This window comes from Tsuneonella amylolytica (genome assembly GCF_003626915.1).
GTDB classification, from domain to species: Bacteria; Pseudomonadota; Alphaproteobacteria; order Sphingomonadales; family Sphingomonadaceae; genus Tsuneonella; species Tsuneonella amylolytica.
In genome coordinates, this window is sequence record NZ_CP032570.1 from 505,340 (window position 1) to 613,156 (window position 107,817).

126 protein-coding genes, 1 tRNA gene and 1 pseudogene (2 of these 128 only partly in view) are annotated in these 107,817 nt (G+C 66.3%); 63 read left to right on the forward strand and 65 right to left on the reverse strand.

The features are described from left to right. The 3 genes in view from D4766_RS02505 to D4766_RS02515 are tightly spaced (at most 40 nt apart) and all read left to right on the forward strand, a layout consistent with a single transcriptional unit that may run on beyond the window. On the forward strand, positions 1–595 hold the 3' end of the coding sequence (locus D4766_RS02505) for a carboxylesterase/lipase family protein (RefSeq protein WP_199798097.1). The gene continues 1,064 nt to the left of window position 1, outside the view; the window shows 595 of its 1,659 coding nt (coding positions 1,065–1,659); the start codon falls outside the window, past its left edge; the stop codon is at positions 593–595. Then, positions 592–2,163, forward strand: a complete 1,572-nt coding sequence (locus D4766_RS02510) for an AMP-binding protein (RefSeq protein ID WP_120718011.1) — start codon at positions 592–594, stop codon at positions 2,161–2,163. The genes D4766_RS02505 and D4766_RS02510 overlap by 4 nt, the downstream gene beginning before the upstream one ends. A gap of 40 nt (positions 2,164–2,203) precedes the next feature. Next, positions 2,204–3,163: an extracellular catalytic domain type 1 short-chain-length polyhydroxyalkanoate depolymerase gene (locus tag D4766_RS02515; protein ID WP_199798098.1), complete on the forward strand. Its 960-nt coding sequence runs from the start codon at positions 2,204–2,206 to the stop codon at positions 3,161–3,163. A 96-nt stretch (positions 3,164–3,259) separates the two neighbouring features. Here the strand turns inward: D4766_RS02515 and D4766_RS02520 are convergent, their stop codons facing one another. The 7 genes from D4766_RS02520 to D4766_RS02545 all read right to left on the reverse strand — a co-directional run bounded on the left by D4766_RS02520 (position 3,260) and on the right by D4766_RS02545 (position 10,616). Beyond that, on the reverse strand, positions 3,260–4,051 hold the full coding sequence (locus tag D4766_RS02520) for an SDR family NAD(P)-dependent oxidoreductase (RefSeq protein WP_120716028.1): 792 nt from the start codon (positions 4,049–4,051) through the stop codon (positions 3,260–3,262). Further along, a complete protein-coding gene (locus D4766_RS02525; RefSeq protein ID WP_120716029.1) occupies positions 4,048–5,235 on the reverse strand; it encodes a zinc-dependent alcohol dehydrogenase in 1,188 nt (395 codons plus the stop codon). Before D4766_RS02525 ends, D4766_RS02520 begins: the two co-directional genes overlap by 4 nt. Further along, positions 5,232–5,891 carry an SRPBCC family protein gene (locus D4766_RS02530; RefSeq protein ID WP_120716030.1) on the reverse strand — a complete coding sequence of 220 codons (660 nt, stop codon included), beginning with the start codon at positions 5,889–5,891 and terminating at the stop codon, positions 5,232–5,234. The genes D4766_RS02525 and D4766_RS02530 overlap by 4 nt, the downstream gene beginning before the upstream one ends. A 112-nt stretch (positions 5,892–6,003) precedes the next feature. Then, positions 6,004–6,174, reverse strand: a complete 171-nt coding sequence (locus D4766_RS13690) for a hypothetical protein (RefSeq protein ID WP_162935631.1) — start codon at positions 6,172–6,174, stop codon at positions 6,004–6,006. 226 nt (positions 6,175–6,400) lie between these two features. After that, positions 6,401–7,963, reverse strand: coding sequence for a DHA2 family efflux MFS transporter permease subunit (locus D4766_RS02535; protein ID WP_120716031.1), 1,563 nt, complete (start codon positions 7,961–7,963; stop codon positions 6,401–6,403). After that, positions 7,963–9,129: an HlyD family secretion protein gene (locus D4766_RS02540; protein WP_120716032.1), complete on the reverse strand. Its 1,167-nt coding sequence runs from the start codon at positions 9,127–9,129 to the stop codon at positions 7,963–7,965. Before D4766_RS02540 ends, D4766_RS02535 begins: the two co-directional genes overlap by 1 nt. Further along, a complete protein-coding gene (locus D4766_RS02545) occupies positions 9,126–10,616 on the reverse strand; it encodes an efflux transporter outer membrane subunit (protein ID WP_120716033.1) in 1,491 nt (496 codons plus the stop codon). The genes D4766_RS02540 and D4766_RS02545 overlap by 4 nt, the downstream gene beginning before the upstream one ends. Between D4766_RS02545 and D4766_RS02550 the strand changes: the two genes are divergently transcribed. Continuing rightward, a complete protein-coding gene (locus D4766_RS02550) occupies positions 10,615–11,313 on the forward strand; it encodes a TetR/AcrR family transcriptional regulator (RefSeq protein WP_162935632.1) in 699 nt (232 codons plus the stop codon). The two genes, D4766_RS02545 and D4766_RS02550, sit on opposite strands and share 2 nt — an antisense overlap. 68 nt (positions 11,314–11,381) lie before the next feature. Here D4766_RS02550 and D4766_RS02555 read toward each other — a convergent pair. Beyond that, positions 11,382–11,472 (reverse strand) — tRNA-Ser (locus tag D4766_RS02555). 82 nt (positions 11,473–11,554) lie between these two features. Here D4766_RS02555 and D4766_RS02560 point away from each other — a divergent pair. Further along, entirely contained in the window at positions 11,555–12,004 is a 450-nt protein-coding gene (locus tag D4766_RS02560; protein WP_407701500.1) for a metallopeptidase family protein, read from the forward strand. 38 nt (positions 12,005–12,042) lie between these two features. Further along, positions 12,043–12,999 carry a peptidylprolyl isomerase gene (locus D4766_RS02565; RefSeq protein ID WP_120718012.1) on the forward strand — a complete coding sequence of 319 codons (957 nt, stop codon included), beginning with the start codon at positions 12,043–12,045 and terminating at the stop codon, positions 12,997–12,999. On the opposite strand, the gene D4766_RS02570 is transcribed toward D4766_RS02565, so the two are convergent. From D4766_RS02570 to D4766_RS02585, 4 genes are read right to left on the reverse strand one after another with little or no spacing between them, the layout of a single operon-like run. Further along, the gene (locus D4766_RS02570; RefSeq protein WP_120716036.1) at positions 12,996–13,448 is read right to left on the reverse strand and encodes a tRNA (cytidine(34)-2'-O)-methyltransferase; all 453 of its coding nucleotides are present in this window, start codon (positions 13,446–13,448) and stop codon (positions 12,996–12,998) included. The genes D4766_RS02565 and D4766_RS02570 overlap by 4 nt on opposite strands. Positions 13,449–13,456: 8 nt before the next feature. Beyond that, positions 13,457–13,816, reverse strand: a complete 360-nt coding sequence (locus D4766_RS02575) for a VOC family protein (protein WP_120716037.1) — start codon at positions 13,814–13,816, stop codon at positions 13,457–13,459. Between the two features lie 7 nt (positions 13,817–13,823). Beyond that, the gene (locus D4766_RS02580) at positions 13,824–15,914 is read right to left on the reverse strand and encodes a RelA/SpoT family protein (RefSeq protein WP_120716038.1); all 2,091 of its coding nucleotides are present in this window, start codon (positions 15,912–15,914) and stop codon (positions 13,824–13,826) included. A gap of 59 nt (positions 15,915–15,973) precedes the next feature. Further along, positions 15,974–17,872: a M1 family metallopeptidase gene (locus D4766_RS02585; RefSeq protein WP_120716039.1), complete on the reverse strand. Its 1,899-nt coding sequence runs from the start codon at positions 17,870–17,872 to the stop codon at positions 15,974–15,976. 150 nt (positions 17,873–18,022) lie between these two features. On the opposite strand from D4766_RS02585, the gene D4766_RS02590 reads away from it, so the two are divergent. Then, positions 18,023–18,880, forward strand: coding sequence for a glycoside hydrolase family 16 protein (locus D4766_RS02590; protein ID WP_234024865.1), 858 nt, complete (start codon positions 18,023–18,025; stop codon positions 18,878–18,880). A gap of 1 nt (position 18,881) precedes the next feature. On the opposite strand, the gene hemF is transcribed toward D4766_RS02590, so the two are convergent. Then, complete coding sequence (gene hemF, locus D4766_RS02595) at positions 18,882–19,751, reverse strand: oxygen-dependent coproporphyrinogen oxidase (RefSeq protein ID WP_120716041.1); 870 nt, start codon at positions 19,749–19,751, stop codon at positions 18,882–18,884. A gap of 46 nt (positions 19,752–19,797) precedes the next feature. Here hemF and pdeM point away from each other — a divergent pair, with 46 nt between their 5' ends. From pdeM to D4766_RS02610, 3 genes are all read left to right on the forward strand, one after another. Next, positions 19,798–20,505 (forward strand): ligase-associated DNA damage response endonuclease PdeM, encoded by a 708-nt coding sequence (gene pdeM, locus D4766_RS02600; RefSeq protein WP_120716042.1) that lies wholly within the window; start codon positions 19,798–19,800, stop codon positions 20,503–20,505. A gap of 139 nt (positions 20,506–20,644) precedes the next feature. After that, entirely contained in the window at positions 20,645–21,124 is a 480-nt protein-coding gene (gene infC, locus D4766_RS02605; RefSeq protein ID WP_120716043.1) for a translation initiation factor IF-3, read from the forward strand. A 57-nt stretch (positions 21,125–21,181) separates the two neighbouring features. Further along, positions 21,182–21,808 (forward strand): hypothetical protein, encoded by a 627-nt coding sequence (locus D4766_RS02610; protein WP_120716044.1) that lies wholly within the window; start codon positions 21,182–21,184, stop codon positions 21,806–21,808. Positions 21,809–21,818: 10 nt separating this feature from the next. Here D4766_RS02610 and D4766_RS02615 read toward each other — a convergent pair whose 3' ends face one another. After that, positions 21,819–22,463, reverse strand: a complete 645-nt coding sequence (locus D4766_RS02615) for a hypothetical protein (RefSeq protein ID WP_120716045.1) — start codon at positions 22,461–22,463, stop codon at positions 21,819–21,821. A 103-nt stretch (positions 22,464–22,566) separates the two neighbouring features. Between D4766_RS02615 and D4766_RS02620 the strand changes: the two genes are divergently transcribed. Next, positions 22,567–23,985 carry an SLC13 family permease gene (locus D4766_RS02620; protein ID WP_120716046.1) on the forward strand — a complete coding sequence of 473 codons (1,419 nt, stop codon included), beginning with the start codon at positions 22,567–22,569 and terminating at the stop codon, positions 23,983–23,985. 139 nt (positions 23,986–24,124) lie between these two features. Next, the gene (locus tag D4766_RS02625) at positions 24,125–25,423 is read left to right on the forward strand and encodes a cystathionine gamma-synthase family protein (RefSeq protein WP_120716047.1); all 1,299 of its coding nucleotides are present in this window, start codon (positions 24,125–24,127) and stop codon (positions 25,421–25,423) included. Positions 25,424–25,462: 39 nt separating this feature from the next. Here D4766_RS02625 and gmk read toward each other — a convergent pair whose 3' ends face one another. From gmk to D4766_RS02640, 3 genes are read right to left on the reverse strand one after another with little or no spacing between them, the layout of a single operon-like run. Next, a complete protein-coding gene (gene gmk, locus D4766_RS02630) occupies positions 25,463–26,107 on the reverse strand; it encodes a guanylate kinase (protein WP_120716048.1) in 645 nt (214 codons plus the stop codon). 49 nt (positions 26,108–26,156) lie between these two features. Further along, complete coding sequence (locus D4766_RS02635) at positions 26,157–26,588, reverse strand: hypothetical protein (protein ID WP_234024866.1); 432 nt, start codon at positions 26,586–26,588, stop codon at positions 26,157–26,159. Positions 26,589–26,631: 43 nt separating this feature from the next. Then, positions 26,632–27,138 (reverse strand): SspB family protein, encoded by a 507-nt coding sequence (locus D4766_RS02640; RefSeq protein ID WP_120716049.1) that lies wholly within the window; start codon positions 27,136–27,138, stop codon positions 26,632–26,634. Positions 27,139–27,251: 113 nt separating this feature from the next. On the opposite strand from D4766_RS02640, the gene hisB reads away from it, so the two are divergent. The 15 genes from hisB (at position 27,252) to pal (ending at position 36,665) form a co-directional block, all read left to right on the forward strand. Beyond that, complete coding sequence (gene hisB, locus D4766_RS02645) at positions 27,252–27,845, forward strand: imidazoleglycerol-phosphate dehydratase HisB (protein ID WP_120716050.1); 594 nt, start codon at positions 27,252–27,254, stop codon at positions 27,843–27,845. 3 nt (positions 27,846–27,848) lie between these two features. Further along, a complete protein-coding gene (gene hisH / locus D4766_RS02650; protein WP_120716051.1) occupies positions 27,849–28,478 on the forward strand; it encodes an imidazole glycerol phosphate synthase subunit HisH in 630 nt (209 codons plus the stop codon). Between the two features lie 60 nt (positions 28,479–28,538). Further along, positions 28,539–29,309 carry an SDR family oxidoreductase gene (locus D4766_RS02655; protein ID WP_120716052.1) on the forward strand — a complete coding sequence of 257 codons (771 nt, stop codon included), beginning with the start codon at positions 28,539–28,541 and terminating at the stop codon, positions 29,307–29,309. A gap of 45 nt (positions 29,310–29,354) precedes the next feature. Further along, a complete protein-coding gene (hisA, locus tag D4766_RS02660; protein ID WP_120716053.1) occupies positions 29,355–30,080 on the forward strand; it encodes a 1-(5-phosphoribosyl)-5-[(5-phosphoribosylamino)methylideneamino]imidazole-4-carboxamide isomerase in 726 nt (241 codons plus the stop codon). Beyond that, positions 30,077–30,319, forward strand: a complete 243-nt coding sequence (locus tag D4766_RS02665) for a hypothetical protein (protein ID WP_120716054.1) — start codon at positions 30,077–30,079, stop codon at positions 30,317–30,319. The genes hisA and D4766_RS02665 overlap by 4 nt, the downstream gene beginning before the upstream one ends. Then, a complete protein-coding gene (gene hisF, locus D4766_RS02670; RefSeq protein ID WP_120716055.1) occupies positions 30,316–31,077 on the forward strand; it encodes an imidazole glycerol phosphate synthase subunit HisF in 762 nt (253 codons plus the stop codon). Before D4766_RS02665 ends, hisF begins: the two co-directional genes overlap by 4 nt. Before the next feature lie 105 nt (positions 31,078–31,182). After that, the gene (locus D4766_RS02675; RefSeq protein WP_120716056.1) at positions 31,183–31,338 is read left to right on the forward strand and encodes a PEP-CTERM sorting domain-containing protein; all 156 of its coding nucleotides are present in this window, start codon (positions 31,183–31,185) and stop codon (positions 31,336–31,338) included. A 41-nt stretch (positions 31,339–31,379) separates the two neighbouring features. After that, positions 31,380–31,712: a phosphoribosyl-ATP diphosphatase gene (locus D4766_RS02680; RefSeq protein ID WP_120716057.1), complete on the forward strand. Its 333-nt coding sequence runs from the start codon at positions 31,380–31,382 to the stop codon at positions 31,710–31,712. After that, positions 31,712–32,086 (forward strand): histidine triad nucleotide-binding protein, encoded by a 375-nt coding sequence (locus D4766_RS02685; RefSeq protein WP_120716058.1) that lies wholly within the window; start codon positions 31,712–31,714, stop codon positions 32,084–32,086. The genes D4766_RS02680 and D4766_RS02685 overlap by 1 nt, the downstream gene beginning before the upstream one ends. 64 nt (positions 32,087–32,150) lie before the next feature. Then, positions 32,151–32,618 (forward strand): YbgC/FadM family acyl-CoA thioesterase, encoded by a 468-nt coding sequence (locus D4766_RS02690; RefSeq protein ID WP_120716059.1) that lies wholly within the window; start codon positions 32,151–32,153, stop codon positions 32,616–32,618. Further along, positions 32,615–33,322, forward strand: a complete 708-nt coding sequence (tolQ, locus tag D4766_RS02695; protein ID WP_120716060.1) for a protein TolQ — start codon at positions 32,615–32,617, stop codon at positions 33,320–33,322. Before D4766_RS02690 ends, tolQ begins: the two co-directional genes overlap by 4 nt. After that, positions 33,322–33,795 carry an ExbD/TolR family protein gene (locus D4766_RS02700; protein WP_120716061.1) on the forward strand — a complete coding sequence of 158 codons (474 nt, stop codon included), beginning with the start codon at positions 33,322–33,324 and terminating at the stop codon, positions 33,793–33,795. Before tolQ ends, D4766_RS02700 begins: the two co-directional genes overlap by 1 nt. Before the next feature lie 11 nt (positions 33,796–33,806). After that, the gene (tolA, locus tag D4766_RS02705) at positions 33,807–34,715 is read left to right on the forward strand and encodes a cell envelope integrity protein TolA (protein ID WP_120716062.1); all 909 of its coding nucleotides are present in this window, start codon (positions 33,807–33,809) and stop codon (positions 34,713–34,715) included. Next, the gene (gene tolB / locus D4766_RS02710) at positions 34,712–36,085 is read left to right on the forward strand and encodes a Tol-Pal system beta propeller repeat protein TolB (RefSeq protein ID WP_120716063.1); all 1,374 of its coding nucleotides are present in this window, start codon (positions 34,712–34,714) and stop codon (positions 36,083–36,085) included. Before tolA ends, tolB begins: the two co-directional genes overlap by 4 nt. A gap of 64 nt (positions 36,086–36,149) precedes the next feature. Continuing rightward, entirely contained in the window at positions 36,150–36,665 is a 516-nt protein-coding gene (gene pal / locus D4766_RS02715; RefSeq protein ID WP_120716064.1) for a peptidoglycan-associated lipoprotein Pal, read from the forward strand. On the opposite strand, the gene D4766_RS02720 is transcribed toward pal, so the two are convergent. Then, a complete protein-coding gene (locus tag D4766_RS02720) occupies positions 36,658–36,843 on the reverse strand; it encodes a hypothetical protein (protein WP_162935633.1) in 186 nt (61 codons plus the stop codon). The genes pal and D4766_RS02720 overlap by 8 nt on opposite strands. A 104-nt stretch (positions 36,844–36,947) precedes the next feature. On the opposite strand from D4766_RS02720, the gene D4766_RS02725 reads away from it, so the two are divergent. Beyond that, entirely contained in the window at positions 36,948–37,481 is a 534-nt protein-coding gene (locus D4766_RS02725) for a J domain-containing protein (RefSeq protein ID WP_120716066.1), read from the forward strand. A gap of 112 nt (positions 37,482–37,593) precedes the next feature. After that, positions 37,594–39,753: a prolyl oligopeptidase family serine peptidase gene (locus tag D4766_RS02730; protein ID WP_234024867.1), complete on the forward strand. Its 2,160-nt coding sequence runs from the start codon at positions 37,594–37,596 to the stop codon at positions 39,751–39,753. Between the two features lie 110 nt (positions 39,754–39,863). Here the strand turns inward: D4766_RS02730 and D4766_RS02735 are convergent, their stop codons facing one another. Further along, complete coding sequence (locus D4766_RS02735; RefSeq protein ID WP_120716067.1) at positions 39,864–40,313, reverse strand: GNAT family N-acetyltransferase; 450 nt, start codon at positions 40,311–40,313, stop codon at positions 39,864–39,866. 243 nt (positions 40,314–40,556) lie between these two features. Here D4766_RS02735 and D4766_RS02740 point away from each other — a divergent pair, with 243 nt between their 5' ends. From D4766_RS02740 to D4766_RS02750, 3 genes are all read left to right on the forward strand, one after another. Then, on the forward strand, positions 40,557–40,955 hold the full coding sequence (locus tag D4766_RS02740; protein WP_325049104.1) for a PF20097 family protein: 399 nt from the start codon (positions 40,557–40,559) through the stop codon (positions 40,953–40,955). 130 nt (positions 40,956–41,085) lie between these two features. Further along, the gene (locus D4766_RS02745) at positions 41,086–41,949 is read left to right on the forward strand and encodes a hypothetical protein (RefSeq protein ID WP_162935634.1); all 864 of its coding nucleotides are present in this window, start codon (positions 41,086–41,088) and stop codon (positions 41,947–41,949) included. A 173-nt stretch (positions 41,950–42,122) separates the two neighbouring features. Beyond that, on the forward strand, positions 42,123–42,533 hold the full coding sequence (locus D4766_RS02750) for a hypothetical protein (RefSeq protein WP_162935635.1): 411 nt from the start codon (positions 42,123–42,125) through the stop codon (positions 42,531–42,533). A 59-nt stretch (positions 42,534–42,592) separates the two neighbouring features. Here the strand turns inward: D4766_RS02750 and D4766_RS02755 are convergent, their stop codons facing one another. The 3 genes from D4766_RS02755 to D4766_RS02765 form a co-directional block, all read right to left on the reverse strand. Beyond that, positions 42,593–43,387, reverse strand: coding sequence for an SDR family oxidoreductase (locus D4766_RS02755; RefSeq protein ID WP_120716071.1), 795 nt, complete (start codon positions 43,385–43,387; stop codon positions 42,593–42,595). Between the two features lie 96 nt (positions 43,388–43,483). Beyond that, entirely contained in the window at positions 43,484–44,623 is a 1,140-nt protein-coding gene (locus D4766_RS02760; RefSeq protein ID WP_120716072.1) for an acyl-CoA dehydrogenase family protein, read from the reverse strand. A gap of 3 nt (positions 44,624–44,626) precedes the next feature. After that, positions 44,627–45,805 carry an acyl-CoA dehydrogenase family protein gene (locus D4766_RS02765; RefSeq protein ID WP_120716073.1) on the reverse strand — a complete coding sequence of 393 codons (1,179 nt, stop codon included), beginning with the start codon at positions 45,803–45,805 and terminating at the stop codon, positions 44,627–44,629. Positions 45,806–45,978: 173 nt separating this feature from the next. On the opposite strand from D4766_RS02765, the gene D4766_RS02770 reads away from it, so the two are divergent. The 5 genes from D4766_RS02770 (at position 45,979) to D4766_RS02790 (ending at position 51,917) form a co-directional block, all read left to right on the forward strand. After that, complete coding sequence (locus D4766_RS02770; RefSeq protein ID WP_120716074.1) at positions 45,979–46,833, forward strand: SDR family NAD(P)-dependent oxidoreductase; 855 nt, start codon at positions 45,979–45,981, stop codon at positions 46,831–46,833. Further along, the gene (locus D4766_RS02775; RefSeq protein WP_120716075.1) at positions 46,833–48,293 is read left to right on the forward strand and encodes an MFS transporter; all 1,461 of its coding nucleotides are present in this window, start codon (positions 46,833–46,835) and stop codon (positions 48,291–48,293) included. The genes D4766_RS02770 and D4766_RS02775 overlap by 1 nt, the downstream gene beginning before the upstream one ends. A gap of 88 nt (positions 48,294–48,381) precedes the next feature. After that, positions 48,382–49,680 (forward strand): acyl-CoA dehydrogenase family protein, encoded by a 1,299-nt coding sequence (locus tag D4766_RS02780; protein WP_120716076.1) that lies wholly within the window; start codon positions 48,382–48,384, stop codon positions 49,678–49,680. 60 nt (positions 49,681–49,740) lie between these two features. Beyond that, on the forward strand, positions 49,741–50,829 hold the full coding sequence (locus tag D4766_RS02785; RefSeq protein WP_120716077.1) for a Zn-dependent alcohol dehydrogenase: 1,089 nt from the start codon (positions 49,741–49,743) through the stop codon (positions 50,827–50,829). Further along, complete coding sequence (locus D4766_RS02790) at positions 50,826–51,917, forward strand: phosphotransferase family protein (protein ID WP_120716078.1); 1,092 nt, start codon at positions 50,826–50,828, stop codon at positions 51,915–51,917. Before D4766_RS02785 ends, D4766_RS02790 begins: the two co-directional genes overlap by 4 nt. A 4-nt stretch (positions 51,918–51,921) precedes the next feature. Here D4766_RS02790 and D4766_RS02795 read toward each other — a convergent pair whose 3' ends face one another. Next, positions 51,922–54,249 (reverse strand): S8 family peptidase, encoded by a 2,328-nt coding sequence (locus tag D4766_RS02795; RefSeq protein ID WP_120716079.1) that lies wholly within the window; start codon positions 54,247–54,249, stop codon positions 51,922–51,924. Positions 54,250–54,464: 215 nt separating this feature from the next. Between D4766_RS02795 and dapD the strand changes: the two genes are divergently transcribed. From dapD to D4766_RS02810, 3 genes are read left to right on the forward strand one after another with little or no spacing between them, the layout of a single operon-like run. Continuing rightward, positions 54,465–55,304 (forward strand): 2,3,4,5-tetrahydropyridine-2,6-dicarboxylate N-succinyltransferase, encoded by an 840-nt coding sequence (gene dapD / locus D4766_RS02800; protein WP_120716080.1) that lies wholly within the window; start codon positions 54,465–54,467, stop codon positions 55,302–55,304. Between the two features lie 55 nt (positions 55,305–55,359). After that, complete coding sequence (locus D4766_RS02805) at positions 55,360–55,734, forward strand: hypothetical protein (RefSeq protein WP_120716081.1); 375 nt, start codon at positions 55,360–55,362, stop codon at positions 55,732–55,734. A 53-nt stretch (positions 55,735–55,787) separates the two neighbouring features. Beyond that, the gene (locus D4766_RS02810) at positions 55,788–55,979 is read left to right on the forward strand and encodes a DUF3008 family protein (RefSeq protein ID WP_120716082.1); all 192 of its coding nucleotides are present in this window, start codon (positions 55,788–55,790) and stop codon (positions 55,977–55,979) included. Here D4766_RS02810 and D4766_RS13695 read toward each other — a convergent pair. Then, entirely contained in the window at positions 55,976–56,125 is a 150-nt protein-coding gene (locus D4766_RS13695; RefSeq protein ID WP_162935636.1) for a hypothetical protein, read from the reverse strand. The genes D4766_RS02810 and D4766_RS13695 overlap by 4 nt on opposite strands. Positions 56,126–56,202: 77 nt before the next feature. Here D4766_RS13695 and D4766_RS02815 point away from each other — a divergent pair, with 77 nt between their 5' ends. Genes D4766_RS02815 through D4766_RS02825 form a run of 3 tightly spaced genes read left to right on the forward strand, consistent with a single transcriptional unit; the run spans position 56,203 to position 57,457 of the window. Continuing rightward, a complete protein-coding gene (locus D4766_RS02815; protein WP_120718015.1) occupies positions 56,203–56,538 on the forward strand; it encodes a DUF3140 domain-containing protein in 336 nt (111 codons plus the stop codon). Next, complete coding sequence (locus D4766_RS02820) at positions 56,535–56,951, forward strand: DUF1810 domain-containing protein (protein ID WP_120716083.1); 417 nt, start codon at positions 56,535–56,537, stop codon at positions 56,949–56,951. Before D4766_RS02815 ends, D4766_RS02820 begins: the two co-directional genes overlap by 4 nt. Beyond that, positions 56,948–57,457, forward strand: coding sequence for a potassium channel family protein (locus D4766_RS02825; protein WP_120716084.1), 510 nt, complete (start codon positions 56,948–56,950; stop codon positions 57,455–57,457). Before D4766_RS02820 ends, D4766_RS02825 begins: the two co-directional genes overlap by 4 nt. Here D4766_RS02825 and D4766_RS02830 read toward each other — a convergent pair. Then, positions 57,454–58,710, reverse strand: coding sequence for a dipeptidase (locus D4766_RS02830; RefSeq protein ID WP_120716085.1), 1,257 nt, complete (start codon positions 58,708–58,710; stop codon positions 57,454–57,456). The two genes, D4766_RS02825 and D4766_RS02830, sit on opposite strands and share 4 nt — an antisense overlap. 123 nt (positions 58,711–58,833) lie before the next feature. Between D4766_RS02830 and D4766_RS02835 the strand changes: the two genes are divergently transcribed. From D4766_RS02835 to D4766_RS14170, 3 genes and pseudogenes are all read left to right on the forward strand, one after another. Next, positions 58,834–59,124 (forward strand): DUF427 domain-containing protein, encoded by a 291-nt coding sequence (locus D4766_RS02835; protein WP_120716086.1) that lies wholly within the window; start codon positions 58,834–58,836, stop codon positions 59,122–59,124. Positions 59,125–59,183: 59 nt separating this feature from the next. Beyond that, entirely contained in the window at positions 59,184–59,639 is a 456-nt protein-coding gene (locus D4766_RS02840) for a pyridoxamine 5'-phosphate oxidase family protein (RefSeq protein ID WP_325049105.1), read from the forward strand. Positions 59,640–59,665: 26 nt separating this feature from the next. Beyond that, positions 59,666–59,962 (forward strand): annotated as a pseudogene (locus D4766_RS14170) (DoxX-related protein); the annotation flags it as partial. Between the two features lie 111 nt (positions 59,963–60,073). Here D4766_RS14170 and D4766_RS02850 read toward each other — a convergent pair. Beyond that, positions 60,074–60,325 carry an SWIB/MDM2 domain-containing protein gene (locus D4766_RS02850; protein WP_120716088.1) on the reverse strand — a complete coding sequence of 84 codons (252 nt, stop codon included), beginning with the start codon at positions 60,323–60,325 and terminating at the stop codon, positions 60,074–60,076. Positions 60,326–60,662: 337 nt separating this feature from the next. Between D4766_RS02850 and D4766_RS02855 the strand changes: the two genes are divergently transcribed. Further along, positions 60,663–62,111, forward strand: a complete 1,449-nt coding sequence (locus tag D4766_RS02855; protein WP_120716089.1) for a S41 family peptidase — start codon at positions 60,663–60,665, stop codon at positions 62,109–62,111. Positions 62,112–62,114: 3 nt separating this feature from the next. Here D4766_RS02855 and D4766_RS02860 read toward each other — a convergent pair whose 3' ends face one another. Beyond that, complete coding sequence (locus D4766_RS02860; RefSeq protein ID WP_120716090.1) at positions 62,115–62,717, reverse strand: TetR/AcrR family transcriptional regulator; 603 nt, start codon at positions 62,715–62,717, stop codon at positions 62,115–62,117. 113 nt (positions 62,718–62,830) lie between these two features. On the opposite strand from D4766_RS02860, the gene D4766_RS02865 reads away from it, so the two are divergent. Further along, positions 62,831–63,739 carry a metal-dependent hydrolase gene (locus D4766_RS02865; RefSeq protein WP_120716091.1) on the forward strand — a complete coding sequence of 303 codons (909 nt, stop codon included), beginning with the start codon at positions 62,831–62,833 and terminating at the stop codon, positions 63,737–63,739. 61 nt (positions 63,740–63,800) lie between these two features. On the opposite strand, the gene D4766_RS02870 is transcribed toward D4766_RS02865, so the two are convergent. The 3 genes from D4766_RS02870 to rplU all read right to left on the reverse strand — a co-directional run bounded on the left by D4766_RS02870 (position 63,801) and on the right by rplU (position 65,306). After that, positions 63,801–64,328: a GNAT family N-acetyltransferase gene (locus D4766_RS02870; protein WP_120716092.1), complete on the reverse strand. Its 528-nt coding sequence runs from the start codon at positions 64,326–64,328 to the stop codon at positions 63,801–63,803. Between the two features lie 167 nt (positions 64,329–64,495). Beyond that, a complete protein-coding gene (gene rpmA, locus D4766_RS02875) occupies positions 64,496–64,765 on the reverse strand; it encodes a 50S ribosomal protein L27 (RefSeq protein ID WP_120716093.1) in 270 nt (89 codons plus the stop codon). Positions 64,766–64,781: 16 nt separating this feature from the next. Next, on the reverse strand, positions 64,782–65,306 hold the full coding sequence (gene rplU, locus D4766_RS02880; protein ID WP_120718017.1) for a 50S ribosomal protein L21: 525 nt from the start codon (positions 65,304–65,306) through the stop codon (positions 64,782–64,784). Positions 65,307–65,494: 188 nt separating this feature from the next. Here rplU and D4766_RS02885 point away from each other — a divergent pair, with 188 nt between their 5' ends. Continuing rightward, complete coding sequence (locus D4766_RS02885; RefSeq protein WP_234024868.1) at positions 65,495–66,010, forward strand: hypothetical protein; 516 nt, start codon at positions 65,495–65,497, stop codon at positions 66,008–66,010. On the opposite strand, the gene D4766_RS02890 is transcribed toward D4766_RS02885, so the two are convergent. The 16 genes from D4766_RS02890 to coxB all read right to left on the reverse strand — a co-directional run bounded on the left by D4766_RS02890 (position 66,007) and on the right by coxB (position 78,911). Then, on the reverse strand, positions 66,007–66,450 hold the full coding sequence (locus D4766_RS02890) for a molybdenum cofactor biosynthesis protein MoaE (protein ID WP_120716095.1): 444 nt from the start codon (positions 66,448–66,450) through the stop codon (positions 66,007–66,009). The genes D4766_RS02885 and D4766_RS02890 overlap by 4 nt on opposite strands. A 4-nt stretch (positions 66,451–66,454) precedes the next feature. Next, the gene (locus tag D4766_RS02895) at positions 66,455–66,697 is read right to left on the reverse strand and encodes a MoaD/ThiS family protein (protein ID WP_120716096.1); all 243 of its coding nucleotides are present in this window, start codon (positions 66,695–66,697) and stop codon (positions 66,455–66,457) included. 4 nt (positions 66,698–66,701) lie between these two features. After that, positions 66,702–67,688, reverse strand: coding sequence for a GTP 3',8-cyclase MoaA (gene moaA / locus D4766_RS02900; protein ID WP_120716097.1), 987 nt, complete (start codon positions 67,686–67,688; stop codon positions 66,702–66,704). 3 nt (positions 67,689–67,691) lie between these two features. Beyond that, positions 67,692–68,021, reverse strand: coding sequence for a Rossmann fold domain-containing protein (locus D4766_RS02905; RefSeq protein WP_120716098.1), 330 nt, complete (start codon positions 68,019–68,021; stop codon positions 67,692–67,694). Continuing rightward, positions 68,021–68,392: a dihydroneopterin aldolase gene (locus D4766_RS02910; protein WP_120716099.1), complete on the reverse strand. Its 372-nt coding sequence runs from the start codon at positions 68,390–68,392 to the stop codon at positions 68,021–68,023. The genes D4766_RS02905 and D4766_RS02910 overlap by 1 nt, the downstream gene beginning before the upstream one ends. A gap of 11 nt (positions 68,393–68,403) precedes the next feature. Beyond that, the gene (locus D4766_RS02915; protein WP_120716100.1) at positions 68,404–69,294 is read right to left on the reverse strand and encodes a class I SAM-dependent methyltransferase; all 891 of its coding nucleotides are present in this window, start codon (positions 69,292–69,294) and stop codon (positions 68,404–68,406) included. Beyond that, on the reverse strand, positions 69,294–70,691 hold the full coding sequence (thrC, locus tag D4766_RS02920; protein ID WP_120716101.1) for a threonine synthase: 1,398 nt from the start codon (positions 70,689–70,691) through the stop codon (positions 69,294–69,296). The genes D4766_RS02915 and thrC overlap by 1 nt, the downstream gene beginning before the upstream one ends. Before the next feature lie 48 nt (positions 70,692–70,739). Further along, positions 70,740–71,330, reverse strand: a complete 591-nt coding sequence (locus D4766_RS02925) for an SURF1 family protein (RefSeq protein WP_120716102.1) — start codon at positions 71,328–71,330, stop codon at positions 70,740–70,742. 76 nt (positions 71,331–71,406) lie between these two features. After that, entirely contained in the window at positions 71,407–72,228 is an 822-nt protein-coding gene (locus D4766_RS02930; protein ID WP_120716103.1) for a cytochrome c oxidase subunit 3, read from the reverse strand. A gap of 87 nt (positions 72,229–72,315) precedes the next feature. Further along, positions 72,316–72,888: a cytochrome c oxidase assembly protein gene (locus tag D4766_RS02935; protein ID WP_120716104.1), complete on the reverse strand. Its 573-nt coding sequence runs from the start codon at positions 72,886–72,888 to the stop codon at positions 72,316–72,318. After that, the gene (locus D4766_RS13700; RefSeq protein ID WP_162935592.1) at positions 72,885–73,031 is read right to left on the reverse strand and encodes a cytochrome c oxidase system small membrane protein; all 147 of its coding nucleotides are present in this window, start codon (positions 73,029–73,031) and stop codon (positions 72,885–72,887) included. The genes D4766_RS02935 and D4766_RS13700 overlap by 4 nt, the downstream gene beginning before the upstream one ends. Next, positions 73,028–73,945 carry a heme o synthase gene (locus D4766_RS02940; protein WP_120716105.1) on the reverse strand — a complete coding sequence of 306 codons (918 nt, stop codon included), beginning with the start codon at positions 73,943–73,945 and terminating at the stop codon, positions 73,028–73,030. Before D4766_RS02940 ends, D4766_RS13700 begins: the two co-directional genes overlap by 4 nt. A 363-nt stretch (positions 73,946–74,308) precedes the next feature. Continuing rightward, the gene (locus tag D4766_RS13705; RefSeq protein ID WP_162935637.1) at positions 74,309–74,869 is read right to left on the reverse strand and encodes a hypothetical protein; all 561 of its coding nucleotides are present in this window, start codon (positions 74,867–74,869) and stop codon (positions 74,309–74,311) included. Between the two features lie 116 nt (positions 74,870–74,985). Beyond that, positions 74,986–75,957, reverse strand: coding sequence for an alpha/beta fold hydrolase (locus D4766_RS02950; protein ID WP_162935638.1), 972 nt, complete (start codon positions 75,955–75,957; stop codon positions 74,986–74,988). Positions 75,958–76,027: 70 nt separating this feature from the next. Next, positions 76,028–77,746, reverse strand: a complete 1,719-nt coding sequence (gene ctaD / locus D4766_RS02955) for a cytochrome c oxidase subunit I (RefSeq protein WP_120716107.1) — start codon at positions 77,744–77,746, stop codon at positions 76,028–76,030. 31 nt (positions 77,747–77,777) lie between these two features. Continuing rightward, a complete protein-coding gene (gene coxB, locus D4766_RS02960; RefSeq protein WP_234024869.1) occupies positions 77,778–78,911 on the reverse strand; it encodes a cytochrome c oxidase subunit II in 1,134 nt (377 codons plus the stop codon). 185 nt (positions 78,912–79,096) lie between these two features. Between coxB and pyrE the strand changes: the two genes are divergently transcribed. Genes pyrE through ruvX form a run of 7 tightly spaced genes read left to right on the forward strand, consistent with a single transcriptional unit; the run spans position 79,097 to position 84,503 of the window. Then, positions 79,097–79,675, forward strand: coding sequence for an orotate phosphoribosyltransferase (gene pyrE, locus D4766_RS02965; protein WP_120716108.1), 579 nt, complete (start codon positions 79,097–79,099; stop codon positions 79,673–79,675). A 1-nt stretch (position 79,676) separates the two neighbouring features. Continuing rightward, complete coding sequence (locus tag D4766_RS02970) at positions 79,677–80,405, forward strand: pyridoxine 5'-phosphate synthase (RefSeq protein WP_194955782.1); 729 nt, start codon at positions 79,677–79,679, stop codon at positions 80,403–80,405. Between the two features lie 10 nt (positions 80,406–80,415). Then, positions 80,416–80,817, forward strand: coding sequence for a holo-ACP synthase (gene acpS, locus D4766_RS02975; RefSeq protein WP_120716110.1), 402 nt, complete (start codon positions 80,416–80,418; stop codon positions 80,815–80,817). Then, entirely contained in the window at positions 80,814–81,686 is an 873-nt protein-coding gene (gene lepB, locus D4766_RS02980; protein ID WP_120716111.1) for a signal peptidase I, read from the forward strand. Before acpS ends, lepB begins: the two co-directional genes overlap by 4 nt. Next, positions 81,683–82,807 (forward strand): AI-2E family transporter, encoded by a 1,125-nt coding sequence (locus tag D4766_RS02985; RefSeq protein WP_120716112.1) that lies wholly within the window; start codon positions 81,683–81,685, stop codon positions 82,805–82,807. The genes lepB and D4766_RS02985 overlap by 4 nt, the downstream gene beginning before the upstream one ends. Further along, the gene (locus tag D4766_RS02990) at positions 82,807–84,033 is read left to right on the forward strand and encodes a DUF3089 domain-containing protein (RefSeq protein ID WP_120716113.1); all 1,227 of its coding nucleotides are present in this window, start codon (positions 82,807–82,809) and stop codon (positions 84,031–84,033) included. The genes D4766_RS02985 and D4766_RS02990 overlap by 1 nt, the downstream gene beginning before the upstream one ends. After that, entirely contained in the window at positions 84,015–84,503 is a 489-nt protein-coding gene (gene ruvX, locus D4766_RS02995; protein WP_120716114.1) for a Holliday junction resolvase RuvX, read from the forward strand. Before D4766_RS02990 ends, ruvX begins: the two co-directional genes overlap by 19 nt. An 8-nt stretch (positions 84,504–84,511) precedes the next feature. Here ruvX and ribB read toward each other — a convergent pair whose 3' ends face one another. The 15 genes from ribB to D4766_RS03060 form a co-directional block, all read right to left on the reverse strand. Further along, a complete protein-coding gene (gene ribB / locus D4766_RS03000; RefSeq protein ID WP_120716115.1) occupies positions 84,512–85,798 on the reverse strand; it encodes a 3,4-dihydroxy-2-butanone-4-phosphate synthase in 1,287 nt (428 codons plus the stop codon). A gap of 83 nt (positions 85,799–85,881) precedes the next feature. Next, positions 85,882–86,580, reverse strand: a complete 699-nt coding sequence (locus D4766_RS03005) for an NAD(P)H-binding protein (protein ID WP_120716116.1) — start codon at positions 86,578–86,580, stop codon at positions 85,882–85,884. Further along, positions 86,573–87,733 (reverse strand): deoxyguanosinetriphosphate triphosphohydrolase, encoded by a 1,161-nt coding sequence (locus D4766_RS03010; protein WP_120716117.1) that lies wholly within the window; start codon positions 87,731–87,733, stop codon positions 86,573–86,575. The genes D4766_RS03005 and D4766_RS03010 overlap by 8 nt, the downstream gene beginning before the upstream one ends. Positions 87,734–87,886: 153 nt before the next feature. Then, the gene (locus D4766_RS03015; RefSeq protein ID WP_234024870.1) at positions 87,887–89,014 is read right to left on the reverse strand and encodes a S8 family serine peptidase; all 1,128 of its coding nucleotides are present in this window, start codon (positions 89,012–89,014) and stop codon (positions 87,887–87,889) included. Positions 89,015–89,117: 103 nt separating this feature from the next. After that, the gene (locus tag D4766_RS03020) at positions 89,118–89,825 is read right to left on the reverse strand and encodes an aspartate/glutamate racemase family protein (RefSeq protein ID WP_120716118.1); all 708 of its coding nucleotides are present in this window, start codon (positions 89,823–89,825) and stop codon (positions 89,118–89,120) included. A gap of 45 nt (positions 89,826–89,870) precedes the next feature. Continuing rightward, positions 89,871–90,854 (reverse strand): alpha/beta fold hydrolase, encoded by a 984-nt coding sequence (locus tag D4766_RS03025; RefSeq protein WP_234024871.1) that lies wholly within the window; start codon positions 90,852–90,854, stop codon positions 89,871–89,873. Beyond that, on the reverse strand, positions 90,851–91,852 hold the full coding sequence (locus D4766_RS13975) for an SO2930 family diheme c-type cytochrome (RefSeq protein ID WP_234024872.1): 1,002 nt from the start codon (positions 91,850–91,852) through the stop codon (positions 90,851–90,853). Before D4766_RS13975 ends, D4766_RS03025 begins: the two co-directional genes overlap by 4 nt. Further along, the gene (locus D4766_RS03030; protein WP_120716120.1) at positions 91,849–93,063 is read right to left on the reverse strand and encodes a parallel beta-helix domain-containing protein; all 1,215 of its coding nucleotides are present in this window, start codon (positions 93,061–93,063) and stop codon (positions 91,849–91,851) included. Before D4766_RS03030 ends, D4766_RS13975 begins: the two co-directional genes overlap by 4 nt. Before the next feature lie 74 nt (positions 93,064–93,137). Then, entirely contained in the window at positions 93,138–93,458 is a 321-nt protein-coding gene (locus tag D4766_RS03035; protein WP_120716121.1) for a hypothetical protein, read from the reverse strand. Continuing rightward, positions 93,458–95,017 carry an NAD(P)(+) transhydrogenase (Re/Si-specific) subunit beta gene (locus tag D4766_RS03040; RefSeq protein ID WP_120716122.1) on the reverse strand — a complete coding sequence of 520 codons (1,560 nt, stop codon included), beginning with the start codon at positions 95,015–95,017 and terminating at the stop codon, positions 93,458–93,460. Before D4766_RS03040 ends, D4766_RS03035 begins: the two co-directional genes overlap by 1 nt. Continuing rightward, entirely contained in the window at positions 95,014–95,328 is a 315-nt protein-coding gene (locus tag D4766_RS03045) for an NAD(P) transhydrogenase subunit alpha part 2 (RefSeq protein ID WP_120716123.1), read from the reverse strand. The genes D4766_RS03040 and D4766_RS03045 overlap by 4 nt, the downstream gene beginning before the upstream one ends. Positions 95,329–95,436: 108 nt before the next feature. Further along, on the reverse strand, positions 95,437–95,970 hold the full coding sequence (locus D4766_RS03050) for a fasciclin domain-containing protein (protein WP_234024921.1): 534 nt from the start codon (positions 95,968–95,970) through the stop codon (positions 95,437–95,439). 120 nt (positions 95,971–96,090) lie between these two features. Then, positions 96,091–96,252 (reverse strand): hypothetical protein, encoded by a 162-nt coding sequence (locus tag D4766_RS13710; RefSeq protein ID WP_162935639.1) that lies wholly within the window; start codon positions 96,250–96,252, stop codon positions 96,091–96,093. Beyond that, positions 96,249–97,370 (reverse strand): NAD(P) transhydrogenase subunit alpha, encoded by a 1,122-nt coding sequence (locus D4766_RS03055; RefSeq protein WP_194955783.1) that lies wholly within the window; start codon positions 97,368–97,370, stop codon positions 96,249–96,251. Before D4766_RS03055 ends, D4766_RS13710 begins: the two co-directional genes overlap by 4 nt. 11 nt (positions 97,371–97,381) lie before the next feature. After that, on the reverse strand, positions 97,382–97,507 hold the full coding sequence (locus tag D4766_RS03060; RefSeq protein WP_120716125.1) for an aa3-type cytochrome c oxidase subunit IV: 126 nt from the start codon (positions 97,505–97,507) through the stop codon (positions 97,382–97,384). A gap of 160 nt (positions 97,508–97,667) precedes the next feature. Between D4766_RS03060 and D4766_RS03065 the strand changes: the two genes are divergently transcribed. Continuing rightward, complete coding sequence (locus D4766_RS03065) at positions 97,668–99,086, forward strand: sigma-54-dependent transcriptional regulator (protein WP_120716126.1); 1,419 nt, start codon at positions 97,668–97,670, stop codon at positions 99,084–99,086. A 398-nt stretch (positions 99,087–99,484) separates the two neighbouring features. On the opposite strand, the gene D4766_RS03070 is transcribed toward D4766_RS03065, so the two are convergent. Continuing rightward, on the reverse strand, positions 99,485–99,955 hold the full coding sequence (locus D4766_RS03070; RefSeq protein ID WP_162935640.1) for a hypothetical protein: 471 nt from the start codon (positions 99,953–99,955) through the stop codon (positions 99,485–99,487). A gap of 167 nt (positions 99,956–100,122) precedes the next feature. Here D4766_RS03070 and D4766_RS03075 point away from each other — a divergent pair, with 167 nt between their 5' ends. After that, positions 100,123–100,632 (forward strand): hemerythrin domain-containing protein, encoded by a 510-nt coding sequence (locus D4766_RS03075; protein WP_120716128.1) that lies wholly within the window; start codon positions 100,123–100,125, stop codon positions 100,630–100,632. A gap of 19 nt (positions 100,633–100,651) precedes the next feature. On the opposite strand, the gene folP is transcribed toward D4766_RS03075, so the two are convergent. The 3 genes from folP to rnhB all read right to left on the reverse strand — a co-directional run bounded on the left by folP (position 100,652) and on the right by rnhB (position 103,711). Then, positions 100,652–101,764, reverse strand: coding sequence for a dihydropteroate synthase (gene folP / locus D4766_RS03080; RefSeq protein WP_120716129.1), 1,113 nt, complete (start codon positions 101,762–101,764; stop codon positions 100,652–100,654). Continuing rightward, entirely contained in the window at positions 101,761–102,900 is a 1,140-nt protein-coding gene (locus D4766_RS03085; RefSeq protein WP_120716130.1) for a site-specific DNA-methyltransferase, read from the reverse strand. Before D4766_RS03085 ends, folP begins: the two co-directional genes overlap by 4 nt. 187 nt (positions 102,901–103,087) lie before the next feature. Next, positions 103,088–103,711 (reverse strand): ribonuclease HII, encoded by a 624-nt coding sequence (rnhB, locus tag D4766_RS03090; protein ID WP_120716131.1) that lies wholly within the window; start codon positions 103,709–103,711, stop codon positions 103,088–103,090. Between rnhB and D4766_RS03095 the strand changes: the two genes are divergently transcribed. The 5 genes in view from D4766_RS03095 to D4766_RS03115 are tightly spaced (at most 43 nt apart) and all read left to right on the forward strand, a layout consistent with a single transcriptional unit that may run on beyond the window. After that, entirely contained in the window at positions 103,710–104,906 is a 1,197-nt protein-coding gene (locus D4766_RS03095) for a PQQ-dependent sugar dehydrogenase (RefSeq protein WP_120716132.1), read from the forward strand. The two genes, rnhB and D4766_RS03095, sit on opposite strands and share 2 nt — an antisense overlap. A 43-nt stretch (positions 104,907–104,949) precedes the next feature. Further along, positions 104,950–105,477, forward strand: coding sequence for a GNAT family N-acetyltransferase (locus D4766_RS03100; protein WP_120716133.1), 528 nt, complete (start codon positions 104,950–104,952; stop codon positions 105,475–105,477). A gap of 24 nt (positions 105,478–105,501) precedes the next feature. Beyond that, positions 105,502–106,041: a DUF1285 domain-containing protein gene (locus tag D4766_RS03105; protein WP_120716134.1), complete on the forward strand. Its 540-nt coding sequence runs from the start codon at positions 105,502–105,504 to the stop codon at positions 106,039–106,041. Next, on the forward strand, positions 106,038–106,640 hold the full coding sequence (locus D4766_RS03110) for a CoA pyrophosphatase (protein ID WP_120716135.1): 603 nt from the start codon (positions 106,038–106,040) through the stop codon (positions 106,638–106,640). The genes D4766_RS03105 and D4766_RS03110 overlap by 4 nt, the downstream gene beginning before the upstream one ends. Continuing rightward, positions 106,630–107,817: the 5' portion of a CCA tRNA nucleotidyltransferase gene (locus D4766_RS03115; protein WP_194955784.1), read on the forward strand. 6 nt of this gene lie beyond the right edge of the window; 1,188 of the gene's 1,194 nt are visible here — the first part of the coding sequence; its start codon is at positions 106,630–106,632; its stop codon lies off the right edge, out of view. The genes D4766_RS03110 and D4766_RS03115 overlap by 11 nt, the downstream gene beginning before the upstream one ends.

Genomic DNA, 107,817 nt, shown 5'->3' on the forward strand with positions numbered 1-107,817 from the left:
CGACTACGAGGCTGCCATTCGCAAGTCGTACGGCAAGGATGCGGACCGTTTCCTGCGCGCCTATCCGTCGACCGATGTCGAGGAGAGCATGTTGCTGGCGGTGCGCGACGCACTCTACGGCTGGACTTCCCAGAGGATGGCAGCCGCGCAGGCCCGCGCAGGGGCGGCATCGTACCTCTATCTGTTCGATCATGGCTACCCGGCGGCCGACGAGGCGGGCCTCCACGCCTTCCACGCATCGGAACTGCCCTACATGTTCGGCACGATGCGCCAAACCGCACCGGCATGGCCGACGATCCCCGATACCGCCTCAGAACGTGCGTTGTCCGATGCGATGATGGACTATTGGACCAGCTTCGCACGCACCGGGCACCCCGTGGCAGCGGGCCAGCCGAATTGGCCGGTCTTCGGTGCCGGGCTGCGTTACATGCACTTCGCCGAAAGCCCGATCGTCGCGGCCGACCCCCTGGGCGACAGTTACGCCTTGTACGAGGAAACCGTCTGCCGCCGCCGCGCCGATGGCACGGTGTCGTGGAACTGGAACGTCGGCGTCGCGGCCCCGCCCGCGAGCCCTGAAACGGACCTGTGCCGATGACGCCCGGCAGCCTGCAGCCCTATGCGCTGACGGTCGACAAGTTTCTCGACCATGCGGGCAAATGGCATCCGAATGCCGAAATCGTCACCGCGGGCGAAGACGGGCGTTCGACCCGCGCGACCTATGCCGAAGTGCTCGATGCCGCACGGCGCATTTCGGGACGGTTGGCGGACTTGGGTGTCGCCGAAGGCGATACGGTGGCGACGCTCGCCTGGAATAGCCGCGCGCACGTGGAGCTGTGGTACGCGGTCATGGGCATGGGCGCGGTCTGCCATACGCTCAATCCGCGACTGGCCGCCGAAAGTTCGGCGGAAATGGCCCGTCAGTCCGGCGCACGAATTCTCGTGGCCAGCGCCGATCTCGGCCCTCTGGCGCAGGAGATCGCCGACCACGCAGCAGGGATCGAGACGGTATTCGTGATCGATGGGTCGCACGCCGCCCTGCCCCAATTCGCTGGCCGTTCGGGGGCGTCGCCGGCCTGGGGCCAGTTCGACGAGAACACCCCGTGTGGCCTGTGTTTCACTTCAGGCACTACCGGTGATCCGAAGGGCGTCACCTACACCCACCGCGGCAACTACTTGCATACGCTGCGGCTGCTTCAGGCCGATGTCGCTGCGATCTGTTCGAGCGACGCGGTGCTCGTCGCAGTGCCGATGTTCCATGCCAATGCGTGGGGCCTGCCGTTCGCGGTGCCGGCGGTCGGCGGAAAGCTCGTCTTGCCCGGCCGCCATCTCGACGGCGAGAGCCTGGCCCGCCTGATCGTCGAGGAGGACGTGACCATTGCCGTCGGCGTGCCGACCGTCTGGATGGCATTGATGGATCATCTCGATGCAGCGGGGCTTGAAGTGCAGACCTTGCGCCGCATCATGGTCGGCGGCGCGCCGATGCCGCAGGCGCTGATGGAGCGTATCGAAGCCCGCGGCATCGAGGTTCAGACCACCTGGGGCATGACCGAGCTGTCGCCGCTCGGCACCGCGACACCGCCCGGCCTGTCCGGCCGCGACCCGTCGACTGCGGGTAGGCCCGCGTTCGGCGTCGACCTGCGCGTTACCGATGCGGATGGCAACGCGCTGAAGTCGCAACGCGGTGAGGAAGGTCACTTGTGGGTGAAGGGCCCCGCCGTCGTCGATCGCTATTTCGGCCATGCGAACCCGGCCACCCGCGAGGGCTGGTTCGCTACCGGTGATCTCGCGGTCGTCGACGAGGACGGCTACCTCACGATCACCGGCCGGTCGAAGGATCTGATCAAATCGGGCGGAGAGTGGATCAACCCTGCCCAGATCGAAGCTGCGGTCGGCGCGCATCCCGATGTCGCGATGGCCGCGGTTATTGGGCGCGAGGACGCCAAGTGGGGCGAGCGGCCGATCCTCATCGTCGAACTCGTGGATGGGGCCCAACCGTCCGACGCCGACCTGCTACGCCCGGTGCGGGAGACGTGCGCCGGTTGGTGGGTGCCCGACGCGGTCATCCGGTTGCCGGCAATCCCCCTCGCGGCGACCGGGAAGATCGACAAACGCCTGCTGCGGCAGGAATTCGGGCGCGCGCCGGCAGAGGTCGCCGAAACGTAATCGGTCTGCGACGACGGCACGCATGAAGGGAGAGAGGGCCATGAAGCCTAGGATAAGGACAGTTCTCGGATCGCTTACCGCGGCGGCGCTCGCATCTGCCCCGATGCCGGCCACCGCTGCAGGGACATTGACCCAGGTGACCGGTTTCGGTTCGAACCCCGGCAACGTACTGATGTACGAATACGTGCCAGCCAACCTTACCGCCGGTCGTCCGCTCGTGGTGCTGATCCACGGTTGCTCCCAGTCGACAGCCGACATGGACGCGGAAACCGGCTGGACGAAGTGGGCCGATCAGATGGGTTTCGCGCTGCTATTCCCGCAGCAGCAGTCGGCCAACAACAGCAGCAAGTGCTGGAACTTCTTCGTCAAGAGCGACTACCAGCGTGGCGGAGGCGAGCCGCTTTCGATCAAGCAGGGTATCGACTGGGCCATTGCCCACCACGCATCGGACACCCGCCGCGTTTTCGTGACCGGACTGAGTTCCGGTGCCGCGATGACGAACGTGATGCTGGCCGTCTATCCCGAAGTCTTCGCCGCCGGAGCGCCGGTGGCCGGCGTACCGTTCAAATGCGCGACGACCGTCGGTTCGTCGCTCATGTGCAACGCGGGTACCGTCGGCAAGACGCCGGCTCAATGGGGCGATCTCGTTCGCGGTGCGACGACATGGCGCGGGCCATGGCCGCGGGTATCGATCTGGCATGGCACGAACGATCTCACCGTGAACGTTGCGAACCTCGCCGAAACGATGGAGCAGTGGACCAACGTTCACGGGACGGATCAGACCGCCGACACCAGCGACACGGTCTCCGGCTACCCGCACAAGGTCTATCGTAATGGAGCGGGCGCCGCCGTCGTGGAAACATTCTCGATCACTGGGATGGGGCATGGACAACCGGTGGATCCGGGTACCGGCACGACCCAGTGCGGCAGCGCGACCGGTTACAACCTCGATGCGGGAATTTGTGCCTCGTACAACATCGCGCGATGGTTTGGCCTCTAACAGCAGCGGGTTGAAAGGTCCCAACTCCGGAGACCGATAAAACGTCCGGTCCCCTCAAAGCCCTCATCAATCCCTGTCAAACGTCGACGCGATGCATCATTCGTCGTGCGGCTTTGCCATCTTGCGATGCATCTGGGCCAGCACCGTATCGGGAATGATCCCCGCGAATGCGTCCTGGATCTTGTTCATGAGGCCGCTCACCGTGTGCGCTTCGCCGTCGATCAGAGCATCGTAGCCGTCCTTCGCCACTTTGGCGGGATCAGCCTTGCTGTCGCTTTCGCCGGCGTCGGTATTTTCCATGTCCGCGCGGTCGAAGAACTCGGTGTCGGTCACGCCCGGCATCAGGCAGGTGACGACGACGTCGGTGTCCTTCAACTCGTTGCGCAAGCCGAAACAGAAGTAGTCTACGTAGCTCTTCGTGCTGTTGTAGACGAGCTGGAACGACCCCGGGATGTGGCCCGCGATCGAGCCGGTCACCAGGATCCGCCCTGCATTGCGCGCGCGCATGCGCTGGCCAATCTGGTGGATCAGCCACGTCGTCCCGGTGACATTGGTATGGATCACATGGGCGATGTCCTTCCACTCCTGGTCGAGAAACGCATCGCCGAGCCCGTGGCCTGCGTTGGCGAGCAGCGCGTCGACCGCGCGATCGCCGATCGCGCCCATCAGGGTCTTAAGCCCCTCGGGCGTCGCAAGGTCGGCCTGTACCGTCTCGACCGAAGCCGCGCCGGCGGACTTCGCCGCGGCTTCGCCTTCGCTCAGATCGCGATCGGCCACCAGCAGCAGATCGCAGCCATCCTTCGCAGCCAGTCGGGCGAGCTCGAGCCCGATCCCGCTGGATGCGCCGGTCACCACTACGAACCCGCTCAGCTTGTCGACCTTGCTCATGCCGCCTTCTCCATCCCGGGCTTCAGGACGACCTTGGTCCAAGTGTCCTGTTCCTCCTTGAAGTTCTTGTAACCGGTCGGCGCCTCTTCGAGCGGCAGGCGATGGCTGATCAGGAACGTTGTATCGAGCGTGCCGTCCTCGATCTTGGCCAGCAGGTCCTTGGTGTACTTTTGGACGTGAGTCTGACCGCCGCGGATCTGGAGGCCCTTCTCCATCATCGCGCCCAGCGGCCACTTGTCGACCATTCCGCCATATACGCCGGGGATGGATACCTTGCCGCCGAACCGCACCGCCAGGATCGCCTGCTTCAGCGCGCTCGCCCGGTCGGCACCGATGCCCACCTTCTGCTTCACCACGTCGATCATGTTATCGACCGCGAAGCCATGCGATTCCATGCCCACCGCGTCGATCACCGCGTCGACGCCGATCCCGCCGGACATTTCCATCAGCGCCTCGCGCACATCGCTTTCGCGGAAGTTGATGATTTCCGCGCCCAGTTTCCGGGCGAGTTCGAGACGGTGCGGATAGTGATCGATCGCGATGACCTTGGCCGCACCCATCACGATCGCGGATTGGATCGCGAACAGGCCGACCGGGCCGCAGCCCCATACCGCAACCGTATCGTCCGGCTGGATGTCGGCGTTCTCCGCCCCCATCCAGCCGGTAGGCAGGATGTCCGACAGGAACAGGACCTTGTCGTCGTCGAGATGGTCGGGAACGACGATCGGTCCCACGTCGGAAAACGGCACGCGGACGTATTCCGCCTGACCGCCGGAATATCCGCCGGTGAGATGCGAATATCCGAAAAGCCCGCTCATCGGCTGGCCGTAGAGCGTCGCCGACATGTCCTGCTTTTCGACGGGGTTCGAGTTGTCGCAGGCCGAGTACTGCTGGCTCTTGCAGTGGAAGCAGCCGCCGCACGCGATCGTGAACGGCACTACCACGCGCTGGCCCTTCTCGAGCGTCGAGTCCTTGCCGGTCTCCACGACCTCGCCCATGAACTCGTGGCCGAGTACGTCGCCGGGTTTCACGCCGGGGATAACGCCGTCGTAGAGATGGAGATCGGAACCGCAGATCGCCGTGCTGGTGATCTTGATGATCGCGTCGCGCGGATTGATGATCTCGGGATCGTCGACAGTGTCGACCCGCACATCCTTGGTCCCATGCCAGGTCAGGGCTTTCATGCTGCATTCTCCTGCTTGGCGGCGCGGGTCTGGTCGGGGGTGCGGGCGGAAGTGGCGATCTCGCCCGCTTCCATCAGCATCTTGAAGCGCTTGAGGTCGTGGCGCGCCTGGATTTCCGGTTCGCGCAGGAACATCTTCGCGATCGCCCGGCCCAGTTCGCCCGCGGGCGGCTTGTAGGCGACGATCAGTCCGACACGCGTACCGCGCTCGCCCGGGGCATCTTTGAAAGTGACGCGACCTTCGGTATCGATGTCCGACCCCTCGACCGATCGCCACGCGATCAATTCGCCGTCCTTCTCGCTCACGACTTCGGTCTTAACCGCTACCGTGCGGCCGGCTGGGGCCTTGATATGCCATGTCGCCGTGCCCGCCTTCGCGTCGTCGACCTCGATCTTTTCGAGGTTCTCCATGAAGGCGGGGAGGTTCTCGAAATCGCGCCAGAAAGCGAACAGTTCGGTACGCGGCTTGCGAATGGTGACAGTCCGGCCGACGACGTCGTAGTCCCCGAAGCGGCCGCGGCGGGCGGCAAAGCCGGGCGCATCATCGGACGCTCTGCCCTTGCGCGTCTTTGCCGACAGGACGGACCCGAGAGCCAAGCCTCCGAGTGCCAGTCCCACAGCAACTGCTGCGCCGCCTGTGCTTTTCGTTCGGTCCATCTTGTCGTCCTTTTTCTGCAGACTGACTGCCTGCGTTCTCGACTCTGTTCGGTCTGGATGGGCGCGTGAAGACATGCGCGAAACCATCCGGATTAGCATGATGCTCGAACTGTCAGACCGGGGTGTCCCCGCGATCCGGATACTGCTCGGGATTGACGGAGCTCTGGTTCTTCACCGCCTGCCGGTTTTCCTTCTGCAGCGCGGGATCCCTCGTAACCTTCCCCCCGGCGGCGTCCCTCTTTTTGGGTCCACCTTCTCCAACGGTCTTGTCGGTGTCACTCACGCTTCGATCCTTTCATTTCAGGATGCCGACTGCGAAGTAAGCCGTCGCCGACCCTTACATTCAGAAGGATTGCGCGGACCGATCGTTCCATCGGGCAACCTTGATCAACCCACGTCCGGGCGTTTCCACGCCGCAAGCTGAATTCAGAAACGCTCGGGGTCGGACCAGCGGCTGCCTGATCCGGGATCAGAGCCAGCCGCTTCGGGCTTCGCTCTCGGAACGAAGTCTAGTGGGCAGCACTCGTATCCACGTTTGTCGGGGGTTTGGGCGCAAGCCACACGGTGGCGGCGGCAATCACAAATGCGACCGCGATGATCTGGAACACATGTTCGGTCGCCAGCATGGTTGCCTGTGCCTCCACCTGCCGCCCGAATGCCGCCACCGCAGCCGAATGATCGAGCCCACCACGCTCCATCGTCGCGATCGTGCTCGCCGCGTCGTTTGCGGCGCCCGCCAGTGCGGTCTGGTCGCTGCGGCCGAGGTCGCCCCACACCGTGGTGTAGATCGACGTACCCATCGCCGCTGCCAGCGAGCGGGCGAAGCTCAGGATGCCGGCGGCAGACGCGGTTTCCCGCGGCTCCACCGCGCCCAGGCTGATGACGGTGATGGGCACGAAGAACGCTGTCATGCCGACACCCTGCAACAGCTGAGGCAGCATGATGACGAAGAACGTCGAATCCGTCGTCCAGAAGGATCGCAGCACGCTCATCGTGGCAAGCCAGCTCAGTCCGAGGAACACGAGCAGGCGCGGATCGAACTTCTTCATCAAACGCGGGATCAATGGTGCCGTCATCACCGCAAACAGGCCGTTGACCCCGGTCGCGATGCCGGCCTGTGTGGCGGTGTATCCCATCCATTGCTGCAGCCACTGGGGGGTGATGACGACGGTGGCGAAGAAACTGCCGAAGCCGAGCGCCATCGTCACCACGCTGGCGGCAAAACCGCGATGGCGGAATACCGAGATGTCCACGATCGGGTTGCGGTCGGTCAATTCCCAAATGAGAAACGCGGCGAAACCCACGATCGCGACCACCGCGCAGGCGACGATCAACGGAGACCCGAACCAGTCCGATTCCGCGCCTTTGTCGAGCATGAACTGAAGCGCGCCCACCCATACGACCAGCAGCGCCAGGCCCATCTTATCGATCGTGACCTTATCCTCCTTGCCGGTATCGTGCCCCCGCAGGAGAGTGACGACGCCAAAGAAACACAGCGCCACGACCGGGATGTTGATGAAGAAGATCCACCGCCAGGTCGTGTGATCGCTGATCCAGCCACCCAAGATCGGGCCGACGATCGGTGCCACGACGGTCGTCATTGCCCAGAGCGCCATGGCCGCCGGGCGCTGCTTCGGCGGGAAGATCGTCAGCAACATCGTCTGGGTAAGCGGCATGAGCGGGCCGCCGGCAAAGCCCTGCCCCAGCCGGAACAGCACCAGCAGCCCGAGGTTCGGGGCGAGCCCGCACAAAGTCGAGAAGACGCCGAACCCCAGCAAGGACGACAGGAAAACGCGCAGGGCGCCGAACCGCTTGACCAGAAATCCCGTCAGCGGGACGCAGATCGCTTCGGCGACCGAATAGCTGGTGACGACCCACGTACCCTGGCTGGCCGAAACGCCGATACCGCCGGCGATGTGCGGGATCGATACGTTGGCCACCGTCGTGTCGAGCACGACAATGAAGTTCGCGAGCGCGAGCGTGAGGCCCGCCAGGATAAGTCGCGACCCGGTAAGCGGGGCGCTGCCGGAATGCGGACCGATGTCGGGTGTCGCTCCGGCGCGGGGTGCCATCAGTCGCCGCCCGCGACGTCGATTTCGGCGTCCATCGACAAGCCGACGCGAAGGGGGTGAGCGGCGAGTTCCTTCGGGTCGAGCGCGATCCGAACCGGCAACCGCTGTACCACCTTGATCCAGTTGCCCGACGCGTTCTGAGCGGGAATCGGTGCGAAGGCGGCGCCGGTGCCCCCGGCAAACCCGATGACGCGACCGTGGAAGACGACGTCTCCGCCATAGAAGCTGGACGTCAACGTCGCGGCCTGGCCGACCCTGACCTTGCCGAGCTGGTTCTCCTTGAAGTTCGCGTCGACATAAAGCTGGCCGACTGGAACCACGGTCATCACCGGTGCTCCGCGCTGCACCATCTGTCCGACCTGGGCCGACAACTGTGCGACAACTCCGTCGACCGGTGCGCGCACGACCGTCCGTTCCAGGTCGATGCGCGCAGCCTCCAGCGCCGCGGCGGCCTGCTGCACTGCTGGCGCGCTGTCGACCGAACTGCCGGTGATCGGCGCAAGGGTTGCGGCCCGATTGGCGATCGCGGCCTGGCGCTGGCGCTCCTGCTGCGCGACCGACGCGGAAACCTGCTCGACCCGAGCCCGTGCGGTCTGCACGGCAGCGGCTGCCGCCGTCACCTCGTCGGCGGACACCGCGCCGGTCCCCTGCAATGCGCGGCGCCGATCGTAGTCGACTTGCGCCTTCGCTAGTTCGCTGCGCGCCGCGGAAAGCTGCGCGCGGGCCTCAGTCACCATGGCACCCTGGGCGGCCGCCTGCTGCCACTGCGCCCGGCCCTGGGCCTGCACCGCGTCGTAGCCCCGGCGCGCCGCCAGCAAGTCGGCACGGGCCCGGTCGAACGCGATACGCTGGTCGGTATCGTCGATGCGCAGCAGAACCTGCCCCTTCTTGACCGTCTGGGTTTCAACGACCGGAACGGCGACGATCTGGCCCGCTACGAGCGGGGTGACCATCGCGTTTTGACCCTGCACGTAGGCGTTGTCGGTCGAGACCGTACGGGTCCCGATCACGAGTTCGTATGCAAGCCATATGGCCCCGAGCACCACTACGACCACCGCCAGCTTAATGAACAGGCCGCGCCGTTTCGAGGTGGGAACGACAGGCTCCTGACCGTCGGCGGGCGTATCGTTCGGTTCGGCCAAGGGGGATGCGGACGTTTCTGTCATGGGCGTTTACCCCGGGGTACGGGCGCGTCCCCCCGGGCATCGGCATAACCGCCGCCCAGCGCGCGCACGAGTTGGATGTCTGTCAGCAGAAGGCGCGACCGCGTTTGGAGCGCGGTCCTCTGCGCATCGATCATCGCGGTCTGGGCCGACAGGACGTCGAGATACGTCGTCAGACCTCCGCGATAGCGAATATCGGCGAGGCGATAGGCATCGGCAGCCGCACTCGCGGCCCGCTCCGCTTCCCGCGTCTGTTCGTCCACGCTCGACCGGCTGGCGAGCGCATCGGCCACTTCCTTGAGAGCCTCGACCACGGTCGCGTCGTACTGCGCGACCAGTTCGTCGTATCGGCCCCCGGTCTGTTCGAGATTGCCGCGCAGCGCGCCGCCGTCGAAGATCGGCAGGCTGATCGCTCCGGTCGTTTGCCCGAAGTCGCTTCCGCGATCGAAGAGGTTGGCGATCCCGAGCGACATGAACCCCAGCAGCCCGCGCAGGCTGATGTCGGGCATGAACGCGGCCCGCGCTTCGTCGATCCGGCTGCCTTGCGCCTCGACCCGCAACCGCGCCGCCACGATATCCGCCCGGCGGCCGGCTAGCGCGATCCCGGCGTCTGCGGGAAGCGGTATGCGCGCGAACGGACCGACAGCTTTCGGCCGCTCGATGGCGAGGCCGCGGTCAGGTCCCGCGCCCAACAAGGCCGCCAGGACGTTGCGCTGGAGCGCGATGCGCTCCTCGTTCGCCTCGAGCGCCGCAGCCGCGCCTGCGGCGGCGGCTTCCGCCTGCCGCTGTGGGAGTTGGCTGTCGAGACCGCCAGCATACCGCTTGGCATAGAGCGCGGCGCTCGCCTCTCGTACCTCGACCGCTTGGACCAGGAAGTCATCTTCGAGATACAGGACGCCCAGCGTGGCATAGGTTTCCACGACATTGCTTTGCAGGGCGAGCGCCGCCTGCCGCGCATCGACTTGTGCGGCCAGCGCGTCGGATGTCGCCGCAGCCAGCGCCGCGCGGTTGCGACCCCACAGATCGAGGTCGAAGTCACCGTTGAGGGCGAGGCTGCCATAGCTTTTCCAGCCCTTCGGTACGAACTGTGCCGGGATGCCGTTGTTGTAGCTCTGCTTCTTCAAACCGCCTTCGCCGGCGAGGCCGAATTGCGGCGATCCGGCGGCGCCCGCCCGGCGCACCAAGCCCTCTGCCGTGCGCACACGGGCGGCGGCCTCGGCGACGGTCGGCGAGTTGGCCACGGCCTCGTCCACCAGGGCATTCAACTGGGCGTCGCCGTATCGCTGCCACCAGCGATCGTGCGGCCAAGCGTCGGCGATCGGTCCAATGGAAAGGGACTTCCGGCTCTCGAGTTGTGCGGGCGTGCTCAGGACAGGGCGTTCACCCCCGTCCGGAGCCGCACACCCGGAAAGCACGACCGCCAGCGCCAGCGAAGCGAAACGGGTTCGCCTCCACTCCGACAGTCTCGTCCGCGAGATGAAGTTCGTCATGTCCACCCTGACCCGCCGCTCGGTGACAACGGTTCCGAATCGCAATTGGTCAACGGGCGTTGAATTAGTCGCGCGTTTGCGGAAGTCAACGCTCGTTGATATACGTTCGCGCATGACACCACCGAAACGATCGGCCGACGACACCCGGGACCGGATCCTGGCCGCCACCCGCCAACTCTTCGCCAGCAAGGGTTTCGACCGGACCACGATCCGCGCGATTGCGGCCGAGGCCGGATGCGACCCGGCGCTGGTCATTCGCTATTTCGGGTCGAAGCGCGATCTGTTCACTGCCGCGGTCCAATCCCCGCTGGAAACGTTTCCCGATGCCCATTCGGGCGAACGAGCCGACCTCGTCTCGGTTGCCGAAGCGCTTCTCGAAAACTGGCACACGGACCGCACGTTCTTCGGCCTGCTTCGCGCCGCCGCTTCCGATGACAGGGCTGCCGACCTGATGAGGCAGTTTTTCGAGAACAAGGTTCGCCCGCATCAGTCGCGGGTAACCGGGCTGCCGCCCGATCAAGCGGCGCTGTTCGGGTCGATGCTGGTCGGCATCGCTTTCGCCCGCGAGGTCACCAAAATACCACCGATCGCCAACATGACCTCAGGCGAATTGGCCGGGATGCTCGGCGATGTCATGGCGTCGTGCCAGGTCACGCGGACAACCGGGAATGCTCGGTCCGCCGATGTCAGATCATAGATGCGACGTCGGTTGACCTCATAGCCACCAATGACGCCGAGATCCTACATTTCGCTTGTTTCGAAGGCTGGCGGAGCGGGAGGGATTCGAACCCTCGATACGCTTGTGACGTATACTCACTTTCCAGGCGAGCGCCTTCGACCACTCGGCCACCGCTCCGCTTGAGCCTGATCGGATCGCGGGAAACACGAGCCGTGAATCAGGCGATCCTTTAAATCGCACTGGAAGCGCGCCCCTAGCCATGTGCTGGCGGGCTGACAAGCGCGGGCGGCGCGCCCATATCGCAGCGATGATGCGAAAGTTCGGCACCCCGCCCTCCCCAGCAGAGTTCGAGGCCATCGCCCGCGCCGCGCTGGCCCGCTTGCCGGCAGAGTTCGCCGCACACACCGGCGAGGTGGTGATGAGCGTCGAGGATTTTGCCGACGCGGAAACGCTCGCCGCGATGGGGATCGAGGACCCCTTCCAGCTGACCGGCCTGTTCGAAGGCATCGGCATGACCGAACAGTCGATCGAGATGTCGGGCCAGATGCCGAACCGGGTGCGCCTGTTCCGCCAGCCGATCCTCGACGAATGGATCGCCGACGGGCACGACCTCGAACACCTGATCGCGAACGTCGTGATCCACGAGATCGGCCATCACTTCGGGCTGAGCGACGACGACATGCATGCGCTGGAGGATCAGGCGGACTAGTCTTGTGTTCGTACGCATTCATGGCACAACCCATGCTCATGAAAGCGACCTTGATCCTTGCCGCCGCGCTGCTTGCCGCCCCCGCCCTCGCCCAACAGGCGGAGGCGCCCGCCGCGCCCTCCCCCGGCGAGATCGTCTCCGCAGCACCGCTGAGCGAATGGATGGCCATCGCGCCCGAGGACCTGCTGGTGATGGATCTCGCGCCGGATGCGCGCGGCAAGGCGCGCCGTGTCGTCATCCAGCTCATGCCGCCGCCGTTCAGCCAGCCGTGGGTCGCGAACATCCGTACGCTGGCGAAGGCGCAATGGTGGGACGGCCTCGCGATCGTGCGGAGCCAAGACAACTACGTCGTCCAGTGGGGCGACCCCGACGGGGAAGACGCGGCCAAGGCAAAAGCGCTGCCGAAGGGGATGCAGCCGACTTCGGAAAGCGACTATGTGGCTCCTTGGGCGGTCGCCGCGCTAGCCCCGCCCCCGGCGGGAGTGACCTTCGATGCCCGCGCCCTGCCGGACCCCTTCGCTCGACAGGCCGGTGTTCACAAGGGTTGGGCCATCGCGGACAACGCCCTCGAGGCATGGCCCGTCCACTGCTACGGAAGCGTCGGCGTGGGCCGCGGAATGTCACCGGACGCTGGCACCGGCGCGGAGCTTTATAGCGTAATCGGCCATGCGCCGCGGCATCTCGATCGCAACATCGCGGTGGTCGGACGGGTGATAGAGGGGATCGAGCATCTCTCCACCCTGCCGCGTGGCACGGGGCCGCTGGGCTTCTACGAAACGCCCGAGGAGCGCACCGGCATCGCCGCGATCCGGCTCGGCAGCGATGTGGAAGGCTTGCCCGCTTACCAGTACCTCTCGACCGAGAGCGACACTTTCGCCCGCTACGCCGAGGCGCGCGCCAATCGGCGCGATCCGTTCTTCATCGTGCTCGCGGGCGGAGCGGACGTGTGCAACATCCCGGTACCCATGCGGCAGGTACCGGCGAGCGAAGGCTAACCCGGCAGCCCTCCCGTCTGCCGAAGCGCTTCGCCCATCACCAACGCAACCGACGAGGCGAGGTTCATCGAGCGGACCTCGGGGCTCATCGGAATGCGCAGCCGTTCGTTGCTGGCATCGAAGACGTGCGGCGGCACGCCCGCGCTTTCCTTCCCGAACAGCAACACGTCGCTCGGCGCGAACGCGAAATCGTAGGGTGATTGCTCGGCTTTGGTGGTGAACAGCACCAGCCGCGCCGCGCCGATCGTTTCGCGAAAGGCGGCAAAGCCCGCGTGCCGCACGATTTCGACGTGATCAATGTAATCCATCGCGGTGCGCCGCACGCGCCGGTCGTCCCATGCAAAGCCCATCGGTTCGATGAGATCGACCGCGACGCCCAGACACGCGCCAAGCCGCAGCACCGCGCCGACATTCCCGGCGATCTCGGGTTCGAACAGCGCGACGCGCATGGCGGCGGTTAGAGCTTCTGCATCAGTTCGATGCGGTTGCCGAACGGGTCGTGCACGTCGCCGCGCTCGTAGCCATCGAGCGGCGTGCCTTCGGCAAAGATCACACCCGCGTCGGTCAATCGTGCGCGGAGCCCGGCAAGGTCGGCGACGAGCAGCGCCGGGTGCTCCTTCTTCGCGGGGCGGAAGGGGTCTTCGACACCAAGGTGGAGATGCACCCCGCCCGCCTCGAACCAGCAGCCCCCGCGCTTGACGAGACCGGCCGGCTTCGGCGTTTCGGCAAAGCCCAGGACGTCGCGATAGAAGCCCCGCGCCGCGTCCTCCCCGCCCCGCGGCATCGCCAGTTGCACATGGTCGAGCCCGACGATCATCGGGTAATCACAGCCGCTCGGCCTGCGCGACGGAATCGTTGGCCCTCAGCGCGCTGATGATGCGGGTGAGGTGCGCGAGGTCCTGCACCTCCAGTTCCACATCGTAAGTCGAGAATGGCGGGTCGCGCTGGCTTTGCGCCAGGGCGACGACGTTGGAATGGTTCTGGTTGAAGATCGCCGCCATCTCCGCAAGCGTGCCGGGCCGGTCGTAGAGGATGACCCTGATCCGCCCGATCGCGCCGTGGCTGCCCTTGCCCCAGTTGAGGTCGATCCAGTCGCTGTCGATCCCGCTGGCGAGTTCGAGGCAGTCGATCGCGTGCACCTCCACCGGCTGGCCTTCGCGGCGCAGGCCGACGATGCGGTCGCCCGGCACCGGCCGGCAGCATTCGGCCAGGCGGAATCCGACGCCGGGGGTCAGCCCGCGGATCGAGATCGCCTTTTCCTGCTTGGCCCACTGCCCGTCTTCCTCGAGCCCCGCGGTGCTGCCGGGAACCAGTGCTTCCATCACCCGGTGGTCGCTCAGCTTGTTGGCGCCGACGAGGAACATCAGCTCGTCCTCGTCCTCCAGGTCGAGCCGCTTGACCGCCTCGCGCACGGCCTTCTTGCCGATCTTGGCGGGCACGCGGCCGGCAATCTCGTCGAACAGCTTGGCGCCGAGGGCGGCGACCTCCTCGCGCTCCTTGAGGCGGACCGAGCGGCGGATCGAGGCCCGCGCCTTGCCGGTGGCGACGAAGCCCAGCCAGCTCATCTGCGGCTCGGCGGTCTTGGCCTTGATGATCTCCACCACGTCGCCGTTGTTGAGTACCGTGCGCAGCGGCATATGCCGCCCGTTGATCTTCGCGCCCACGGTCTGCGCGCCGAGTTCGCTGTGCACGGCGAAGGCGAAGTCGACCGGCGTCGCGCCCTTGGGCAGCTGGAACAGTGCGCCCTTGGGGGTGAAGGCGAAGATGCGGTCCTGGTAGACCGCCATCCGCGTATGCTCGAGCAGCTCCTCGGCGTCGTGGCTGGCGTCGACGATCTCGATGAGGTCGCGCAGCCAGCCGACCTGCCCGTCGGGGCGCTCGTCTTGCTTGTAGGCCCAGTGCGCGGCGAGGCCGAACTCGTTGGTCCGGTGCATCTCCTTGGTGCGGATCTGCACCTCCACCCGCATGGCGTTCTCGTAGACGAGACTGGTGTGCAGGCTGCGGTAGCCGTTCGATTTCGGCGTAGAGATGTAATCCTTGAAGCGGCCCGGGATGAATTGCCACGTGGTGTGCAGCACGCCCATCGCGGCGTAGCAATCCGCCTCGCTTTCGGCGATGACGCGGAAGGCCATGATGTCGGTGACCTGTTCGAAGCTGACGTGGCGTTCGGCCATCTTGCGCCAGATCGAATACGGGTGCTTTTCGCGGCCCGAAACCTCGACCTTGAGGCCGTTCTCCGCCAGCGCCTGCTTGATCGCCAGCGCGATCGCGTCGACCTGCCCGCCGTCCTGCGCCCTGATCTGCGCGAGCCGGCCGGTGATGGTGGCGTAGGCTTCGGGCTCGATCTGTTCGAACGCGAGCATCTGCATCTCGCGCATGTATTCGTACATCCCCACCCGTTCCGCGAGGGGGGCATAGATGTCCATCGTCTCGCGGCTGATGCGCTGCCGTTTTTCCGGCGACTTGATGTAGTGCAACGTGCGCATGTTGTGCAGCCGGTCGCCCAGCTTCACCAGCAACACGCGGATGTCCTCGCTCATCGCGAGCAGGAACTTGCGCAGGTTCTCCGCCGCCCGCTCGTTCTCGGGCATTGCCTCGATCTTGCTGAGCTTGGTCACCCCGTCGACCAGCCGCGCGACATCGCCGCCGAACAGTTCCTCGACCTCGTCGATCGTCGCCAGCGTGTCTTCCACCGTGTCGTGGAGCAGCGCGGTGATGATCGTTTCGAGATCGAGCTTGAGGTCGGTCATCAGCCCCGCGACTTCGACCGGGTGGCTGAAATAGGGGTCGCCGCTGGCCCGCTTCTGCGTGCCGTGTTTCTGCACGGTGTAAACGTAGGCGCGGTTGAGCAGCGCCTCGTCGGCGTCCGGATCGTACTCCTTGACCCGTTCGACCAGTTCGTACTGCCTCAGCATCGCGGATCTAGATGGGGTCAACCGCTACGGCGCTGCAAGCGAAAACGCGGACGACCGCCTCAGCCCTTGGCGTTCACGATGCGATCGACCGCGCCGCGGGTCACCGCGTGATACCCCGGCCGGGTCGTGGCATAGATCCGCCTTGCTTGCGCACGGCCCCACTCGCCCTCGCTCCACATAGCCTGGAACAGCGGCCGCACGAACTTGGCCCGGCCCACCCGGGCAAGGAACGCCTCGGCCTGCGGCAACGCCGGCTCGTAGCGATTGGCAAGCGCGAGTTCGAGCCAGAGGAACACGATCTCGTTGTTCTGCGAACCCGACAATCCGAGCGCGCGGTCGAGGGTAGCCAACTGGGCGTTCGTGCGCTGCTTGGGAATGTTGTCGAGGAATCGCATCCGCTCGGCACTCGTCCAATCGGAATAGCGTGCGGGGATCGTGCCGGTCCGCTCATAGGCTTCGACTGCGGCATCGACCTCGGCGAAGGCGGCGGGATCGGGCCGCGCCACGTTGGCGGGCAGCCCCGGTTCGAAGATCCATTCGCGCAAGGCGAGCCGGTCCGCTTCCGCCTGAGATGCGACCAGGTTGCGCATCATGTCGTCGTAGAACATCTGACTCGTCGCCGGCTGGAACGCATGATTGTCGAACCACTGGCGTAGCCACGCGTCGAACCTCTCGCGTCCGACGATACTCTCGACCGTGCGTAGGAAGAAGTGACCCTTGTCGTAGGTGATCGCGCTGCCGATCTCCTCTCCCGAGGTCTTGTGGTGGAGCGCAGTGCCGGGTGCATCGGCGCCGACTTCGGCGAGCGTTTCCTCGATACCGGCAAAGGCGAGTGCCGCTTCCTGCTCGGCGCGTTTCTTGCCGTAGACCTGCTCGGTAATGCGGTTCTCGAAGTACGACGTGACGCCTTCGTTGAGCCAGCTGTCCGCCCACACCGCGTTGGTCACGAGGTTTCCGGACCAACTGTGCGCGAGTTCGTGCGCAACGAGTCCGTTGTTCGACCGGTCGCCGGCGATGAATGTCGGCGTGAGGAACGTCATCACCGGGTTTTCCATCCCGCCGTAGGGAAAAGACGGCGGCAGGACGATCATGTCGTACCGGCCCCAGCGATAGGGGCCGTAGAGCCCTTCGGCCGCCGTCACGAGGCTTTCGGTGTCGCCCACCTCCGCGGCTGCACGCGCTAGCGTGACGGGTTCGGCCCAGACGCCCGTACGCGGGCCGACCGACTGGAAGTCGATGTCGCCTGCAGCGATCGCGATGAGGTACGGCGGAACCGGCTTGTCCATCGCAAATCGGAATGCGCGACGACCGTTGCCTATGTCTTCGGGTTCGCCTTGCCGAACGCCGCTCATGATCACATCGAGCGGTTCCGGCGCGGTGATCCGAGCAGTCCAGGTCTGGCGGATACCGGGACTATCCTGCGTGGGAATCCAGGTGCGGTTGAGGATTGCCTGGCCCTGGCTGAACAGGAATGGATGTTGCTTGCCTGCAGTCTGTTCGGGGCTCAGCCACTGCAACGCCTCGGCCCCCGGCGCGGCCGAATACTGGATCCGGATCTTACGATTGATCGGGCCGGGCCCCATCTCGATCGTCAGCGGCGCACCCTTGTCCTCGACCGAGGTCCCTACCGTATAGGGCAGGTCTCTGCCTGCCATATCGGTGATCCGGGTGATCACGAGACCCCGATCGTCGAGCACCAGCGTCTGCGCATCGGGTGCTGCCAATACGTCGAGCGTCGCGGTGCCGCCCACGGCCTTTGCCGCGAAGTCGAGCGCGAGATCCAGATCGACGTGGGTTACCCGTGCCACTTGCGGCCGGGCAAAAGTCGCATCGTCGACCGCGTCGGCAGTGGTCAGCACGGGGGCGACCATAGCGGTCGTCGCGGGGCTTTCGCGGTTCATCGTGGTGCAGGCGGTGGCGGCGAGGAGGAGGGCGAGCGAACTCAACGGACGATACATGCGAATTCCCGGTTTGATGCGACGAAGGGCCAACGTGCGAGTTGCCCGGCGGCTCCCGAGGTGGCGCATCCGGCCCTTGGCAGCAACCCCGCAAGCCGATATGAGAACGTTATCAGAAGCGTCGGCATGGCGTGGTGGGAGGGAATTTCGATGAAGATGAAGCTCAGCGTCGCATTCGCGGCAATCGCGCTTGCCGGGTGCACGACAATCGGTCCGGATCGCCCGGCCACGCAGCCGGACGCGGGCCGCGCCCTCCTGTTCTCCGACGAATTCGACGGCACCGCGCTCGACCGCGCGAAATGGACCCCTATCGGGGCAGATTTCTGGGTCAACGACGAACAGCAGGCCTACCTCGACCGCCCCGATGTGATCGAGGTCCGGGACGGCAAGCTCGTGTTGACCCCGCGCTTCGCACCGGGGCTCGACACCAACGCGAAGCGCAAGGCCGATTTCATCGCCGGACGGATCGTGACCCAAGGCAAGTTCGAGTTCACTTACGGCAAGGCCGAGGCGCGCATCCGGATGCCCGACGCCGTCGGGGTCTGGCCGGCGTTCTGGCTGCTCGGCGGTGGCCAGTGGCCGAACACCGGCGAAATCGACATCATGGAATATATCGGCGACAAGTCGTGGACCGGCACCGCGATGCATGGTCCCGGCTATTCGGGCGAGACACCGTTCGTCGACCGGTTCTACTTTCCCGAAGGCGAAGACGTGACCGGCTGGCACACCTACGCAGCCGACTGGACGCCGGACCATGTCGAGTTCTCGATCGACGGCCGCCCGACCTACAGGGTGACGCGCGCGATGGTCGAACACTACGGCAAGTGGGTCTACGACACGCCCGAGCACATCATCCTGAACTTCGCGATGGGCGGTGCCTATCCGGGCAAGGTCAACGGCATCACGCAGCCGTACTACGGCATTCCGCAATCCACCGTCGACCGGGTGAAGCGCGGCGAACTGGCGATGGAGGTCGACTGGGTCCGGGTCTGGGGACCGCAGCGCTAGGTCAGCTCCACACCGCCCGCGGCGGCAGGCTCATCAGGATGGCGTCGATGTTGCCGCCGGTCTTGAGCCCGAACAGGGTGCCGCGGTCGTAGACCAGATTGAACTCGGCATACCGGCCGCGCCATTCGAGTTGCCGGCGTTCTTCCTCGGGCGTGAATTCGGACCGCATCCTGCGCCGCACGAGCCGGGGATAGACGTCGAGGAATGCGCGGCCGACATCCTGCGTGAAGGCGAAGTTGCGCTCGAACGCCGCGTCGCCGCCGTCGTCTCCGGTGCATTCCAGGTGATCGTAGAAGATGCCGCCCACTCCGCGTGCCACGCCCCGGTGCGGGATGAAGAAGTATTCCTCCGCCCATTTCGAAAACCGGTCGTAATAGGTCGGGTTGTGGCCGGCGCAGGCAGCGCGGAAGGCGGCGTGGAAGTCGGCCGTATCCTCGTCGTAGGGCAGCGGCGGGTTGAGATCCGCCCCGCCCCCGAACCACGCCTTGCCGGTGACGAGGAACCGCGTATTCATGTGCACCGCAGGCACATGCGGGTTGGCCATATGCGCCACGAGGCTGATGCCCGTTGCGGTAAAGCCGGGATTGTCGTCGTCGGCGCCGTTGATCGTGCTCGCGAAGCCGGGGGCAAAGTTCCCGTGGACGGTCGACACGTTCACGCCGACTTTCTCGAACACCTTGCCCTTCATGACACCGCGCACGCCGCCGCCGGGCTCTTCGTTCCCCTCTTCCTCGCGGCTCCACGGGGTATATTCGAAGGCTGCGTCCGATCCTGCCTCTCGCTCGATCGCCTCGAACTCGGCGCAGATCTGGTCGCGCAAGGTCTCGAACCAATCCTTCGCGCGGGCGGTATAAGGGGTCCAGTCGGTCATGCACGCCCCCTTGCCAAGCGGAATCCGGTGCTGCAATAGCGGGCCCATGGTTCCCCTTTCGTTCGCTGGCGAGGAATTCGCGATCACGCAGGGCCGCGCGCTGTACTGGCCGCGCGAACAGGCGTTGCTGGTGGCCGACCTGCACCTCGAAAAGGCGAGCTTCTTCGCCCGCCACGGCCAGTTGCTGCCGCCCTACGACAGCCGTGAGACGCTGGAACGGCTGGCCCTCGCCATCCGCGAGACCGGCGCGCGCCGCGTCTACACGCTCGGCGACAACTTCCACGATTCGCACGGGAGCGAGCGGCTGGAGCCGCACGCGGCCGGGATGCTGGCAGCGCTGACCCGCGCGACCGACTGGGTATGGATCACCGGCAACCACGATGTCGGCAAGGACGGCCACGCAATGGAGGCCAAGGTCGGCGGCACTCTGGCCGAGGAACTGCATATAGCCGGCCTCGTCCTCCGCCACCGCGCCACTCCGGGCGAGAAGCGTCCCGAACTATCGGGCCACTACCACCCCCGCCTCCACGTAACCGTCCGCGCCCGCAAGATACGCCGGCCCTGCGCGGTGATCAGCCGCGACGGCGACGGGTCGGGCCGGATGATCCTGCCTGCCTACGGCGCGCTCACCGGCGGAATGGATGCGGCGGACCCGGCGATCCTGAAGGCCCTGCAGCCGGCCCGCGCGATCGACGCGGTCGTCCCCGCCGGTGGCAAGCTTGCCACATTTCCCCTGTGGCGTGCAGCCGCCTGAGCGACGCCCCTTTCGCGCGGCCGCATTTCTCCCTAAGTAGCGCGGCACAAGAAACGGCAATTCAGGAGACTGCCCCATAGCCCGTCCCCCCCGGCGCTCGTTACAGCCGCCCGTCAAGAGCGGCCCGCGCTACGATAACATGATCCAGTCGGACAAGGTCCGCGTCATCGACGAGAACGGCGAGAACCTCGGCGTGATGTACACTCGCGAGGCGATCGAACAGGCCGCCGACGTCGGCCTCAACCTCGTCGAGATCTCGCCCAACGCCGATCCGCCGGTCGCCAAGTTCCTCGATGTCGGCAAGCACCGCTACGAGGCGCAGAAGAAGGCGAACCACGCGCGCAAGACGCAGAAGACGCAGGACATCAAAGAGATCAAGATGCGTCCCAACATCGACGATCACGATTACGATGTGAAGATGCGCAGCGTGAACAAGTTCATCGGCGAAGGCGACAAGGTCAAGATGACCCTGCGCTTCCGCGGCCGCGAGATGGCGCACCAGGAACTGGGCGTCGAACTGCTCCGCCGGGTACAGGAAGACGTTACTGAGATCGCCAAGGTCGAGGCGTTTCCCCGCCTCGAAGGTCGCCAGATGGTGATGGTGCTCGCACCCAAGTAAGCGGAACTACCGGGCGACCTGGCCGGTTCAACCGACAGGTCGCCACCGGAGGTCCCCATGTTTCGCAACCCTCGCCTCGCTCTGCTGTCCGGCGCGCTGGCTCTCGCCGCGTGCCAGCAGCAGGCGCAGTCCGCCGGCAATATCGTGGGCGAGGAAACGGCTTCCGTTGCCGGCAGCACCGTAAACCGGCCTTCGCCCGCCCCCACCCTTCCGCCAATGACCGATCCGGAGCCGACCGGCACCAATCCGTCCAAGGCCGATCCGTACGCGGGTACGAACGACGGCTATCCCGACCTTGCCCCCTCTCCCACCGTGCCGGACAAGGCGAAGACCGAGACCGGCGCGCGCGCGGTGCTCCTGTCGTGGGCGCGCGGGATCGAACTGCGCGAATTCGACCAGTCCTGGGAGATGATGGGCGAAGCGGCCCGGTCGCAGACCTCGAAGGCTGCATTCAACGCGATGTTCGCGCCGCTGCACGACATCGTGGTCGCGGTGCCCGGCGGGCAGATGGAGGGGGCGGCGGGATCGTCATACTACACCGTGCCAACGACCGTGACCGGCACGGCGCGCGACGGCTCGAAAAAGACCTACAGCGGCGAGGTGGTCCTGCGGCGGGTCAACGACGTGCTTGGCGCCACGCCGGAGGAACTGGCGTGGCACATCGAGCGCGTGAATTTGCGCTAGCTGGTCGTTATCACTCGATCCGGTAATCGATGATTGTGAAGCGGGCCGGTGCAGTCGCGTAGACCCCGTGGCCGAGCCCGGAACTCGAACCGAAGACGAACCCGACCTTGTCCGCGTTAGCCAGCGCGCGGTTGAAGGCCGCCGGATTGGCCGACCGTTTCCACGCGACGACCGCATTCCATTCCTCGTCGAGGTCGACGGTCACGGTATGGGTCCCGGGCTTGAGCGTCGAAATGCGGTTGTTGGGCGAATACCAGCGGTAGGTTTCGTAGGGCCCGCGAGCGGTCCAGTTATCGCCGCGTTGCTGGAAGAACAGCGAGAGCCAGCCTGGTCCGCCATTCTCCTGCCCGTAGAACCGCGTGCCCGGTGCTGCATCGATCCGATACGTCAATGTCAGCCGGCTCGCGCCTTCGAGCGAGCGGACGGGAAAGGTCACGGCATGTACGTGGCCGTTTGCTCGGCTCGGACCGGGAAATGCAAAGCTCGGCCCGTCGCGGGTCGGCTGCAGGGTCGAGGGCATACCGACCGAGTAGTTGCGTCCCTTGATGACCGGCCCGATCGACCACGCCTCGGCGGGAACCTGGGCGGCGACGGCGGTGCCTACCACGGCGGCTAGCGCGGCGACGGGGGCGAACAAAGCGAGCTTCTTCTTCATGACGGAATGCCTAGGGCGAGCCTGTTGACCGGCGCGTGAACCCGGCGGTTGCCTGCGCTTAAGGTTGCGCTAGGGTCGCCGGCGGAGAGGGGAGACACCGCGCATGAACGCACGCAGCATCGGGTTTGTCGCGGGCCTTGTCGCCTTCGCGCTGACGGTCGTCCTGCCAGCCCCCGCCGGGATGCCGCCGCAGGCGTGGCTCGTTGCAGGCCTAGTGGTCTGGATGGCCGCATGGTGGATGACCGAGGCGCTGCCCCTGACCGCCACCGCGCTGTTGCCGTTCCTTGTCATGCCCATGGCGGGCGTGATGACGGCCAAGGAGACGGCCAGCACATACTACGACCCCATCCTGTTCCTCATCCTCGGCGGGGCGTTCATCGCACTCGCGATCGAGCGGACCGGGCTTCACCGCAGGCTGGCGCTGGCGTTGCTAAAGAACGCCGGCGGGGGCGGTGACCAGCGGCGGCTCCTCCTCGCATTCATGGCGGCCGCGGCGATCCTGAGCATGGTGATCTCCAACACCTCGACCGCGCTCATCATGATGCCGATGGCCGCGGCGGTCCTGGCGGGCGGCGGGAGCGACGCAAGCAATGCCGACGGCCTCTCGGGCGCGCTGCCGATGGGGATCGCCTTCGCAGCGTCGATCGGGGGGCTCGGCACCATCGTGGGCTCCCCGACGAACGCGATCGCGGTCGGCCTCATCGACGAGCTGACCGGCACGCGCATCGGCTTCGCCCAATGGACGCTCTACGGCCTGCCGGTCGTCGTCCTCGGCATTCCGCTCGCCGCGTGGCTGATCGCGCGTGTCCAGCGCGTGACCGAACACCCGTTCGACGTCGCTGCCGCGCGCGCCGCGATCGACACGCATACCGCATGGACCACGCCCGAACGGCGGCTACTGCCGATCATCGCGCTCGCATTCGGACTGTGGCTTGCACAGCCGCTGATCGAGCCGCTGGTGCCCGCCGGCGCGTTGACTGACGGGACGATCGCGGTCTTCTGCGGCTTGCTGCTGTTCGTCCTGCCCGACGGGACGGGCCGCCCGCTGCTGACCTGGCTGGAGGCGAACCGGGCACCGTGGGGCGTCATCATGATGTTCGGCGGCGGCCTTGCGCTTGCTGCCGGGATGAGCCGGTCGGGGCTTGCCGACTGGCTCGGCCAGTCGCTGCTGCCGCTCGCCGCGGTGCCGCTGATCGTGGTCGCGCTGGCGGTGGTCGCGCTGATGATCGTGATCACCGAATTCGCCAGCAACGTCGCGACCGCCAGCGCGATCATGCCGGTGGTCGCCAGCCTCGGCGTGGCGCTGGGCGCGGACCCGGTGCTGCTTGCCATGCCCGCCGCGCTCGCCGCCAGCTGGGGCTTCATGCTGCCCGCCGGGACCGGACCCAACGCGATCGCGTGGGCGACCGGGCGGATCGCCCTGCCTCGCATGCTCGCGGCGGGGCTATGGCTCGACCTTGCCGGCGCGTTCCTGCTGGTCGGTGCCGTATGGGGTATGGCGGCCCTGACCGGTATCGGTTGAAATCGGTTTCGTGCGGCGCTACCCGCCGGGCCTTCCGGCGAGCCGGCGGAGATGCGCTCTGCGGAGGTTAGAGCGCGAGCGCCCCGGCCTCCCTCACCTCTGGGTCCCGCCTCCCTGGGACCGACAGGCAGGAACCGCCATGGCCGATCCCAAGACCCCCCCGCGCAAGCCCAAGAGCACCGTCACCCGCATCGGGAACCGCGAACTTTCGCCCTCCACGCTGATGATGGGTGCAGGCTACGACCCGGCACTATCGGAAGGCAGCCTCAAGCCGCCGATGTTCCTCACCAGTACTTTCGCGTTCGAGAATGCGGCCGCCGGCAAGCGCCACTTCGAGGGCATCACCGGCAAGCGTCCGGGCGGCGCAGAAGGCCTCGTCTATTCCCGCTTCAACGGCCCGAACCAGCAGATCCTCGAAGAACGCCTCGCGATCTGGGACGGCGCGGAGGAAGCGCTGTGCTTCTCGAGCGGCATGACCGCGATCTGCGTGCTGATGCTGGCGCTGTGCAACGCGGGCGACGTGATCGTCCACTCTGGCCCGCTCTATGCTGCGAGCGAAGGCTTCGTCGCCAAGCACATGAGCCGGTTCGGCGTGACGTATGTGGACTTCCCCGCCGGCGCGACGCGCGAGGAAATCGACGCGGTCATCGCGAAGGCGAAGGCGCAGGCTGCCGATCAGGGCGGCAAGGTGGCGATGATCTATCTCGAAAGTCCGGCCAACCCGACCAACGCGCTGGTCGACGTCGAGGCTGTGGCGGCGGCGCGCGACGCGGCGCTGGGCCCCGATTGTCCGATCGCGATCGACAACACCTTCCTCGGTCCGCTGTGGGCCAAGCCCATCGACCAGGGGGCCGACCTCGTCGTCTATTCGCTGACCAAGTACGTCGGCGGCCATTCAGACCTTGTGGCGGGCAGCGTCTCGGGCGCCAGCAAGTGGGTGACGCCGGTGCGCATGCTCCGCAACACGATGGGCGGCATCGCCGATCCCAACACCGCGTGGATGCTCCTTCGCAGCCTCGAAACGGTCGAACTGCGCATGAGCCGGGCGGGTGAGAACGCGGTCAAGGTCTGTGAATTCCTGCGAGGCCACCCGAAGGTGGAGGGCCTAGGCTACCTCGGCTTCATCGAGGACGCGCGGCAGAAGGACATCTACGAGCGCCACTGCAAGGGCGCCGGCTCGACCTTCAGCGTGTTCATCAAGGGCGGCGAGGCCGAATGCTTCCGCTTCCTCGATTCGCTGACGATCGCCAAGCTGGCGGTCAGCCTCGGCGGCACGGAAACCCTCGCCAGCCACCCGGCTTCGATGACGCACCTGTCGGTGCCCGACGAGCGCAAGGTAAGCCTCGGTATCAGCGACAACCTGGTGCGGATCAGCATCGGCATCGAGGATGCCGACGACCTCATCGCCGATTTCGCACAGGCGCTCGACGCGGTCTGAGGCAGCTTGGTGCAGGCCTCGGGGCTGGGCCCCGAGGCCTCAGCCGCCCATCAGTTCCCGAACGAACGGGATGAGGCCGGTCTGGCGGGTGCGCTCCATCCGCTCGGCATGAAGGATCTCGCGCACTTTCGCGAAGCACGCGTCGACATCGTCGTTGATCACGACGTACTCGTATTCCGCCCAGTGACTGATCTCGCCGCGGGCGCGGTCCATGCGGCTCGCGATGACGTCGGCGCTGTCCTGCGCGCGCGATTCGAGGCGGCGACGCAGTTCCGGCAGGCTGGGCGGCAGGATGAAGACGCTGACCACGTCCTGACGGTCCTTCTGGTAGAGTTGCTGCGTGCCCTGCCAGTCGATGTCGAACAGGAAATCCTGCCCGTCCTTGAGCGCCCCGCGGATGTGCCCCTTGGGCGTACCGTAGCGGTGGCCGAAAACGTGGGCCCACTCGTAGAAATCGTCCTCCTCCACCATCCGGTCGAAGGTCGCCTCGTCGACGAAGTGATAGTGGACGCCGTCGATTTCCCCCGGCCTTGGCGTTCGGGTCGTCGCGCTGACCGACAGTTTGATGCTGTCCTCCGCTTCGAGAAGCATGCGACTGATCGTCGTCTTGCCGGCGCCCGACGGAGACGACAGTACGAACATGAGGCCGCGGCGCTTTAAGGCTTCGGATTGGGTATCGGGCATGGCCGCTCTTGCGCCCGAGCGGCCCGGCGAATCAACCCCCGCGACGAACCTATTCGTCGACTTCCGTCTTGCGCAGCGCCTTGTCGCCCGCGCGCTTGGCCGAGCGGCGCGACTGGCTGCGATCGAACAGCGTCTTGGCGAGCAGCCCGCCGCTCACGAGGATCGCGCCGGGCACCGAGCGGGTGGCGAAACGCGAGACAGCATAGCCGGCCAGCGCCTGCTTGACCGAGCGGTTGTCGACCATCTTCTGGGCGCTGTGTTTGCCATAGCGATTGGCGAGCAACCCCTTCTCCAGCGTCGTGCGCATCAGCCGACCGCCGGCGCGCAGCAGCACGTCGTGGATGATGAGATTGGTCGCAGGGTTCGGACTGGGCCCGGGCACGCCGGTGTCGTTGCCGCTCGCTTTGGTAATCGCCCGGTCGACCGCGCGACTACCCTTGCTGCTGATCCGCGCTCCGAGCTTTTTCGTTTTGCTGGCCACCGCCGCTCCCCTGCTGAGCGGCGCCGGAAGGTGGGCCGCGAACCTACTTCTTGCGGCCGAAGTCGACCGTGACGACGTTCGATCCGTCGTCGCTTTCAGTAACGGCGGGATGCGGCGCCTGTTCCGGCGAGTCGTTCTCGGCCGCCTCATGCGCTTCGGGCATCATGTCGGCGACGGTCGCCTGGAACTGCAGGCCGAAGTCGACCGCCGGGTCCACGAACGCAGTGATCGCCGCGAACGGTATCTCGAGCTTGGCAGGCACCTGGTTGAAGGTGAGTCCGACGGTGAACCCGTCGTCGTCCACGCCCAGATCCCAGAATTTGTTCTGCAGGACGATGGTCATCTCGTCCGAGAACCGCTCCTTGAGATGGGGCGGGATGGATACACCGGGCGCGCCGGTCTTGAAGGTGATGTAGAAGTGGTGGTTGCCGGGCAGCGTGCCGCCCGATGCCTGCACCTCGCCCAGCACACGGCCGACCACGGCGCGCAATGCTTCCTGCACGATCTCGTCGTAGGGGATCAGGCTGTCGGGGGCTTCGTCGTCGCTCATCGCGTGCACAGGTGGCTTGGGCCGCGGGCGCGGTCAAGCGGCAAAGCGGCTGACGATTGTCGACAAGCGGGGATTGCTTGCACCGCCCCGCCCGCCGCGTATAGGCCCGCCGCATGCGGACCGGACGTATCGAGCGCAACACAAGCGAAACAAGGATCCTCGTCGAGGTCGATCTCGATGGGACGGGTGCGTACGACGTATCCACCGGTATCGGTTTCCTCGACCACATGACCGAGCAGTTCAGCCGCCATTCGCTGATCGACGTGACCATGCGCGTGGAAGGCGACCTCCACGTCGACCAGCACCATACCACCGAAGACAGCGCCATCGCGCTGGGCCAGGCGCTCGCGCAGGCGCTCGGCGACAAGGGCGGGATCGGGCGTTACGGCAGCGTCTATTCGCCGATGGACGAGACGCTCGCCCGGGTCGCGCTCGATATTTCGGGCCGTCCCTATTTCGTGTGGCGGGCCGCCTTCACCCAGGAAAAGCTGGGCGAGTGGGACACCGAGCTCGTCGAGCACTGGTTCCACTCCATCAGCCAGGCGTGCGGGATCACGCTCCATTGCGAGCTCGTCTACGGCACCAACAACCACCACATCTGCGAGGCGCTGTACAAGGGCTTCGCCCGCGCCATGCGCACGGCGGTGGAGATCGACCCGCGCAAGGGCGGTGCGGTGCCGAGCACCAAGGGCCAGCTGGGCGGCTGACGCATGGCCGAAGCGATCGCCCTCATCGACTACGGCGCGGGCAACCTCCATTCGGTGCACAACGCGCTTCGGGCGGCGGGCGCGGGTCACGTTCACGTGACCGCCGATCCCGACATCGTGCGCGGAGCGCAGCGGATCGTCCTGCCCGGGGTGGGCAGCTTCAAGGCCTGCGCCAACGGCCTGAAGGCCATTCCCGGCCTTGTCGAGGCGCTGGAGGAGCGCGTGCTCGAAGGGGGCGTACCGTTCCTCGGCATTTGCGTCGGGATGCAGCTTCTCGCCACGCGGGGGAAGGAACACGGAACGACCAGGGGGCTCGGCTGGATTGCCGGGGAAGTCCGGCCCATCGAGCGCAGCGATCCCGCCATCAAGGTGCCGCACATGGGCTGGAACGACGTGCGGCCCATGCGCCACGCGGACGGCGCGTCCCTGATCGAGGCAGGCGAAGCATACTTCCTGCACTCGTTTCACTTCGCCGTTGCCGACGGTCATCACGTCGCCGCGATGACCGACCACGGCGGCGGACTGGTCGCGGCGGTGGCGCGCGACAACATCGTCGGAGTGCAGTTCCACCCGGAAAAGAGCCAGGCGTACGGCCTCGATCTGCTCGCCCGGTTTCTCGACTGGCGGCCTTAGCCTCGGAACACCGGCCTGCCGCGTTCGTCTCTTGCCCGTAACCCCGAGGAGACGAACACGATGGCCGATGCCGATACCCGCAACCTGTCCGATGCCCACACCGCGCGCACTCCGCTGGAAGGGCGCAAAGCCATCATCACCGGCGGCACGACGGGGATCGGCCGCGCGATCGGCATCCTGCTCGCAAGCTACGGCGTCGAGATTTTCACCTGCGGCCGCACGCAAGCCCATCTCGACGACGCGCTCGAACGGATGAACGAGGTCGGCAAGGCCGGCGGCATCGCCTGTGATGTCTCGGACCCCGAACAGCTCGACCGCTTCTTCGCGCAGGCCGACGAAACGCTGGGCGACTGGGACATCGCGGTCGTCAACGCCGCCGTCCCGGCCGAAGGCGTGACCGACATGAGCGAGGACGAGATGCGCTACGCCATCGCGACCGACTTCACCGCCTATCTCGTCAGCGCGCACAAGGCGGTGGCGAAGCTGAAGGACAAGGGCGACATCGTCCTCATCGGGTCGTACTCCACCCACAAGCTTGGGCCCGGCTCGACTGTCTATGCGGGCTGCAAGGCTGGCGTCCACGGGTTCGCCGAGGCCCTTCGGCGCGAGGTGTCGGAGGACGGCATCAAGGTCAGCCTCGTGGTGCCCGCGCTCACCGGCAGCGACTTCCAGTATCCCGATATCCCCGCCGACGAGCAGCGCGAGAAGATCAACGCCGAAGAGATGCTGCGGGCCGAGGACATCGCGGTCGCAGTGCACTTTGCCCTCACCCAGCCGCGCCGTGCGGTGATCCAGGAAATGGTCGTGATGCAGCGGCAGACCGACGCCTGATTGAGACGCTTTGCGCGGCCCCGCCGCGCTGCTAGGCGCGCGGCCATGATCGTCTTTCCCGCCATCGATTTGAAAGCTGGCGAGGTCGTCCGCCTCGCCGAAGGCGATATGGACCGCGCGACCGTCTACGGCAGCGATCCCGCAGCGCAGGCGCTGCTGTTCGCCGAAGCGGGTGCCGAACATCTCCACGTGGTCGATCTCGACGGCTCGTTCGCCGGACGGGCCGAGAACCGCGCGGCGGTGGAAGCCATTGTGTCCGCGTTTCCCGGCTGGGTGCAGCTCGGTGGCGGCATCCGCACGGCAGAGGCGGTCGAGGGCTGGTTCGACCTCGGGGTGGCGCGGGTCGTGATGGGCTCGGCGGCGCTCAAGGACCCGCAATTCGTCAAGGACATGGCACGCGAGTTCGAGAACGGCATCGTCGTGGCGGTCGATGCGAAGGACGGCATGGTCGCGACCGAAGGCTGGGCCGACGTCAGCGACGTGCCGGTGGTCGATCTCGCCCGCCGGTTCGAGGATGCCGGCGTCGCCAGCCTGCTGTTCACCGACATCGGCCGCGACGGAATGCTGAAAGGGATCAACATCGACGCAACCCTCGACCTCGCGCGCAGGGTCGATATCCCGGTGATCGCCAGCGGCGGGGTCAAGGGCATCGACGACATTCACATCCTCTCGCTCCACGCGAAGGAGGGTGTCGAGGGCGTGATTACCGGCCGCGCGCTCTACGAAGGGCGGCTCGACCTCGCCGCGGCGATCGCGATGGCGAACCGGTGAGCGCAGGTCTTTCGCGCCATTTCCTGCCCGCCGTAGCCGGCGCGCTGGTCTCCTTTGCAGTCCGCCTGGCCGTCGGCGATCTGGAGATCGCCCTCGTCGGTGTCGTGGTCTTCTTCGCCATCTATGCCGTGCTGGCCCTGCTGACCCGGGCGATGAACAAGCCCGCCGCGCCCACTGCCTTCGCGGTCATATCGGCCGTGGCCACGACCGTCGCCTTTCTCGTGAGCCATTCGTCATGACCGTCCGCATCCGCGTCATCCCCTGCCTCGACGTGCGCGACGGGCGCGTGGTGAAGGGTGTGAACTTCGTCGACCTGAAGGATGCCGGCGATCCGGTCGAGCAGGCAAAGGCCTACGACGACGCGGGCGCGGACGAACTGTGCTTCCTCGACATTTCGGCCAGCCACGAAGGGCGCGGCACGCTGCTCGACGTGGTGCGGCGCACGGCGGAAGTATGCTTCATGCCGCTCACCGTCGGGGGCGGGGTCCGCTCGGTCGAGGATGCCCGCGCGCTGCTCCTGGCGGGCGCGGACAAGATCGCGGTGAACAGCGCCGCGGTCGCGCGGCCCGAACTGGTGGGCGAGATCGCGGCGAAGTTCGGCAGCCAGTGCGTCGTCGCCAGCGTGGATGCGCGGCGCAGCGGGGCGGGCTGGCAGATCTTCACCCACGGCGGGCGCAAGCCGACGCATATCGACGCGGTCGAGCACGCGGCGAAACTGGCCGAACTGGGCGCAGGCGAGCTGCTCGTCACCTCGATGGACGGCGACGGGACGAAAGCCGGCTACGACCTCGCGCTCACCCGCGAGATCGCCGATGCGGTCTCGGTTCCGGTCGTCGCCAGCGGCGGGGTCGGCAACCTCCAGCATTTTGTCGAGGGGGTGACGCTGGGCCACGCGAGCGCCGTTCTGGCGGCCAGCATCTTCCACTTCGGCACGCATACCATCGCCGAAGCACACCAGGCGCTGCGCGATGCAGGCCTCCCCGCACGCGGCGTCTGATCGAACCGCCGCCGACTTAAGCGGAACCGCCCGTTGCGTCCCGCGCCGGTACACGGATTACGCGGCGGTTGGCGAATCTGCGCGCGAAGCGTTGGGCTGGCCCGCATGGACCATGTAGCCACGTCTCTCCTCCTCGCGCTCACCGCTCCGGTGCAGGCCGCAGGGACGGTGGTGACCGAACCGTCCACCCTCGCCCTCTTCGCGCTCGGCATAGTGGGCGTTATCGTGGGCCGTCACGGTTCGCGCGGCAAGCGCGACTAGCGCCTTGACCTGACCGGCCCGCTGCCGCCATGCCGCCGCGCATGGACACGCTCGCCCGCCTCGAAGCCACCATCGCCAGCCGCCTCGCCGCCGGCGACGCCAGCGCCAGCTACGTCGCGCAGCTTCATGCGCGCGGCCTGCCGGTCGTCGCGCGCAAGCTGGGCGAGGAAGCGGTCGAGACGATCGTCGCGGCATTGTCGAGCACGCGCGAGGACCTGATCGGGGAAGCGGCCGACGTATTGTTCCACCTCCTCGTCCTGCTGGCCGAAAAGGGCGTCACGCTCAACGAGGTGCTTGCCGAACTCGACCGTCGGGACGGCGTGTCCGGACTGGACGAAAAGGCCGCGAGGCCGAGCGCAAGCGAGACAGCCTGATGCCGATCGACCCCACCCTCCCTTACGACGAGGCGAACATCTTCGCGAAGATCCTGCGCGGCGAAATCCCGTCGAAGAAGGTCTACGAGGACGATCACGCCCTCGCCTTTCACGACATCGCCCCGCAGGCTCCGGTGCACATCCTCGTGATCCCCAAGGGTGCCTACGTCAGCTGGGACGACTTCACCGCCAAGGCGTCCGATGCCGAGATCGCGGGGTTCGCCCGCGCAGTCGGGCATGTCGCGCGCGAGGCGGGGCTGGTCGATGCGGGATACCGCGTACTTTACAACGTGGGAGTCAACGGCGGGCAGGAAGTGCCCCACCTCCACGCGCACATCTTCGGCGGCAAGCCGCTCGGTCGGATGATCGGGTGAACGACACCACCTGACTTTCGTAAGCTTGCCAGCGGACTCGCGCCCCGTCTAAGGCCGCCTTCGCATGAGCGTACAACCCACATTGCCGGGCGGAACCATCGATGGCGCCCGCCACCTATTCGCGGTGCGCGCGTATTACGAGGACACCGACCTGTCGGGCATTGTTTATCATGCCAACTACCTGCGCTGGTTCGAACGCGCCCGCAGCGACCTCGTCCGCATGCTCGGCATCGACCAGCGCGCGGCGATCGAAAGCGGCGAAGGCGCTTACGCCGTGGCCGACCTTCACATCCGCTATGCCCGCCCGGCGAAGCTCGACGACACGATCGTGATCGAGAGCACCTGCACCGAAATGGGCGCGGCGAGCGTCCGCATCCGGCAGAGGGCCGTCCGGACCGCAGAAGCCGGGGACGGCGAACTGATCGCCGAACAGGTCGTGCGGGTCGGCTTCGTCGATCCCGCCGGTCGCCCGCGCCGCCAGCCCGCCGAATGGCGCGCGGCGTTCGCCAAGTTTTCCGAAGGACACAAATGACCGATCTCATCACCCTCGCCGCGGCCACGGCCGGCCCCGGCAGGCTCGACCCCGTCCAGCTGTTCCTCGATGCCGACATCGTCGTGCAGGCCGTCATGCTCGGGCTGCTGCTCGCCAGCGTGTGGACCTGGACGATCATCGTCAGCTTCAGCATGCGGATGGCCGCCGTCCGCCGCCGCTGCCGCGACTACGAGACCGACTTCTGGGAAGCCGACAGCTTCGACGCGCTGATGGCCAAGCGCGGCAAGAAGGACATCGCCAGCGCCCGCGTCGCCGCCGCCGGCATGCGCGAATGGAAGGCGTCGGTGAAGAATGGCCGCGTGGCCGACCGCGACGGTCTGCGCCAGCGTTTGGCGGGCGCGATGCACGGACAGGTCGCCGTGGAGGCCGACGAGCTCGCCAACCGCCTCAACTTCCTGGCCACGGTGGGGTCGGTCGCGCCCTTCGTCGGGCTTTTCGGCACCGTCTGGGGCATCATGAACAGCTTCTTCCAGATCGGGCAGCAGCAGAATTCCAGCCTCGCGGTCGTCGCGCCGGGCATTTCGGAGGCGCTGTTCGCGACGGCGATCGGCCTGTTCGCGGCGATCCCGGCGGTCATCGCCTACAACCGCTTCAGCCATTCGGTGAACGCGTTCGAGGCGCGGATGCAGCGCTTCGCCGACCGCTTCCACACCAGCCTCAGCCGCGAGATCGAGGCGCACTGATGGCAATGGGCCTTCACCGCGCCGGTGCCCGCGGGGGCAGCCGCGCCCGCACCCCGATGGCGGAAATCAACGTCACCCCGCTTGTCGACGTAATGCTGGTGCTGCTGATCATCTTCATGGTCACCGCGCCGCTCCTCACCGCCGGTGTCCCGATCGAACTGCCCGACAGCCGCGCCAATCCGGTCGACCAGGATCCCGAGCAGGTGACCATCTCGATCGACCGCGACGGATACATCTTCATCGACAAGGCGCGGGTGGAGGTTGGCGGCTTCCCGCAGGCGCTCGAAAGCGTGCGTCCGGCGGGCGGAGAGCCGCCGGTCGTCACCCTGCGCGCCGACAAGGGGTTGGACTACGGCCGGGTCATGGCGGTCATGGGCGAACTCAACCGGGCCGGTTTCAATTCGATCAGCCTGGTCACGAACGGATCGGTGCCCGCGGACGCGGTCATGGGCGGTTCAGTCGAAGCGCCATAGCCCCGCGTCAAATGGTATTCGCCGATCTCCGCACCGAAGAGAAGCTGGGCCTCGGCATAGCGCTCGCGCTGCACGTGGCGCTGGCGGCCGCGCTGCTGGTGCAGCCGGAAACGCGCGCCGTGGTGCCGCCGGTCGAGAAGATGACGGTCAACCTCACGACCGACGTGGGCCTGACCGCGACCGCGCCCGATCCCGTTCCCACCAGCGCGGCGGCCAGCGCGCCGGTGTTCTCGCCCGAACCCGCCGCGCCCGAGCCGGTCGCCGCCCCCGAACCCGCCCCTGCGCCGGAGCCATTCGTTCAGCCGCGGCCGGAACCGCCGCGAGCCAAGCCCGTCGAGCGCGCGGTCGCCAAACCGCAGCCCGCGCCGGTCCGCAAGCCTGCGACCAAACCGCAGCCCAAGCCGGTCGAGCGTACCGCCGCGGCCCCCCAGCCCAAGGCCCAGCCCAAACCTGCGACCCAGCCGCGCCGCGTCGCGAGCACAGCCACCCGGCAACCGAGCACGTCGAAGCCTGCCGGTGCCAGCCGCGTCGGCAGCGATTTCCTCGCCGGGGCGGGCGACAGCACGACCACCCGCGAGACGCGCACCCCCGCCAGCCAGATCGGCGCGAGCGCAAAGGCCAGCCTGTTCCAACAGATCGCCAAGGAACTGCGCCCCAAGTGGCAACCGCCCAGCGGCCCCGAGGTCGAGAAGCTGGTGACCAAGGTCCGGTTTCGCCTGAACGCCGACGGCAGCCTGATCGGCCGGCCCGAAGTCGTGCGCCAGACGGGTGAGACCGACACCAACAAGCCCCAGGCCAGCCGCCACGCCGAACAGGCCATCCGCGCGGTGCAACTGGCCGCCCCGTTCGACTTGCCCGAGGAATACTACGAGGCATTCAAGGTCGTGACGGTCGATTTCGATTGGAAGCTCGCACAATGAAATTGCTCTTCGCCACCCTCCTCATGCTCTCCGCAGCGCCCGTCATGGCCCAGGACCTGGGGCAAAAGCCGCCGAGCGATACGCCGGTCGTGACCACCGAAGAGGAAGGCCTGTCGGGCTCGGTCAGCTTTGAAGGCAACCTGGAAGACCTCGGCATCGCCATCCCCGGCTTCGCGACCGACGCCAACGCGCCGACCCCGGCCAACGCCAGCGGCACCGCCGCGCTGGGGCGGGAACTGGCGCAGGTGGTCTTCAACGACCTGCGCAACAACGGCCTGTTCAAGCCGACCGGCCCCGCCGGCCTGCCGCAGCCGACCTATCCCGAGATCACCTCGCCCGCCTGGGGCACGTGGACCGGGCGCGGCACAGAGATGCTGGTGCAGGGCTACGTCCGCGCCGCCGGCGACGGGCGGCTGACGGTCGGGTGCTATCTCTACGACGTGGCGCTCAACCGCGAACTGGCGCGCGCGGGCTGGGTCGTCACCCCCACCGACTGGCGCCGCGCGGCGCACAAGTGTGCCGACCTCGTCTATTCGCGCCTGTCGGGCGAAAGCCCGTTCTTCGACAGCCGCATCGCCTACATCGCGGAGACGGGGCCCAAGGACAACCGCGTCAAGCGGCTAGCCATCATGGACACCGACGGGGCGAACCACCGCTTCATCACCACGGGCCGCGCGACCGCGCTGACCCCGCGCTATTCGCCCGACTACCGCAGGCTGATGTACCTCTCCTACGTCGACGGCAATCCGCGCATCTACACCTACGATATCGGTACCGGCCGCCAGACCCTCGTCACGCAGAGCCGGAACCCGACCTTCGCCCCGCGCTGGTCGCCCGACGGGCGCTCGGTACTCTATTCGATGGCCGTCAACGGCAACACCGATATCTACCGCGTCAGTGCGGAAGGCGGCCAGAGCGTGCGGCTGACCGACGGACCGGGCATCGACATCGGCGGATCGTATTCGCCGGACGGCCGGCAGATCGTGTTCGAGAGCGATCGCTCGGGCAACCAGCAGTGCTACGTCATGAATGCGGACGGGTCGAACCAGCGCCGCATCAGCTTCGGCGACGGGCGCTGCGCCACGCCCGAATGGAGCCCGCGCGGCGACCAGATCGCCTTCACCAACGCCAGCAGCTTCAACATCTCGGTCATGTCGCCTTCGGGCGGCGGGGTGCGCACCCTCACCAACGGCTGGCAGGACGAGGCCCCGACATGGGCGCCCAACGGCCGCGTGATCCAGTTCTTCCGGACCGAGCGCGGCTCCGGGCGCACGGGGCTTTACCAGGTCGATCTCACCGGCAAGAACCTGCGCAAGCTGACCACGCCGGTCGACGGTTCCGACCCCGCCTGGGGACCGATCCTGCCGTAAGCGCATTCGTATCATATCCAATCCGTGCGGGTCGCGCCGCCTGAATACCCTGAGGAGACGCCTTATGAACCGCAACGTCCTGCTCGCCGGCCTGATGGCCGGGACCGCCCTGCTCGGTGCGTGCAAGAAGGATCCGCCGGCCTCGCTGCCGCCCGAGCCCGAGGCCACCACCAGCACCGCCAATCCGGGCGACATGACCGGCGGGGTCGCGCAGCCGGGCTCACAGGAGCATTTCGTGCAGGGCGTGAACGGTCAGAACGTGATCTACTTCGACACCAACCGCTACAACGTCGACAGCGCCGATGCCGCCGCCCTCCAGACGCAGGCGATGTACCTCGGCCAGTATCCGCAGGTCACGATAACGATCGAAGGGCACGCCGACGAGCGCGGCACCCGCGAATACAACCTGGCGCTGGGCGAACGGCGCGCGAATGCGGCGAAGAACTACCTTGTCGGGCTCGGCGTATTGGCGGCCCGCATCAGCGTGGTAAGCTACGGCAAGGAACGCCCGGTCGCGCTGGGTTCGGACGAACAGGCGTGGGCGCAGAACCGCCGCGCCGTCTCGGTCGTCGTCAACTGAGGGGGATGAGCGTCGGCAGCGCCGGCAGGTGCGGCAGTTCGAGCCCGGCTTCCATCGGGATCAGCCCCGCCCCGCCGCGCGCGCCGTCGCCGATGGCCGGCGCCGACAGCGCGAGCGCACTCATGGCCAGAACACTGGCAACGGCGGCGAATACGAACTGCTTGCTGGGTCTGGGCATCGTGCGTTTCATTTAGGAACCTGATTTTCGCAATGCAACAAAACCCTTTCCGATTGGTTCCTGCGCGCCTTTCCTTCCCTTCGCCGGGTGCCTAGGTAGCGGCGATGGTTGGCGCACGCAGATCCATGGACTGGGGCTTTCCCCGCTGGCGCGGCTACAGCGAATCGCGCGAAGCGGCGACGGTGCGTATGTGCGACCGCCACGGCTGCGATCAGGCGGGCATCTGCCCCGCCCCCAAGAGCCCGAACAGCCCCGACAAGTGGATGTTCTGCCAGAAGCACGCGGCCGAATACAATTCGAAGTGGGACTACTTCGAAGGCCTGTCCAAGGAAGAGGCCGCGAGCCGGGCCGCCGACGAGAAGCGCGACAATGCCGGCTATGCCGAGGCGAGCCACTACGGCTGGGCCGGCAGCGGCGACGGCAGCCGCAGCGCCGACGAGATGCGCGCGCTGGAAGCTCTCGAACTCGAGGCCGACGCCGACTTCCCGGCGATCAAGAAGGCTTACCGCGAACGCGCGAAGAAGGTCCACCCCGACGTCGCCCCCGGAGACGCGGCCGCCGCCGCCGAATTCCAGAAGCTGCAGGTCGCCTACGAAGTGCTTCGGCAGGCCGAGGACCGGCGCGAGTGGAAGGGCTAGGCCCGGATCGGACGCGTTCACCCGGCTGAACCGCCGACCGGCATCGACCGGCGACAATTGCCACGCTGCGCCAAGGCGTTAGACTGTCCCCGGATTCCAGGGGAGAACACCGTTGAAACTTGCCTCCGCGCTCGCCATCGCCGTTGCGATGACCGCCACCACCACCGGGCCCGCCGCCGCGCAGGACGCCGCCGCCGCCACCAGCACTACCGCCGCCAAGGCGACGCCCGCCGGCATCCCGACCGCCGCGGACGATCCGTTCATCTGGCTGGAGGAGGCGCGCAGCGAACCCGCCCTCGCCTGGGTGCGCGCAGAGAACGAACGCTCGCTGCAGACGCTGGGCCAGGACCCGCGCTTCGCGACCCTGCAGGCCGAGGCGCTTTCGATCCTCGACGCAAAGGACCGCATTCCCGGCGTCGGCTTCACCCCTTACGGCCTCGTCAATTTCTGGCAGGACCCGGCCAACCCCCGCGGCCTGCTGCGCGTCACCACGCTCGACAGCTATCGCACCGACAACCCGGTGTGGGAAACCATCCTCGACGTCGATGCCATCGCCAAGGCCGAAGGGCGCGAGTGGGTCTACAAGGGCATGACCTGCCTGCCGCCCGCCGGCACCCGCTGCATGGTCGCGCTGAGCGACGGCGGCAAGGACGCGACCGAACTGCGCGAATTCGACATCGCCACCCGCAGCTTCGTGAAGGACGGGTTCTTCCTCCCCGAAAGCCAAGGCGGCGTGCAGTGGCTCGACCAGGACACGCTGCTCGTCAGCCGCAGCTTCGGCGACGACACCATCACCGAGAGCAAGTACCCCTTCACCACCCGCGAATGGAAGCGCGGCACCCGGATCGAGGACGCGCCCGAGATCTTCCGCGGCCAGCCGAGCGACGTGTCCTCGCAGGCGTTCCTGCTGCGCGACAACGAAGGCACCGTCCACGCCCGCGCGGCGCGCCGCGGCACATCGTTCTTCGAGAGCGACAACTTCGTCTGGTCGGGCGGCGAATGGCTGAAGCTCGACATGCCGAAGAAGTCCGGCTTCGGCGGCATCATCGACGGCCAGTTGCTGTTCTCGATCAGCGAACCGTGGACGATCGGCGGCACCACCTACCCCACCGATTCCATCCTCTCGGCCGATCTCGCGGCGTTCAAGGCCGATCCCAACGGCGCGCCCAAGACGCTGGTGTGGAAGCCGGCCGAGCGGCAGACCGCGCAGGGTATCTCGACGACGAAGGATTCGCTCTACGTCAGCCTGCTCGACAACGTGCGCGGCAAGGTGCTGAAGTTCGACCACGACGCCAGCGGCTGGCGTTCGGTGCCGGTCGACCTACCCGCGAACGCCACGCTCGGCGTTGCGGCCGCCTCGGATGAAACCGGCGAAGTGATGTTCGCCTCGACCGATTTCCTTACTCCCTCGCAGGTCTGGTACACCGACGGCACCGGCAAGCCCGCCCTGCTGAAGACCAGCCCGGCCCGCTTCGATCCCAAGGGGCTGGAGATCAGCCAGCACGAGGCGACAAGCAGGGACGGCACGAAGATCCCCTACTTCGTCGTTTCGAAGAAGGGCGTGAAGATGGACGGAAGCACGCCGACCCTCCTGTACGGCTACGGCGGGTTCCAGAACGCCATGCTGCCCAGCTATTCGGGCACGATGGGCAAGATGTGGCTGGAACGGGGCGGCGCCTACGTGCTCGGCAACATGCGCGGCGGCGGCGAGTTCGGGCCCGACTGGCACCAGACCGCCATGCGCGAGAACAAGCAGCGCACCTGGGACGACTTCATCGCCATTGCCGAGGACGTGCAGAAGCGCGGCCTCACGTCGCCGCGGCGCCTGGGCGTGATGGGCGGCAGCCAGGGCGGCCTGCTCGTCGGCACCGCGATCACCCAGCGGCCCGAACTCTTCAACGCGGCGATCGTGCAGGTCCCCCTGTTCGACATGCTTCGCCTGACCGAGATCGGCCGCGGGGCGAGCTGGGTCGGCGAATACGGCGACCCGCGCATCCCCGAACAGCGCAAGTGGATCGAGGCATACTCGCCCTACCAGAAGCTGACCGAGAGCGTGACCTACCCCGATCCGTTCTTCTGGGCGAGCACGGCCGACGACCGCACCCACCCCAGCCACGCCCGCAAGGCGGCGGCCAAGATGAGCGCGATGGGCAAGCCGTACTATTACTTCGAGGACATGACCGGCGGCCACTCCGGCGGCGTCGACAACGCCCAGCGCGCCAAGATCCAGGCATTGCAGTACGTGTACCTGATGCAGCGCCTGATGGACTGATGCGGTCATCCGCGGTCCGCTTTCTGCCTTACCGGGCCGGAAGCGGACTGTCGGCTAACGACCCCGTTTCGGTCGTCTCGAACGTTCTAGCCTGACTGCGAAAGCCGCCATCAACCCGGCCGTCGCATCGCCACGTAGCCTACGCGCAAACCTCCCCTAAATCCGAGTCCTTCGTAGAACGCGTGCACTCTGGGATCTGCGCGCCCACTTTGCATCAGCACATGATGGCAGTCCAACGACCAAGCATGGTCGAGCGCCCGAGACACAACAGCTTTGCCAAAGCCCTGGCCTTGGTAACTTGGATGAGTCATCACGTTCTCAAGAAAGCCATGCGAGCGCCCAAGTCTTAAAAGGTTTGGGGCGGTAATCAGCATGCAGGTCGCCGCGATGATTTCATTTGAAGGCGCAACAAAAACGAAGACGTTCTCGCTTGCCAGCGTTTCATCCCAGATGCGCGTTGCTTTCTCGACTGGCTGCGCAAATTGACTGACTTTCGACGCGCTAAAGAGCCTGAGAAGGGCATCGAGGTCCGATTGCACGGCGAGACGAACGTCAGGCATTTCAATTTCCAGGTGAGGATGTCACGGTCTTTTTGCCGGAAAGCCGCCGGTCAGCAACCCACCCCAGTCGCGGACGATCACGCTTGCCCTCGCCCCGTTCGAAACCCGACAGGCAGTTCGGCCCTGGTATTTTAAAAAGCGGGCTGTCTGGCAGCGACCCATTGCAAACGTTCACTGATTTGACGGAGACAAGCTGGTGGGTCCATCATAAGAACAATTCCCGGGACGGAAGCGAGGATCAAGATGGCAGATTGTCCTAAATGTCGCGGACGGATGACCCAAGGCTTCGTCCATCTGCCGGATACCGGAGGGCGGGTAAAGTGGATGGACGGCGAGCCCGGTTTCTGGACCGCCGTCATGGGGGGGTTGGGTAGCAGGAAGTCAGCGGAACTGAACTCTCGCCGGTGCACACAATGTGGTTTCGTTGAGTTCTTCGTCGACACTCAAGCAAAGCCGGTCAAGACGCTCAAGTCGATCGACGAAGAAAACGAGCGCCTGCGCAACCTTGTAACCAAGCTTCAGGAGCGCGTCGTGACCCTGGAAACAATAGCTACCGATCCGGCAGAGCGCATCGCTCGCGAGATCGAGAGTATGCGCGCACTACCTCCTTCGACAGGCAGTTCGAAGCACGAAATTGAATGATACGAAGCTCCGTAACGAGCGCCGGCTTTCACGCCGATTGCGGATTGTGCCTTGCAGATCGACACGGAAAGGGGTCACGTCGGCTGAATCCTGATATGTTGCCCGGAGAGCCGGCATGAAACATTCCTGTGTGCTAGCTACCGTTTTGATGGCTGCGCCGGCGCTGGCCCAGGAGACGCCGCCTCCCGGCCCCGACAGCGAGATCCTGGTGACAGGCGCACGGGAAGGACAAAGCGGGCAAGCCAAGCAAATCAACGAGTTCGTTGGCGCTATCTCCACAGAGGGATGGGACAGTCCGATGACACGGTTCGAAAGAATCTGTCCCGGGGTTATCGGTCTTCCCGCAGCCCAGAACTTCCAAATCGCCGCGCGTATCCGCGCGGTCGCAACGGCTGCCGGTATCGAAGTTGCGAAAGAGGAATGTCGAGCGAATATCCGCGTGGTCGTGATCCCGAACAAGGAAGAGATGCTAACGGCATTAAGAAGCAAGCATCCCATCCTCTTCCGCGACCATGATAATCGGCCGGTGGAAATCGTCGAGGAAGACGGCCCAGTAACCGCGTGGCATGTCAGACAGAAGCTGGATCGGCAGGGCAACATCCTTGAACCGGATGCCAGCGGCAAGACATCGATCTACTTCGATGGCGCATCGCCGCGCGTCCTCGCCCTGTATCGCCCGGTGGCAATTGGCGCGATGATCCTGATGGAACAAAGGGGATTGATCGGCCTCACCACCACGCAGATTGCCGACTACGCCGCGATGCGCGCCTTCACCACCATCCATCCGCAGCGACTGTCGCGCAGCAATGCGCCGAGCATACTGCACGTGATGGACAGCAAAATCGGGGACGACACGCCCCCATCGCTGACGCAGTGGGACTTTGCCTTTCTCAAGAGCGCGTACTCTGTTCCGCCCTACAGTTACTCCAATTCCCAACGCGACCGCATACGACGAGCGATCAAAAAGGAACTGAACACACCGCGCAGGCAATAGCCTCGGTTGTCCAGTAGGCGGCAACCTTTTGCGACAACGCGATGGGGGTAACGCTGCGCCCGGCGATGCCCCGCCAAACCTCTTTCCTACAGGCGGCCGATTGTGGCTTACCCTCCGGGATGCCCGCCCCGCCCGTCCACACACTCCGTCGCAAGCCGGGGTGGTTCCATCCCGTGCCCGGCCGTCCGCGTGCAGACGGGTGGACGGTCGAGCGGCAGTGCGGATTCCTTGCCGGGCTCTATCTGACCGGATCGGTCGCGGCGGCAGCCCGCGCGGTCGGGATGAGCCGGAAGAGCGCCTACCGGCTGCGGGCCCGTGCCGGGGCGGAAGGGTTCGCACGGGCGTGGGACCGGGTTCTCACCCCTCCGGGTTGCGGCCATGCGGGCCGGGCCGGGGCGGCCGATCGGAAGGTCACACTCGGCGACCTCCAGCGGCGGATCGGACACGGGCTCGTCGCGCCGGTCGTCCATCGCGGGCGGATGGTGGGTATTCGTAGAAAGCCCGACAATACAGCGCTCTTGCACTATCTCCGCCGCACCGATGCGACCGCGCGCCGGGTCGCAGCAGCGGGTATGTGGCCGTGAGCGGCATTTTGCGAAAAACACCCCGAATGCGTGACACGCGGGGCGCTTGTGGCCGTCCGTCAGGGCTGCGCGAAGTGGCTCGGCAGCAGGGCGTTCACGATACCGCCGTCGATCGTCAGCGTCTCGCCCACGGTGTAGTCGCCCGCCCGGCTGGCGAGATAGACCGCGGTGCCGCCCATGTCCCACTTGTCGCCCACGCGCTTGCTGGGGATGCCCGCCGCCGACTGGTCGGCATGGTCGCGCGCGGCGCGGTTCATGTTGGACGGAAACGCGCCGGGTGCGAGGCTGGTGACGTAGACACGGTCCTTCACCAGCCGCGCGGCCATCCGGCGGGTCAGGTGGATCAGCGCGGCCTTGCTCGCCTGGTAGCTGTAGGTCTCCCACGGGTTGACCCGCTGGCCGTCGATCGAAGTGATGTTGATGACCTTGGCCGGCCGGTCCGCGCTGGCCGCGGCGGTCAGCAGGCCGTGCAGCTTCTGGGTGAGGAAGAACGGGGTCTTGACGTTAAGGTCCATGACCTTGTCCCACCCGGCTTCCGGAAACTCGAGGTAGTCGACGCCCCACGCCGCCCCGGCATTGTTGACGAGGATGTCGAGCCTGGTTTCCTTTTCCGAAATGGCCGCGACGAGTTCGTCGATCCCTTCCATCGTCGAAATGTCGCCCTGGATCGGGATCACCCGCTCGCCCAGTTCTTCCGCCGCCTCGTGCAGTTCGCCGCCCTTCCTCGCCGTGATGTACACCCGCTCGATCCCGGCGCCGAGGAAGCCTTCCACGATCATCCGCCCGATCCCGCGGCTGCCGCCGGTCACCAGCGCCACGCGGCCCTTCAGGCCGAACATTTCTTCGAGGGTCATCGTTTTCTCCCGTCATCCCAGCGAACGCTGGGATCGCTCTCGTCTAGGTCGGACTTTGCGGCACGCGGCCCCAGCTTCCGCTGGGGTGACGGGCAATCAGTACCCGCTCAGCCGCGCGACGCGGTCGGCGTGGTAGTAGACGTCGCCCATGAACTCCGAAAGCGCGCGGTCGCGCTTCATGTAGAGGCCGATGTCGTATTCGTCCGTCATGCCGATGCCGCCGTGCATCTGCACGCCTTCCTGCACTGCCAGCTGCGCGGTCTTGCCGACCTTGGCCTTGGCGACGGAGGCCATGAGCGAAGCGTTTTCCGCCCCCCCATCGAGCAACTGCTGCGCCTTGATCGTGACCGCGCGGGCGATCTCGACTTCGGAATAGAGGTGCGCGGCCCGGTGCTGGAGCGCCTGGAATTCGCCGATCATCCGGCCGAACTGCTTGCGCTGCTTGAGATAGTCCACGGTGCGATCCATTGCCCCGCGGGCCACGCCCACGCCTTCCGCCGCCGCGCCGACACGGCCGGCGTCGAGCACCTTGTCGAGGACCGAACGACCGCCGTCGACCTCGCCGATGACCGCGTCGCCGTCGAGCTCAACGCCTTCCAGTGTCAGGTGGCTCGCCATCGAGCTGTCGACCAGACGCACCGAGTTGTGGCCGAGCCCGGCCGCGTCCTTGGGCACCGCGAACAGCGTCACGCCGTCCTCGTCGCTGTCGGAGCCCGATGTGCGCGCGGCGACGACGATCATGTCGGCGCTGGCGCCGTAGACGACGAAGTCCTTCTTGCCGGTGAGGCGGAAGCCGTTGCCGGACTTCTCGGCCTTCGTGGCGATCGTCTCCGGCCGGTGCTTCGGCCCTTCGTCGATGGCGACCGCGAACACGCTGTCGCCCGCGATCAGGCCGGGGAGCCAGCGGCCCTTCGCCTCGGCACTCGCATGGGCGAGCGCGCCAGCCGCCATGACCGAGCTGGTCAGGAACGGCGACGGGGTGAGGTTGCGGCCGATCTCCTCGAGCACGATGCCGGCTTCGACATTGCCCATGCCGAGGCCGCCGTCGGCTTCCGGCACCAACAGGCCGGTGAAGCCCATCTCGGCCATCTGCTTCCACAGGTCGTGGCCGAACCCGTCCTTGCACTGCCGGTCGCGCCAGTGGCGCAACTGCTTGGCGATCGCGCCTTCCTCGGCCATGAACTGGCCGGCGGTTTCGGCCAGCATCGCCTGGTCGTCGGTATGATACAGCGCCATCGATCAGGCCCCCGGGAGTTCGAGAATGCGCTTGGCGATCACGCCCAGCATGACTTCGGACGTGCCGCCCTCGATCGAGTTAGCCTTCGTGCGCAGCCAGTCGCGCGCACGGGCACCGCCGCGGGTTTCCTCGCTGTCCCATTCGAGCGCGGTCGATCCGCCGGCCGCCATCAGCAGTTCGTGGCGGGTCTTGTTGAGCTCCGTCCCGGCGTACTTCATCATGTTGGGCTGAGCGGGATGCGCCTTGCCGACCTTGATCTCGTCGAGGAACTTCTCGCTCATGGCGGTGAAGGAGAGGGCGTCGATGTCGAACAGCGCCAACTCGCTCCGCAGGACGGGGTCGAGCGTGCCGTTGCGCGCCGCGACCGCGCCGAGCGAGGTCGCCCGGTCGCCGCCGCCGGTGGCCGAGATCATCTCGCGTTCGTGGCCGAGCAGGTACTTCGCCACGTCCCATCCGCGGTTGACCTCGCCGACCTGCGCCGGGATGTCCTCGCCATAAGACTTCGGCACATCGACATCGTCGAAGAACGTTTCGCAGAACGGGCTGTTACCGCTGATCAGCAAAATCGGCTTCGTGCTGACGCCGGCGGTCGCCATGTCGAACAGCATGAACGTGATGCCCTGGTACTTGTTCGCCTTGTCGGTGCGGACGAGGCAGAAGATCCAGTCGGCCTTGTCGGCGTAGCTGGTCCAGACCTTCTGGCCGTTGACCGTCCAGTGGTCACCCTTGTCTTCGCCGAACGTCTGCAGGCTAACGAGGTCCGATCCGCTGCCCGGTTCCGAATAGCCTTGGCACCAGCGGATTTCGCCCCGCGCGATCTCGGTGAGGAAGCGTTTCTTCTGCCCCTCGGTGCCGAAATGCAGCAGCGCGGGCCCGAGCATCCAGATGCCGAAGCTGGACAGTGGCGGACGCGCGTTGATCGCGGCCATTTCCTCGCGCAGCACCTTGGCTTCCGCGGGAGAGAGACCGGCACCGCCGTATTCCTTGGGCCAGGAGGGCACGGTGTAGCCCTTGTCGCGGCACGCTTCGAACCAGGCCTTCTGCGCGTCCGACTTGAAGGTGGCGTTGCGGCCGCCCCAATACACGTCGCCTTCGCCCTGAACGGGTTCGCGCATTTCGGGCGGACAATTTTCTTCGAGCCAGGCGCGGGTTTCCGCGCGGAAGGCGTCCAGATCGGCCATCGGGAATCTCCTCTCGTTGACGCACACGTAAAGCGGTTTCGGGCCGCGGGGCAAGGGGCTTGTTCCCGCCATACCCCTTTTACGAGGATGCCGTAGCGGCACCATTTGCCCCGTTGACGATAGGGCGCATCGGCCTACCCTACCCGGCAAACGAAACGCCTTCGGGAGAGGCCATGCGATTCTCAGGCAAGACCATCGTCGTCACCGGCGCGGCATCGGGCATCGGCGCGGAAACGGCGCGCCTGTTTGCCCGTGAAGGCGGCGTCGTGTTCGCCGCCGACATCGATGCCGAGGGCGGCGACCGGCTGGTGGCAGAGGGCGCGGGCGACATTCGCTTCGTCTCGACCGACGTCTGCTCGACCGAGGCGATCGAGGCCTTGATGGACCGGGCAGCCGGGGAAACCGGCGGGATCGACGTAGTGTTCAACAACGCCGGTGCCGGAGGCGCTCGCGAGAAGATTCACGAGATCGAGCCTGAGGCATGGGATCGCACGATGGACCTGCTGGTCCGGTCCGTCGCGTTCGGCATCCGGTATGCCGTACCGCACATGAAGGACCGGCCCGGTGCAGCAATCGTCAACACCGCCAGCGTCGCGGCGACCGGCAGCGGGTACTCTCCCACCGCCTATGCCGTCGCCAAGGCGGCGGTGCTGCATCTGACGAAAGTGGCAGCGGCCGACCTTGCCCAGTTCGGCATCCGGGTGAACGCCATCCTGCCCGGCTTCATCAACACCAACATCTTCACCAGCTCGCTGGACCTGCCGGACAAGACGAAGAGTATCGCCAAGGCGATGATCGCGCAGGCCAGCGCCAACGCCCAGCCGGTAAAGCGCGGCGGGCAGCCGCGCGACATCGCGGAAGCGTGTGCCTTCCTCGCCAGCGAGGCCGCCGGCTTCGTCAACGGCACCGGCCTTCTGGTCGATGGCGGTCTCACCATCGGCCAGCGACCAAGCTGGGATCCGGAGGCCCCGAGTGCACTCGGTATGCTGGCCGCGCTCGAGGAACAGGCGAAGGCGAGCGCCGGCTAATGGCGAGAGCCTCCGCCGCCGACGCACCCTTGCCGATCAAGGGGCCGGTCCCGCGTCGGCTCGTGTTCGCGAACGGTCTCGGCAGCGTCGCCTACGGGATCAAGGACAACGGGTTTTCCACGTTCCTGCTGCTGTTCTACAACCAGGTGCTGGGGATGGACGCGCGGCTGGTCAGCCTCGCGCTGCTCATCGCGCTGGTGTTCGACGGACTTATCGATCCCGTCGTCAGCTACGTCAGCGACCGGACCCGCACGCGCTGGGGCCGGCGACTGCCGTTCCTGTATTTCGCGCCGATCCCGCTGGGCATAGCCTGGTGGTTGCTCTGGTCGCCGTCGCCTGGCGCGGCGAGCTTCCCCATATTGCTGGCAGGCGCGATCGCGGTCCGCGCGGCGGTCGCCTGCTGTGAGGTTCCCTCCGCCGCGATGGTGCCCGAGATCACCCGCGATTACGACGAGCGCACGCGGCTGACCCGCGCGCGTTTCCTTTTCGCATGGGGCGGCGGCCTGCTCATGCTGCTGCTCGCCTACGGGGTGTTCCTCCCCAACGCGATGCTCGCCCGCGACGGCTACCGGCTTTATGGCATTACCGGCGCGGTGCTGATGGTGGCGACCGTCATCGCGTCGGCCATCGGGATGCACAAGTGGGCCGCCTATCTACCGGGCAAGCGACCGCCCAATGCACGGGCGGGCATCGCCGGGGCTTTCGGAGAAATCTTCGAGAGTTTCCGGACGCCGGCCTTCGTGATTTTGATGGCGGCGATGGCGGTGGCGATCACCAGCCAGGGGATCACGTTCTCGATTTCGACGTACCTGATGCTGTTCGTCTGGCAGTTCACACCGGTATGGCTGCAGCTTTATCCGGTCATGCTGTTCATCAGCGTGGTCGGCAGCTTCCTGCTGGTCGCGCCGATGCACCTGAAGCTGGGGAAGCGCGACAGTGCCGTCGTCGCCGGGCTGGTAGGCATGACATTCTGGGTGACGCCTTTGACCCTGCGCCATTTCGGCCTCTGGTGGCCCGACGGTACGAACGCGGCGATCGGCGTGATGTTCGTCTTTACGTTCTTTTCCAACCTGTTCAGCGTGATCGCGACCATGTCGATCTGGTCGATGGTGGCCGATGTGGTCGAAGCATCCGAGGTCGAGACCGGTCGGCGCAGCGAAGGCACATTCTCGGCCGGTGCGTTCTTCGCCAGCAAGTGTTCGACAGGCCTCGGTATCTTCGTGACCGGCTACCTGCTCGCCTACGCCGGCATGCCCGCGGGCGCGAAGCCTGGCGAGGTCGCGCCGCAGATCGTCGACGATCTCGCGATCGCCTATGTCGTGTGCGTCTTTATCCTGGCGATCGGCGTCGCGCTGATCGTACGCAAGTTCCCGATCACCCGCGCCCAGCACGAGGCGCGGCTCGCGCTGCTGGCCGACGCGGCGAAAGCCGACCCCGAAGGGACCGCGCTTCATCCCTAGAATGGCAATCCCGACCTTGGCGAGCGGCGAACGCTCTGCCACGGTCCCGAATCGAAACCGAACGAACGAAACGAGAGGACAAGCGGACATGGATTTCGAACCGACCGACCGGCAGAAGCACTGGCGCGACCGGGTGCGCCACTTCATCGACAGCCACGTCCGCCCGCGTACCGACGAGTACAAGGAGGCGCACGAGAAGGACCGCTGGGGCGTCAATCCGGTGCTCGAAGAAGAAAAGGCCCGCGCGAAAGCGCAGGGCATCTGGAACCTGTTCATGCCCCCGCAGTCGGGCCGCCCGCACGTCGACGACAGCTTCGAATTCGACGGCCCCGGGCTCACCAACCTCGAGTACGCACTGTGCGCCGAGGAAATGGGCCGCATCGGCTGGGCGAGCGAGGTGTTCAACTGCTCCGCCCCCGATACCGGCAACATGGAGGTGTTCCACCGTTACGGGACGCGCGAGCAGAAGGACGAGTGGCTGAAGCCGCTGATGGAGGGCGAGATCCGGTCCGCCTTCCTGATGACCGAGCCCGCCGTTGCGTCCTCCGACGCGACCAACATCGAAACCCGCATGGTCCGCGACGGCGACCATTACGTCATCAATGGCACGAAGTGGTGGTCTTCGGGCGCAGGCGACCCGCGCTGCAAGGTCGCGATCGTGATGGGCAAGACCGACTTCGAGGCCAAGCGACACCAGCAGCAGTCGCAGATCCTCGTTCCCCTCGATGCCGAAGGCGTCACGATCAAGCGGCATCTGCCGGTTTTCGGCTACGACGACAGCCCGCACGGCCATATGGAAATCGTGCTCAAGGACGTGCGCGTTCCCGTATCGAACATGATCCTGGGTGAAGGGCGCGGGTTCGAAATCGCGCAGGGCCGCCTCGGGCCCGGCCGCATCCACCACTGCATGCGCACGATCGGCGTCGCCGAGGAAGCGCTCGAAAAGATGTGCAAGCGCCTCCAGACCCGCGAAGCCTTCGGCAAGCCGATCTACCAGCATTCCGTGTGGGAAGAACGCGTCGCCCGCGCGCGCATCGACATCGAGATGACCCGCCTGCTCTGCCTCAAGGCAGCCGACATGATGGACAAGGTCGGCAACAAGGCCGCGGCGCAGGAGATCGCGATGATCAAGGTCCAGGCGCCCAACATGGCGCTGCGGATCATCGACGACGCGATCCAGGCCCACGGCGCCGGCGGCGTGAGCGACGACTTCGGTCTCGCCAACGCCTACGCCCACCAACGCACCCTGCGGTTGGCCGACGGCCCTGACGAAGTGCACGCACGTGCCATCGCGCGGATCGAGTTCGCGCGCCACGCGCCGAATGTCGAGAAGCCGAGCAACGTGTTCACCGACTACAGTTCGGGCGACATGGCCGCCACGCGCTGACATCCGAACCGACCAGCCCTGCCCCCTCTCGCGCCTGCGGGAGGGGGACCGGAGATACCCATGAAAGCCGCCGTACTCGTCCAGCCCAAGCAGCCGCTGGAAATCGAAGACCTGTCGATCGCCAAGCCCGGTCCGCACGAGGTCCTGATCCGCACCGCCGCATGCGGCCTGTGCCATTCCGACCTTCACTTCATAGAGGGTGCCTACCCCCACCCCCTGCCTGGTGTACCTGGCCATGAAGCGGCCGGCGTGGTCGAAGCGGTCGGGAGCGAGGTTCGCACGGTCAAGCCCGGCGACCACGTCGTCTCCTGCCTCAGCGCGTTCTGCGGACACTGCGAATTCTGCGTTACCGGCCGGCTTGCTTTATGCGTCAGCGGCGACACCCGCCGCGCGCAAGGGCAGCCGCCGCGCCTGTCCCGGCCCGACGGCAGCACGGTCAACCAGATGCTCAACCTGTCGGCATTCGCCGAACAGATGCTCATTCACGAGAACGCCTGCGTGGCGATCGATCGCGACATGCCGCTCGACCGGGCCGCCATCATCGGCTGCGCGGTAACGACAGGGGCAGGCACGATCTTCAACGCCTGCAAGCTGGTCCCCGGCGAGACGGTGGCCGTGATTGGCTGCGGCGGCGTGGGGCTGGCCGCGATCAACGCCGCCAAGATCGCCGGCGCCGGCATGGTCATCGCGGTCGATCCCGTCCCCGCCAAGCGCGAACTCGCCAAGGTGCTGGGCGCGACCCATGCGATCGACGCCATGGCCGACGACGCGGTCGGCCAGATCGTCGAGCTGACCAAGGGCGGCGTCCATCACGCTATCGAGGCTGTTGGCCGGCAAGCTTCCGCCGACCTCGCCTGCAAGGTGCTGCGCCGCGGAGGGACGGCCACGATCCTCGGGATGATGCCGCTCGACTGCAAGGTCGGCCTCGGCGCGATGGACCTCCTGAGTGGCAAGAAGCTGCAGGGCGCGATCATGGGGATGAACCGGTTTCCGGTGGACCTGCCCCGGCTGGTCGACTTCTACATGCGCGGACTGCTCGACCTCGACACCATTATCGCCGAAAGGATCGGTCTGAAGGACGTCAACGAAGGCTTTGAAAAGATGAAGCAGGGCGACAGCGCGCGCAGCGTGATCGTGTTCGATCAATGAGCGTTCCGAGCCCGGAAATCGCCGACGCGACAGCTGCGTTCACCGGCACCGTCGCGCCGAGCGAGGCCGATCACCTCGACGAAGCGAAGCTGACCGCCTGGATGGAAGCCAACGTCCCCGGCTTCGAAGGCCCGCTGACGCAGGGCAAGTTCAAGGGCGGCCAGTCGAACCCGACCTACAAAATCGCGACCCCTGCCAAGAGCTACGTCCTGCGCCGTAAGCCGTACGGCCCGCTCTTGCCGAGCGCGCACGCGGTCGACCGCGAATTCCGCGTCCAGTCCGGGCTCTACAGGACCGGCTTCCCGGTGGCGCAGCAGTTCGGCCTGTGCACCGACGACGAGGTCGTGGGGTCGTGGTTCTACGTCATGGACATGGTCGACGGGCGGACCATCTGGGACGGCGCGATGCCCGGCGCCGAACCGCCAGAGCGCCGCGCGGTCTACAACGCGATGATCGACACGCTGGCCAAGCTTCACAACACCAGCATCGAAGACGCGGGCCTCGAGACTTACGGCAAGCCCGGCAACTACTTCGGACGGCAGGTCGACAGGTGGACGAAGCAGTACCGCCTGTCCGAGACTGAAACGCTTCCGTCGATGGAGAAGCTGATCGAATACCTGCCGGCGACGCTGCCCGAGCAGACGCGCACCAGCGTCGTCCACGGCGATTACCGGATCGACAACATGATCTTCGCGCACGACCGGCCCGAAGTGCTGGCGGTGCTCGACTGGGAGCTCTCGACGCTCGGCGACCCGATGTCGGACTTCACCTACCTGTGCATGATGTACGTCACCGAGAACGGCGGCCGCAGCGGAGTGATGGACCTCGACCGGCAGGCTCTCGGTATTCCGGAACTCGAGGAGACCGTCGAAAGATATTGCGCGGCCACCGGGCGGACCGAGGTGCCGGATATGAATTGGTTCTTTGCCTACAACTTCTTCCGCCTCGCGGGCATCCTCCAGGGCATCAAGAAGCGCGTCATCGACGGGACGGCGAGCTCGGCCCATGCCAAGGCGCAGAGCGACCGCGTCGCCCCGCTGGCCGACAAGGCGTGGGAGTTCGCACGAAAGGCCGGCGCACCGGCCTGACGAATTAGAACCGCACGCCCCACTTCACCGCCACGCCCTTGTCGTCGCGCAGTGCGGCGACGTGGCCGGGATCCCTGCGGTAGAAGACGCTTGCCGAGGCGTTGCCGCCCAGAAGCGCTCCCTGCCAGGCCAGTTCCGTGTCGATCTCGCGCCCCTTCGGCGAGAGTGACAGCGAACGGATGCCGTAGGTGGGGCTGAGCGTGGCATAGCTGTAATCGACAGGCAGGTTGAGCGCGAGGCCACCGCCCTCGACCCGCAACGGCTGCGATACGCGCAGGCCGAGCGTGTCGGTCGTCCCGAGGATTCCGCTGCGCGTCAGGTCGGCCGACAATGCGCGGCTCGAGAAATTCGAACCGGCCGAAACCAGCCCCACACGGTCCGCGCGCGTCCATCCCTGCCGGATCGCCCCGCCGAGACGCCATCCATCTGCGAAGCGCCAACCCACATGGGCATCGATGAACAGGCTGTTCGCCCCGCCTGCGCCGAACGCGTCGTGGAAATATCCGCCAAGGACGGTGCGGTCCTCGTTCAACCACGTCAGCCCCAAGACCGTGCCGATGGCACCGAATGAGCGATCGGCGGCCAGCGAAAAGGTGCGAACCGACTTCTCTTCGCGCTGCCTGTCGAGCACGCCGTCGGCGAGACGGAGGTTGCCGAGCCGGGCGCTGCCCGTGCCGCCGCTGGCGGTCAGGCCCCAATCGCCGATCTGCTGACGATAGGCGAGCGACGTATCGCCAAACGCGGAAAAACCGGCCTGCCCGCGCGCGTCCCCCGCGATCAGGAAGGCCGCCTGCTCGCGGCCCTGAAGCTGCGCGACGAGGCCCTCAGGGCTTTCACGGAACGCAAACCCCATCGTCTTGCCCGGCGCGAGCTTCATCGCGACCCGAGCGGCGAGGACCGTCGCCTCCCGCGCCTGGTCGCTCGAAAGGCGTAGCGGCGCGATGGGCGCCATGCCGCCGCGCGACCCGTCGGCGACCGTGAACGCCAGCGCCATCGTCTTGCCCGCTGCCCCGATCCGGCGCGAACCGGCATCGACCGCACCGAGCAGCTTGGGCTCGGCCGCCGCCCGCCTGAGGCCTTGCGCGAGGTCGTATCCGTAAGCCCGGCCGTAGCTGTCAGTCACGACCGCACCGAGCGTCCCGCCCACGAAGGCATCGCCCATCGCCGGCGATGCCACTCCGGTATCGTCGGCGACGCGCACGACCGATGTGCTGCCCGCGAGCGCGGTCGCGCCGCGCGGTGCGAAGGCGGCCGCGATGTCGAGGATGCCGCGCCCGTATATCGGATCGGTCCCGGTCGCGCCCGCGTCCCGCGCGGACTTGAGCAGCAGGTCCACCATCTGCGCGCCGGAGAGGTTGGGAAACGCCTGCTTCAGCAGCGCGACCGCACCCGAGACCTGCGGCGCGCTGAAGCTCGTGCCCGACACTAGGGTCACGAACGTGCCGCTGCTGTCGCTGGTCTGCTTGAGGACGCCGTTCTCGTAAACGCAGCAGACCCTCTCGCCAAGCGCCGACAGGTAATAGTTCGCCTGGCTCCCCGCCTTGTTGCTGAAAGCGGAGAATTGTCCCTGCTCGTTGACCGAGCCCACGATGATCACGTTGGCGCCGCCCGCGGTCCGCACCGCGATTGCAAAAGGGTTGGGGGTATTGGGGTCGATGTCGGGATCGCTGCCGTCGCCCTCGTTACCGGCCGAAACCACAAGCACGACGCCCGCGGCCGACGCCTTCGTCACCGAGTCCAGAAGGCCCCGGGAAGGTGCGTCGCCGCCGAGCGAAAGGTTGATGACCGTCGCCCCTGCCGCCACCGCACGGTCGATACCGCGCGCGATATTGGTGTCTGTGAAAACGCAGTCGTCCTTCGACGCGCAGCTGCCCGGACTGTCGGCGCGCAGGGCGACGATCGAGGCGTTGTAGGCGATCCCCACCACGCCCGTATTGTTACGCGCCGCAGCGGCGACGAGAGCAACCTGCGTGCCGTGATCGTCGCTGGCCTCGAAGGTACCGTTGCCGGCGACGTCGGCGCTGCCGGAATCGATCCGGCCCGCGAATTCGGGGTTGTCGGTATCGATACCGGTATCGATGACCGCGATCTTGACCCCTGCACCCGTCGCGCTGGCAGACCAGGCGGTCGCCGCGCCGTGGTACGACGGTCCGTCGGACCGGCGGTATTCGGCGGTATCGAAGTTGGTTGTCGTCGGTGGCGGGGTGGGGGTCGGTGCCGGTGCGGGGGCCGGCGAAGGCGATGGCGTCGGCACGGGTGCGGGCGTGCTGATCACACCGCCCCCGCCGCCCCCTCCGCCCCCGCAAGCGGTCAGCAGCGCCAAGGCGACCATAGCGCATCCAGTGCGAAGCCGTGCGGCACGGCCACCCGATCCGTTCGTCATTCGTCGCGTCCCTGATGGAATTACGCCGCCGTATATCATGCAACGCTAAAGCGGGCATGAACGACGATTGGTAAGCCGGTCCCTTCGAGAATGCCGGCCCGGCTCGCTTGTCGAGCACGAAGCACGTCGCTAGCGCGGGAAAGACCGCAGGGAGACGACAGCAGATGACCGCAGATCTCGAAACAGCCATCGACGCCGCGTGGGAACGACGCGCCGAGGTGACCGCCGCCAGCTCCGATGTTTGCGAGCCGGTTGAAGCCGCGCTTGCGATGCTCGACGATGGCAGCGCACGTGTCGCCGAACCCGACGGCAACGGCGGCTGGCGCGTGAACGAGTGGCTGAAGAAGGCAGTCCTTCTCAGCTTCCGCCTGAACGACAACATCGTCATGGACGGCGGCAGCGCGGGCGCGCCGGCCTACGACAAGGTGCCCAGCAAGTTCGCCGGATGGGGCGAGAACCGATTTCGCGATGCAGGATTTCGCGTCGTCCCCGGTGCGATCGTCCGCCGCGGCAGCCACATCGGCAAGGGCGTGGTTCTGATGCCCAGCTTCGTCAACATCGGGGCCCGCGTCGGCGAAGGGACGATGGTCGATACCTGGGCCACGGTCGGCAGCTGCGCCCAGATCGGCGATCACGTGCACCTGTCGGGCGGGGTCGGGATCGGCGGCGTGCTCGAACCGCTCCAAGCGGGACCGGTCGTGATCGAGGACGGTTGCTTCATCGGCGCCCGGTCCGAAGTCGTCGAGGGTGTGCGTGTCTGCGAAGGAGCGGTTCTCTCGATGGGCGTCTACCTCGGCGCGTCGACCAAGATCGTCGATCGCGCGACCGGCGAGGTGCACATCGGCCGCGTCCCGCCGTACTCGGTGGTCGTGCCCGGATCGATGGCCGGCCGCCCCCTTCCCGACGGTAGCCCCGGCCCCAGCCTCTACTGCGCAGTCATCGTGAAGACGGTCGACGCGCAGACCCGTGCGAAGACCGGCATCAACGAGCTTCTTCGGGACTAGGAACCACGGCGGCGGCCGACCGTAGATCGACCAAATTCACAAGGGAACGTTTCAGATGGACAACCGGGGCAACGAAATTCATGCAACCGAGACCGAGGTCAGCGGCGGCTCCAAGGAAGGCGTGGTGCGCTGGGTGCTGATCGTCGGCCTCGTGCTGGTGGTCGTATTCTTGAGCGTGGTGTGGATGGTGGGTGCCGCGAGCCAACCCGACGGCGCGGACAGCGAGCCCAGCGTGAGCAACACGATCGCGGAAGAAGGTGCGCAAAGCGATCGCGGCGAACCGATGGCCCCTACCTTCGATCAGTCGACTGAAGATCAGACGTCGCAAAACGGATTGCTTGAGGTAGAACCGAACCCGGCAACCTCTCCGTCGGATAGCGCGACGCCGGGCGATGCTCCGGCCGGAAATCCTTCGTCGGATGCGATGTAAGGCTCGAAGTCATTCGAGAAGGTAGCGACGGGACGTGAGAGGAGTCTAACGCCATGCCAGCGAAGTCGAAGGCGCAACAGAAGGCTGCGGGAGCCGCATTGTCGGCGAAGCGCGGCGATACAAAAGTCGGCGATCTTCAGGGCGCATCGAAAGATATGTACGATTCGATGACCGAAAGCGAACTCGAGGATCTGGCAGAAACAAAGCGGGAGGACTTGCCCGATACGGTCGACGAGGAAGACTAGTCCTTCTTCGCGGCAGCCTTGCCGCCCTTTCTGCCCAGTTCGGCTTGGGCGGCCGACGATTTTCGCGGGTTCTTTTCGCCCTCCTTTGCCGCCTTCGCATTCGCCTTTTGCGCTGTCTCGCTGCCCTTGCCCTTCTTTTCCGCCATCGCATGCGTCCTCGTTGTTCGCTGGTGGAACCGACCGGCTCGCAATCCGGTTCCGTCCATTGAACGAGGAGACCGAGATGGACGACGACAAGCGGGAAGAGACTTATTCCGACTTTCAGGAGGCCGTGAACATGGCCCCGAAGGAACTCGAGGACTGGCTCGACACCGAAAAATCGAAATCGGTCGGCGATAGCGACGGTGGGGGCGAGAGCACCGGCCACAAGTCGGGACGGCGGATCGTGGAGATCAAGCGGACGAAGAAGGACGACCTGACCGACAGCCAGTACGATCACATGGCGAAGGTCGTCGGCTACGTACATCGTCACCTGGCGCAAAAGCCTTCAGGCGACATCGAGGACAGCGACTGGCGCTATTCCCTGATGAACTGGGGCCACGATCCCACGAAATCGTGAGCAATCTGGATCGCTTCGTCCAAGCCCAGGCCGGGGGCGTCTACGAAACCGCCCTCGACGAAATTCGCGATGGAGCGAAGCGAAGCCATTGGATGTGGTACATTTTCCCTCAGGTCACAGGCCTGGGGCGAAGCGCAGCCGCGCAGTTCTATGGGATCGACGGTCGAAGGGAGGCGGAAGACTATCTGTCCCATTCCTTGCTTGGCTCCCGGCTTCACGACTGTACGCTGTCCCTCCTCGCGCTTGCCGGCAAAACCGATGCCGTGTCCATTTTCGGATCCGTGGACGCGATGAAACTGCGCAGCTCGATGACGCTTTTCGAAGCCGTGGCGCACCGGGACGCTTCGTTCCGCAAGGTGCTCGAAGCCTTCTTCGACGGTGAGCGCGACCAAGCCACGCTGGACCTGTTGTGAACAAGCTACCCGACGATCAGCAGGTCATCGACGCGACCTTCAGCATGCAACTCGGCGTGGGCGCCTTGATGATCGCCGTGTGCGTTGTAATTCACGGCATCGGTCTTTTCACGCTCCACCGGGCCGTCGTCGGCGAGGAATCGGAGGAGCGCTTCAAGAACCTCCAGCCGCTGTCGTTTCGCGGAACCCTGTTTACGCTCGGCACGGTCTTTGCGCTGATCTTCATCCACTTCGTGGAAATCTGGCTTTTCGCGTTTCTCTTCGACTACCTCGGCGCGCTACGCAATTTTCAGGAATCGCTGTATTTCTCGACGATCAGCTACGCGACCATCGGGTACAGCGATGCGTCCATCGCCGACCAATGGCGGATGGTCGCCGCTCTCGAGGGGATTCTCGGCGTCATCCTGCTCGGCTGGTCGACGGCGTTCTTCGTACGGCTCCTCGGCCGGATGGAAGGCGACCATGTCCGGCAACCGCTCTCCGATACGCGAGACCCGGACGGCTAGAAGGCAGTCGGGCTTTCGATCGGCGGATCGTTCCGATGTGCCGCGGCGTAGGCTTCTGCGGCGCGCAGAACGCGTTCGATGTTGCCACCGGCGATCTTTTCGAGGTCGGTTTTGGTGTACCCCCTTCTTGCAAGCTCGGCGAACAGCGCAGGATAGCCGGTCACGTCTTCCGCGCCGACAGGCCCGGTTTCCATACCGTCGTAGTCACCGCCGAGCCCGACATGGTCGGTCCCCGCGACCTTGCGGATGTGGTCGATATGGTCGGCCCAGTCGGACACCGTGGCCATGATTTTGGGATTGGCCGCTCGCCATGCTTGCATTCCGTCCGCAACCGCAGCGGGGTCGCCGCGCCACAGCGACTTGAGCCGCGCCTCTTCCCCAGCGCTCGATGCGCTCCACTGACGCCGCGTCTCGCTGAGGAAGTCGGGATAGCCCACCGCCATCACCAGCCCTCCGTTCGCAGGCAGGCGCCCCAGGACGCTGTCGGGCACGTTGCGCGCATGGCCGTTCACCGCGCGCGCGCCGGAATGGCTGAAGATCACCGGCGCGCCCGACACATCGAGTGCATCCATCATCGTCTTCTCGCTGACGTGGCTCAGATCGACCAGCATCCCGAGCCGGTTCATCTCGTGGACTACGTCCTTGCCGAACCCGGTCAGCCCGTTGTGGGAAGGTGCGTCGGTGGCGCTATCCGCCCACGGCGTGTTCTTCGAATGCGTCAGGGTAAGGTAGCGTGCGCCCAGCGCATGCATCTGGCGCAGAACCGCCAGGCTGGATCCGATCGAGTGACCACCCTCCATGCCGATAAGCGACGCCAGTCGCCCAGCGCGCATGGCACGTTTCGCACCGTCGGCGGTCGTCACGAACTCCATGCGGCCCGGATTACGCGCGATCAGGCGCTTCATGACGTCGATTTGCTCGAGAGTCGCCTGAACGGCCTGCTGTTCCGAAAGGTCGGCGCTCACGTAGACCGACCAGAACTGCGCGCCGAGGCGACCTTCGGCAGCGCGGCGGAGGTCGGTGTGCATCGGACCCTTGCCCGCCTCCTCGTCGGCGGTGCCGCGCGTATCGTCGAAATCGACTCCCGCGATCATGTTCCGGTACCGCTCGCGGAACTGTTCGGGGACGTCGTTATGCCCGTCCCACACCGGCGTGGATTTCAGGGCAGCCGCTGCGACCGCTTCCGGATCGGGTGCAGCCAGCGCCGGGCTCGAGACAAGAAGCGCCGCGAGTCCGATCGGAGCGAGTTTCATTTGTCGGTTTCCCCTAGCGTTATCGAGACTCCGGACCGCTTATCCCAAACCGTGCCGGGCTGCCATTCGGAACCACTGCGCGGAACCGCGCTTGATGAATCTGATGCAAAGCAAGGAAGCGAAATGACTGTCGAGGCAACCTGGAATGATACCGTCATCGCAAAGAGCGACGACACCGTCGTCGTCGAGGGCAATTACTACTTCCCTCGCGCGGATGTCGATCCCGCGCTGCTGGTCGCCAGCGAAGCCACCAGCCGATGCCCGTGGAAGGGGACCGCACACTACTACACGCTCGACGTTGATGGGGAGCGCAACCCGGACGCCGCATGGTATTATCCGGATCCGAAACCGGAGGCGGAGCAGGTGCGCGGCCGCATCGCCTTCTGGCAAGGAGTGAAGGTCGAGGAAGTCTGACGCGTCCAAGCGGGGAACGAACGAACGGCGGCGGACTTGGCATCATTGAGGAGACGATGATGACCAAGAGCCTTTCCGACATTTCCCAGGACATGAAGCAGATCGATTTTTGCACGCTGTCGACCCATTCACCCGGCGGCACGATCGGCGCGCGCCCGATGAGCAACAACAGCGAGGTCGAGTACGATGGCGATTCCTATTTCTTCACATACGAGGATCGCCAGATGGTCAGGGACATCGAGGGCGACCCCAAGGTCGGGCTCACGTACCTCGGAAGCGCAGGCCTAAAGGGCATTCTGGGCGCACCCGGACAGTTCATCCACGTCGAAGGGGTCGCGCAGATCGTCCGCGACAAGGGTGCGTTCGCCGAACACTGGGACAAGTCGCTCGATCGCTGGTTCCCGCAGGGCGTCGACACGCCCGGCGCCGTCATGCTGAAGGTCGCCGCGACCCGTATCGCCTACTGGGACGGCGAGGACGACGGCGAGATCAAGCTGTCACCGGATCGCGAGTGAACCGAGGGACGGGGGCCACGCTGCGCGTGAGAACGACGCTGCGATGGCTTCTGTCGGCGGCTTACGCGGCGGCGGGGTTTCTACACCTCGCCTCTCCGGAGCCGTTCGTGAAGATTGTCCCGAACTGGGTACCGATGCCCGGCGCGGTGGTCGCGATGACAGGGGTGGCGGAGTTGCTCGGCGCGGCCGCGCTCGCGCAACCATGGTCGAAAAGGCTGAGGATTGCGGGCGGGTTCGGTCTAGCGCTTTACGCGCTGTGCGTCTGGCCGGCGAACTTCAACCACATGGCGCTCGATCTTGCACGCCCCGACCACGTGCTCGGGCTTGCCTATCATTTGCCGCGGCTGGCATTCCAGCCGGTCCTCATCTGGCTCGCGTTGTGGACGGGTGAAGCGACCGACTGGCCCTTCGCCCGTCCACATGCGAACGACTGATCAGCTCATGTGCTTGGAAACGGCACCCGTCATCTTGAACATCGAGATCTGATCCTTGCCGGTCACCGCGCCCAGCGTGGCGTCCGGATTGATCATGCGCTTGTCCTTGCTGTCCTGCAGGTCGTGCTTCTTGATGTATTCCCAGACCTTGGAGGTGACCTGCGCACGAGTCATCGGGCCCTTGCCCACGACCTTCTCGAGGTCGTCCGTCAGGTTGACGGGTTTCTGCAGCGCATTGTTCTTGCCAGCCATCGTATTGATCCTTTCATGCTTGGCTATGCGATCGAATTGCCTGTGATAACTCCCGGTTCCGCCCCTCGCCCGCTCTGAACGGGATCGGGTCCCGCCGGGTATCGCATGGCGCAATCCTAGAGCGGTTCCATCCGTATCGCGAGTGCGCCAAAGGGCTCAGAACGAGTTTTCGACAGCCGAAAGAGGCATTCTGGCGCGATTTTCCGCGTTCGAGGCGCCAATTGCGCCGAGGCCTTGCTCACGCACGGTTAACCCGTCATCATCACAAGACAAATTCCGGCGGATGATGACGCTGCCGCTGGATCGCATATATGCATCGTCGAGAGGGATTGTTCGCATGAGCATGGGTCGCACTTCGCTCGCATTGATCATGGCCGGAATGGTGACTGCCTGCGGCGGTGGAGGCGGATCGGGTGGCGGTTCGTTCGGCGGCGGCAACACCGGCGCGACACCGGTTCCGACACCCACGCCCACGCCTCCAGCGACCGCCTCATGCTCGATCTCGAGTCAGCAGGACTTCGCCAAGGCCTCGATCGACGAGTGGTTCCTCTACCCCAACCTCATCAATGCATCGGTCAACAAGGCGAACTACAGCACCGTCCAAGCTTACATCGACGCCTATCTGGCTCCGTTCTTCGCGGAAAAGAAGAACGCGCAGTTCACTTACGTTACGTCGATCAAAGAAGAGAATGCCTATTACCAGTCGGGTTCGTCCGCCGGCATCGGCGTCCGGCTCGCGCTCGACAGTTCGAACCGGCTCTACGTAACCGAAGCCTTCGAAAACGCGCCGGCGCTGGCCGCCGGCATTGATCGCGGCACGGAAATCGTCGGCATCGGCACCACGGCCTCGAACGTCCAGTCGGTCCAGTCGATCATTCAGGCCGGCGGCGGTCAGGCGCTGACCGATGCGCTGGGCCCCAACTCACCGGGCGTAACCCGCTACTTCCAGATCAACAACAAGGGCACCGTCACGACGGTCGCGGTGACGAAAACCGAATTCGCGCTCGATCCGGTTTCCGACCGCTACGGCGCGAAGATCATCGACAACAACGGCATGAAGGTCGGTTACGTCAATCTGCGGACTTTCATCGATACCGCCGACGACGATCTGCGCGCCGCATTCAACTCGTTCAAGTCGCAGGGCGTGACCCAAGTCATCGTCGATTTGCGCTACAACGGCGGCGGACTGGTGCGGACGTCCGAACTGTTCGGCGACCTGCTGGCAGCCGACAAGGTCGGGAAGGTCTTCAGCTACACGACATTCCGCGACAGCAAGGCGCAGTACAACGAGACCAAGCCTTTCGCGAGCCAGCCGCAAGCGATCTCGGCGATGAAGATCGCGTTTATCGGGACGCGGGCGACGGCGTCGGCCAGCGAGCTGTTGATCAACTCGTTTACGCCGTATCTCGGTGCGAACACCGCGCTCGTCGGCACCAATACGTATGGCAAGCCTGTCGGTCAGGTGGCGCTCGACAATGCGCCGTGCGACCAGCGTATGCGCGTCGTCGCATTCAAAACCGAGAACGCCAGTCGCCAAGGCGACTACTTCAGCGGGCTGGCCGCCTACATACCGAATACCTGCGCCGCGGGTGATGACATCACGCACCAGCTCGGCGACCCGCAGGAGGCGTCGATCAAGGCGGCGCTCGGCTTCCTTGCCGGCGGCACGTGCACTCCGATCACGTCGTCGAACGGTCAGCGTACGCAAGCTACCGCCAGTGCCCGGACAATGCTGGAGCCGGCTGCGCCGTCCGCCGCGCAGCGCGAGACTCCAGGCATGTTCTGATCGTCAGCCGCCCGGCGCTGCCGCGCGCTGGAGCGAACTGACGAGCAGAGCCTCCGCCCGGTCGCGGGCCGCGCCCTCGGGCAGGCCGAGCGACCGAGCGAGCGCGCGGCCCATCAGGGCATCACCCAGCGCCATCAGGACGAGGGTGAGGGTGTCTTCGTGGATCTCCCTCACGGCGCGATGGGCATCGGCGGCGTGTACGGCGATCTCGTCGACGAGTTCGTGGATGGTCTCCACGATCGGATCGAGCGCATCCTCATTCCCGGTCACGAGCATCCAGCTCGCCAGGGCCCCCGCCCCCTCCTTGTCGAACGCGTCGAAGGTCAGGTCGACCACCTCGCGCGGACTGCCGATACCGGCTCGGCTCGCCTCGACTGCCTCGGCGATCGTGGCGCAGACCGTTTCGGCGAGGTGCTGGGCGAGTGCTTTCTGCAGACCCGACGCAGACCCGAAATGGTGAAGCAAGTTGGCATGGGTGCGTCCGATCCGTCCGGCTACGGCCTTCAAGGTAACGGACTGCGGTCCGGATTCAATGAGGAGGTGCCGGGCTGCTTCGAGCGCGGCGGTACGCGATTCCTCGGGGCTCAATCTTTTGCGCGTGGCCATCGTTCCCCGCGTAACCGAGCGGTACGAACCCGACAAGCCTGGCGACACCAGCTTATTGACACTCGTGTCAGCACGGACTATTGACACCAATGTCAGTTAATGGAGTTGATTCGATGAACGCCCCTACCTCGTTCGATCGCGACACCGCCCTTGCAGCCGGCGATGCCATGCCTGCGGACCGCCCCACTCCCGCGGATCTCGACATCGTCGTGCGCGATCGCCGGTTCGCGCGCGGTGCGGAGGCCAAGCGCTGGTGGCTCAACGACGATCCGATCGCCACCGCGTGGTTCAACGCGCTCAGCGCGACCTTCCCGCGGGGCGAAGCTTTCTTCGTCGAATCGGTGAAGGCGCACCGCGACGGTGCCGATCCCAAGCTCGCGCACGAAATCCGCGCCTTCGTGAAGCAGGAAATCAATCACACGCGCGAGCACGTTGTGTTTAACAAGCTGGCGCAGGCCAGTGGTTACGACGTCAGCTTCATCGACCGCCGGGTCGATCAAATGCTTGCGCTGACCAAGGACCGCCCCGCAATCCTCAACCTCGCCGCGACGATGGCGCTCGAACATTTTACAGCGATGTTCGGTCACGAGCTTCTCAAGGATCCGGTGCACCTTCATGGCGCCGCTGGCGACCTCGGCGACCTGTGGCGCTGGCATTCGGCGGAGGAAATCGAGCACAAGGGCGTTGCCTACGACACCTGGCTCCATGCCACCCGCGATTGGAGCCGCTGGAAGCGCTGGAAGGTCAAGAGCCTGATCATGGTCGTAGTCACCCGCCGCTTCGTCAAGAACCGCGTCGCCGACATGGTGGACCTGCTGGCACAGGACGGCATGACCGGGTGGCAGGTGAAAGCGAAGATCTGGGCCTATCTGCTCTGGAAGCCCGGCTTCCTGCGCCGCATCGCGCTTCCGTGGCTGGCCTTCTTCCTCCCCGGTTTTCATCCGTGGAACGAAGACGATCGCGAGCTGATCTCGATCTACGAAGGCGCTTTCGAGGACGCGCTGCTTCCGCAACCCGCCTGATCCCTGAACCGAGTTATAGAAGCGCCGCCTCTGAAGAATCGGGGGCGGCGCTTCGTCGTTTCTACGCAGCGCGCGGGATCGACACGTCTTCGGACATGTCGAACACGTACTCCACCGAATCCACCTTGTGCCCCCGTGCGAGGCTGTAGCGGCGCGCCGAGCCGACGGGCCGGAAGCCGAGCTTACGAAGGACGCGGCCGGATGCCGGGTTGTCGGTCATGTGCCCGGCCGTCACCCGCTCGATACCGAGCATCCGGGCTACTTCGAGCACGCCACGCCCCGCCTCGGTCGCGTAGCCGCGGCCCCATGCGTCGCGCGCAATCCAGTAACCGATCTCGGAATCGCCTTCGCTCGGCGCGAGGCCGCACGATCCCACAACGCGGCCGCTCGCGGATTCGACGACAATGAAATTGGGCAGGCCCTGATATTGGGGCTGACGCGTCCACCAACGCGCATCCTCCCCGGTGTAGGGCCACGGCACCTTCGCGAGGTTGCGCACAATAGCTTCCTCGCCGACAACGGCGAGCACTTCGGCCCAGTCTTCGGGCCACGCGGGTCGCAGCAGCAGCCTTTCGGTCACATGGAACATCGCACGTCTCCCATTCGGCCCGGTGCCGGGCTCCTATGCGAGGGAGACATGACAAGAGGGAGACCTGGCCTCCCGAAATCTTCGGGGCGGCCCTGTCTCCCTCTGGATGCCGGATTACCTCCGGCGGCGGGCCATCCCGTGGACGGCCCCGTTATCGAGTCGTCCGGTTATTCCGCAGCCATCGCCGGCATGTCCACCGAGACGTACTTACGGCCGAGTTTGCCGGCGTGGAAACGCACGCGTCCTTCGACGAGCGCGAAGAGGGTGTGGTCCTTGCCCATGCCCACGCCGCTGCCCGGATAGAACTTCGTGCCGCGCTGGCGCACGATGATATTGCCCGGAATCACTTCCTGGCTGCCGAACTTCTTGACGCCGAGGCGACGGCCCGCACTGTCGCGGCCGTTGCGGGACGAACCGCCTGCTTTCTTGTGTGCCATTGTTTCGTCCTATCTCTTACTTGTCGGTCTTCTTGGCGGCCGGCTTCTTGGCGGCAGCCTTCTTCGGAGCGTCGACCTGACCTTCGCCGGCCGTGCCGGTGTCCTTGACCGGAGCGACCGTCTTGGCCTTCGGTGCGGCATCGGCCTTGGCAGCCTTGGGCGCATCGGCCTTCGGAGCGTCATCCTGCGAGGCGACTTCGGCCTTGGGTTCGGACTTCGCGGCAGCCTTCTTCTCGGCCTTGCTGTCGCCCACGGCGACGATGCGCAGGAGCGTCATCTGCTGGCGATGGCCCGCCTTGCGGCGATAGTTGTGGCGGCGCCGCTTCTTGAAGACGACGACCTTCTCGCTCTTGGCCTGGGCGATGATCTCGGCCGAGACGACCGTCTTCGCCGCGTCGGCCAGGCTGTCGCCTTCGCCCGCGAGCAGGACGTCGTCCAGCGTGATCGTGTCGCCGGCGTCGCCCGCCAGCTTCTCGACCGCGATTTTGTCTCCGGCGGCAACCCGGTACTGCTTGCCGCCCGTGCGCACTACTGCGAACATCGGTTTCACTTCCGCTTCTGTTTGGTGCCGCCCATCCGCGCGGATGGTTTCAAGGCGACGGGTCCGGCGCCGCACGGGGCAGCCCGGAAAGAGGGGTGCCGTTAGGATAGGCGCTTCGTGAAGTCAACGCCGCATCGCACCTTTCGCAGCAGCTTCCCCCGCGCATCAGCCGTGCTAAGGAACGCCCCGTGACCGCTTTCAGCCGCCTTCTCCCCCTCGCCCCGCTTTTCCTGACCGCAGCCTGCGCGTCGACCTCCGGCGAGTACCCCTCGCTCGCCTTGCGCGATGCCGAAAGGGTCGAAGGTACCTTCGGCGCGGACACGGCGGAGCAGGCCCCTGCCCCGCCGCCGCCGCCCGCCGTCCCCAGCGCCGATTTGGCGGCGCGCCTCGCGGAACTGCAGCGCCAAGCAAGCGGGTTCGACGCGCGCTTCCGCGCCGCGACGCCGGCGGCCGAACGGCTTGCCCGAGCGGCGGGCGGCACCGGCAGCGATTCGTGGGCAGCCGCGCAGGTCGCGCTCGCCGATCTCGATTCGCTGCGCAGCCAGGCCGCGGTCTCGCTCGCCGATCTCGATACCCTGTGGGTCGACGCCACGCTCGAACCGGGTTCTCCCCGCGAGGCGATCGGCGCGGTGCGCGAATCGGTGCAGGCGATGATTGCGGCACAGGATGCGGTTCTCGCGCGGTTGCGCAGCCGCGCCGGCTAAGCCCAGCGGGCCCGGTCGGAATAATCTTCGTCCCGCGGTTCGATCCAGCGCCATTCCCCGGTCCTGAGTTCCCGTTTCCAGAACCAGGCGGCCGATTTCAGATGATCCATCGCGAAGTCGACTGCATCGATTGCCGAACGCCGGTGCTTCGCCGCCGCTGACACGCAGACGATCGGCTCCCCCGGATGGAGGAAGCCCACGCGGTGCAGCATCATCAGGCCCATCAGGTCGAAGCGCGCGAAGGCGGCATCGGCCAGATCGTGCAAGCCCGACAATGTCAGCGGTTCGTAGTGCGAGAGCTCGAGACCCTCCACCCCGTCGTCACCCCGTACCTCGCCCACGAACGTGCACGCACCGCCGAGGCCGGGGTTGGCCCGCGTGAACGGTCCCACGAACTGCCCGGGAATGAACATGTCCGTCAGGAGGCGGATGTCGCGCATCGGCTCAGCCGCCGCTGACAGGCGGCAGCAATGCGACCTCGTCGCCGTCCCCGGCCCGAAGCGCGGTCTTGTCGCCAAGTACGCGGCCTTCGCAGGCGACGTTGACCCGCTCCATGCGGAGCTGTTCGGCAACCCGCGCCGGGACGGCGTCTAGAAGGCCGGCCCAATCGAGCGGAGCGTCGAACCGCGCGCTATCGCATCCTGCCAGATCGCGCAGCGGACCGAGAAAGACGACCGTTACAGCCACCGCCTCAGCCACCTGTCACGGACATGTGGCGCGGCTGCGCCGGGGCGGCGCCGCGTTCGATCGCAAAGCCGTGGCGGTGCGGCTTGATCGCCATCGCACGGTCCATCGCGCCGGACAGCGCACGGTCCGGATCGCCCGATCGCAAGGCCGCGCGCAGATCCACCATCTCTCCCCCACCGAGGCACGGATAGAGCTGGCCGGTCGTGGTCACGCGGATCCGGTTGCAGCCGTCGCAAAAATTGCCCGTGAGCGGGGTGATGAGACCGAGCCGTCCGCCGGTTTCGGCGATATCGAGATAGCGCGCCGGGCCGCCGGTGCGGTGCGCTGACGGGACCAGCGTCCACCGCTTGTCGAGATCGGCTCGGACCTTGGCCAGGCTCAGGAACTGGTCACTGCGATCTTCCGCGATCTCGCCGAGCGGCATGACTTCGATCAGGGTCACGTCGTGGTCGTGGCCGTGCGCCCACGCAATGAGATCGGGTATCTCGGCAGCGTTCACATCCTTGAGCGCGACTACGTTCAGTTTCACCGCCAGTCCCGCCTCGCGGGCTGCTGCGATGCCCTCCAGCACCTGGGGCAGCCGGTCCCGTCCGGTCAGCGCCCGGAAGCGGTCGCGGTCGATCGTGTCGAGCGACACGTTGATCCGCCGCACCCCCGCCGCCGTCAGCGCGTCGGCGTGCTGGGCCAGTTGCGTCCCGTTGGTGGTGAGCGTCAGCTCGTCCAGCCCCGTGCCAATTTCCCGTCCGAGCGCGCGGACGAGGTCGATCACATCGCGCCGGACCAGTGGCTCGCCGCCCGTGATACGCAGCTTGGTAACGCCGCGGGCGATGAAAGCGAGCGAAAGGCGGTGCAGTTCCTCGAGCGTCAGGACTTCGCGCCGCGGCAGGAAAGTCATCGCCTCGGGCATGCAGTACGTGCAGCGCAGATCGCACCGGTCGGTGACCGACAGGCGCAAGTAGGTGATCCTGCGCTGAAAAGCGTCGACGAGCATGCCCTACCCTAGCGCCTCGCCAGCGCCTTGGCCATCGAGGACGAGGTACTGGCCGGTCACGCCCGGTGCCCGGTCGAGGTAGGACAGCGCCGCGGCGACCGCCGTCCTGTCGCCCGATGCCACGCCGTTGACCCGAGCGGGCGCGGCCTCGCGCGCGAGCGACTGGATCGCCGACCGGCGCCAACCGGCATGCGTGTGGTCGGCAGGATCGAACGCGATGCACACATCGTCATCGGCGATGGCGGCGCGCAGATCGGGCACTATCCGCGTTAGGAACTCCGCCGATGCGTCCAGCGCACCGTCCGCCAGACCACGCGCTTCCACCAATCGCATCAGCGCCGCTCGCGGGTGAGCGTGATGCCGATCTTTTCGTCCGCTTCCGCGATGGCCAGTTTGACGATCTTGACGGTAACAGCCTCGATCCGCCCGTCGCCGACGAACAGCGTTTCGCAGATGTGATCCGCCACCGCCTCGATCAGCTTGAAGTGGACGCCGGCCGGCAGCGCCTCGCTCGCAGCGAATTTCAGGTCCATGTAGTTCTTGCTTTCCGACAGCGGGGTGTCGGGGCTGTAGGCATGGGCCGGCTTCATGCGCGCGGCGATCGAGATGCGAAGCGGCTGCGGCCTGCCGGTCTCTTCCGAATAGATGCCTGTCAGGACATCGACTTGGAGATCGGCGACTTCGAGAATGAGCGAATCGGGCATCAGGATCGCTCCTAGCGCGGATTGGACCAGCGGGCGAAGATCGCCGTCGGCAGCAGGCGGCCCCCCTCCCCCTCCTCGCGGATTGCGAGGTCGCCGTGTTCAATCCTGCCTGGCAGGTCGGCGAACAATTCGGCGAGCAACCCGGCGAGAGCAAGGCTGCTCATCCGCACCGCGTAAACCGTCAGAAACAGGAATCGGCTGTCGGCATCGAGAAGTTGGCGGCAATCCGCCACGAGCGGCGCCAGTCCGTCCTCGATCCGCCAGGTCTCACCGCCTGGGCCGCGGCCGAACTTGGGCGGATCGAGGATGATCCCGTCGTAGCGCTTGCCGCGGCGGACTTCGCGGGCAGCGAACTTGGCGGCATCGTCCACCAGCCAGCGCACGGGGCGATCCTCCATTTCCGACAGGGCGGCATTTTCGCGCGCCTGGGCGACCGACTTCTTGCTCGCGTCGACATGGGTTACGGGGCCGGACTCGCTCAGCGCCAGCGTGCCGACGCCGGTGTAGCCGAATAGGTTAAGCGTCTGCGCGTCTGGCTTTCCAGCGAGCTGCCCGCTCATCCAGTTCCATACGGGGGCCATGTCGGGAAAAAATCCCAGATGGCGGAACGGTGTGCACTGCGCGGTGAAGCGCACCTCGTCCCACGCGAGAGGCCATCCTTCACGCGGTACCGGCCGGTCGAACTGCCAGCGCCCGCCCCCGTCTTCGTCGCTGCCGGGCACGAACTCGCCGTCGGCCTGCCAATCCTCGAGCCGCGGGCTCCACATCGCCTGTGTCTCGGGCCGCACGAAGCGATGGGGACCGTATCGTTCGAGCTTGCGCCCGTTCCCGCTGTCGAGGAGGCCGTAGTCGCTCCAGCCCTCCCCCGCGAGGACCAGCGGTTGTTCTTCGAGGCCCGCCATCAGGCCCGCGGTGTCGCGTGTTCGGCGATCCAGTCGCGCACCGCGTCGTAGTCGCCGGGAAGCTCGGCGAAGCGTTCTTCCCGCACGAAAAGGTCGCCGACCCGGCTCGGCAAATGCGGGCGGTGCCCGGTCGCCCGCTCGACCGCCTCGGGGAACTTGGCCGGGTGCGCGGTGGCGAGGGTAACGATCGGGATCGCGGGATCGATGTCGGCGGCCCGAGCGGCGTGCAAGCCGATGGCGGTATGCGGATCGACGATCTCGCCCGCGTGTTCGCACGCCCATCGCATCGCTTCGTTCATTTCGTCAGCCTCGGCCCGCACGCTCGCAAACAGCGCCGCTGCGCCCTTCTGCTGTGCGTTCGTGAGGCGCATCGCCCGCAATCGCTCGAACTCGCCCATTTGCTCCGCAAGCGCAGCCCCGTCGCGGCCGCCGAGGTCGAACAGCAGTCGCTCGAAGTTGCTCGACACCTGAATATCCATGCTGGGAGCCGCCGTCGGCCTCACCTCGCCAGCGCTGTAGTCGCCGGCGGACAGGGCGCGGTGGAGAATGTCGTTGACGTTGGTCGCCACGATCAGCCGCTCGATAGGCAGACCCATCCTAGTAGCGACATACCCGGCGAACACATCGCCGAAATTGCCCGTCGGCACACTGAAGGCGACCCGCCGCTCGGGCGCTCCGAGCTGGAGCGCGGCAGCGAAGTAATAGACCACTTGCGCCATCAGCCGCGCCCAGTTGATCGAATTGACCGCACTCAGGCGAAGCGCGCCGAGTGCGGGGTCGCCGAACATTCGTTTCACCATGGCCTGTGCCTGATCGAAATCCCCGCCGATCGCGATGTTGTGCACGTTGGGAGCCAGCACGGTCGTCATCTGCCGGCGCTGCACGTCGCTGACGAGGCCGGCCGGGTGAAGCATGAAGATTTCTACCCCCTCGCGTCCAGCCACCGCGTCGATTGCTGCGCTCCCGGTGTCGCCGCTGGTCGCCCCGATGATCGTCAGGCTCTCGCCGCTGCGGCCGAGGAACTCCTCGAACAGCAGCCCCAGAAGCTGGAGCGCGACGTCCTTGAATGCCAGCGTGGGTCCGTGGAACAGCTCGAGCAGCCAGTGCCGCGCGTCAAGCTGGACAAGCGGTGTCACGGCATCGTGAGCGAACTGCCCGTATGCCTGTTCGCAGAGTGCCTGCAGTCGTTCGGGAGTAATGCTCTCGCCCACGAAAGGGGCCATGACGCGCGCGGCAAGCTCAGCGTAGGGAAGCCCGCGCATCGCCGCGATGTTGGATGCCGAGAGCCGCGGCCATTCTCTTGGCAGATAGAGGCCGCCATCGTTCGCGAGGCCCGCCAGCGTGGCTCCCTCGAAATCGAGCACAGGAGCGCTGCCGCGGGTGGAGACGTAATCCATCGCCGCCCCGCTAGACGCGCCGCGCGCGAGCGGCAAGCAAGCGCGGCTTTAGGCGGGCGTAGAGCGCCACCGCTTCCTGACTGCGAGGATGTAGATGACCAGCGCGGTCAATGCGAACAGGAACCACTGGACCGCATAGGACAGGTGATTGTTCGGAACCGAGCGCGGATCGGGGCGGGCGCTGGGCTGCAATCCGGCGATGGGCCGGTCTGCCACCACGCGCGGGCCGTCGATGCCGTCGGGCGCGATGGTCCCTTCCACTTGCGTAAAGGCGTACCGGACGACGCGGGGTTCCGCACTCCACCCCAGATTGACCATCACGGGCAGGTCGCCCTCTTTCGTGGTGCATCCCGCCCAATGGGCCCAGCCGACCTCGCCGCTCGCGTTCTCGCCCGCGCGGGGTTGGGTTTCGCCTTCGCCCCGGCAATCCAATCGCGTGTGGCGGAACCACACGTGCGTGCGGTCTTCGGGGGAAGCGGGAAGCTGCGCATCTGCGGATATCGATTCGGCGGTCGCGTAGCGGGCGAGCAGAGCCTCTTTCGCGTGCAGCCGGTTCAACTGCCAGAAACCGAGCGCGATCATGGCCGCCACGGCCAGCGCCACGACCAGCGTGGCGACCACCGGGAAGCGACGGCTCATCGGCCCAAGAGACCGGAAAGGGCAGCCTTCGGTGACGAGGGCTGCCCTTTCGGTGTTTCAGTCGAGTCCGGAGGCATCAATGGATGGCCGCACCCCAGCCGCCCCAGATGTAGACGGTGACGAAGAGGAACAACCACACCACGTCGACGAAGTGCCAGTACCACGCCGCCGCTTCGAAACCGAAGTGCTGCTGCGGGGTAAAGTCGCCCTTGTAGGCGCGCACCAGGCACACGATCAGGAAGATCGTGCCGATGATCACGTGGAAACCGTGGAAACCCGTCGCCATGTAGAATGCCGAGCTGTAGGTGTTGCCGCCGAAGGCGAACGGCGCGTGGGCGTATTCGTACGCCTGGATGGCCGAGAACAGCACGCCCAGCAGAATGGTGAGCCACAGCCCCTTCTTCAGCCCGTCGCGGTCGCCGTGGATGAGGGCGTGATGCGCCCAGGTCACGGTCGTGCCCGAGCACAGCAAAATCAGCGTGTTGAGGAGCGGCAGGTTGAACGGGTCCATGACCGCTTCGATCGCCTTGGGCGGGAACTGCCCGCCGACGACTTCCGACAGTTCGCTGGGGAACAGCGCGAAGTCGAAGAAGGCCCAGAACCATCCGACGAAAAACATCACTTCCGACGCGATGAACAGGATCATCCCGTAGCGCAGGTGAAGCTGCACCACCGGCGTGTGGTCGCCCGCGCGGGCTTCCTTGATGATGTTGCCGAACCAGCTGAAGAACGTCGCCGCGAGGCCCAGCACGCCGAGCGCGAGCACCAGGTAGCCGCCCGACAGTTCGTGCATGTACATGGCCATGCCGCTGGTAAAGAGCAGCGCCGACGTCGACGCGATCAGCGGCCAGATGTCGGGCGGAAGGATATGGTACTGGTGGTTCTTGGCGCCGGCCATGGGTTGTCTCGTCCCTAAACCTGGAGGTGTTTCAAACGCGATTTGCGGTTGCCCTTAGAGCGCCGGACAGGCGCGGTCCAGAGGGCTTTAGCTGCTTTCCGGTGCCCGGTGGAAGGTGTAGCTGAGGGTGATCTGTTCCACCGGCGCCGCGTTCGGATCGTTGCGGATCGACGGGTCCACGAAGAACAGGACCGGCATGTGCACTTCCTGCCCGGGCTGCAGCGTCTGCTCGGTGAAACAGAAGCACTGGATCTTGTTGAAGTAGCCGCCGGTCTGGTCGGGCGACACGTTGAAGCTCGCCTGCCCCGTCAGCGGACGGTCCGAATTGTTCTTCGCGTAGAAGAACGCCATCTGCCGCTGCCCGAGCTTCACGGTCTGGGTCACCTGCTCGGGCCGGAAGGTCCAGGCCAGATCGGGGTCGATGTTCGCATCGAAGCGGACCGAAACGGTCGCACCGGCCACCTGCTGCGCGGCGGCCGCGGCGAGCGATGCTTCGTCCTCGGTCGCGCGCTGGGTCGTGCCGGCGAACCCGGTGACCTGGCAGAACAGGCGATAGAGCGGCACGGCGGCGAAGCCGAGGCCCAGCATCGCCAGCGCGAATATTGCCGCGTAGAACCCCGTGCGCAGATTGCGCCGGTCGAGCGTGCCCGCCGTGCTCATGTCCCGCCCATCTGTACGAACGTGAGTGCGTAGAACAGCACCACGAAGAAGCCGAGTACCACCGCCAGCGCGATGTTGCGCCCCTTGCGGCGACGCTTGAACTCGAGTTCCTCTTCGGGTGTCATCGGGGGCGTCATGGTCATGCCAGCCATCCTTGGGCGTAGATCAGGCGATCCGCAACCAGAACGCCGAACAGCGCGAAGAGATAGAGGATCGAAAATGCGAACAGACGCTTTTCGGGCTTCATTCCGTCGCCGGGCTCCGAGCGCCGGAATGCCACCGGGAGCGACAGCGCGAGGAAGGCAAGGCTCAGCACCAGCGCCGCGATGCCGTACATCGCACCCGTCCCGCCGATGAACCACGGGCTCGCCGCCAGCGGCACGAGCAGGACCGAATAGATCAGGATCTGGCGGCGTGTGCTCGCCTCGCCCTTCACCACCGGCATCATCGGAATGCCGACCTTGGCGTAGTCGGTCTGCACGAACAGCGCGAGCGCCCAGAAATGCGGCGGAGTCCACATGAAGATGATCGCGAACAGCAGCACCGGCATCAGCGTGATGTCGTGCGTGACCGCGATCCACCCAATCATCGGCGGGAACGCCCCCGCCCCGCCGCCGATCACGATGTTCTGCGGGGTGCGGGGTTTCAGCCAGATCGTGTAGACGACGGCGTAATAGACGATGCTGAGCGCAAGGATCGCGGCGGCGAGCCAACTCACGCCGATGCCCATCAAGCCCACCGAGCCAGCCGACAGCGCGATCCCGAAATCGCGCGCATCGGTGCGCCGCACTCGCCCGCCGGGAATCGGGCGGCTCTGGGTGCGTTTCATGCCGGCGTCGATGTCGGCTTCCCACCACTGGTTGAGCGCTGCCGCGCCGCCCGCCCCCATCGCGATGCACAGCACCGCGACGAAGCCAACCAGCGGGTGGATGGTGCCCGGCGCGGCGAGCAGGCCGCACAGGCCGGTGAAGATCACCAGGCTCATCACGCGCGGCTTGGTCAGCGACAGGAAATCGCGCCAGTCGGTCGGCAGGTACAGGGCGGATGAGTCGGTCATCGGAGGACTTGCGGGCCTATAGGGAAGGCAGCGCCAAAGTGGAAGGCTGACGAGCGCATGTCACACGTGTCACAGTGTCCAGGGATGGAAGTATCGCCTTGGGGCGAAAGGTGTCGCCTTGGGGAACCCGGATGTGGCCTTATGGGCCAACACCGTCACCTTGCGCAGTCGGCATGTCGCTTTGCCGGCGAACGCGGCGAGGTGCGTTGGCAGGTGATGCAGAGAGTCGGAGCCACTGTCGGATCATGTCGCAGCGCTTACCACGGGGTCTTACGTGTAGGAAAACTCGTAAACACGCATTGGAAGATCGAGAACGCACCGTCCGCTCAAGACCTTATTGCAGACATTCGATCTAGAAGGCGGTCAGTTGCCGGTGTCGTAAATGGCAGTCGCCAGCACCTGCACCCTGTCCAGTCGTTCGCCCGATTTGTCCGCTCGGCTAACGGTCATTGCTAGAGCCGGGTCTTCCCGGTTTCGGAACACCGTGCTCGCCATCCCGTCCTTTCCGCTCGACGTCTCGGGCTGCCACCTCTTGTTGAAATCAGCCGAGGAAAGGACGCTCTCGACACTAGGTTGGAGGTCAACGCCGCCGCCGCCAGTGATATGACACATCGGTAGCTGGTCCGACACGACGAGAACGTAGCCTGCGTTTGGCGCGGAGTTGATCCGCCAATAGTGATTGGCCAGTCGAAGTTGAACCGGTGGAAGGCTTACCTCTTCCACCCGATCTACGAGGCCCATTTGTGGCCCAAGGCCGACTGTTTTGGCGAATGGATCGGTTCCCTCCACCCAGCTTGCGGGGTTCAGCAACCATTCCTCGCATCCGCGAAGCGCGCCATCGAACCCCTTCTCAAGGTTAGGTTCGGCTTGGGCAGGCGAGGAAAGAGCGGCGCAGACTAGGATTACGGGAAGCAAATATCGCATCGTTTCACTGCTACAGCGGAGCGCGTGCCCTTTCAACCCCATAAGCAGACAGTCGGGGCCCTGGCCGGCTCGACAAGCGGACTGACAAAACCTCTTAAACTCTTAGAATGACGGAATTAAACCTGCCCCAGCCAGTCCAGTAACAAGGCGTTGACCTCCCCCGGCCGCTCCTGCTGCGTCCAGTGGCCGACGCCCTCCAGCACGTGCCCTCCCACCTTCGGTGCGAACATGCGCATCATCGCGACCGGATCCGCCACCGCGCCGAACAGGGTGGTGGCCGGGTCGCGGTCGCCGCCGATGAAGAGGCATGGCTGCTCGATCCGCTTGCCCTTCCAGCCCTGCAGCCATTCGTAATCTCTTTCGTGGTTGCGATAGCGGTTGAGCGGTCCGCGAAAGCCGCTCTGCAAGAACTCGCGGCCGTAGAACTGGATGTCCTCGGTGGTGAGCCACGGCACGGGCTGCGGGTCGGGCAGGCCTTCCAGGAATGTCGCACCGTACGGCTTGTCCCAGTAGTTGCCGGGTTCGACGTCGCCGCTGATCGAGTACATCATCCGGTGGACGAACCCTTGCGGGTCGGCCTCCGCCTCGGCCTCGGCGATGCCGGGTATCTGAAAGTACTCCTGGTAGAAGAACTTGCCCTGATCGGTGAAGTGTTCGCGGAAGACATCAGTAAACGGGCGCATCGGCACGCCCGCGAACGGCACCGACAGGCCCGCGACCGCCTTGAACCGGTCCGGATGCGTAAGCGCGGTGTTCCAGACGATCGGCGCGCCCCAGTCGTGGCCGACGAGGATGGCCGGTTCGCCCGGCTGCAGGGCATCGGCCAGCCCCACGAGGTCGCCGGCGATCGCCTCCAGCGTGTAGTCCTCGATCCGCGGCGGCTTGTCCGACCCGCCGTAGCCGCGCACGTCGATCGCGCAGGCGGTATAGCCGGCTTCCGCAACCGGGCCCAGTTGGTGCCGCCACGAATACCAGCTCTCCGGAAAGCCGTGGACGAAGATCACCAGCGGTGCGTCGCCCGATTCCGGACGCTCCACCGCACAGCGCAGCGTCGCGGAGCCGCAATCGATCAGGCGCATCTCGGGCATTGCTTGTCTCCAAAGCAAACGGCCGGCCCCTTCCGGGACCGGCCGCTCGTGTCGTTTCGCTGCCGCAGGCTCAGGCGGTGGCCGGCTGGCTCGGCATGTGGTTGTGGTAATCGTGGTGTTCCTCGATCACCGGCAACGTTTCGAACTGGTGGTAGGGCGGCGGGCTGGTCAGCGTCCATTCCAGCGTCGTCGCGCCTTCGCCCCAGTAGTTCGGCGCAGCTTTCTTGCCGGCCATGAAGGCGTAGGCGATGTTCACGAAGAAGAAGACCATCGAGCCGGCCATGATCATGTAGCCGATCGAGCTCACCTCGTTCCACTGCGCGTACGCCGTGGCGTAGTCGGGGTAACGGCGCGGCATGCCCTGCAGACCGAGGAAGTGTTGCGGGAAGAAGATCACGTTCACGCCGATGAAGAAGCCCCAGAAGTGGAGGTGGGCCAGCAGTTCGGAGTGCATCTTCCCACTCATCTTCGGGAACCAGTAGTAGAAGCCCGCGAACATGCTGAACACGGCGCCCATCGACAGCACGTAGTGGAAGTGGGCGACGACGAAGTAGGTGTCGTGCACCACGTCGTCCACGCCGCCGTTGGCGAGGTAGACGCCAGTGACGCCGCCGACGGTGAACAGGAAGATCATGCCGAGCGCCCAGACCATCGGGCTCTTGTACTCGATCGACCCGCCCCACATCGTGGCGATCCAGCTGAAGATCTTCACGCCGGTCGGAACCGCGATGACCATGGTCGCCGCCGTGAAGTACATCTTCGTGTTCACGTCGAGGCCGACGGTGTACATGTGGTGCGCCCACACGATGAACCCGACGACACCGATCGCGACCATGGCGTAGGCCATGCCGAGGTAACCGAACACCGGCTTGCGGCTGAACGTCGCGACGATCTGGCTGATCATGCCGAAGCCCGGCAGGATCATGATGTACACCTCGGGGTGGCCGAAGAACCAGAACAGGTGCTGATAGAGGATCGGGTCGCCGCCACCCTCGGCCGCGAAGAACGTCGTGCCGAAGTTGCGGTCGGTGATCAGCATGGTGATCGCCGCGGCGAGCACCGGCAGCGCCAGCAGCAGCAGGAACGCGGTGACAAGGATCGACCACACGAACAGCGGCATCTTGTGGAGCGTCATGCCCGGCGCGCGCATGTTGAAGATGGTCGTGATGAAGTTGATCGCGCCCATGATGGAGGCCGCACCGGCAAGGTGCAGCGCGAAGATCGCGAAGTCGGTCGCCGGGCCGTTCGAACCGCTGGTCGACAGCGGCGCATAGACCGTCCAGCCGGTGCCCGAGCCGAGGCCCGTGGCATCCCCCGGCATGAACAGGCTGATGGTGAGCGAGACGAAGCCCGCGACGGTCAGCCAGAACGAGATGTTGTTCATGCGCGGAAACGCCATGTCCGGCGCGCCGATCATCAGCGGAACGAACCAGTTGCCGAAGCCGCCAATCATCGCCGGCATGACCATGAAGAACACCATGATCAGGCCGTGCGCGGTGATGAGCACGTTCCACGCGTGGAGCATGGTGTCGAAGTTGGTGCCTTCACCGAACAGCGAGGTCCACATGCCGAGCACCTGAATACCGGGCTCGGCGAGCTCGGCGCGCATGATGCCCGAGATCGCGCCGCCCACGATGCCCGCGAAGATCGCGAAGATCAGGTAAAGCGTGCCGATGTCCTTGTGGTTCGTCGACATGAACCAGCGGGCGAAGAAGCCGGGCTTGTGATCGGCATCGTGATGCGCGTGATCGTCGTGGTGAGCCTGGAAAGTGTCGGCGGTAGTGGCCATGGCTATCGGTCTCTGTTCTTCGGTATCTGGTTCAGACGGCGGGAGCGGCAGCGGAAGGAGTTGCTGTTGCCGCGGTACCTTCGCCGGCGGTCGCGTTGATCGGCGCACCTTCCGGCTGCTGAGCGGAGCTTTCCGGTTGCTGGATCGGCGCGGCGGCCGGCGGCGCGGCGTCCTCGGGCTTGCCGACGGTACCGCCCTGGGCGAGCAGCCATGCCTCGAACTGCGGACGCGGCAAGGCCTCCACGGCGATCGGCATGTAGCCATGCTTCGCGCCGCACAGTTCGGAGCACTGGCCGTAATAGATGCCCGGCTCCTTGATAAACATGCGCTTCTCGTTGAGGCGGCCCGGCACCGCGTCGAGCTTGAACCACAGGCTCGGCACCGCGAACGAGTGAATCACGTCGGCGCCGGTGGTCTGGATGCGGATCCATTCGCCGGCCGGCACGACCATGCGGTTGTCGACCGCAAGCTGGATCGGCTCACCGCGGCTCCGCGCCTCGTCGTCGGGCAGCATGTTCGAGATGACCTCGAACCCGCCGTTGTCGGGGTAGGTGTAGCCCCAGTACCATTGGTAGCCGGTCACCTTGACCGTCAGCGCATCCTTGGGCGCGCTCTTGTACTGGGCCGACAGCAGGCTGATAGAAGGCACTGCGATGCCCACGAGGATCAGCACCGGCAGCAGCGTCCAGACGACTTCGATGAAGGTGTTGTGCGTTGTGCGGGTCGGCGTGGGGTGCGCCTTCCGGCGGAAACGGACCATCGTGTAGATCATCAGGCCGAGCACGAAAAGCGTGATCGCCGCCATGATCCAGACAAGGCCGATGTGTAGCTTGTAAGCCTGTTCGCCGGTGGGCGAATACTGCTTCTGGATGTCGATCCCGCCGGCATGCGGCTGGCCCTTGATCCATTCGGGACCGAGCGGCTTGTAGGCCGAGGCGCCGGCAGCGACGGTGCTGCTCGTCGCGTCAGCCTTGTCGTCGACCGCGCCCGCGGCGGCGGCACCGACTGCGTCCGCGGCGGGGGCAGCTTCGGTGGCGGAGGCCGGATTGCTGGCGACCGCGGCAGGCTCGTCGTTCTGCGCGAACGCCGCTTGCGGCGCCAGCGCGAGGAGCAGCGCGGCGCCCATCGGAGCAAGAATGCGGGCGGTCAAATTGCCGAGGATCATCGGTGCGAAGCTTTCCGTCTGCTTATCGTTATCGTGCGCGAGCGCGGCCCCTGAGCAGCCGCGGCCACCCGCGCGAGACACGGGTTCGGGCGGGCCTATACGCGCGCTTGCCCCGTGTCTCAAGCGCTTCTAGGGAGATTTTTGCCCGCCTTTCCCCATCCCCTGCCAGGCCTGCCCGTTACCCGATGACCGACGAAGACGTCCTGCACGAGTTCCGCGCCTCCGAAGCCTTGCTCGAAGGGCATTTCAAGCTGTCGAGCGGCCGGCACAGCGCGCACTATCTCCAGTGCGCGCGTGTGTTGATGAACCCCGAACGCGCGGGCCGGCTCGCGGTGGCGCTCGCGCAGAAGCTGCCGCGCGACGTGCGCCAGCAAATCGACGTCGTGGTGAGCCCGGCGATGGGCGGCCTCATCATCGGTCACGAGATGGGCCGCGCGCTGGGCAAGGATGCAATGTTCCTCGAGCGGCCGACCGGCACCTTCGAACTGCGCCGCGGCTTCCGGCTCGTACCGGGCGCGAAAGTGCTGATGGTGGAGGATGTCGTCACCACCGGTCTCTCCAGCCGCGAAGCGATCGCGGCGGTGGGGCGCGAGGGAGGCGAAGTGATCGCGGAAGCGGCGCTCGTCGACCGCAGTAACGGGTCCGCCGATCTCGGCGTGCCGTTCTATGCCCTGATCGACATCAACTTCCCCAGCTATGCCGAGGAAGACGTGCCGCCCGAACTCGCCGCCGTTCCGCTGACCAAGCCGGGGAGCCGTGTGTAACTTGGCCGCGAATCTCCGCCTCGGCGTCAACATCGACCACGTCGCCACCATCCGCAACGCGCGGGGCGGCGACCATCCCGACCCGGTGCGCGCCGCGGAGATCGTGGCGCGTTGCGGCGGCGACGGCATCACCGCGCACTTGCGCGAGGATCGCCGCCATATCCGCGATGCAGACCTCGCGCGCATCCAGGCGGCGACCGACCTGCCGCTCAATCTAGAGATGGCGGCCACCGACGAAATGCTGGAGATCGCGCTGCGACACAAACCGCACGCGGCCTGCATCGTACCCGAACGGCGGGAGGAGCGCACGACGGAAGGCGGCCTCGACGCCGCGGGCCAGCACAACCGCCTGGCCCCGATCGTCGGGCGCCTCGCCGATGCGGGCATCCGCGTCAGCCTCTTCATCGCGCCCGAGGAGCGGCAGATCGAGGCGGCGTTGCAGCTCAATGTCCCGGTCGTCGAGCTTCACACCGGCGAGTACGCGCATGCGGAAGGCGATCGGGTGGAGGCCGAACTCAGGCGAATCGCCGACATGGCCGCGCTCGCCGCCAAGAACGGGATCGAGCCGCATGCTGGACATGGCCTTACCTACGAAAACGTCCAGCCCATCGCGGCCATCCCCCAGCTCGCCGAACTCAACATCGGCCACTATCTCGTCGGCGAGGCGGTGTTCGTGGGACTGGAAGCAGCGGTAGTCCGCATGCGCGAGTTGATGGACGACGCGCGGTGAGAGGCACCCGATGATCATCGGCCTCGGCAGCGACCTCACCAACATGGACCGGATCGCCAACTCCCTGGAGCGGTGGGGCGAGCGGTTCGAGGCGCGCTGCTTCACCGATGTCGAGCGTGCCAAAGCGGCCAAGCGCCCCTTCACCCGTGTCGGCACCTTCGCCAAGCGGTGGGCGGCCAAGGAAGCGTTTTCCAAGGCGGTCGGCACCGGCTTCCGCCGCGGCGTGTTCCACAAGGACATCGGAGTGGTGAACGCACCGTCGGGCGCGCCCACCCTCGCCCTTACCGGCGGCGCGGCGAAGCGTCTTGCCGAACTCGTGCCGGAGGGGCATGAGGCGCGCATCCACCTGACCCTGACCGACGACCACCCGTGGGCCCAAGCCTTCGTCGTCATAGAGGCTCTTCCCCAATGAGTTCCGCGAGCATCATGAGCAAAGCCGACAAGCCCAAGGAGAAGGTCGACTGGCTGGCCGAGATGCGCGGGCTTGCCCTGATGCTGCTCGCGGTGCTGGCGTTCCACAGCTTCGTCGCGAAGCCGTTCTACATCCCGTCGACATCGATGGTGCCGAACCTGATGGTCGGCGACCGGCTGGTCGTGGCGAAGTATCCCTACGGCTGGAGCTGGGTGTCGGCATCGTTCCATGTCCTGCCGCGCAGCGAGGGACGCATCTGGCCCGCGACGCCCGAATACGGCGACGTCGTGATCGCCGTGCCGCCCAACAAGGACGAGGACTACATCAAGCGCGTCGTCGGCCTGCCGGGCGACCGGATCGCGGTGATAAACGGCCAGATCGTTCTCAACGGCAAGCCGGTCCCGCAGAAGGTCGAGCCCGACCTGCGCATTCCGGTCGACGCCCAGGTCTGCGACGGGCAGCCCTGTCTCGGCTACTGGGACAATTTCCGCGTCCGGGGGCCGGACGGCAAGGATTACTACGAGGTGCCGGTGCGGCGCGAGACGCTGCCAAACGGCGCAACCTACCGCATCGTCGACCATGCCGACCAGCCGCTCGACAACTATCCCGAGCGTGTCATCCCCGAAGGCAGCGTGTTCCTGATGGGCGACAACCGCGACCATTCGGCTGACAGCCGCGCCGAAACCTGGGAAAGCGGGCTCGGCGGGCCCGTCCCGCTCGAGAACGTCGGCGGGCGCGCCCAGTTCATCACCTTCTCGCTCGACGGGACGACGACCCTCAACCCGCTGACGTGGTGGCAAAGCCTGCGCAGCGGGCGGGCGTGGTCCACGCTGCGCCCGGCGATCGTGGAAGGGCCGAACCAGCAATGAGCGATCAGGGGGCGATACCGCACGCACCGGGGGACGAGGGCGAGGCCGTGGGCGCCAGCCCGACCCGCATCTCCAGCCCCAAGCTTCGCTTCGAAGCGAAACGCGCCGTCGTATGGGCGGCGGTGATCGGCGCCTTCGTTCTGTGCATCTATCTCGCGCAGTCGCTGCTCGTGATCTTCGGCGCGCTCGTGTTCGCTGCGATGCTCGATGGCGGTGCGCGCCTGCTCGGGCGGGTGCTGCCGATCGGACGCGGGTGGCGCGTCGGCATCGTGCTGATCCTGACGACCGCCTTCCTTGCCTGGCTGGTGATGTTCGCAGGGTCGCAGATCGCGGACCAGGCCGCGCAGTTCCCTTCGCTCGTCACCGAACAGCTGGGCCGTGCGGTGGCTTGGGCGCGGTCGAAAGGTTTTGCGATCAGCCAGGGCGACATCCAGAATCTGGCCGGTCAGGCGATGAGCGGCGTCGGCACGGTAACCCGCGCTATCGGCGGCGTGTTCGGTGCGCTGACCACCCTCGTCCTCATCGTCATCATCGGCATCTACCTCGCGATCGATCCCCGCCCCTACGAGCGCGGCCTGTCGTGGATGGTCGCCGAAGAAAAGCGCGACGATCTTGCCGACTATCTCGATCACATGGCCTACAATATGCGCCGGTTGCTGGCCGGGCGGTTGCTCGGCATGGTGGCGGAAGGGCTGTTCACCTACATCGCGCTCAGCCTGATCGGTGTGCCCATGGCTGCCCTGCTGGGATTGATCACGGGACTGCTGGCATTCATTCCGAACCTCGGCGCGATCGTATCGGGCGTGCTCATGGTGCTCGTCGGATTCTCGGTGAGTACCGAAGTCGGCTTGTGGACCATCGGTGTGTACATCGCCGTCCAGAATTTCGATGGTTACGTCCTCGTGCCGATGATCGCCAAGAAGACGGTCGATCTCGCGCCCGCCCTCGTGCTCGGCTTCCAACTCGTCATGGGCGTGCTCTTCGGCGTCATGGGGCTGACGTTCGCCGACCCCCTGCTGGCGATGATCAAGACCGCGCTGGAGCGGCGCTCGACGCAGCTCAACGCCGAGGACGGCGGCGGCGAAGGCGAGACCGGAGAGGCTTCGCCCGCCGCTAGCTGATGGCCCGCAAGTTCCTCTACTTCGTCGCCTTCGTGGCGTTCGTCGTCATCGCCGGCGCGTTCGCGCTGTCGATCTGGTCGAAGCAGGCGACGGAGTTCGCGTTCGTTCCGCGGGGCGACTTCGTCGAGCAGCCCGCGCTCGACGCCAACGCCTACGCCGATCCCGCGATGTGGTACTCGCGGCCGGGCATGGGGCCCAGCGACCCGTCGCGATACCAGCCCACCGTGGCCGCCGCGGCGGCGTCGCCCGACAACCCTGCGGCCGAGCGCGGCCTGACCGGCGCGCCGGCTCCCGCCGCCTCGCCTTCCGCGCCTACGCCGGGCACGCAACAGGGCGAAGGCTACGCGGTCTTCTTCGTCCATCCGACCAGCTACATCCGGCCGGCGATCGGTGCCGACGCGCCGTGGAACGCGCCCATCGACGATGCCGACGCTGCGAGCCGGGCGCGGCTGTTCCTGCGCGGCATGGCCAGCCCGTTCGCCGGGGCCGACGAGATCTGGGCGCCCAAGTACCGGCAGGCGGTGTTCGGCGCGTTCCTGACCGACAAGCCCGAGGCGCAGCAGGCGCTCGACCTTGCCTATCGCGACATTGCGCAGGCGTTCGACTTCTTCGTAGCCACGGTCGATCCCGCCGAACCCATCGTGCTCGCCGGGCACAGCCAGGGCGCGCTGATGGCCTTGCGCCTCCTGCGCGAGAAGGTGATCGGCACCCCGCTCGAGAAGCGAATCGCGATGGTCTATCCTGTCGGCTGGCCGATTTCAGTCGCCCACGACCTGCCCGCGCTCAGCCTTCCGGCGTGTGCCACGCCCGGCCAGTCGCGCTGCATCGCCACCTGGTCGACTTTCGCCGAGCCCGCCGATCCCAGCCTGGTGTTCGAACGGTTCACCGCCACCCCCGGCTTCGACGGGCAACCGCGCGGCGACGGGCCGATCGTGTGCGTGAACCCCATCAGCGGCACCCTCAACGGCGAGGCACCGGCCGCCGACAACCTCGGCATGCTCAACCCCACCAGCGATTTCAGCAGCGGCGAGCTCGTCGCCGGCGCGGTCGGTGCGCGGTGCGATCTGGCGACAGGCCTCCTGCTGATCGGCGCGAACCCGCCGGAAATGGCCGGCGGCGGCGTGCTGCCGGGCAACAACTACCACGTCTACGACATCCCGCTGTTCTGGGCGAACCTCAAGGCGGACATCGCGCGGCGTATGGCGGCATGGAAGCCGGCACCCTGATCACCGATTCGGCGCTGGAGTTCGGCGACGCGCTGCCCGGCGGCGGCGTGCTCCTCGCGCTCGACCTCGGCACCAAGACGATCGGCACGGCGCTGTGCGATGCGGGCTGGCATTTCGCCGGCGCGCACAAGACGCTGGAACGCGGCAAGTTCGGCCGCGACCGCGAGGTGCTGGCCGCGCTGGCGAAGGAGCGGCGGGTCGCCGGCATCGTGATCGGCCTGCCGCGCAACATGGACGGCAGCGAAGGTCCGCGCGCGCAGGCGAGCCGCGCCTACGCGCGCAACCTCTCCCCCGCCCTCGGCCTGCCGATCCTGATGTGGGACGAACGCTGGTCGACCACGAGCGCCGAGCGCGCGCTGATCGAACAGGACATGAGCCGCGGCAAGCGCAAGGACCGGATCGACGCCCACGCCGCCGCGGTCATCCTCCAGGCCGCGATCGACGCGCTGGCGGGGGGCGGCCTGGCCTGACCCGTGCCTCAGTCGAGCGGTCGCTGCCCGACGATGCTGAGCCCGTACCCTTCGAGCGCCACCAGCGAGTGCTCGGTATTGGTGAGCAGCACCATGTCGTGCACTCCCAGCGCGCCCAGGATTTGCGCCCCGCCGCCGTAGTTGCGCTGCTCGATGACCTGGTCGGCATCGGCGGGCGGCCCTCCGCTGCCGCGCGCGATCGCCTGGCTGACGTAGTTCGCGGCGGCCCGGTTGATGAGGACGATCACGCCCGCGCCCTCCTTGCCGATGATTTCCATCGCCTTCTCGATCACGCTGCCGCGCGGGCCGCTCTCGGCGAAGATATCGTCGAACAGCGATAGCGCGTGCATCCGCACCAGGGTCGGCTGGTCGGGCCGCACGGCCCCTTTCACGAGAGCCAGATTCTCCTCGCCCGTCGCTCGGTTGTAGAAGGCGATCGCCTGCCATTCGCCGCCCCAGCGGCTGGTGAAACGCCGTTCCCCGCGCCGTTCGATCAGGTGATCGTGCCGGCGTCGATACGCGATGAGGTCGCGGATAGTGCCGATCTTGAGGTCGTGCACCCGCGCGAAGCGGACGAGGTCGTCGAGGCGCGCCATAGTACCGTCCTCGTTCATGATCTCGCAGATCACGCCGGAGGGGTTGAGGCCGGCGAGGCGGCTGATGTCGACCGCAGCTTCGGTATGCCCCGCGCGCACCAGCACACCGCCGTCACGTGCGACCAGCGGGAAAACGTGGCCGGGGGTGACGATGTCATCGCGGGTCTTGGTGCCGTCGATGGCCACCGACACGGTCCGCGCGCGGTCGCCCGCCGAAATGCCGGTCGACACACCCTCGCGCGCCTCGATCGATGTCGTGAAGGCCGTCTCGTGGCGGGTCCGGTTATTGCGGCTCATGAGGTCGAGCCCCAATTGGTCCACCCGCTGGCGGGTCATGGCGAGGCAGATCAGGCCGCGTCCGTGGGTCGCCATGAAGTTGATCGCATTGGGCGTGGCCATCTGCGCCGGAATGATGAGGTCGCCCTCGTTCTCGCGATCCTCGTCGTCGACGAGAACGAACATTCGACCGTTCCTCGCCTCGTCGATGATCTCTTCGGCGGAGACGATAACCGGGCGTTCGTCGTTGGCGGCAAGGAACGTGTCGAGCTTGCCCAGCGTGTCAGCCGTGGGGTTCCAGCCGTCCTCCAGACAGTCGCGCAGGGAGTTCGCATGGAGGCCAGCGGCCCGGGCGAGCGCGGCGCGGCTCATCCGGCCCTTCGAGACGAGGTCGCGGACGCGGTCGATGACGGTGTTGTTCATGCGACTCGCATTAGCACATTTGGATGTGAAGGCTACATCACGATGTGTTCTTCATGCGGTGATCTTTGCGTATCGTGATAATATCAAGCGTCGCGGTGGAGGTACGAGAGACTGCCCGCCGCCCGTAGGATACCGTTGTTGTCGTGGACGAATCGGCCTGCCGCTCGCCGCATCGCGAGTTCGAGCGCAGCTTTCGCCACGGTCTCGGCCGCGATCGACCGATAGCCGGCAAAACGCCCCTGCATGAACAGATCGGTCAGGGGGCTGATCAGGATGCCGAGCCGTTCGAGCAAGCGCCTGTCGCCCGCGCGCGGCCCGCGCAGAAGCCCGGGACGCAGGATGTCGAGGCGCTTGAACCGCATCGCCCCGAGCGCGGCTTCCACCTCCCCCTTCGTGCGGAGATAGAAGGTCTTCGACCGCGCGTCGGCGCCGGCGGAGCTTACCAAAACCAACCGCTCGACCCCCGCCGCCTTGGCCGCAGCGGCAGTCTTCAGCAACAGGTCGTGATCGACCGCGCGGAAGGCGTCTTCGTCGCGGCCCGCCTTCTTCCATGTGGTGCCGAGCGCGCAGATCAGAGCCGCCGGTCGCACCGCTTCGAACACCTCGCCCCACTTGTCCGGCTCGGCCACGAACATTTCCATGCGCGCGCCGCCGGGCAGCGGGCTCTCGCGGCGGGCGACGGCAGCCAGCCGGACGTCGGTCCGGCCGACGCACAGTTCCATCACCGCGCCGCCGACGAGACCGGTCGCGCCCACCAACGCGATGCGCATGGCCTCAGACATTGCGCAGGCCCTCGGGCCACGCGCCGTAGACGCGCGCGCACTGGTCCATGGCGAAGCGATCGGTCATGCCGGCGATGAAATCCGCAATCGCGCGGCTGCGGCCCGGCTCCTCGTCGGGCAACCCCGCACGCCAGCTTTCCGGCAGAATCGAAGAATCCTGGTCGTAGGCGGCAAACAGGCGCGAGACGACATCGCGCGCATGACTGGCTGCCGCCAGCTGATCGGGATGATAATAGAGGCGGTCGTACATGAAGGCTTTGAGCGTTCGCTCTTCGGCCGCCATGCCGGGGGAGAACGTCACCATCGAGCGGTCCTGCGCGCGAACGTCCGCCGCCGAGCCGAGACCCGCAATGTTCGCCTGCGTGGTCGCGATCACGTCGTTGACCATTAGGCCGATCCGGCTGCGCACGAGTTCGCGCAGCCGCTGCTCGATGCTCGCGCCGGCGTAGCGGGCCTCGATCGCGCGGTACTGGTCGGCGAGCACCGGCAACTCGAGCAGGTCGTCAAGAGCCAGGAACCCGGCGCGCAGACCGTCGTCGATGTCGTGATTGTCGTAGGCAATGTCGTCGGCCAGCGCGGCGACCTGCGCCTCGAGCGACGGCCAAGCACCGAGATCGAGCGGATAGGCGCCGTCAAGTTCTGCCAGTGCCCAGTTAGGGTTCGCCACCGGCCCGTTGTGCTTGGCCAGCCCCTCCAGCGTTTCCCAGCTGAGGTTGAGCCCCGGGTGGTCGCAGTACGGGCTTTCGAGCCGCATGAGGACCCGCAGCGTATGGGCGTTGTGGTCGAACCCGCCGCGCTGGGCCATCGCGGCCTGCAGCGCGTCCTCGCCCGCATGGCCGAAGGGCGGGTGACCGATGTCGTGGGCGAGGCACAGCGCCTCGGTCAGATCCTCGTCGAGACCGAGGGCGCGGGCGATCACGCGGCCGATCTGCGCGACCTCGATGCTGTGGGTCAGGCGGGTGCGGTAGTGGTCGCCATCGGGCGCGATGAAGACCTGCGTTTTCGACCGCAAACGGCGGAACGCGATCGAATGGACGATACGGTCGCGGTCCCGCTGGAATTCGCTGCGCGGTCCGCGCGCGCCACCCCGGCTTTCTGTGAATTCGCGCCCACGGCTGAACGCGGGATCGGCGGCGAGCGGTGACTGCGGCATGAGCACCCCGCCCCTACGCGGCAGGTACGGAGGCGACAACGGGAACGGGGCAGGAACGCGGAACCTTGCGCCCATGAAAAAGGGCCGCGCACCGAACGATGCGCGGCCCGAGTGGAGCCCGGCAAGGTGCGACCCGCCGGGAGTTATCCCGTCCTAGTGAACGCCGATCGCATCCGGCGTGCTGTCGCGGTCGCCCTTGATCGTCCCGTCGGTACGAACCGCGCCGAGCAGCACGAGGCCGGCGAAATGCGGCGTGGCCATCGACGTGCCGCTGAGAGTGGCGTAGCTCGACCCCTTGTAGGTCGAATAGACCCGGACACCCGGTTCGGAGTAGTCGACCGGCGGGTTGCCCACGTTCGAGAAAGAGGCCAGCGTGTCGTTCTCGTCGAACGCCGAAATCGTGAACACGTTGGTCCCGTTCGCGCGCGCCGGCGAATGGTTGTTTGCGTTGTCGGTTTCGTTGCCCGCGGCCAGCGCGAAGACGACGCCGCTCGATGCCGCAGCATTGATGACCGCATTGTCGAGCGTGGTGGAGACACCGCCGCCCAGGCTCATGTTGGCGACCTGCCCCGGCTTGCCGTTCTTGGCGACGAAGTCGATGCCGGCGATCACGCCCGAGTTCGAACCGGACCCGCGGCGGTCGAGAACGCGAACGGGAATGATGGTCGCGCCCGCCGCGACGCCGACCACGCCGATGCCGTTACCGCCCTTCGCGCCGATCGTCCCGGCGACGTGCGTTCCGTGGCCGTTCTCGTCTTCGGAGCTGCGACCCGCAAAATACGCGCCCTTCGCCTTGTCGACGATGAGGTCGGGATGGTTCGACTGCACGCCGCTGTCGATGACCCACGCGACCTTGCCGGCGCCGCTCAGGCCGCCGTTCACGCGGGTGATGCCCCACGGAATCGATTCCGCCTCGGCCACGACGCCGCCGGGCTTGCCCTGGACGGTGACCGGAATGCCTTCGACGACCTGGTCCTGCTCGCAGTAGGCGATGCCGGGATTGTTGCGGCGCATGGCATTCATGCCCTGCTCGCTCATGTTGGCGGAGAAGCCGCGAATGGCGTCGGTATAGACGTGCTTGACCGAGCCCCCGCCGGCCTGCGCGGCCGCGTTCGCCTTCGCCTTGACGTCCGCCTTGCCGACGCGATCGTTCTTGAACACGCAGATCCACGAATTGGCGATCTTCTCGCCCGGTGCGGCCTGCGCCGGAGCGGCAGCGAGACCCATGACAAGCGCAGCAATGCTTGCGGCCGCGAGGCGGCCGGCAACCCGGTTTTTCATCGATTGTCCCTCCAAGAATTGGAGACGGGAGAATGCCTCGGACGCACGAAAAGAAAAGCCGAAAACAATCTTACCGGACCTTTTACCCCCCCGGCTTGTCGCATCATCGCAACATTTCGTCGCTGCCGAGCAACCAGTCCACCCCGGCACGACAGTGCGCGCGTGCGGAATCGAACACCGGCAACACGTTCGCATCGACATCGACGACCAGGCCGAGTTCGGTACAGGCGATGACGATCGCCTCGGCCCCGTCCTGCGCCTTCCGGGTGATCCAGGTCTTGAGGGTGCGCTCCGCATCGCGCGTGGCGCGGCCCTGCATCAGTTCGTCGTAGATGATGCGGTCGAACGCGGCGACGCTGTCCATGTCGGGCGGGACGAGGTCGACACCGTGACTGACCAGCCGGCGCCGGTAGAAGCTTTCGGTCATCACGTTGCTGGTGCCGAGCAGCGCGGCGCTGCCGACACCGGCCGCCTTCATCTCGGCGCCCACGCAGTCGGCGATGTGAAGCACGGGAACACCGGCGGCTTCGGCCACCCGGTCGTACACCTTGTGCATCGAGTTCGCGCAGATGAGCAGCGCCCCCGCCCCGGCCGCCACCAGCCGCTGCGCGGATGCCGACAGGACATCGCCGGCCCGATCCCAGTCGGCCTGTTCCGACAATCGCATCAGATCGGCAAAGTCGAGGCTTTCGATCAGCAGCGGCGCGCTGGCGGTGGGTCCCAGCCTCTTCTGCACGCCGCGATTGATGTGTTCGTAATAGTCGCGGGTGGAGACCCAGCTCATCCCCCCGATCAGTCCCAGCTTGCGCAATCGATACCCCTTTCGCTCCGGTCGGCCGGGCCGGGGGTTAGCGCGTCAGCCGCCCCCAGGTCCAGCCGCAGCGGCCCGGCCGTCCGCAGGCAACCGTGCAAGCCATGCGCTCAGGTCGGCCGCAGAGCGATCGGGCGCCTCTTCCATCGGCAGGTGGCCGATGCCGGGATAGTGGACGAAGGCGGAGTTCGGGATCGTATCGGCGAACCAGCGCCCGGCGGCGAGCGGGATGAGGCGGTCCTCGTCCCCCCACATGACGAGGGTCGGCACGTCCAGCGCCCGCACCTGCTGCGCGGCGAACGGGCGCCGGTCGGCCGTGAACCGGGCGAGCGTCGCAGCCCGGTTGCCGGGGTAGCGCAGCAGCTCCCAGTAGCGATCCACGGCGGCGGGCGTGGCGACAGCGGAGTTGGACACGCTCTGGCGCAGGCTCTTTTCCACCATTGCGCGCGGAGTGATCTGGCTCATCAGGCGGTTGATGCCAGGCGTGCGGGCGATGGCGAAACCGATGTTGCCGCCGCCCTTCGCCGCGACCGGCGCACCGGCGGCATCGACCAGCACCAGTCCCTCGAGCCGCCCGGGATGGGCAAGCGCATAGGCGAGCGCGATGCCGCCGCCCATCGAGTTGCCGCCGAGCACGAACCGGTCGAGACCGAGCGCGTCGGCCACCAAGTTCACATCGGCGACGAACGCGGCTTGGCGGTAGTCGCCGTCCGCAGCCGGCCCCGTCAGCCCGTGTCCGCGCTGGTCGAAGCGCACGACCCGGAAGTCGCGTTTCAGCGCGTCGACCCACGGCTGCCACGTGTGAAGGTCGGAGTTCGAACCGTGCAGCAGCACGATCGCCGGTGCGCCGCGGGCTCCCTGGTCGCGAACGTGGACGGTCATACCGTTGTCGAGCCTCACGAACTGCGAGGGCGCGCCGCCGTACTTCGCGCGCATGGCCGCCGGACCGGTATCGGGCGTCCGCAGGACGAGGAAAGCGGCGACGAGAACCGCCGCCAGAACGGCGACGACCGCAATTGCACGCTTCAAAGCCCGGCGATCCACTTCTCGACCGCGGCGATGCCGTCGGGGTCGCGGGTCGCCTTGCCAAGTTCGGGCATCGCGACACCGCCTTCGAGGCTGTTCATCCGGTGCGCCAGGATCGATTGCTCGGGATGACCGGGGACGACGTCGAACAGGAAGTCGCCCGCGCCCCGCCCGGCGGCGACGGGCCGTTTCATCACACCGAGCGCGCGCGGATCGTCCTGTTCCCACCGAAGATCGAGGCCCGAGTTGGATGCGGTCGCGCCCGGGCGATGGCAGTGCGCGCAGTTGACGTCGAGATAGGCACGGGCCGCCGCCTCGGTCGAAGCATCGGCGCGCGCTTCCCACAGCGGCAGGCGGGTGGCGACGGCGGGAATCGTGTCGAGCCGCCCGGCCTTCGCGAAGCCTGCGAGCCACTCGGCGGACAGGTTGCGTGACTTGGGCCCGATGGGCGTGACCACGCCGTTGAGGCCGTGGCATTCCTTGCACTGGTTCTTGTTCGGCACCCGGTAGTCGATCTTCTCGCCCGTCGGCGTCGTCACGGGCACGCGCGCGCCTGCGAGGGCCAGCTTCGCCTCGGTCTGCTCGGCGTTCCAGAGGTAGGGCAGCGCGAGCCAGCCGTCCGCGCGGTGCAGCAGCACGCGGGTCTCGATCAGCCGCCGCTTGCCGTTCTCCTCGAACGCGAAAGTCTTGATGAGCGCTGCGCCGACCGGCAAGCCGAGCAGGTTCTCGCCGTCAGCTTTCGCCTTCGCGCCTGCGGGAAGATAAACGAACCGCAGCTTCTCCGCCCCGTCGGAATACAGCGGCGTATTGAGCCGGAAAGGCGTCACCCGGTCGGCTGGGACCTGTGCCGCCGCATCGGCGAAAAAACCGTACTCGGCGAGCGTTGCAGGCATGGCCTGCCCCGCGATCGCCGCGTCGTTCGGAAGCGGCAGGCTCGGCGGGGTCGCCATAGCCGTCGCTGCCGCCAGCGCGGCGAGGCCGAGGATACCGGCACGGATCACGGAACCAGCCGCGCTTCCAGTTCGGCCGGTGCGCCGGCGCCGGTCAGCGCGAAGCCGACTGCGGGCACCCCGACCTTCAGCGGCCCGGGCCGTGCTTCGGCGGTCGAAATCCCCCCGCCTTGCGCGGCAAGACCGAGCGTCCACCCGGTCATCGACGGATCGACCTTCAGCGCGACGGTGCCGTCCTGCGACAGCCCGTCCCACAGGACCGGCGGAAGCGAACCGCCGAATGCCGCCAGGAGCTGGTCCTTGCCGTCGATCTGCGGATCGTAGCCCACGCGGCTGACGATGTTTTCGCCCACGACGACGTTGCGCGGATAAGGGTTGTAGGTCTTGTCGTCGAACTTCATCGGATAGGCGACCACCATCACGCCCGACGTCGGGTTGTCGACGATGGTGTTGCCTTCCACCAACACGCCGTCGTTCGCCATCACCATCACGCCCGTCCCCCGCCGCACACCGGCGACGATGTTGCCCTTGGGCGCGAAGTTCGGGGTGGTGTTGGCGACGACGAGATTGTTGCGCACGATGGTGTTGCCGCCGCCCATCACCGGCAGGCTGGGCAGATCGAAGACGAGGATCCCGCCGGTGTTGCCGGTGACCATGTTGCCTTCGACGATCGCGTCGCGGCTGTTTTCGATCTCGATCCCGGCGACGTTGAAGCGCGCGACCGAGTTCCTGACCGTGATGCCCTTCGACTGCCCGACATATATTCCGGCGTCGGACGCGCCCGACACCTCGCAATCGGCGATCATCACGCCGGTGCTTTCGACGGGATAGAGGCCGTAGGCGCCGTTGGTTTCCTTCGGCCCGCCGGTCCAGGTCACCCGCAGGCGCTGGTAGACGATATTGTCCGCGCCCTTCGACTTGATGCCGTCGCCGTGCGGGTTCTCGAGCGCGAAATCGCGCAAGGTCACGTTGTCGCTCGTGACGAGCAGGCCCTCGCCCGCGCCCTGCTGGCCGGTGAAATCGAGCACGGTGGCATACATGCCCGCCCCGCGTACGGTGACCCCGTCGGCGTCGAGGCTGAGGCCGTCGTCGAGCATGAAGCGCCCTTCGCCCAGCACGACCTCGTCGCCCGGCTGGGCCAGGATGAGCGCTTCCTGCAAGCGCGTCTGGGCGCCGTCGCCCGCGGCGACCTGGTGTGTCGCGGCAAGCGCGGGCGTGGAAACGGCTGCAAGCAGCGCGGCAGCGATGGCGATACGGATCATTCGAGTCTCTCCCTCGCCCCGTACAATGGCGCGAAGGTGGCTGAATGCAACCTGAGTTCCTGTTTTTGCTGGTCTTAGCCGAGGCCGACCGTGCACAGTCCGGCGCTGCTGGCGGTGACCGCCACCACTTCGGCATCGCCCACGCGCCGCACCCGCTCGACGTACTCGCCGATCGAGGCCGGCTTCTCCCGTTCGCCCGGAAGCGATTTCACACGCTCAAGCTTCTTCAATTGCGCGATGGTCAGCCGGTCGACCATCCGTTCGGCCATGCACGCGGCGTTCTTCTGCGACAGCCCGCCGTCCACCAGCGCGCTTTCGACGCGCCCTTGCGCGATCGTCTGCACACAGCCGCCCGCCAGCAGGGCAACGGCGGCAATCGCAATCGTCTTAATCATCAGTCCATCGCCTTCACGATATCTTCGACCATCTTCTTCGCGTCTGCCAGCAGCATCATCGTCTGGTCCATGTAGAACACGTCGTTGTCGACGCCGGCGTATCCGACGCCGCCCATCGAGCGCTTGATGAAGAACACCTGCTTGGCCTTGTCCACGTCGAACACCGGCATTCCGTAAATGGGGCTGGCCTTGTCGGTCTTGGCCGCCGGGTTCACGACATCGTTCGCGCCGATCACGAAGGCGACGTCCGCCTGCGCAAACTCGCTGTTGATGTCCTCCAGCTCGAAAACCTTGTCGTAGGGGACCTGCGCTTCGGCCAGCAGCACGTTCATGTGCCCGGGCATGCGGCCCGCGACCGGGTGTATCGCGAACTTCACCTCGACCCCCTTTTCCTCCAGCACGTCGGTCATCTCGCGCAAGGCATGCTGCGCCTGCGCCACCGCCATGCCGTAGCCTGGGATGACGATGACCTTTTCCGCCTGTTCGAGCATGAAGGCCGCATCGGCGGCGCTGCCGGTCTTGTAGGGGCGCTGCTCCCTCGCCTCGCCCCCGCCGCCGACGGCGTCCGCGCCGAACCCGCCCGCGATCACGCTCAGGAAACTGCGGTTCATCGCGCGGCACATGATGTAGCTGAGGATGGCGCCCGAGCTTCCGACGAGCGCGCCCGTGATGATCATCGCGCTGTTGTGCAGCGTGAAGCCCATCGCCGCCGCCGCCCAGCCGGAATAGCTGTTAAGCATCGAGACGACCACCGGCATGTCCGCCCCGCCGATAGGAATGATGAGCAGGAAACCGATCGCGAAGGCGGCGGCGAGGATCACCCAGAACAGCCAGCCTTCGCCCGGCCCCGCGTTGCCAGACAAGGCATAGATCGCGGTTCCGACCAGGATCGCCGCCAGCATGCCGAGGTTGATCGCGTGGCGACCGGGCAGCAGGATGGGCGCACCGCTCATGTTACCGTTGAGCTTGGCAAAGGCGATGACTGAGCCGGAAAACGTGATCGCGCCGATCGCCGCGCCCAGCATCATCTCGACCCGGCTGACGGCGAGGATGTTGCGGTCGAGGCCGAGGATGCCGAACGCGCTGGGGTTGAGGAACGCCGCCACCGCGACCAGCACCGCAGCAAGGCCTACGAGCGAGTGGAACGCAGCGACGAGCTGCGGCATCGCCGTCATCGCGATGCGCCGCGCGATGACCCAGCCGACCGCGCCGCCGATGGCGATGGCGGCTAGGATTTCGCCGAAGGTCAGCCAGTCGAGCCCAAGCGGCCCCTCGCAAACGAGACCGAAAGTCCCGTCCGACCTTTCGGCGTATCCGGACGCGGTTACGCAGTCGACACGCGGGAAATGCGTAACCAGCGTGGTCACGACCGCGATTCCCATGCCGATCATACCGTAGCGGTTGCCCGCGCGGCTCGTGGCCGGGCTCGACAGACCGCGAAGTGCGAGGATGAACAGAACGCCGGCCGCGAGGTAGGCCAGCGCCACCCAAGGGTTCACCGCGTGCGCCGCATCGGCGGCGGTCGACAGATCGGTGACCTGCACCGGGGGCAGGCTCATGCCTTTTTCTCCGGCGCGGGGGCGGGAGCCGGCTTGTCCTTCTTTTTGTACATAGCGAGCATCCGCGCGGTGACCGCGAAGCCGCCGAAGATATTCACGCTCGCCAGCGCTACCGCGAGAAGGCCCAGCCACTTCGAACCGAAGCTGCCCGCAGCCGCGCTCGCGATCAGCGCCCCCACGATGATGACGCTGGAGATCGCGTTCGTCACCGCCATCAGCGGGGTGTGCAGCGCGGGCGTGACCGACCAGACGACGTAATATCCCACGAAGCAGGCCAGAACGAAGATCGACAGGATCGATATGAAATCCACGGTGCCTCCCCGCGCGCTCTTTCGGGAACGCGTCTGACCGTTCTTCCCACGAAAAAGGGGGCCAGCGCAAGCCGGCCCCCTTCCGTGGTCACGACAATCGCCGGACCATCACATCGACGGCAGAAGGACCCCGTCGACGACATGGATGACACCGTTCGATTGCATGACGTCGGCTTGGTTCACGTGCGCCATGCTGCCGCCCATGCCCATCAGCATGACCGTGCCGTTCATCATGCTGAAGCGCAGCGGCTCGCCCTCGACTGTGGTGTAGGTCGCGGTGCCGTTGCCGGCACGGATGCGCGCGGCGATGTCGGCGGCGGTGATGCGGCCCGGAACGACGTGATAGGTCAGCACCTTCGTCAGCGCGGCCTTGTTGGCGGGCATCATCAGCGAGTTGAGCGTGGCAGCCGGCACCTTGGCGAACGCGGCATCGGTCGGCGCGAACACGGTGAAGGGGCCGGGGCCGTTCAGGGTGTCGACTAGGCCGGCGGCCGTCACCGCCTTCACCAGCGTGGTGTGGATCGGCGAATTGACCGCGTTGGCGACGATCGTCTGGTTCGGGTACATGGCCGCGCCGCCGACGTAGGCGACGTCGGTCCGCGCAGAGGCGGTGGTCGCCATCCCGTCGTCCATCGTGTCCATCGTGGTGCACCCGGCGAGCGCGATCGTGGCCAGGGCCGTCGCGGCAAGTGTCTTGAATTGCATCGAGTTGTTTCCTGTCTGTCCCGTCGCCTCTTCTACGAGACGAACGGGCCAGCGGTTTCACTCGGCCAGCGTCTCCGCTGCGTCGCGCTCGTTCTCCGTTCGGGCGATGTCCCTGCCGACGACATAGCCGCCGTAGAACGCGGCGAGCACGAACCCGACGATCAGACACGCAATGATGAGGGCCCTGGGCGAAACCGCGTTCTTCGACATGTCGTTCATGCGTGCAACCTCGGATGCACGATCGATCCGTCCCGCGTCAGCCGGATCGCATCGCCGATCTCCTCGTCGAGCACCGGCTTGCCCGCATCCTTGTCCCAGAAGGCCGACAGGAAATTGAACAGATTACGGGCGAACAGCGCGCTGGCATCGGCGGCGAGAGTGGCCGGCGTATTGGCATAGCCGACGATCTTCACCCCGTGCCTCTCGATCACCCGATCGGCAACCGATCCTTCGACATTGCCGCCCTGGGCCACCGCCAGATCGTAGATCACGCTGCCCGGCTTCATGCTCGCGATCTGCGCATCGCTGACGAGGCGCGGCGCCGCGCGACCGGGAATGAGAGCGGTGGTGATCACGATGTCCTGCTTGGCGATGTGGCCGGACACCAGCTCGGCCTGCGCCTGCTGGTATTCCTCACTCATCTCGGTGGCATAGCCGCCACTGCCCTCGCCCTCGATCCCGGCGACGGTCTCGACGAAGACCGGCTTCGCCCCCAGGGAGGCGATCTGTTCCTTCGTCGCCGACCGGACGTCGGTTGCCGAGACCTGCGCACCCAGCCGGCGGGCGGTGGCGATCGCCTGCAGTCCGGCGACGCCCACACCCATCACGAAGACCCGCGCGGCCTGTACCGTACCGGCGGCCGTCATCATCATCGGAAAGGCGCGGCCGTAGGTATCGGCGGCGGCAATCACGGCCTTGTACCCGGCAAGGTTGGACTGGCTGGACAGCACGTCCATGCTCTGCGCCCGGGTGATGCGCGGCATCAGTTCCATCGCCAGCGCCTCCAGCCCCGCCTTAGCGTAGGCATCGACCCGGCCCGGGTTGCCGAAGGGATCGAACGTCGCCGCGACCCACGTGCCGGGGTTCGCACCAACCAGCGCGGCGGGATCGGGCGCCTGTACGCCCAGCACGATATCCGCCCCCTTCACCGCCTTGGCCGCGGATGCGACTTCGGCGCCTGCCTCGGCATAGGCGGCATCGGCGATGCTGGCTGCCAGCCCCGCGCCGCTTTCGACAGCGACCGCTGCGCCCAGCGCGATGAACTTCCTCGCCGTTTCCGGCGTCAGCGCGACGCGGGTTTCCCCCGCCGCTGTTTCCCTGAGGACGGCGATCCGCAAGGGGCCGGAGATCAGCTGGCGATAATCAGAACGACGATCGCGGAGATCGCCACGATCAGCGGGACGGTCCACTTGAGCATTCCGATGAAGCTCCCGTAGGTTCCCTTGTGCATCTTCATGTCGTTGCCGGTGGCCATTGTTCGTATCGTCCCAAGGAGGAAAGGTGTGTTCCTTGCATTCCCTATCGCGCCCCGTGCCCGCGCTCAAGCCCGCCGCACCGGGAAATCGAGGGCTTAAGTCCCCCTTTACCGGTGTCCCGTAAGGACACGGTTCGTATCGGGACGGGACACGCGGGACATGACGGACGCAGACAGCAGGCTGCTGATGCTGATCGACGACGAACCGGCGCAGAGCCGGCTCATTTCCGCGCTCGCCGCGCGGGAAGGCTGGCGCACGATGATCGTCGGCGACGGCGAGACCGCGATCGCCACGCTGGGTACGCGCCAGGGCATGCAATTGAGCGCCATCATCCTCGACCAGTGGGTGCCGGGCGACGACGCCTGCGGCCTGATCGAGGAACTGAAGGCCCGCCGGCCCGGCCTGCCGATCCTGATGCTGACCGCCAGCGCCAGCCCGCTCCTCGCGGTCGAGGCGATGCGCGCGGGCGCGACCGACTACCTCATCAAGCCGGTTGCACCCGACCGCCTGATGCAGGCCCTGCGCAGCGCGACAAAGCGCGAGGCGCCGCGCGACGAACTTCAGCCGCTCACCGAGAAGATCGGCCAGGTGCTCGACTTCGACGCGATGATCGGCACCGCGCCCAACTTCCGCGCCGCGCTGGCGAAGGCGGCGAAAAGCGCACGTGGCCACGGAAACGTCCTGATCGAAGGCGAGAGTGGGACCGGCAAGGAAATGCTGATCCGCGCGATGCATGCCGCCAGCCCGCGGGCAAAGGCGCCGTTCCGCCTCATCAACTGCCGCTCGGTCCCGGCCAGCAGCATCGAATCAGTGCTGTTCGGGCACGAGCAGAACGCCTTTCCCGGCGCCTTCGAGAAACAGATCGGCGCGATCCAGCAGTGCGACGGCGGCACGCTGGTCCTCGACGAGGTCGATCGCCTGCCGCTGGACCTGCAGGAACGGCTGGCCGAAGTACTGGCGACCGGCGTCGTGCGCCCCGTCGGTGCGCGGCACGGCTTTCGCATCGACGTGCGCGTTCTGTCGGCGAGCAACCTGCCGCTGACCGACCTCAACAGTGCAGGCTATTTCCACCCGGCGCTTCACGGCCGCCTCGCCGCGACGACGATCACCCTGCCCCCCTTGCGCGAGCGGACCGGCGACATTCAGGCGCTCGCCCGCCATTTCCTCGCTCGCATCGGCGAGCAGCCGGGCCTGCGCAGCCTGACGATCACCGACGGCGGCCTCGCGCTGCTGGCCGCGTTCGACTGGCCCGGCAACGTCCGCCAGCTCCAGGCGGTGCTGTTCCGCGCGGCGGTGTTCTGCGATGGCGACGCACTGACCGCCGACAGTTTCCCCCAGTTGAGCGAAATGCTGGGCGAAACGGTCGAGAACCGCGATCCGCGTCAGGACGGCGTCGGCGTCATGCTTTACGCCGAAGACGGCAACCTGCGCAGCCTGGAGGAGATCGAGGCCGACGTCATCCGCCTTGCCATCGGGCATTATCGCGGGCGCATGACCGAGGTCGCCCGTCGCCTCGGCATCGGGCGCTCGACGCTCTACCGCAAGCTCGGCGATCTGGGCATCGACAACGCGGCCTGAGGCTGCGCGACACACCGTTACCGTATTTCGTGCGCCGACGCGTCGATACAGCCTCCTGCGTCCTATAAATCCGACAGGTTCAAGCTGGAACTCGATTACTTCGCAATTCGGGTGAGCTTTCCTCGCTTCGAATGCCGGCCGCCTTGCGTTCGGTGCACGGCTCAATCGCTGTCAGGGTAATTCCTGTCGCACCATCTTTGTAAACGGTGCTGTTGTTGTTGCAGATTTCTCCCGACATCAAACAACCCCTACCTCCACTTATCGTAACGCATTGCGTATTTCCAACATCGCCGAACCGGCATTTGTTGGAATAACAAATCATGCAGGAAGCAGCATTTACAGAGACGCTTGAAAAGCGAGTACGAAAATCCCCACCTAAAGACATATTTAGAATTTTTTTATCTTTCCTCCACTGCATTGTGGAAATAAACCAAGAGAGCCGTCTTACCACCTTGAATTGGCCCAATTCCCATCGTCATTCTCTTGTCCAGCAATGTCGATACCGCACCTAGATATTGGTTCGCATCCTTGTTCAACTTATAGTCCGGCTGGGTGCTAACGACCCTGATCTCACAGAGCGTGGACTTGCACGAAGCTTGACTTACCTGCAGATCTGCGCCGGAAAATCGCGCCAGCGCACTTGCAATATCGCGCTCTGCCATATCGGCGAAAGCGGGGTCCCTTCGCTCGCGCTCGAATTCTCGGCTCAGGATGGCGGGGTTGGGCATCGAGGGCGGAACCTGCGCCAAGGCAACTCCAGAACGAATTTCATCGAAGAACGGCGCTTCCAGATCGGCATTGCCCGCATACACCGCAGACGATAAAGAAACGAGGCTGAGACAGCACACCTGAAAAGATCGACTTGCCATTTTTATTTCCTTTTCTTTCCTTTACTGAAAAATTTAAAAAAAATATTGATCCGTCAAGCGAGAATTTGCATCCTGTCTTCGCGAACTTGGCGTTGAACCAGCTGTGGAACGGTATCGCTCCCTCCCTCGTTGCGTTGTCAAAAATCTCCGCAATAAGAAAGCTGAAGATGGACATCGTCGACTGCATCCTGGCCGATCACGCGCGCCAGCGCTTCTACTTCGCTGCGCTCGACGAGGCGCGCGAAGATCCCGAAACGCTGGGGAAGGTGTTCACGCGCCTGAAGAATTTCCTCGAGGCCCATGCCGAGGCCGAGGAGCTCTACTTCTACCCCACTTTGCTCAAGAAGGGCGAGGGAGCGGTCGATTCCGACAGCGCGGAAGAGACGACCGACGACGCAATCGACGACCACAACAAGATTTCCGAGGCGGCAGAAGCGGCGATGAAGGAGAAGCCGGGCTCCGACGCTTGGTGGAAATGCGTCGACAAATGCAACTACCACAATTCCGAGCACCTGAGCGAGGAAGAGCGCCAAGGCCTCACCGACTTCCGTCGCCGGGTACCTTTGAAAGAACGGGTCAGGCTCGGGCTGCAATACCTTGCGTTCGAAGCCGAACATTCGGGCGAATTCGAGCGCGAGGAAAAGGACCCCGACACCTACATCGAGGAAAACTCATAGGGCAGTTCGTCCGCGCTGCTTAGTCGGGCAGCGCGGAAAAGTCCGTCAGGGCGGCATCGCGCAGGCCCCGCCAGACGTTGCGGGCCTGCACCGTCTCGGCAACGTCGTGGACGCGCAGCATCTGCACGCCGGCGTCCATGCCCTTCAGGGCCAAAGTCACGCTGCCGCCGAGCCGCTGGTGCGCCGCCGCCTCGCCCGACATGGCGCCGATCATGCGCTTGCGGCTCGCCCCAAGCATCAGCGGCTGGCCGAGAGCGTGGAACAGCGGAAGCGCGTTCATCAGCGCGAGGTTGTCGCCGAGCGACTTGCCGAAACCAATGCCGGGATCGAGCACGACCCTCTCGCGTGCGATGCCTGCCTCGACCGCCCGGTCGCGGGCAGCGGCGAGCCAGTCGAAAACGTCGAACACCACCGCGTCGTAGTCGCCGTCCGCATGCAAGTCGTCGCCGGCGCCGGGCGCGTGCATCAGGATTACCGGGCATCCGCGCCGGGCCACGAGGTCCGCGCTCGTCGGATCGTGGCGTAGCGCCGATACGTCGTTGACCATGTGGGCCCCGGCATCGAGCGCGGCGGCCATCACCCCCGCCCGCCGGGTGTCGACGCTGATCGCCGCGCCCATGCCTGCACAATATTCGACTGCGGGTACGACGCGCTTGATCTCGTCTCCTTCCCACACCGCCGCAGCGCCCGGCCGCGTGCTTTCTCCGCCGATGTCCACCATCGCAGCGCCCACTTCCAGCATGGCCGCCGCCTGTTCACGTCCGGCCTCCGGATCGTCGAGGAATTTGCCGCCGTCGGAAAAGCTGTCGGGCGTGACGTTGAGGATGCCCGCGATCTGCGGCTGGTCGAGCCGGATGGTTCGCTCGCCCAGTTGCAGCGGCGGATGCGCGGTGCGCAGATCGGCCCATTGGCGCTCGGCTTCCGGGCCGAGTGTGTCCGGCAGTGCGGCGAAGGTTTCGGCGGCGCCAGCGGGTGTGAACCGGTGCCGCGCGATCACGCGGCCGCCGCTCCTGACGATCGCGGCGAAGCGGTGGGCATAGACCAGTCCGCCCGCGAGGCGGATGCAGTCGCCGTCCTCGTCCTGCGGGCTCGCCGCGAGGCCAGTGGGCATCAGATAGAGACGATCGGTCAATCCTCGTTCGCCAGCAACCAGTCCTGCCGCGCCGCATCGACGGGGACGACCTTGCCACCTCGTTCGAAGTACCAGAACGACCAGCCGTTGCAGCTCGGCGCACCCTGCAGGTCTTTGCCGAGGCCGTGGATGCTGCCGGTCTGCGCTTCGTGGGCGAGCGATCCATCGGCACGGACGGTGGCCGTCCAGCGCCGCTTCTTGTCGAACACCTGCGTGCCGGGCGGGATCAGCCCGGCCTCAACCAGTGCGCCGAAGGCGACCTTGGGTGCGGAACGCGGGCTCTGCATCGTGGCCAGCGCGCTTTCGTCGAGCGGCAATTCCTTTTCGATACGGCGGGTGGCGACCTCGCGATAGGCGGTCTCGCGCTCGCAGCCGATCCACTGCCGGCCCAGCCGTTTCGCGACCGCGCCGGTGGTGCCGGTGCCGAAGAACGGGTCAAGCACGACGTCGCCCTTCTCGGTCGTCGCCAGCAGCACGCGGTACAGCAGCGCCTCGGGCTTCTGCGTCGGGTGCGCCTTGTGGCCGTTTTCCTTCAGCCGTTCCTGGCCGCCGCAGATCGGGATCGTCCAGTCGCTGCGCATCTGGAGCTCGTCGTTCAGCGTCTTCATCGCGCGGTAGTTGAAGTGATACTTCGCCTTTTCACCCGTGCTCGCCCACAGCAGGGTCTCGTGCGCGTTGGTGAAGCGCGTGCCCTTGAAGTTCGGCATCGGGTTGGTCTTGCGCCAGACGATGTCGTTAAGGATCCAGAAGCCCAGGTCCTGCAGGATCGCGCCGACGCGGTAGATGTTGTGGTAGCTGCCGATGACCCACAGCGCGCCGTCGGGCTTGAGCACCCGCTTTGCCTGCGCGAGCCAGGCACGGGTGAAATCGTCGTAGACACGGAAGCTCGCGAACTGGTCCCAGTGATCGGTCACCGCGTCGACATGGCTGCCATCCGGCCGCGCCAGATCGCCGCCGAGTTGCAAGTTGTACGGCGGGTCGGCGAAGACGAGGTCGACGCTCGCGTCGGGCAGACGCCGCATCGCCTCGACACAGTCGCCCGCCAGGATCCGCCCGAGGGGCAGATCGAGCGCCGCCGGCGCAGCCGTTGCTTTCGCGGTGCGCGCACGCACCTTTGTGGTCTCCAGGACCCCCATTCCCTCACGTCCCCCGATTCACCTTATCCACAGGGTGAGTCCTCGCGGACTCCGCGTCAAGAACGAAGTCTGACCGAAAGTGGTTAATCCCGAGTTGCTTCAGACGGAACAGAAGGTGTCCGTCACAAGATGTTGAGTCCGAACGGAATTGCGGAACTCGACATTGTGGGTGTGTTGCAACGAGGACTCAGAACAACGCCAATTGCGCGACCGGCGCGAAGCTGCGGCGGTGCAGCGGGCTGGGTCCATGAGTGCGGAGCGCGGCGAGGTGTTCGGGCGAGCCGTAGCCCTTGTTTCGCTCCCAGCCATAGTGTGGGTGAGCAGCGGCGGCTTCGCGCATCAGGCGGTCGCGCCATTCCTTCGCGACGACGCTTGCGGCGCCGATCGCCGGCTCCTTCGCATCGCCGCCGACGACGGGCTTGGCGGTCCAGCGCCATTCTTGGCGCCGACCCGCCGGAGTCAGGTTGCCATCGACGAGGACCAGTTCCGGGTCGCGTTCCAGTATCGCCGCCAGTCGCCCGACGGCCAGCGTCATCGCCAGCATCGTTGCGCCGAAGATGTTGAGCCGGTCGATCTCCTCGACCTCGACGACCCCAACCGCCCAGGCACATCGCCGGCGCACGGCCAGATCGACCGAGGCCCGGGTTGCGGCGCAGAGCCTCTTCGAATCGCCGATACCTGCCGGGCGAGGCTTGCAGAGCGCCACCGCAGCGGCGACAACCGGCCCCGCCAGCGGCCCGCGCCCTGCTTCGTCCACTCCGACGACCAGAGGGGCGGACCCAAATCCGGGATGAGGTGTTCCAGATACCATGACCAAGCGACCGATTGCTGCCGCCCTCCTATCCACCGCCTCGCTCGCGCTCGCAAGTTGCGGGACGCAGGTCACCGGGGAAACCCCGACCCAGGCGCAATCGACGCCCGGACCGGCTGAGGAAATTGTCGCGGTAAGCGGTCGAGAGTTCGCGACGAAGAGCTATGGCAGCTTCGACGAGCCTTGGGCCGCCGCGTTTGCGCCCGGTACGCCCGTGCTATTCATCACCGAAAAGCCGGGGACGATGAAGTTTGTCGACACCCGTACGGGACGCATTGGTACCGTGTCGGGCCTGCCGACCGTCGATTACGGCGGCCAAGGCGGCCTCGGCGACGTTGCCTTCCTGCCGTCCGAAAGCGCCGCGACGCCGTCGCGCCGCACGATCTACCTGACTTGGGCCGAAGCGGGCAGCGGCGCCACCCGCGGAGCGGCGCTTGGGCGGGGAACGCTTGTATGCGAGGAAACTGACGCCTGCCGGATCGACGGCCTTAACGTGATCTGGCGACAGGACCCCAAGGTCACCGGTCGCGGCCACTTCAGCCACCGGATTGCCATCGCCCCCGATGGCCGGACCCTCTTCCTCGCGAGCGGGGACCGGCAGAAGATGGAACCCGCGCAGGATCCGAAGGTCAACCTGGGCAAGATCGTCCACCTCAATCTCGACGGGTCGCCTGCGGCCGGCAATACGCTCGCCGCAAGCGGTGCCCGGCCCGAAATCTATTCGATGGGTCATCGCAACATCCTGGGGCTGCAGTTCGACGCGCAGGGCCGCCTGTGGGACCTCGAGCATGGGCCGGCCGGAGGCGATGAACTGAACCTCGTGCGTAACGGTGGCAACTACGGCTGGCCCGTGGTGTCGGACGGCGACCACTACGACGGTCGCCCGATCCCCCGCCACTCGACCACCGACCGCTTCGTGAAGCCGGCTATCAGCTGGAACCCCGTGATCGCGCCGGGCGATTTCACGTTCTATTCGGGCAAGCTGTGGCCGCAATGGAAAGGCAACGCCATCATCGGCGGAATGAAACCCACCGTACTGGTACGCGTCGCGATCGATGGAACCACCGCGCGAGAGGTTGCCCGGTATGGCATGGAGAGGCGTATCCGCGAGGTGGTCGAAGGGCCCGACGGCGCGCTGTGGCTGCTCGAGGACAAGGACGGTGGCCGGCTAATCGAGATGCGCCCCGCGCGATAACGCTCGACTCGGCGCAGTTCCGTCTTCTAGGGGGCCGCGCCCCATGCCAAGCATCGTCCCCCTTTCCGCGGTCGAACCGCAGCTGGTCGAGGACCTGCTCGATGCCGCGTTCGGAACCGACCGGCACGGGCGCACCGCCTATACCATCCGCGCTGCCGCCGAGTGGCTGCCCGCGCTGAGCTTTGCCGCGCTCGACGACGGGGAATACCTCGTCGCCACGATCCAGCTCTGGCCGGTCGCGCTCACCGATCCGCAAGGCCGTGCGCACCCGTTGCTGATGGTGGGGCCGGTGGCCGTGATGCCGGCGCACCAGGGCGAGGGATATGGCAAGGCGCTGATCGAAGCATCGCTCGGCGCGATCGATCCGGCGGCGGCGCTGCCGCAGGTCCTCATCGGCGATGCGCCCTATTACGAGCGCTTCGGCTTCGTCGAGGCGCCGGGCGGATGGCGCTGCCCCGGCCCGTGGGACCCCGCCCGCCTGCTCGTGCGCTGCGACAATCGGGCGGTACTGCCGCCCGGAGGCATGCTGGGTCCGTGGTCCACCACGCAGGCCAACCCCTTGGCGGACTGACGCGCATCTGGCATCGCAACTGCCGTGCCCTACGAACCGCCCCCCGAAATCGCCGGTCTCTCGCTCGCCGAACTGGCACAGGCCGTCGAAGACCGCAGGCTGCCCCCGGTCGAGCAATGGTCCCCCGCCCATGTCGGCGAGAGCCACATGACCGTTCATGCCGACGGAACATGGTCGCACGACGGCTCGCCCGTCACCCGCCCGGCGATGGTTCGCGCGTTCGCCTCGCTGCTGACGCGGGACGAGGACGGAACCTACTGGCTCGTCACCCCGCAGCAGAAGCTGTCCGTGGAGGTGGAGGACGCGGCCTTCGTAGCCACCGACATGACCGCCCGCGACGGCGCGCTCGCCTTCCGGCTTAACACCGACGATATCGTGATCGCAGGGCCGGACCATCCGCTGACCGCTCGGGGTGATGCCGATACGCCGGCGATCTACCTCGCCGTCCGGCGCGGCTGCGAAGCGCGGCTCAACCGGTCGACATACGAGCAGCTGGCGCTGGTGGCGGACGATGGCTGGCAGGTCGAGAGCAGCGGCGAAACGTTCTCGCTCGTGCCGGGATGACCGCGCTTCTCGACCGACTGACCCGCGTGTTCGAGGCGGGCCATGCGCGGGACATCGACCTCCTCACCGACGCGATGGCCCCGCCCGAGGACCTGCGCCCCGCGGCGGTGCTGATCGCGGTGACCGACCGGCCGGAACCCGGCGTCATCGTCACGCACCGCCCCGACACGATGCGCGCGCATCCCGGGCAGGCGGCCTTTCCCGGTGGCAAGATCGATCCCGGCGAAGACGCGGTCGAGGCCGCGCTGCGCGAGGCGTGGGAGGAACTGGCGCTCGATCCGAAACAGGTATCGGTCATCGGCACGTCCGACCCGTTCCGCACCCGTACCGGTTACGACGTGACGCCCGTGCTCGCGGTCGTGCCCCCGGACCTGCCGCTCGTGCCGAACCCCGCCGAAGTACGCGAATGGTTCGAGCCGCCGCTCGCTTACATCCTCGACCCCGCCAACCGCACGCCGCGTACGGTGACGTGGGACGGGGCGGAGCGAACCTATTTCGAGATCGTCTGGCAGGGGCACCGTATCTGGGGTGTGACCGCCGCGATCATCGGCAATCTGTCGCGCCGGCTTGCTCTGGCGGAGCTGTTCGATGGCCGATAGCGTGAAAGCGACCCTGCCCGCCGCGGACTGGACGCAGCGACCGGCTCTGGCCGAACTCGTTGCCGCGCTTGGCCCGGGCAACGCGCGCTGGGTTGGCGGGGCGGTGCGCGACACGCTGCTGGGGTGCGATGCGCACGACATCGACGCCGCCACTCCGCTCACGCCAAAGCAAGTTATCGACCGGCTCGACGCAGTCGGCATTCGCACGATTCCCACCGGAATCGACCACGGCACCGTCACCGCGATCGTCGAGGGCGGAAACGTCGAGATTACCTCGCTGCGCAAGGACGTCAGCACCGACGGGCGCCATGCGAAGGTGGAATTTTCGAGCGACTGGAAGGAAGACGCCAGCCGCCGCGACTTCACCATCAACGCGCTCTATGCCGATCCCGGCACGCTGGAGGTCCACGACTATTTCGGCGGGGTCGCCGATCTTAAGGCCGGCCGCGTGCGCTTCATCGGCGATGCCCGCGCCCGCATCCGCGAGGATTACCTGCGGTTGCTCCGGTATTTCCGCTTCCAGACGCGCTTCGGCGGCGAACTCGATGCCGAGGCGGAAGAAGCCTGCGCCGAACTCGCGCCGGGGCTCAAGGGGCTCAGTCGCGAGCGGGTGGGATGGGAACTACAGAACCTGCTCTCGCTGCCCGACCCGTCGGCCACCGTCGCGCGGATGCGGGACCTGGGGGTACTGCAGGTCGTCCTGCCCGAAAGCGGCCGCCACGAAGCCGATAAGCTCGCCGAACTCGTCGCCGCCGAACGCGTTGCCGACCTAGCCCCCGACGCGATGCGGCGCCTCGCCGCGCTGCTGCCAGCCGTGCCTCCGGTGGCCGAGAGCGTGGCGGCACGCCTTCGCCTGTCGAAGAGTCAGCGCGAACGGCTCGCCTGCGCGGCAGCGCGCGACGTACGCGACGGCGACGATCCTCGCGCGCTCGCCTATGCCGTCGGCATCCCGTGCGCCACTGACCGCCTGTTGCTGACTGGCGGCGATGTCGGCCCCTTGCGCGATTGGGACTGCCCCAGCTTTCCGATGAAAGGCGGAGAGATCGTCGAGCGCGGCGTGGCGAAGGGGCCGGAGGTCGCCCGCGTATTGCGCGCGGTCGAGCGGCGTTGGATCGCGGAAGGCTTTCCCGACCGCGTCCGGGTGGAAGCCCTACTCGACGAAGAACTCGGCGCCAAC

Coding starts and splice junctions, on each gene's coding strand:
- pyrE (WP_120716108.1), top strand. CDS start 79,097: ATGACCGACGAAGACGTCCTGCACGAGTTCCGCGCCTCCGAAGCCTTG.
- D4766_RS03010 (WP_120716117.1), bottom strand. CDS start 87,733: ATGCCGCAGTCACCGCTCGCCGCCGATCCCGCGTTCAGCCGTGGGCGC.
- D4766_RS03035 (WP_120716121.1), bottom strand. CDS start 93,458: ATGATTAAGACGATTGCGATTGCCGCCGTTGCCCTGCTGGCGGGCGGC.
- D4766_RS02990 (WP_120716113.1), top strand. CDS start 82,807: ATGGCCCGCAAGTTCCTCTACTTCGTCGCCTTCGTGGCGTTCGTCGTC.
- acpS (WP_120716110.1), top strand. CDS start 80,416: ATGATCATCGGCCTCGGCAGCGACCTCACCAACATGGACCGGATCGCC.
- D4766_RS02530 (WP_120716030.1), bottom strand. CDS start 5,891: ATGGACCGAACGAAAAGCACAGGCGGCGCAGCAGTTGCTGTGGGACTG.
- D4766_RS13695 (WP_162935636.1), bottom strand. CDS start 56,125: ATGGCGGAAAAGAAGGGCAAGGGCAGCGAGACAGCGCAAAAGGCGAAT.
- D4766_RS03040 (WP_120716122.1), bottom strand. CDS start 95,017: ATGAGCCTGCCCCCGGTGCAGGTCACCGATCTGTCGACCGCCGCCGAT.
- D4766_RS03075 (WP_120716128.1), top strand. CDS start 100,123: ATGGACATCGTCGACTGCATCCTGGCCGATCACGCGCGCCAGCGCTTC.
- coxB (WP_234024869.1), bottom strand. CDS start 78,911: ATGATCCTCGGCAATTTGACCGCCCGCATTCTTGCTCCGATGGGCGCC.
- tolQ (WP_120716060.1), top strand. CDS start 32,615: ATGACCGATCTCATCACCCTCGCCGCGGCCACGGCCGGCCCCGGCAGG.
- D4766_RS02570 (WP_120716036.1), bottom strand. CDS start 13,448: ATGCGCGTCGCGCTGTTCGAACCCGAGATCGCCGGGAATGTCGGCGCG.
- D4766_RS02740 (WP_325049104.1), top strand. CDS start 40,557: ATGGCAGATTGTCCTAAATGTCGCGGACGGATGACCCAAGGCTTCGTC.
- D4766_RS02940 (WP_120716105.1), bottom strand. CDS start 73,945: ATGACCGACTCATCCGCCCTGTACCTGCCGACCGACTGGCGCGATTTC.
- D4766_RS13710 (WP_162935639.1), bottom strand. CDS start 96,252: ATGAACGACATGTCGAAGAACGCGGTTTCGCCCAGGGCCCTCATCATT.
- D4766_RS02640 (WP_120716049.1), bottom strand. CDS start 27,138: ATGAGCGACGACGAAGCCCCCGACAGCCTGATCCCCTACGACGAGATC.
- tolB (WP_120716063.1), top strand. CDS start 34,712: ATGAAATTGCTCTTCGCCACCCTCCTCATGCTCTCCGCAGCGCCCGTC.
- D4766_RS02525 (WP_120716029.1), bottom strand. CDS start 5,235: ATGAAAGCCCTGACCTGGCATGGGACCAAGGATGTGCGGGTCGACACT.
- hisB (WP_120716050.1), top strand. CDS start 27,252: ATGCGGACCGGACGTATCGAGCGCAACACAAGCGAAACAAGGATCCTC.
- hisH (WP_120716051.1), top strand. CDS start 27,849: ATGGCCGAAGCGATCGCCCTCATCGACTACGGCGCGGGCAACCTCCAT.
- rplU (WP_120718017.1), bottom strand. CDS start 65,306: ATGTTCGCAGTAGTGCGCACGGGCGGCAAGCAGTACCGGGTTGCCGCC.
- D4766_RS02840 (WP_325049105.1), top strand. CDS start 59,184: ATGACCAAGAGCCTTTCCGACATTTCCCAGGACATGAAGCAGATCGAT.
- D4766_RS02720 (WP_162935633.1), bottom strand. CDS start 36,843: ATGCCCAGACCCAGCAAGCAGTTCGTATTCGCCGCCGTTGCCAGTGTT.
- D4766_RS02515 (WP_199798098.1), top strand. CDS start 2,204: ATGAAGCCTAGGATAAGGACAGTTCTCGGATCGCTTACCGCGGCGGCG.
- D4766_RS02910 (WP_120716099.1), bottom strand. CDS start 68,392: ATGCCCGATTCGCTCATTCTCGAAGTCGCCGATCTCCAAGTCGATGTC.
- D4766_RS03065 (WP_120716126.1), top strand. CDS start 97,668: ATGACGGACGCAGACAGCAGGCTGCTGATGCTGATCGACGACGAACCG.
- D4766_RS02785 (WP_120716077.1), top strand. CDS start 49,741: ATGAAAGCCGCCGTACTCGTCCAGCCCAAGCAGCCGCTGGAAATCGAA.
- lepB (WP_120716111.1), top strand. CDS start 80,814: ATGAGTTCCGCGAGCATCATGAGCAAAGCCGACAAGCCCAAGGAGAAG.
- D4766_RS02625 (WP_120716047.1), top strand. CDS start 24,125: ATGGCCGATCCCAAGACCCCCCCGCGCAAGCCCAAGAGCACCGTCACC.
- pdeM (WP_120716042.1), top strand. CDS start 19,798: ATGGTTCCCCTTTCGTTCGCTGGCGAGGAATTCGCGATCACGCAGGGC.
- D4766_RS02830 (WP_120716085.1), bottom strand. CDS start 58,710: ATGAAACTCGCTCCGATCGGACTCGCGGCGCTTCTTGTCTCGAGCCCG.
- D4766_RS02935 (WP_120716104.1), bottom strand. CDS start 72,888: ATGAGCACGGCGGGCACGCTCGACCGGCGCAATCTGCGCACGGGGTTC.
- D4766_RS02780 (WP_120716076.1), top strand. CDS start 48,382: ATGGATTTCGAACCGACCGACCGGCAGAAGCACTGGCGCGACCGGGTG.
- D4766_RS02655 (WP_120716052.1), top strand. CDS start 28,539: ATGGCCGATGCCGATACCCGCAACCTGTCCGATGCCCACACCGCGCGC.
- D4766_RS02590 (WP_234024865.1), top strand. CDS start 18,023: ATGAAGATGAAGCTCAGCGTCGCATTCGCGGCAATCGCGCTTGCCGGG.
- D4766_RS03100 (WP_120716133.1), top strand. CDS start 104,950: ATGCCAAGCATCGTCCCCCTTTCCGCGGTCGAACCGCAGCTGGTCGAG.
- dapD (WP_120716080.1), top strand. CDS start 54,465: ATGACCGCAGATCTCGAAACAGCCATCGACGCCGCGTGGGAACGACGC.
- gmk (WP_120716048.1), bottom strand. CDS start 26,107: ATGCCCGATACCCAATCCGAAGCCTTAAAGCGCCGCGGCCTCATGTTC.
- D4766_RS02575 (WP_120716037.1), bottom strand. CDS start 13,816: ATGATCGTCGGGCTCGACCATGTGCAACTGGCGATGCCGCGGGGCGGG.
- D4766_RS02550 (WP_162935632.1), top strand. CDS start 10,615: ATGTCCACCCTGACCCGCCGCTCGGTGACAACGGTTCCGAATCGCAAT.
- D4766_RS02545 (WP_120716033.1), bottom strand. CDS start 10,616: ATGACGAACTTCATCTCGCGGACGAGACTGTCGGAGTGGAGGCGAACC.
- D4766_RS02560 (WP_407701500.1), top strand. CDS start 11,555: ATGTGCTGGCGGGCTGACAAGCGCGGGCGGCGCGCCCATATCGCAGCG.
- D4766_RS02675 (WP_120716056.1), top strand. CDS start 31,183: ATGGACCATGTAGCCACGTCTCTCCTCCTCGCGCTCACCGCTCCGGTG.
- D4766_RS03110 (WP_120716135.1), top strand. CDS start 106,038: ATGACCGCGCTTCTCGACCGACTGACCCGCGTGTTCGAGGCGGGCCAT.
- tolA (WP_120716062.1), top strand. CDS start 33,807: ATGGTATTCGCCGATCTCCGCACCGAAGAGAAGCTGGGCCTCGGCATA.
- hisF (WP_120716055.1), top strand. CDS start 30,316: ATGACCGTCCGCATCCGCGTCATCCCCTGCCTCGACGTGCGCGACGGG.
- D4766_RS02510 (WP_120718011.1), top strand. CDS start 592: ATGACGCCCGGCAGCCTGCAGCCCTATGCGCTGACGGTCGACAAGTTT.
- D4766_RS02850 (WP_120716088.1), bottom strand. CDS start 60,325: ATGGCTGGCAAGAACAATGCGCTGCAGAAACCCGTCAACCTGACGGAC.
- D4766_RS02985 (WP_120716112.1), top strand. CDS start 81,683: ATGAGCGATCAGGGGGCGATACCGCACGCACCGGGGGACGAGGGCGAG.
- D4766_RS02855 (WP_120716089.1), top strand. CDS start 60,663: ATGAGCATGGGTCGCACTTCGCTCGCATTGATCATGGCCGGAATGGTG.
- D4766_RS02765 (WP_120716073.1), bottom strand. CDS start 45,805: ATGGCCGATCTGGACGCCTTCCGCGCGGAAACCCGCGCCTGGCTCGAA.
- D4766_RS02775 (WP_120716075.1), top strand. CDS start 46,833: ATGGCGAGAGCCTCCGCCGCCGACGCACCCTTGCCGATCAAGGGGCCG.
- hemF (WP_120716041.1), bottom strand. CDS start 19,751: ATGACCGACTGGACCCCTTATACCGCCCGCGCGAAGGATTGGTTCGAG.
- ribB (WP_120716115.1), bottom strand. CDS start 85,798: ATGAACAACACCGTCATCGACCGCGTCCGCGACCTCGTCTCGAAGGGC.
- pal (WP_120716064.1), top strand. CDS start 36,150: ATGAACCGCAACGTCCTGCTCGCCGGCCTGATGGCCGGGACCGCCCTG.
- moaA (WP_120716097.1), bottom strand. CDS start 67,688: ATGCTCGTCGACGCTTTTCAGCGCAGGATCACCTACTTGCGCCTGTCG.
- D4766_RS02770 (WP_120716074.1), top strand. CDS start 45,979: ATGCGATTCTCAGGCAAGACCATCGTCGTCACCGGCGCGGCATCGGGC.
- D4766_RS02810 (WP_120716082.1), top strand. CDS start 55,788: ATGCCAGCGAAGTCGAAGGCGCAACAGAAGGCTGCGGGAGCCGCATTG.
- D4766_RS02890 (WP_120716095.1), bottom strand. CDS start 66,450: ATGCGCGACATCCGCCTCCTGACGGACATGTTCATTCCCGGGCAGTTC.
- rpmA (WP_120716093.1), bottom strand. CDS start 64,765: ATGGCACACAAGAAAGCAGGCGGTTCGTCCCGCAACGGCCGCGACAGT.
- D4766_RS03085 (WP_120716130.1), bottom strand. CDS start 102,900: ATGGGGGTCCTGGAGACCACAAAGGTGCGTGCGCGCACCGCGAAAGCA.
- D4766_RS02795 (WP_120716079.1), bottom strand. CDS start 54,249: ATGGTCGCCTTGGCGCTGCTGACCGCTTGCGGGGGCGGAGGGGGCGGC.
- D4766_RS02860 (WP_120716090.1), bottom strand. CDS start 62,717: ATGGCCACGCGCAAAAGATTGAGCCCCGAGGAATCGCGTACCGCCGCG.
- D4766_RS02865 (WP_120716091.1), top strand. CDS start 62,831: ATGAACGCCCCTACCTCGTTCGATCGCGACACCGCCCTTGCAGCCGGC.
- D4766_RS02585 (WP_120716039.1), bottom strand. CDS start 17,872: ATGTATCGTCCGTTGAGTTCGCTCGCCCTCCTCCTCGCCGCCACCGCC.
- D4766_RS02580 (WP_120716038.1), bottom strand. CDS start 15,914: ATGCTGAGGCAGTACGAACTGGTCGAACGGGTCAAGGAGTACGATCCG.
- D4766_RS03095 (WP_120716132.1), top strand. CDS start 103,710: ATGACCAAGCGACCGATTGCTGCCGCCCTCCTATCCACCGCCTCGCTC.
- thrC (WP_120716101.1), bottom strand. CDS start 70,691: ATGGATTACGTCTCCACCCGCGGCAGCGCTCCTGTGCTCGATTTCGAG.
- D4766_RS02690 (WP_120716059.1), top strand. CDS start 32,151: ATGAGCGTACAACCCACATTGCCGGGCGGAACCATCGATGGCGCCCGC.
- ruvX (WP_120716114.1), top strand. CDS start 84,015: ATGGAAGCCGGCACCCTGATCACCGATTCGGCGCTGGAGTTCGGCGAC.
- D4766_RS02615 (WP_120716045.1), bottom strand. CDS start 22,463: ATGAAGAAGAAGCTCGCTTTGTTCGCCCCCGTCGCCGCGCTAGCCGCC.
- D4766_RS02930 (WP_120716103.1), bottom strand. CDS start 72,228: ATGGCCGGCGCCAAGAACCACCAGTACCATATCCTTCCGCCCGACATC.
- D4766_RS03050 (WP_234024921.1), bottom strand. CDS start 95,970: ATGGACACGATGGACGACGGGATGGCGACCACCGCCTCTGCGCGGACC.
- D4766_RS02950 (WP_162935638.1), bottom strand. CDS start 75,957: ATGCCCGAGATGCGCCTGATCGATTGCGGCTCCGCGACGCTGCGCTGT.
- D4766_RS02790 (WP_120716078.1), top strand. CDS start 50,826: ATGAGCGTTCCGAGCCCGGAAATCGCCGACGCGACAGCTGCGTTCACC.
- D4766_RS13700 (WP_162935592.1), bottom strand. CDS start 73,031: ATGACCATGACGCCCCCGATGACACCCGAAGAGGAACTCGAGTTCAAG.
- D4766_RS02905 (WP_120716098.1), bottom strand. CDS start 68,021: ATGCGATTGGTGGAAGCGCGTGGTCTGGCGGACGGTGCGCTGGACGCA.
- D4766_RS02685 (WP_120716058.1), top strand. CDS start 31,712: ATGCCGATCGACCCCACCCTCCCTTACGACGAGGCGAACATCTTCGCG.
- D4766_RS02535 (WP_120716031.1), bottom strand. CDS start 7,963: ATGGCACCCCGCGCCGGAGCGACACCCGACATCGGTCCGCATTCCGGC.
- D4766_RS02835 (WP_120716086.1), top strand. CDS start 58,834: ATGACTGTCGAGGCAACCTGGAATGATACCGTCATCGCAAAGAGCGAC.
- D4766_RS02540 (WP_120716032.1), bottom strand. CDS start 9,129: ATGACAGAAACGTCCGCATCCCCCTTGGCCGAACCGAACGATACGCCC.
- D4766_RS02925 (WP_120716102.1), bottom strand. CDS start 71,330: ATGAGCCGTCGCTTCCCGGTGGTCGCCACGCTGGTCGTGGCGCTGGCC.
- D4766_RS02870 (WP_120716092.1), bottom strand. CDS start 64,328: ATGTTCCATGTGACCGAAAGGCTGCTGCTGCGACCCGCGTGGCCCGAA.
- D4766_RS02700 (WP_120716061.1), top strand. CDS start 33,322: ATGGCAATGGGCCTTCACCGCGCCGGTGCCCGCGGGGGCAGCCGCGCC.
- hisA (WP_120716053.1), top strand. CDS start 29,355: ATGATCGTCTTTCCCGCCATCGATTTGAAAGCTGGCGAGGTCGTCCGC.
- D4766_RS02755 (WP_120716071.1), bottom strand. CDS start 43,387: ATGACCCTCGAAGAAATGTTCGGCCTGAAGGGCCGCGTGGCGCTGGTG.
- D4766_RS02680 (WP_120716057.1), top strand. CDS start 31,380: ATGGACACGCTCGCCCGCCTCGAAGCCACCATCGCCAGCCGCCTCGCC.
- D4766_RS02815 (WP_120718015.1), top strand. CDS start 56,203: ATGGACGACGACAAGCGGGAAGAGACTTATTCCGACTTTCAGGAGGCC.
- D4766_RS03030 (WP_120716120.1), bottom strand. CDS start 93,063: ATGATCCGTATCGCCATCGCTGCCGCGCTGCTTGCAGCCGTTTCCACG.
- D4766_RS02565 (WP_120718012.1), top strand. CDS start 12,043: ATGAAAGCGACCTTGATCCTTGCCGCCGCGCTGCTTGCCGCCCCCGCC.
- D4766_RS03005 (WP_120716116.1), bottom strand. CDS start 86,580: ATGTCTGAGGCCATGCGCATCGCGTTGGTGGGCGCGACCGGTCTCGTC.
- D4766_RS02760 (WP_120716072.1), bottom strand. CDS start 44,623: ATGGCGCTGTATCATACCGACGACCAGGCGATGCTGGCCGAAACCGCC.
- D4766_RS02620 (WP_120716046.1), top strand. CDS start 22,567: ATGAACGCACGCAGCATCGGGTTTGTCGCGGGCCTTGTCGCCTTCGCG.
- rnhB (WP_120716131.1), bottom strand. CDS start 103,711: ATGGTATCTGGAACACCTCATCCCGGATTTGGGTCCGCCCCTCTGGTC.
- D4766_RS13705 (WP_162935637.1), bottom strand. CDS start 74,869: ATGCGATATTTGCTTCCCGTAATCCTAGTCTGCGCCGCTCTTTCCTCG.
- D4766_RS02725 (WP_120716066.1), top strand. CDS start 36,948: ATGGTTGGCGCACGCAGATCCATGGACTGGGGCTTTCCCCGCTGGCGC.
- D4766_RS02805 (WP_120716081.1), top strand. CDS start 55,360: ATGGACAACCGGGGCAACGAAATTCATGCAACCGAGACCGAGGTCAGC.
- D4766_RS02520 (WP_120716028.1), bottom strand. CDS start 4,051: ATGAGCAAGGTCGACAAGCTGAGCGGGTTCGTAGTGGTGACCGGCGCA.
- infC (WP_120716043.1), top strand. CDS start 20,645: ATGATCCAGTCGGACAAGGTCCGCGTCATCGACGAGAACGGCGAGAAC.
- ctaD (WP_120716107.1), bottom strand. CDS start 77,746: ATGGCCACTACCGCCGACACTTTCCAGGCTCACCACGACGATCACGCG.
- D4766_RS03070 (WP_162935640.1), bottom strand. CDS start 99,955: ATGGCAAGTCGATCTTTTCAGGTGTGCTGTCTCAGCCTCGTTTCTTTA.
- D4766_RS03060 (WP_120716125.1), bottom strand. CDS start 97,507: ATGGCCACCGGCAACGACATGAAGATGCACAAGGGAACCTACGGGAGC.
- D4766_RS03015 (WP_234024870.1), bottom strand. CDS start 89,014: ATGAAAAACCGGGTTGCCGGCCGCCTCGCGGCCGCAAGCATTGCTGCG.
- D4766_RS02915 (WP_120716100.1), bottom strand. CDS start 69,294: ATGGCGGGCCTCGAAGAACAACCGCTGGTCCTCGCGGGGGAGGGCTGG.
- D4766_RS02610 (WP_120716044.1), top strand. CDS start 21,182: ATGTTTCGCAACCCTCGCCTCGCTCTGCTGTCCGGCGCGCTGGCTCTC.
- D4766_RS02735 (WP_120716067.1), bottom strand. CDS start 40,313: ATGCCTGACGTTCGTCTCGCCGTGCAATCGGACCTCGATGCCCTTCTC.